Origin of the sequence: Pseudoalteromonas sp. Cn5-37 (assembly GCF_021532495.1) — a bacterium.
GTDB lineage: Bacteria > Pseudomonadota > Gammaproteobacteria > Enterobacterales > Alteromonadaceae > Pseudoalteromonas > Pseudoalteromonas simplex.
The window spans coordinates 1-115,343 of the sequence record NZ_JAKGBA010000004.1 but is presented as its reverse complement, the minus strand read 5'-3'; the positions used below and the strand labels follow the sequence as shown (position 1 = coordinate 115,343).

General features: G+C 40.5%; 102 protein-coding genes and 2 pseudogenes (1 of these 104 running past the window's edge). 35 read left to right on the top strand and 69 right to left on the bottom strand.

The window, feature by feature from the left end:
* The 23 genes from L1266_RS08370 to dapA all read right to left on the bottom strand — a co-directional run.
* On the bottom strand, nt 1–139 hold the 5' portion of the coding sequence (locus L1266_RS08370) for a DEAD/DEAH box helicase (protein ID WP_138599447.1). It extends 1,163 nt beyond the left edge of the window; only the first 139 of its 1,302 coding nucleotides appear in the window; the start codon lies at nt 137–139; the stop codon falls past the left edge of the window.
* A gap of 67 nt (nt 140–206) precedes the next feature.
* Entirely contained in the window at nt 207–638 is a 432-nt protein-coding gene (locus tag L1266_RS08365; RefSeq protein WP_235377292.1) for an excinuclease ABC subunit A, read from the bottom strand.
* Nucleotides 639–1,469 (bottom strand): MipA/OmpV family protein, encoded by an 831-nt coding sequence (locus L1266_RS08360; RefSeq protein WP_235377291.1) that lies wholly within the window; start codon nt 1,467–1,469, stop codon nt 639–641.
* Nucleotides 1,466–2,692, bottom strand: coding sequence for a beta-ketoacyl-ACP synthase (locus tag L1266_RS08355; protein ID WP_235377290.1), 1,227 nt, complete (start codon nt 2,690–2,692; stop codon nt 1,466–1,468). The genes L1266_RS08360 and L1266_RS08355 overlap by 4 nt, the downstream gene beginning before the upstream one ends.
* Nucleotides 2,692–3,417 carry a 3-oxoacyl-ACP reductase FabG gene (gene fabG / locus L1266_RS08350; RefSeq protein ID WP_235377289.1) on the bottom strand — a complete coding sequence of 242 codons (726 nt, stop codon included), beginning with the start codon at nt 3,415–3,417 and terminating at the stop codon, nt 2,692–2,694. Before fabG ends, L1266_RS08355 begins: the two co-directional genes overlap by 1 nt.
* Nucleotides 3,414–3,869, bottom strand: a complete 456-nt coding sequence (locus L1266_RS08345; protein WP_235377288.1) for a hotdog family protein — start codon at nt 3,867–3,869, stop codon at nt 3,414–3,416. Before L1266_RS08345 ends, fabG begins: the two co-directional genes overlap by 4 nt.
* Nucleotides 3,856–5,019, bottom strand: coding sequence for a beta-ketoacyl-ACP synthase (locus L1266_RS08340; protein ID WP_235377287.1), 1,164 nt, complete (start codon nt 5,017–5,019; stop codon nt 3,856–3,858). The genes L1266_RS08345 and L1266_RS08340 overlap by 14 nt, the downstream gene beginning before the upstream one ends.
* Nucleotides 5,020–5,021: 2 nt before the next feature.
* The gene (locus L1266_RS08335; protein ID WP_235377286.1) at nt 5,022–5,573 is read right to left on the bottom strand and encodes a DUF3261 domain-containing protein; all 552 of its coding nucleotides are present in this window, start codon (nt 5,571–5,573) and stop codon (nt 5,022–5,024) included.
* Nucleotides 5,561–6,802, bottom strand: coding sequence for an NAD(P)/FAD-dependent oxidoreductase (locus L1266_RS08330; RefSeq protein WP_235377285.1), 1,242 nt, complete (start codon nt 6,800–6,802; stop codon nt 5,561–5,563). Before L1266_RS08330 ends, L1266_RS08335 begins: the two co-directional genes overlap by 13 nt.
* 3 nt (nt 6,803–6,805) lie before the next feature.
* Entirely contained in the window at nt 6,806–9,025 is a 2,220-nt protein-coding gene (locus L1266_RS08325; RefSeq protein ID WP_235377284.1) for an MMPL family transporter, read from the bottom strand.
* Complete coding sequence (locus tag L1266_RS08320; protein ID WP_235377283.1) at nt 9,022–9,540, bottom strand: outer membrane lipoprotein carrier protein LolA; 519 nt, start codon at nt 9,538–9,540, stop codon at nt 9,022–9,024. The genes L1266_RS08325 and L1266_RS08320 overlap by 4 nt, the downstream gene beginning before the upstream one ends.
* Nucleotides 9,540–9,965 (bottom strand): acyl-CoA thioesterase, encoded by a 426-nt coding sequence (locus tag L1266_RS08315; RefSeq protein ID WP_054554548.1) that lies wholly within the window; start codon nt 9,963–9,965, stop codon nt 9,540–9,542. The genes L1266_RS08320 and L1266_RS08315 overlap by 1 nt, the downstream gene beginning before the upstream one ends.
* Nucleotides 9,958–11,502: an HAL/PAL/TAL family ammonia-lyase gene (locus L1266_RS08310; RefSeq protein WP_235377282.1), complete on the bottom strand. Its 1,545-nt coding sequence runs from the start codon at nt 11,500–11,502 to the stop codon at nt 9,958–9,960. Before L1266_RS08310 ends, L1266_RS08315 begins: the two co-directional genes overlap by 8 nt.
* A 1-nt stretch (nt 11,503) precedes the next feature.
* Complete coding sequence (locus L1266_RS08305) at nt 11,504–12,472, bottom strand: LpxL/LpxP family acyltransferase (RefSeq protein WP_235377281.1); 969 nt, start codon at nt 12,470–12,472, stop codon at nt 11,504–11,506.
* Complete coding sequence (locus L1266_RS08300; RefSeq protein WP_138599437.1) at nt 12,472–13,209, bottom strand: glycosyltransferase family 2 protein; 738 nt, start codon at nt 13,207–13,209, stop codon at nt 12,472–12,474. The genes L1266_RS08305 and L1266_RS08300 overlap by 1 nt, the downstream gene beginning before the upstream one ends.
* Nucleotides 13,210–13,212: 3 nt before the next feature.
* Complete coding sequence (locus L1266_RS08295) at nt 13,213–13,566, bottom strand: ApeI family dehydratase (RefSeq protein ID WP_119853021.1); 354 nt, start codon at nt 13,564–13,566, stop codon at nt 13,213–13,215.
* Entirely contained in the window at nt 13,550–14,908 is a 1,359-nt protein-coding gene (locus L1266_RS08290) for an AMP-binding protein (protein ID WP_235377280.1), read from the bottom strand. Before L1266_RS08290 ends, L1266_RS08295 begins: the two co-directional genes overlap by 17 nt.
* Complete coding sequence (locus L1266_RS08285) at nt 14,895–15,350, bottom strand: hypothetical protein (protein ID WP_235377350.1); 456 nt, start codon at nt 15,348–15,350, stop codon at nt 14,895–14,897. Before L1266_RS08285 ends, L1266_RS08290 begins: the two co-directional genes overlap by 14 nt.
* 119 nt (nt 15,351–15,469) lie before the next feature.
* Nucleotides 15,470–15,715 carry an acyl carrier protein gene (locus L1266_RS08280; protein WP_054554554.1) on the bottom strand — a complete coding sequence of 82 codons (246 nt, stop codon included), beginning with the start codon at nt 15,713–15,715 and terminating at the stop codon, nt 15,470–15,472.
* A gap of 25 nt (nt 15,716–15,740) precedes the next feature.
* Nucleotides 15,741–15,998 (bottom strand): phosphopantetheine-binding protein, encoded by a 258-nt coding sequence (locus tag L1266_RS08275; protein ID WP_166340783.1) that lies wholly within the window; start codon nt 15,996–15,998, stop codon nt 15,741–15,743.
* Complete coding sequence (locus tag L1266_RS08270) at nt 15,995–16,780, bottom strand: lysophospholipid acyltransferase family protein (RefSeq protein WP_235377279.1); 786 nt, start codon at nt 16,778–16,780, stop codon at nt 15,995–15,997. The genes L1266_RS08275 and L1266_RS08270 overlap by 4 nt, the downstream gene beginning before the upstream one ends.
* Nucleotides 16,770–17,480 carry a beta-ketoacyl synthase chain length factor gene (locus tag L1266_RS08265; RefSeq protein ID WP_199528719.1) on the bottom strand — a complete coding sequence of 237 codons (711 nt, stop codon included), beginning with the start codon at nt 17,478–17,480 and terminating at the stop codon, nt 16,770–16,772. Before L1266_RS08265 ends, L1266_RS08270 begins: the two co-directional genes overlap by 11 nt.
* Before the next feature lie 105 nt (nt 17,481–17,585).
* Entirely contained in the window at nt 17,586–18,500 is a 915-nt protein-coding gene (gene dapA / locus L1266_RS08260) for a 4-hydroxy-tetrahydrodipicolinate synthase (protein ID WP_235377278.1), read from the bottom strand.
* A gap of 160 nt (nt 18,501–18,660) precedes the next feature.
* On the opposite strand from dapA, the gene L1266_RS08255 reads away from it, so the two are divergent.
* Entirely contained in the window at nt 18,661–19,314 is a 654-nt protein-coding gene (locus L1266_RS08255) for a DUF6058 family natural product biosynthesis protein (RefSeq protein ID WP_235377277.1), read from the top strand.
* Nucleotides 19,315–19,387: 73 nt separating this feature from the next.
* On the opposite strand, the gene L1266_RS08250 is transcribed toward L1266_RS08255, so the two are convergent.
* The 7 genes from L1266_RS08250 to L1266_RS08220 form a co-directional block, all read right to left on the bottom strand.
* Nucleotides 19,388–19,684, bottom strand: coding sequence for a DUF3325 domain-containing protein (locus tag L1266_RS08250; protein WP_235377276.1), 297 nt, complete (start codon nt 19,682–19,684; stop codon nt 19,388–19,390).
* Entirely contained in the window at nt 19,678–21,210 is a 1,533-nt protein-coding gene (locus L1266_RS08245; RefSeq protein WP_235377275.1) for a PepSY-associated TM helix domain-containing protein, read from the bottom strand. Before L1266_RS08245 ends, L1266_RS08250 begins: the two co-directional genes overlap by 7 nt.
* The gene (locus L1266_RS08240; protein WP_235377274.1) at nt 21,207–21,503 is read right to left on the bottom strand and encodes a hypothetical protein; all 297 of its coding nucleotides are present in this window, start codon (nt 21,501–21,503) and stop codon (nt 21,207–21,209) included. The genes L1266_RS08245 and L1266_RS08240 overlap by 4 nt, the downstream gene beginning before the upstream one ends.
* 108 nt (nt 21,504–21,611) lie before the next feature.
* Nucleotides 21,612–23,756 carry a TonB-dependent receptor gene (locus L1266_RS08235; protein ID WP_166340777.1) on the bottom strand — a complete coding sequence of 715 codons (2,145 nt, stop codon included), beginning with the start codon at nt 23,754–23,756 and terminating at the stop codon, nt 21,612–21,614.
* Between the two features lie 87 nt (nt 23,757–23,843).
* Nucleotides 23,844–25,079 (bottom strand): sensor histidine kinase, encoded by a 1,236-nt coding sequence (locus L1266_RS08230; RefSeq protein WP_235377273.1) that lies wholly within the window; start codon nt 25,077–25,079, stop codon nt 23,844–23,846.
* A gap of 98 nt (nt 25,080–25,177) precedes the next feature.
* Nucleotides 25,178–25,864 carry a response regulator transcription factor gene (locus L1266_RS08225; RefSeq protein ID WP_166340775.1) on the bottom strand — a complete coding sequence of 229 codons (687 nt, stop codon included), beginning with the start codon at nt 25,862–25,864 and terminating at the stop codon, nt 25,178–25,180.
* 85 nt (nt 25,865–25,949) lie between these two features.
* Entirely contained in the window at nt 25,950–26,174 is a 225-nt protein-coding gene (locus tag L1266_RS08220) for a hypothetical protein (RefSeq protein WP_410445870.1), read from the bottom strand.
* Between the two features lie 249 nt (nt 26,175–26,423).
* Here L1266_RS08220 and L1266_RS08215 point away from each other — a divergent pair, with 249 nt between their 5' ends.
* Entirely contained in the window at nt 26,424–26,675 is a 252-nt protein-coding gene (locus tag L1266_RS08215) for a type B 50S ribosomal protein L31 (RefSeq protein ID WP_054554560.1), read from the top strand.
* 18 nt (nt 26,676–26,693) lie between these two features.
* Nucleotides 26,694–26,831: a type B 50S ribosomal protein L36 gene (gene ykgO, locus L1266_RS08210; RefSeq protein WP_054554561.1), complete on the top strand. Its 138-nt coding sequence runs from the start codon at nt 26,694–26,696 to the stop codon at nt 26,829–26,831.
* A 52-nt stretch (nt 26,832–26,883) separates the two neighbouring features.
* On the opposite strand, the gene L1266_RS08205 is transcribed toward ykgO, so the two are convergent.
* On the bottom strand, nt 26,884–27,270 hold the full coding sequence (locus tag L1266_RS08205; protein WP_054554562.1) for a cytochrome b562: 387 nt from the start codon (nt 27,268–27,270) through the stop codon (nt 26,884–26,886).
* Nucleotides 27,271–27,390: 120 nt separating this feature from the next.
* Here L1266_RS08205 and L1266_RS08200 point away from each other — a divergent pair, with 120 nt between their 5' ends.
* Nucleotides 27,391–28,434 (top strand): ABC transporter substrate-binding protein, encoded by a 1,044-nt coding sequence (locus L1266_RS08200; RefSeq protein ID WP_235377272.1) that lies wholly within the window; start codon nt 27,391–27,393, stop codon nt 28,432–28,434.
* A gap of 12 nt (nt 28,435–28,446) precedes the next feature.
* On the opposite strand, the gene L1266_RS08195 is transcribed toward L1266_RS08200, so the two are convergent.
* From L1266_RS08195 to L1266_RS08110, 18 genes and pseudogenes are all read right to left on the bottom strand, one after another.
* Nucleotides 28,447–30,216: a sugar phosphorylase gene (locus tag L1266_RS08195; RefSeq protein ID WP_235377271.1), complete on the bottom strand. Its 1,770-nt coding sequence runs from the start codon at nt 30,214–30,216 to the stop codon at nt 28,447–28,449.
* Nucleotides 30,217–30,228: 12 nt separating this feature from the next.
* Nucleotides 30,229–31,449, bottom strand: a complete 1,221-nt coding sequence (locus L1266_RS08190; RefSeq protein WP_054562434.1) for a hypothetical protein — start codon at nt 31,447–31,449, stop codon at nt 30,229–30,231.
* Nucleotides 31,442–33,184 (bottom strand): HAD-IIB family hydrolase, encoded by a 1,743-nt coding sequence (locus tag L1266_RS08185; RefSeq protein ID WP_235377270.1) that lies wholly within the window; start codon nt 33,182–33,184, stop codon nt 31,442–31,444. The genes L1266_RS08190 and L1266_RS08185 overlap by 8 nt, the downstream gene beginning before the upstream one ends.
* Before the next feature lie 138 nt (nt 33,185–33,322).
* Nucleotides 33,323–34,561 carry a uracil-xanthine permease family protein gene (locus tag L1266_RS08180; protein ID WP_209328095.1) on the bottom strand — a complete coding sequence of 413 codons (1,239 nt, stop codon included), beginning with the start codon at nt 34,559–34,561 and terminating at the stop codon, nt 33,323–33,325.
* Nucleotides 34,562–34,570: 9 nt separating this feature from the next.
* Complete coding sequence (gene upp / locus L1266_RS08175; RefSeq protein WP_054554568.1) at nt 34,571–35,200, bottom strand: uracil phosphoribosyltransferase; 630 nt, start codon at nt 35,198–35,200, stop codon at nt 34,571–34,573.
* A gap of 143 nt (nt 35,201–35,343) precedes the next feature.
* Nucleotides 35,344–36,315 carry a Gfo/Idh/MocA family protein gene (locus L1266_RS08170; protein WP_235377269.1) on the bottom strand — a complete coding sequence of 324 codons (972 nt, stop codon included), beginning with the start codon at nt 36,313–36,315 and terminating at the stop codon, nt 35,344–35,346.
* A 2-nt stretch (nt 36,316–36,317) separates the two neighbouring features.
* Entirely contained in the window at nt 36,318–37,265 is a 948-nt protein-coding gene (locus L1266_RS08165; RefSeq protein WP_235377268.1) for an aminoglycoside phosphotransferase family protein, read from the bottom strand.
* Nucleotides 37,266–37,410: 145 nt separating this feature from the next.
* Complete coding sequence (locus L1266_RS08160; protein WP_054554571.1) at nt 37,411–39,666, bottom strand: acyl-CoA dehydrogenase; 2,256 nt, start codon at nt 39,664–39,666, stop codon at nt 37,411–37,413.
* A 254-nt stretch (nt 39,667–39,920) separates the two neighbouring features.
* On the bottom strand, nt 39,921–41,453 hold the full coding sequence (locus tag L1266_RS08155) for a phospholipase D family protein (protein WP_235377267.1): 1,533 nt from the start codon (nt 41,451–41,453) through the stop codon (nt 39,921–39,923).
* Between the two features lie 158 nt (nt 41,454–41,611).
* A complete protein-coding gene (locus tag L1266_RS08150) occupies nt 41,612–41,806 on the bottom strand; it encodes a (2Fe-2S)-binding protein (RefSeq protein ID WP_054554573.1) in 195 nt (64 codons plus the stop codon).
* 311 nt (nt 41,807–42,117) lie between these two features.
* Nucleotides 42,118–42,573: pseudogene (locus tag L1266_RS08145) on the bottom strand (type II toxin-antitoxin system YhaV family toxin).
* Between the two features lie 20 nt (nt 42,574–42,593).
* A complete protein-coding gene (locus tag L1266_RS08140) occupies nt 42,594–42,923 on the bottom strand; it encodes a type II toxin-antitoxin system PrlF family antitoxin (protein ID WP_138599422.1) in 330 nt (109 codons plus the stop codon).
* A gap of 705 nt (nt 42,924–43,628) precedes the next feature.
* On the bottom strand, nt 43,629–45,173 hold the full coding sequence (locus L1266_RS08135) for an RHS repeat domain-containing protein (RefSeq protein WP_235377266.1): 1,545 nt from the start codon (nt 45,171–45,173) through the stop codon (nt 43,629–43,631).
* A gap of 305 nt (nt 45,174–45,478) precedes the next feature.
* On the bottom strand, nt 45,479–46,399 hold the full coding sequence (locus L1266_RS08130) for a hypothetical protein (protein ID WP_235377265.1): 921 nt from the start codon (nt 46,397–46,399) through the stop codon (nt 45,479–45,481).
* A 350-nt stretch (nt 46,400–46,749) separates the two neighbouring features.
* Complete coding sequence (locus tag L1266_RS08125) at nt 46,750–47,670, bottom strand: hypothetical protein (RefSeq protein ID WP_235377264.1); 921 nt, start codon at nt 47,668–47,670, stop codon at nt 46,750–46,752.
* A gap of 609 nt (nt 47,671–48,279) precedes the next feature.
* Nucleotides 48,280–48,762: a hypothetical protein gene (locus L1266_RS08120; protein ID WP_235377263.1), complete on the bottom strand. Its 483-nt coding sequence runs from the start codon at nt 48,760–48,762 to the stop codon at nt 48,280–48,282.
* A gap of 206 nt (nt 48,763–48,968) precedes the next feature.
* The gene (locus L1266_RS08115) at nt 48,969–49,565 is read right to left on the bottom strand and encodes a hypothetical protein (protein ID WP_166340758.1); all 597 of its coding nucleotides are present in this window, start codon (nt 49,563–49,565) and stop codon (nt 48,969–48,971) included.
* Nucleotides 49,566–49,676: 111 nt separating this feature from the next.
* The gene (locus tag L1266_RS08110) at nt 49,677–49,964 is read right to left on the bottom strand and encodes a hypothetical protein (protein ID WP_235377262.1); all 288 of its coding nucleotides are present in this window, start codon (nt 49,962–49,964) and stop codon (nt 49,677–49,679) included.
* Between the two features lie 160 nt (nt 49,965–50,124).
* Between L1266_RS08110 and L1266_RS08105 the strand changes: the two genes are divergently transcribed.
* A complete protein-coding gene (locus L1266_RS08105) occupies nt 50,125–50,823 on the top strand; it encodes a hypothetical protein (RefSeq protein WP_054554583.1) in 699 nt (232 codons plus the stop codon).
* Between the two features lie 57 nt (nt 50,824–50,880).
* Here the strand turns inward: L1266_RS08105 and L1266_RS08100 are convergent, their stop codons facing one another.
* On the bottom strand, nt 50,881–51,297 hold the full coding sequence (locus L1266_RS08100; RefSeq protein WP_194441341.1) for a hypothetical protein: 417 nt from the start codon (nt 51,295–51,297) through the stop codon (nt 50,881–50,883).
* A 299-nt stretch (nt 51,298–51,596) separates the two neighbouring features.
* On the opposite strand from L1266_RS08100, the gene L1266_RS08095 reads away from it, so the two are divergent.
* The gene (locus L1266_RS08095) at nt 51,597–53,870 is read left to right on the top strand and encodes a CHRD domain-containing protein (protein ID WP_235377261.1); all 2,274 of its coding nucleotides are present in this window, start codon (nt 51,597–51,599) and stop codon (nt 53,868–53,870) included.
* Between the two features lie 85 nt (nt 53,871–53,955).
* Here the strand turns inward: L1266_RS08095 and L1266_RS08090 are convergent, their stop codons facing one another.
* The 4 genes from L1266_RS08090 to L1266_RS08075 all read right to left on the bottom strand — a co-directional run bounded on the left by L1266_RS08090 (nt 53,956) and on the right by L1266_RS08075 (nt 57,242).
* Nucleotides 53,956–54,615 carry a hypothetical protein gene (locus L1266_RS08090; RefSeq protein ID WP_235377260.1) on the bottom strand — a complete coding sequence of 220 codons (660 nt, stop codon included), beginning with the start codon at nt 54,613–54,615 and terminating at the stop codon, nt 53,956–53,958.
* Between the two features lie 30 nt (nt 54,616–54,645).
* Nucleotides 54,646–55,131, bottom strand: a complete 486-nt coding sequence (locus L1266_RS08085) for a DUF6436 domain-containing protein (protein ID WP_235377259.1) — start codon at nt 55,129–55,131, stop codon at nt 54,646–54,648.
* A gap of 13 nt (nt 55,132–55,144) precedes the next feature.
* Nucleotides 55,145–56,611 (bottom strand): methyl-accepting chemotaxis protein, encoded by a 1,467-nt coding sequence (locus L1266_RS08080; protein ID WP_235373156.1) that lies wholly within the window; start codon nt 56,609–56,611, stop codon nt 55,145–55,147.
* Nucleotides 56,612–56,687: 76 nt separating this feature from the next.
* Nucleotides 56,688–57,242: an isochorismatase family protein gene (locus tag L1266_RS08075; protein ID WP_054554587.1), complete on the bottom strand. Its 555-nt coding sequence runs from the start codon at nt 57,240–57,242 to the stop codon at nt 56,688–56,690.
* 252 nt (nt 57,243–57,494) lie between these two features.
* Between L1266_RS08075 and L1266_RS08070 the strand changes: the two genes are divergently transcribed.
* On the top strand, nt 57,495–61,946 hold the full coding sequence (locus L1266_RS08070) for an EAL domain-containing protein (protein ID WP_235377258.1): 4,452 nt from the start codon (nt 57,495–57,497) through the stop codon (nt 61,944–61,946).
* On the opposite strand, the gene L1266_RS08065 is transcribed toward L1266_RS08070, so the two are convergent.
* From L1266_RS08065 to L1266_RS08045, 5 genes are all read right to left on the bottom strand, one after another.
* Nucleotides 61,918–64,191, bottom strand: a complete 2,274-nt coding sequence (locus L1266_RS08065) for a response regulator (RefSeq protein WP_235377349.1) — start codon at nt 64,189–64,191, stop codon at nt 61,918–61,920. The two genes, L1266_RS08070 and L1266_RS08065, sit on opposite strands and share 29 nt — an antisense overlap.
* 579 nt (nt 64,192–64,770) lie before the next feature.
* Nucleotides 64,771–65,664: a cation diffusion facilitator family transporter gene (locus L1266_RS08060; RefSeq protein ID WP_235377257.1), complete on the bottom strand. Its 894-nt coding sequence runs from the start codon at nt 65,662–65,664 to the stop codon at nt 64,771–64,773.
* Between the two features lie 137 nt (nt 65,665–65,801).
* The gene (gene cobN, locus L1266_RS08055; protein ID WP_235377256.1) at nt 65,802–69,704 is read right to left on the bottom strand and encodes a cobaltochelatase subunit CobN; all 3,903 of its coding nucleotides are present in this window, start codon (nt 69,702–69,704) and stop codon (nt 65,802–65,804) included.
* On the bottom strand, nt 69,701–70,045 hold the full coding sequence (locus tag L1266_RS08050; RefSeq protein WP_235377255.1) for a DUF2149 domain-containing protein: 345 nt from the start codon (nt 70,043–70,045) through the stop codon (nt 69,701–69,703). Before L1266_RS08050 ends, cobN begins: the two co-directional genes overlap by 4 nt.
* A gap of 1 nt (nt 70,046) precedes the next feature.
* A complete protein-coding gene (locus tag L1266_RS08045) occupies nt 70,047–70,574 on the bottom strand; it encodes a MotA/TolQ/ExbB proton channel family protein (protein ID WP_235377254.1) in 528 nt (175 codons plus the stop codon).
* A 179-nt stretch (nt 70,575–70,753) separates the two neighbouring features.
* Here L1266_RS08045 and L1266_RS08040 point away from each other — a divergent pair, with 179 nt between their 5' ends.
* A complete protein-coding gene (locus L1266_RS08040) occupies nt 70,754–72,934 on the top strand; it encodes a TonB-dependent hemoglobin/transferrin/lactoferrin family receptor (protein WP_235377253.1) in 2,181 nt (726 codons plus the stop codon).
* Nucleotides 72,935–72,983: 49 nt separating this feature from the next.
* On the opposite strand, the gene L1266_RS08035 is transcribed toward L1266_RS08040, so the two are convergent.
* Complete coding sequence (locus L1266_RS08035; RefSeq protein ID WP_235377252.1) at nt 72,984–73,931, bottom strand: AraC family transcriptional regulator; 948 nt, start codon at nt 73,929–73,931, stop codon at nt 72,984–72,986.
* Nucleotides 73,932–74,028: 97 nt separating this feature from the next.
* On the opposite strand from L1266_RS08035, the gene L1266_RS08030 reads away from it, so the two are divergent.
* From L1266_RS08030 to L1266_RS07975, 12 genes are all read left to right on the top strand, one after another.
* Nucleotides 74,029–74,349, top strand: coding sequence for a DUF962 domain-containing protein (locus L1266_RS08030; RefSeq protein WP_054553946.1), 321 nt, complete (start codon nt 74,029–74,031; stop codon nt 74,347–74,349).
* Nucleotides 74,350–74,358: 9 nt separating this feature from the next.
* Entirely contained in the window at nt 74,359–75,108 is a 750-nt protein-coding gene (locus tag L1266_RS08025) for a class II aldolase/adducin family protein (protein ID WP_235377251.1), read from the top strand.
* A 9-nt stretch (nt 75,109–75,117) separates the two neighbouring features.
* Nucleotides 75,118–76,005, top strand: a complete 888-nt coding sequence (locus L1266_RS08020; protein ID WP_082389296.1) for a bile acid:sodium symporter family protein — start codon at nt 75,118–75,120, stop codon at nt 76,003–76,005.
* A gap of 222 nt (nt 76,006–76,227) precedes the next feature.
* Nucleotides 76,228–77,145 carry a sensor domain-containing protein gene (locus L1266_RS08015; RefSeq protein WP_235377250.1) on the top strand — a complete coding sequence of 306 codons (918 nt, stop codon included), beginning with the start codon at nt 76,228–76,230 and terminating at the stop codon, nt 77,143–77,145.
* A 19-nt stretch (nt 77,146–77,164) separates the two neighbouring features.
* A complete protein-coding gene (locus tag L1266_RS08010; protein ID WP_138599410.1) occupies nt 77,165–77,584 on the top strand; it encodes a DUF1801 domain-containing protein in 420 nt (139 codons plus the stop codon).
* 171 nt (nt 77,585–77,755) lie between these two features.
* Entirely contained in the window at nt 77,756–78,709 is a 954-nt protein-coding gene (locus tag L1266_RS08005; protein ID WP_130052753.1) for an SPFH domain-containing protein, read from the top strand.
* Between the two features lie 8 nt (nt 78,710–78,717).
* A complete protein-coding gene (locus L1266_RS08000) occupies nt 78,718–79,170 on the top strand; it encodes an NfeD family protein (protein ID WP_235373165.1) in 453 nt (150 codons plus the stop codon).
* Nucleotides 79,171–79,273: 103 nt separating this feature from the next.
* Nucleotides 79,274–80,110 (top strand): patatin-like phospholipase family protein, encoded by an 837-nt coding sequence (locus L1266_RS07995; RefSeq protein ID WP_235377249.1) that lies wholly within the window; start codon nt 79,274–79,276, stop codon nt 80,108–80,110.
* An 88-nt stretch (nt 80,111–80,198) separates the two neighbouring features.
* Nucleotides 80,199–82,397: a carbohydrate-binding family V/XII gene (locus L1266_RS07990; protein ID WP_235377248.1), complete on the top strand. Its 2,199-nt coding sequence runs from the start codon at nt 80,199–80,201 to the stop codon at nt 82,395–82,397.
* A 194-nt stretch (nt 82,398–82,591) separates the two neighbouring features.
* Nucleotides 82,592–84,217, top strand: coding sequence for a methyl-accepting chemotaxis protein (locus L1266_RS07985; RefSeq protein WP_194441329.1), 1,626 nt, complete (start codon nt 82,592–82,594; stop codon nt 84,215–84,217).
* Between the two features lie 38 nt (nt 84,218–84,255).
* Nucleotides 84,256–85,062 carry a substrate-binding periplasmic protein gene (locus L1266_RS07980; RefSeq protein WP_138618339.1) on the top strand — a complete coding sequence of 269 codons (807 nt, stop codon included), beginning with the start codon at nt 84,256–84,258 and terminating at the stop codon, nt 85,060–85,062.
* 2 nt (nt 85,063–85,064) lie between these two features.
* A complete protein-coding gene (locus L1266_RS07975; protein WP_138599406.1) occupies nt 85,065–85,535 on the top strand; it encodes a DM13 domain-containing protein in 471 nt (156 codons plus the stop codon).
* An 88-nt stretch (nt 85,536–85,623) separates the two neighbouring features.
* Here the strand turns inward: L1266_RS07975 and ahpF are convergent, their stop codons facing one another.
* The 3 genes from ahpF to L1266_RS07960 form a co-directional block, all read right to left on the bottom strand.
* Nucleotides 85,624–87,204 (bottom strand): alkyl hydroperoxide reductase subunit F, encoded by a 1,581-nt coding sequence (ahpF, locus tag L1266_RS07970; RefSeq protein ID WP_235377247.1) that lies wholly within the window; start codon nt 87,202–87,204, stop codon nt 85,624–85,626.
* A gap of 155 nt (nt 87,205–87,359) precedes the next feature.
* On the bottom strand, nt 87,360–87,929 hold the full coding sequence (gene ahpC, locus L1266_RS07965) for an alkyl hydroperoxide reductase subunit C (protein WP_054553958.1): 570 nt from the start codon (nt 87,927–87,929) through the stop codon (nt 87,360–87,362).
* Between the two features lie 207 nt (nt 87,930–88,136).
* The gene (locus L1266_RS07960; RefSeq protein ID WP_054553959.1) at nt 88,137–88,640 is read right to left on the bottom strand and encodes a 2,4'-dihydroxyacetophenone dioxygenase family protein; all 504 of its coding nucleotides are present in this window, start codon (nt 88,638–88,640) and stop codon (nt 88,137–88,139) included.
* A gap of 141 nt (nt 88,641–88,781) precedes the next feature.
* On the opposite strand from L1266_RS07960, the gene L1266_RS07955 reads away from it, so the two are divergent.
* From L1266_RS07955 to L1266_RS07925, 7 genes are all read left to right on the top strand, one after another.
* Nucleotides 88,782–89,801 carry an AraC family transcriptional regulator gene (locus L1266_RS07955; protein WP_235377246.1) on the top strand — a complete coding sequence of 340 codons (1,020 nt, stop codon included), beginning with the start codon at nt 88,782–88,784 and terminating at the stop codon, nt 89,799–89,801.
* A gap of 92 nt (nt 89,802–89,893) precedes the next feature.
* Nucleotides 89,894–91,432 carry an AMP-binding protein gene (locus tag L1266_RS07950; RefSeq protein WP_235377245.1) on the top strand — a complete coding sequence of 513 codons (1,539 nt, stop codon included), beginning with the start codon at nt 89,894–89,896 and terminating at the stop codon, nt 91,430–91,432.
* 78 nt (nt 91,433–91,510) lie between these two features.
* Nucleotides 91,511–91,930, top strand: coding sequence for a DUF3429 domain-containing protein (locus L1266_RS07945; protein WP_235377244.1), 420 nt, complete (start codon nt 91,511–91,513; stop codon nt 91,928–91,930).
* A gap of 54 nt (nt 91,931–91,984) precedes the next feature.
* Complete coding sequence (locus L1266_RS07940; RefSeq protein WP_235377243.1) at nt 91,985–92,356, top strand: hypothetical protein; 372 nt, start codon at nt 91,985–91,987, stop codon at nt 92,354–92,356.
* Nucleotides 92,357–92,360: 4 nt separating this feature from the next.
* Nucleotides 92,361–93,161: a class I SAM-dependent methyltransferase gene (locus L1266_RS07935; protein WP_054553964.1), complete on the top strand. Its 801-nt coding sequence runs from the start codon at nt 92,361–92,363 to the stop codon at nt 93,159–93,161.
* Nucleotides 93,162–93,163: 2 nt separating this feature from the next.
* On the top strand, nt 93,164–94,150 hold the full coding sequence (locus tag L1266_RS07930; RefSeq protein WP_235377242.1) for a Gfo/Idh/MocA family protein: 987 nt from the start codon (nt 93,164–93,166) through the stop codon (nt 94,148–94,150).
* Nucleotides 94,151–94,301: 151 nt separating this feature from the next.
* On the top strand, nt 94,302–95,978 hold the full coding sequence (locus tag L1266_RS07925) for a methyl-accepting chemotaxis protein (RefSeq protein ID WP_235377241.1): 1,677 nt from the start codon (nt 94,302–94,304) through the stop codon (nt 95,976–95,978).
* A gap of 36 nt (nt 95,979–96,014) precedes the next feature.
* Here L1266_RS07925 and L1266_RS07920 read toward each other — a convergent pair whose 3' ends face one another.
* Entirely contained in the window at nt 96,015–98,030 is a 2,016-nt protein-coding gene (locus tag L1266_RS07920; protein WP_235377348.1) for a TonB-dependent receptor, read from the bottom strand.
* A gap of 443 nt (nt 98,031–98,473) precedes the next feature.
* Here L1266_RS07920 and L1266_RS07915 point away from each other — a divergent pair, with 443 nt between their 5' ends.
* From L1266_RS07915 to L1266_RS07885, 7 genes are all read left to right on the top strand, one after another.
* Nucleotides 98,474–98,764, top strand: a complete 291-nt coding sequence (locus tag L1266_RS07915; protein ID WP_235377240.1) for a hypothetical protein — start codon at nt 98,474–98,476, stop codon at nt 98,762–98,764.
* Nucleotides 98,761–100,329 carry a PepSY-associated TM helix domain-containing protein gene (locus L1266_RS07910; RefSeq protein WP_235377239.1) on the top strand — a complete coding sequence of 523 codons (1,569 nt, stop codon included), beginning with the start codon at nt 98,761–98,763 and terminating at the stop codon, nt 100,327–100,329. Before L1266_RS07915 ends, L1266_RS07910 begins: the two co-directional genes overlap by 4 nt.
* Nucleotides 100,330–100,479: 150 nt before the next feature.
* Nucleotides 100,480–101,343 (top strand): EamA family transporter, encoded by an 864-nt coding sequence (locus tag L1266_RS07905; RefSeq protein ID WP_166340735.1) that lies wholly within the window; start codon nt 100,480–100,482, stop codon nt 101,341–101,343.
* Between the two features lie 161 nt (nt 101,344–101,504).
* Complete coding sequence (locus L1266_RS07900) at nt 101,505–103,844, top strand: TonB-dependent receptor (RefSeq protein WP_235377238.1); 2,340 nt, start codon at nt 101,505–101,507, stop codon at nt 103,842–103,844.
* Between the two features lie 42 nt (nt 103,845–103,886).
* Nucleotides 103,887–104,174, top strand: a complete 288-nt coding sequence (locus tag L1266_RS07895; protein WP_054553971.1) for a hypothetical protein — start codon at nt 103,887–103,889, stop codon at nt 104,172–104,174.
* Nucleotides 104,171–105,781, top strand: a complete 1,611-nt coding sequence (locus L1266_RS07890) for a PepSY-associated TM helix domain-containing protein (RefSeq protein WP_235377237.1) — start codon at nt 104,171–104,173, stop codon at nt 105,779–105,781. Before L1266_RS07895 ends, L1266_RS07890 begins: the two co-directional genes overlap by 4 nt.
* Before the next feature lie 436 nt (nt 105,782–106,217).
* Nucleotides 106,218–108,296: a TonB-dependent siderophore receptor gene (locus L1266_RS07885; RefSeq protein WP_235377236.1), complete on the top strand. Its 2,079-nt coding sequence runs from the start codon at nt 106,218–106,220 to the stop codon at nt 108,294–108,296.
* Nucleotides 108,297–108,342: 46 nt separating this feature from the next.
* Here L1266_RS07885 and L1266_RS07880 read toward each other — a convergent pair whose 3' ends face one another.
* Both L1266_RS07880 and L1266_RS07875 read right to left on the bottom strand, forming a co-directional pair.
* The gene (locus L1266_RS07880) at nt 108,343–110,523 is read right to left on the bottom strand and encodes an extracellular catalytic domain type 1 short-chain-length polyhydroxyalkanoate depolymerase (protein ID WP_235377235.1); all 2,181 of its coding nucleotides are present in this window, start codon (nt 110,521–110,523) and stop codon (nt 108,343–108,345) included.
* 221 nt (nt 110,524–110,744) lie between these two features.
* Nucleotides 110,745–112,720, bottom strand: a pseudogene (locus tag L1266_RS07875) (ligand-gated channel protein).
* 118 nt (nt 112,721–112,838) lie between these two features.
* Here L1266_RS07875 and L1266_RS07870 point away from each other — a divergent pair.
* On the top strand, nt 112,839–113,747 hold the full coding sequence (locus L1266_RS07870) for a LysR family transcriptional regulator (RefSeq protein ID WP_235377234.1): 909 nt from the start codon (nt 112,839–112,841) through the stop codon (nt 113,745–113,747).
* 58 nt (nt 113,748–113,805) lie between these two features.
* Here L1266_RS07870 and L1266_RS07865 read toward each other — a convergent pair whose 3' ends face one another.
* The 3 genes from L1266_RS07865 to L1266_RS07855 all read right to left on the bottom strand — a co-directional run.
* Complete coding sequence (locus L1266_RS07865) at nt 113,806–114,423, bottom strand: LysE family translocator (RefSeq protein ID WP_199529070.1); 618 nt, start codon at nt 114,421–114,423, stop codon at nt 113,806–113,808.
* Between the two features lie 91 nt (nt 114,424–114,514).
* Nucleotides 114,515–115,216 (bottom strand): SDR family NAD(P)-dependent oxidoreductase, encoded by a 702-nt coding sequence (locus L1266_RS07860; protein ID WP_235377233.1) that lies wholly within the window; start codon nt 115,214–115,216, stop codon nt 114,515–114,517.
* An 8-nt stretch (nt 115,217–115,224) separates the two neighbouring features.
* On the bottom strand, nt 115,225–115,343 hold a 119-nt coding region (locus L1266_RS07855; protein ID WP_235374343.1), incomplete at its 5' end, for an IS3 family transposase.

The following is a 115,343-nucleotide window of genomic DNA, read 5'->3' as shown; positions in this document are numbered from 1 at the left end:
TTTGCGCACTAACAAGTACGTCTTTGCCTTTTCTTACTGCAGGAATTGCACTACGTTGAACGGGAGTAAGCGTTTCGAAATTAAGCTCTTCTAATGCCTGTAAAAGCTCAGAAGAAAAACTAAATGATTTAAAATTCATGCTGTATAACCTGCGGCCATCATATCAAGGGTCGCAAATTATACAGAAAAAAAATGACTTTAGTTAGTTATAACTTAACTAAAGTGCCTTTTAATGCCACACCAGCGATAAACGTACCCGCACCACATTGATATTCTGTTTGGCTAACAAACTCACGCTTCTTGTAATACGATTGAATATTTACAACTGCATTCATGCCTTCACGAACAGCACGCTCTTGTAATGCTTTTAAAGCACTGAGCATTACCCATTCACACGCCTCTCGGTCAGTTTTATTAAATGCATTGGTTTTCTTGTTGGTGATCACTTCACCATAAGTTTTTTTAATCGTGTTATGACTTTGATCAGCAAAATACAGCGGAATATCTAACAATGCTTGTTTCGCTTTGGTGGTTTCAAGTAATGCTTGTACAGGTAGCGTTTGTAAATCATCACGTGCAAAACTGTTTGCTGAAAACAAACAAGCTACTAAAACACATGCAAGGGTCAATAACTTCATTTAAAAATTCCTTCTATAAAATTTCCATGCAACACCAAAACCAACCGAAACATTATAATCTTGCTTCACGAGTGGGCTTGCATCTTGTTGACTGTTAGCAAGGTGGTGGTATTTAACAAAACCACCTAACCAATACTTTGCTGTGTCAAAATGTACCCCAATTGATACATCAGCACCAGAAAAACCTGAACGACTTGAGTATGCTTGGCGAGTTTCATTGCTATGTAAGTCACTCACTCCATAGTAGTAATCAAGGTATTTATCGCTAGCAAAGTTGATATTGCCACGAAACGCTAATGAAAATTGTGAATCCGCTTTTTCGATGATCGGCACTCGATAATACACACTTGGCCCATAACGCCAGCCAATATCATCAATACCAGAGAAATCTGTCGCAATGGCTTTGCGCGCAAACAGGCTTAAATACAAATGCTGTTTAGCGTTTAGTTCACCTATTAGGTAGTAATTAAGTGAAGGTCCTAATTCAAACACCCAATCTAGATCATCCATACCTTCTCGGGCTTTGTTGTCTTCACTGTCAACTGCAAGACCTACGCTTGCAGATAAATCTAAATGGAGATTTTCTTGCTGCCACAAAAAGCCGGTGAAGCTATTACGGTCTATGGCCATTTTATCGCTTTGATAACGAAAATAAGGCACAGGCAATAGGTATTGCTCACTTTCATCTGAACCTAAATAATGCGGGATATCTGCATAAAAAAGGCCTGCACCGAGCTCCATTTTTGCAGTGCCCTTTTCTACACTATCTTCTGCAGCATAAGCATTTAAAGCTAGAATAAATAAAATACTTATGATGCAGCGCTTGATCATGCTTGCCACTTTTTAAAAATTAACGAGGTATTGATACCACCAAACGCAAAGTTATTACTCATAATGTAATCTGTTTGCATTTCACGGCCATTGCCCTTGATATAATCTAGGTCAGCACACTCAGCATCGACATCTGTTAAATTAATAGTAGGTGCAAACCAACCATCATTCATCATATTAATACTCGCCCATGCTTCAATGGCGCCACACGCACCTAAGGTATGACCTAAATAGCTTTTTAATGAACTAATAGGTTTCTTGCCAAGGGCATTGAAAGTCGCTAGAGACTCCGCAATATCACCTCGATCTGTTGACGTACCATGGGCATTCACATAGCCAATTTGGTCGGCAGTAAGCTGTGCATCATGAAGGGCCATTTCGATAGCCACTTGCATTGTTTCTGCGGTAGGTTGCGTAACATGTTGACCATCTGAGTTACAACCAAAACCAACTAGCTCCGCATAAATGGTCGCTCCACGGGCAAGGGCATGCTCATACTCTTCTAAAATGAGTGTGCCTGCACCTTCACCAATAACCAGACCATCACGATTTTGATCAAATGGTCGTGGCGTGCTTTTCGCAGCATCATTTTTTGTGCTGGTCGCGTACAAGGTGTCAAATACCGCGGCTTCTGTGATGCATAACTCTTCTGCGCCACCAGCCACCATGGCTTTTTGACGGCCATACTTTATCGCTTCGTAAGCATAACCAATACCTTGCGAGCCCGATGTACAGGCAGAGCTGGTGGTGATCACGCGACCTTTTAAACCAAAAAAGACACCCACATTCACAGGCGCTGTATGCGCCATCATCTGGATGTAACTGGTGGCCGTTACGCCCGTCATTTCGCCGGTTTCCATCATTTTTGCAAAAGCCAATAATGGTGGTGTTGACCCCGTTGACGAGCCAAAAGCAATGCCTGTAGAGCCATCGGTTAGGCTTGGGTGCTCTAATAGCCCAGCTTCTTCTAAAGCAAGCTCTGTAGTACGGGTCGACATCATAGCAACACGCCCCATTGAGCGAACTTGTTTACGCTTATAATGACTTGGTTTAGTAAAATGAGTAACAGGTGCCGCTAGTCGAGTGTTTAGTTCTGGCGCCACATCCCAGTCAGTCATGTACTGAACGGCATTTTCACCTTTTTGCAAAGCGGTTTTAAATTCGTCCCAGGTATCACCTAATGCAGTGATGGCAGACATGCCTGTAACAACAACACGCTTCATTACACCATACCGCCATTCACAGAAATAACTTGGCGGGTGATATACGCAGCGTCATCTGAACATAAAAACGACACAGTACCCGCGACTTCACTAACAGACCCCATACGTTTTAATGGGATCATTTTTAGCATTTCATCAACCGGTAAATCGTCTGTCATTTCGGTTTCGATTAACCCAGGCGCCACGCAGTTAACGGTGATCTTACGTTTTGCAAGCTCAAGCGAAAGCGCTTTAGTTGCACCAATAATGCCCGCTTTAGCGGCACTGTAGTTAACTTGCCCGCGATTACCGGCAATCCCTGACACTGACGCCATAGTGACAATCCGGCCACCTTTACGACCTTGCACCATTGGCATCACCGTTGGATGAACCACATTGTAAAAACCGTCAAGGCCCGTGCGGATCACTTTATCCCAATCATCACCTTGCATCGCAGGGAACGCCATATCATTCGTGATACCAGCATTACAGATCACCCCATAATACGCTCCGTGCTCGGCAATATCAGCTTCAATTTGTTGTTTCGCACGCTCTCTATCGCAAACATCAAATTGCAATAGGCTTGCATGACGACCAAGCGCACTAATTTCTGCACAGGTTTGCTCTGCTTCAGCCACACCACTGCGACAATGAACAGCAATATCAAAGCCATCGTTAGCTAATCTAAGTGCGATTGCTTTGCCAATACCACGGCTTGAGCCGGTGACTAAAATACGTTTTGTCATTGATTTTCTCTTATAAACTGCATGGGGTCTTGTGGTTGAAACACATTGATTTTTGCTTCTGCTAAGCATGTTTCATCGCTGTGTATTTGACACTCAAATACACTTAACCCTGATTCTTCTTGATATAATTTTGTCACCGAGATTTTAAGCGTTTGCTCGTTTTTGAATACCGGTGCATAGGTTTTATATTTGCGCGTGCCAATTAAAAAACCAATTTGTACTTCATTTCCTTTATCTTTTGCCAGCGCACCCGCGTAAGCTGCGATAGTTTGCGCCATATATTCACAGCCAATATAACTGGCAACCCCATTTAAGCTCTCGTCATAAAACGGGCTTTGTGAACTAATATCCACTTCACAGCAACCTGACTCTTCGCTGTAATTAGATAGGCGATTGAGCAATATCATTGGTTCGCTATGAGGTACGACTTGCTCAATTTTATAGTGATTCATTTAGATGTCCTAGTACTACACTGACATTATTGCCTCCAAAGGCAAACGAATTTGATAAACAAGTGTTAATTTCTGCCGTTTCTGGTTGTGTTATTAAACCAATTTCAGCCAAAGAGTCGTCTTTCTTCACCTGATTACATACTAATTGATTGAATTCCGGATAGGCCAAATAGAGCCAACATAAGCCCGCTTCTAAGGCACCTGCAGCACCTAAGGTGTGGCCGGTCAAATGTTTAGAAGAGCTCACTTTAGTATTTTTGCCAAATACCTCATTGATTGCCAGAGATTCCATGGCATCATTTTGCGGTGTGGCTGTTCCATGGGCATTAATGTAGTCGATATCTGAAGGTGTTAAATTCGCGTCTTGCAATGCCATTGTCATAGCTGCGATTGCACCAGAACCGTCTGCAATCGGTGCTGAAATATGGTGAGCGTCAGAGCTTTCACCACCACCTAAAAAGGCAATACTTTGTTTTGTGTGCTGCTCTTTACTCATAATAAATAACGCTGCGGCTTCACCAATATTGATACCAGCTCTGTCGCCACTAAACGGCTTACAAATTTCATCGCTAATAGAAGATAACGAATCAAAGCCATTGATAGTAAGTTGGCACAAGCTATCTACCCCACCACAAATTACTACATCGGCTAAATCGACACTGAGTAAGGCGCGCGCACTAATAAGCGCCTTGGCACTTGAACTACACGCAGTTGAAATGCTGTAACTTGGCCCCTTCGCAGCGAGTTTTTTGGCAATATAATTGGCGGGTGCAACGAGTGCTTGGTCGTAATAATCAAATTCCTCTGGCCACTTTCCCTTCGCTGCATGGGCAATTCGGCCTCTTTCACCTTCTTGAATTGCAGCAGTACTGGTACCAATAACCACAGCAATACGGCTACTCGGAATGTTTATGCCTGTCAATGTGTCAGTAATTTGCGCCAGCGCTAAATCGATTAGCTGATAAAACCGCATTGATGCGGTTAATGGCAGTTCATTAACCAAACCCACAAACGTTGGGCGCTGCTCAAATGCAAGCGACGTCACCTCTGTGAGTGTTTGTTTAGGTTGCAAGCTGATACTTTGCATTGTTTGTTGATGACCAACCCCCAATGCACTAACAATACCTAAGTCGTTAAGCCAAAATGGCATAATCAATTAACCCTTTGAAATTTAATTTTGTAATCTCGCTGAAAGTTTACAAGTTCTGTTGCACCGTCTAAATAGCGAATTTCACTAATTAACTGTTCACCTTGATATAAGCGTCGCGTTGAGCCTTGTTCAACCAAGCTCAAACCATACAGTTGCGAGTTAAGCACAGTAACCGGCCAGTGTACTAGCATGATATCAGCAAGAATATAGCGAGGATCAACCGCGTTGATAGGGAGCATTTTTTCGCTTTTAATCGGCCCTTGTGGCGCTTTTTCTAACTGAAATATCGGCATACCTTGAGCCGTCATAACAGCCAAGTTAATACCCGTTTCACTGTTTAAACTCAGCTGCGCTAGTAATGTATGCTGCTCATCGCCATGGTGTACTTCAAGTACTTGCTGCCAATTATCGGCAACTAATGATGGCGGTGGATCAAGCAAATAAATCCCTGCATTTGGCGCTAAATCAACACCCTTTTTTACTGCAAATTCACTGGCACAACTTGCCACTAATATGCTCAAGGTTAAAAGCAAAGAGCGTGTTAATCGCGACATAATTCAACCAACGTATTTAAGCGTTTGTTGCTTTGTTTTACAAATGGGTTTCGTAAATCCCATGCATAACCAGCAAGAATAGCACTGATCATCTCGCGCACTTGTTGGTTTTTCTCACTGAAAAAAATCACGTCCTGAAATGAGCCATCATACCAAGCACTGACGTAGGTTCTAAAGCAATTAACCCCTTGTTGCAAAGGTTCACTGTAATCGTTTTTGAAATCAACTTGCTCACCACGTAAGTAGCTATCAACTAAAGGAGCAACCAATGAAGCTGATTTTAATGCAATCGTCACCCCAGATGAAAACACCGGATCTAAAAACTCACCAGCATTACCAAGTAGTGCAAAATGCTCACCATACAAGCTCGACACATTAGCCGAATAGCCTTTGATAGCGCGCGCTTCACCAATTGCTTCACGATTGGCTAATAACTCACTTAAATAGCTATCTTGTTCAATAAATTCATTTAAACCAGCGAGTGGTTGTTTATCATTAAGTTGCTCTGGTTTACCGACCACACCAATGCTTGCCGTACCATCACTAAATGGGATCAGCCAATACCAAATATCTTTATGCTCTGGATGAACATTAATTAAGATTTTTTCGCGGTCAAACAGGGGATCGCTAATATTATCTTTAAAATGGCTGAAAAAAGCCCAACGTACAGGGAAATTTGATGCTGACTCTAAATCAAGTAAGCGAGGTAATACCCTACCAAAACCACTGGCATCAAGCACAAAGCGCCCTTTAATTTGATAGCGCTGCTGGTTTTCATCCGTAACGTCAAGTAAAGCGCCATCCTCACAATCGGTGAACGCTAACACGCTATGTTGGTAACGTATTTCAGCCCCTTGCAGCATGGCACCATCGGCTAAGCATTTATCAAAGTCAGCGCGTTTTACCTGAAAAGTCGTGCCAGGGCCGTCGCTAAATTTCTCGGTAAAATCGATTGTTGTGTGGTCGCCACGACGCTGAAACGCCGCACCATTTTTAAACTGAAATCCACATGATTGTGCCTGTGTTTGCACCGGTTGTTCAAGGCCTGCTTCTGCTAAAAAGCTCATGCACTGGGGTAATAAACTTTCACCAATCGAAAAACGCGGAAAGGTTTGCTGCTCTAACACCACCACATGCCAACCTTTTTTCACCAGTAAACTGGCAGCCACGGCACCTGAAGGACCCGCACCAATAATAACAACATCAGCCTGTTGAACTTGATTATTCACCTATTATTTTTCCTTATTTTTAGGTAATGCAATACTGAGCGGCGCAAATATATAGATACATATTAGCCCCACTAATACCGTTAATCCGAAACTGAAAATGGCCGGCGTTTTCGAAACGGCCAACATGCCAAATACCCACATCGATGATGCCGCTGACAAACTAATTGCGAGTACATTGCTCGGGCTTAAATTATTGACTTGATAAAACACCAAGTAATCGATTGCCAACGCTAATATCAATAAACAGCCTAATAAATTAAAAATCGACAGCTGAGATTGCAGCGCACTGCAGAGTAGCAGTACAGCCACGGTTGTTAGTACAAGCACTAACGTTTGTTTACACGCCGTTTTAAAACCAAATTTGACGCTAAAGAGTAGTAACGCAAAGGTCATCGCAATGGCCAGTGTTACCAGTAACGAATTTGAGTAATGACTTAAACCTTCGCTTATCATCGCGACTTTATCGTAAACAATTAAATCTGGGTCAGCGTTGGCTAAATCCATCAGCTCGGATTTATTTACACCGGTTACCATAAACCAGCTTGCGGTTAGTGTATTGTTTGAGATCACTTGGTTAGCGATTAACGGCGCTAACGGTGAATTAAGTGCCGCGTTTAAATCAAGCATTGATGTTGAAAGCTCAACGGGCGTCTCTGTCATTTGGCTAACCACACTCATCGCTTGCTGGGCCAAATGCAGTTGCTCGTAGTTTTGCTGTTGTAATTGTTTACTAGGCACTAAGTCACTAAGCATTACAGCAGTGCCATTAAGGCCGAGAATAGTTGCTTTTAATGCTTCTTGTTGTACTAATAACTGCTGCGCATTATCGGCAAATAAAATCATGATTTGGCCATTATCTTTACCTAATAAAGACATATGCAGCGCTTCGTTTTGCATTAAATCAGCAGGACTTGCATTTAACAGCTTTACATCATCATTAATCACAGGGGGCTTTAGTAAAGCAAAAGCACTCAATAACACTAGCATCAGCATACTGAGTGCGACGCGATAATGCGTTAATCGTTTTAAATAACCACTTAACATGTTTGCTAATCGATGCGCAGCAGTGTTAATGGTTAAACCAGCTTGCCAATAAGGCAATAAAATACGGGTGCAAAGCCAAGCTGTAACTAGCCCTGCAACAACGAACACGCCCACTTGACTGAGTAACTGCACCGGTGAGAAAAACAAACTCGCGTAACCGAGTGTGGTGGTTAGTAACGACAACACCAGCGCCAGTTTGAGCCCTTTACTAAAACCTTGTGGCTGCTCGGTTAAATCAAGCATGCCATGAAATGCATAATCGATAGCAATACCAATCAGTGTCACGGCAAACACCATGGTTAATACATGCACTTGACTAAAAATACTGGTCAGCGCGATGGTGCCGCCAATAGCGGCGCTTATCACGGTTACAGAGGCCAGCCACAATGCATTGATCGAGCGAAACACCCACACCACCATCACAATAAGCGCCAGCAAGCTCACCGAACCAAACAAGGTCATTTCAAATTTGGCTTGCTGCGCATTTGCTGCGGTATGAAATAAAGCACCGGCATAGCGAATTTGTGTATCGGGATAGCGGCTTTCAAGCTCAGCGATATAGCCAACTATCTCATTGCTTAAAGCTATTGATTGATTTATTGAAAAGGCATTGTCAGCACTTTGCACGAATAACATTAAATACTCATCACCTTGATAGTTAATGTTAATTCGGCCATCTTGCAGCTCAAATTGCTGCATGTATGCCATAGCCTCAGATAAGAACCCCGCTGTGGCAAGTGTAGGGTCTTGGTTGATAGTACTTGAAACAAAAGGATCAGCGACTTTACTCAATTGGCTAAAGTAATACTGTTGAAAGCGATTAGCATCGCCAATCGCTTGCTTATATTCCTCGGAAACTAAATGCCCTGCGTACTGACCGTAAAATGCTGCCAACTGGGATATTTCTGGTAACTTAAAACGAGGCTCAATATGTTTGCTAGAAAGCCACTGATGTAAATCATCATAAGCTTTTACTGCATTCTCACCACGAAAAGAAAAGCTCAACTGCTGTTTATTAGCCGCAAAAAAGTGTTCTTCGACTTGCTGTAAACGCGGTTCTGACTTTGGCAACAGAGCCAAAATATCATTATTCAACGTAGGCTGTTTTAGAATAAAAACAACCACTAAGGCGCTAACTAATAGGCTCAGCCAAGCGAGCGTTAGGCCCCATGCTTTCACTGTTTTTGCTCTTTATGAGGATAAGCAAAGCGTAATACAGTAAAGTTGCCATTTGCTTCTTGAAGACGCACACGGCTCACTTGCTCTGCTGCTACACATAATTCGAACTGACTAAATAGCTGCTTTAGCAAGTCATCTTTAGGTAATAAAGTCTGACAACCGGGCTCTGCATGCTCTGCCATCGTAAATTGCTCAGCAAGTGCAACTTCATCATGCTTTAAAATCGCTTGCAGTAAATTTACGTATGGCTCCGCGCCTTTTTGTAGCTGCGGCTCACCTTGATCATTAAGGGTATATACTTGCCCTTGCTTGATTAATAGCGTGCTTTTAACCGGAGATTCAACCTGCCAAGTGAGGCCATCTTCAGCAAGTTCAAACGAACCTGTTGAAATAAAAGGTTTACTAAATCCTTTAAAATGCTTCTCTTGGCTAAATGTGCCTTGCTCTGTCACCGCGCTTGATGCAAACACAGGAAAAAAAACGAGCACACTCAGTAACAACACGCTTAATCGCATTAAATCACCTTTTGAAGTTTTTCATGTAGCACAGGCGGCGAAACAAACTGCATTTCTTTTTTCTCTATATCAACCGCAACTTGGATAGTCGTTGCTTTGGTTAACTTTTTACCTGTAGCGCAATCAGTGATTACGTAATCAATACGTAATCGTGTTTCATATTCTTTTAAGTAGGCATCAACGCGGATTTTTTGTGTGAACAATGCTGAGCCGACGTACTTAATATGCATGTCAATAATCGGCCACGCATAGCCAGACTCTTGCATTTGCACATAATCATAATCAAACAAACGCAGTAATTCGCAGCGCGCGACTTCTAAATAACGCGGGTAATTACCATGCCATACCACATTCATTGGATCGCAATCATGAAAAGGAATTTCAATCTCAACATGAGTACTCAGCAACGAGCCACGACTATGCATATAAACTCCAACGTTTTGTTTGGATAGCGTCTACCGTAAAGCGAAGAATAGCCTCTAGAGGACGGTCTTCATCAAGCAGCGGAAAAAACTCGCTAATGTCTTGATACATACTTTGTACATCACTGGTTAAACTGGCAAATTCAAGCTCACCGCTATTAATACGTAAACGCAAACCTTGAATACTCGCGAGCAAGGTACTAGCAACCACTTGCTCGGTAAGTTGCAATATACGCAAACAATCTCGCGCAGCGATGGTTCCCATGCTCACTTTATCTTGGTTGTGACACTCGGTTGAACGAGAAAACACACTTGCTGGCATGGTTAGTTTTAATGCTTCAGCCGTGTATGCACTGGCACCAATTTGGACCGCTTTAAAACCATGGTTAATGTAACGACGTTCATCATTACTCGCCGATAAATTAGAAGGCAAACCATTGTTATAGCGCGTATCAACTAAGGATGCGATTTGTCTGTCTGCTAAGTCGGCTAAATTAGCAACAGCGGTTTTCATGCTATCCATAACCATTGCAATATGACCGCCATAGAAGTGACCACCATGCAATACGTGCTCACCTTCACCATCGATAATTGGATTATCATTTGCCGAATTTAGTTCATTTTCAATCATTTGCCTAAACCACGGCAAACTATCTTGCAGCACACCAATAACATGTGGAGCACAGCGAATTGAATATCTATCTTGTAAGCGGTCAGCATTACGCGGGTGTTCTACATGGTTTAAGTCTCCACGGATCCATGCAGCTACTTGCTGCTGCCCTGGATGTGGCTTCACCGAAAACAAAATATCATCAAAGTGATGACTGTTACCTTTTAATGCAAGGCTTGCAAGGGCTGTTATACGGCTGGTCAATTTAGCTAGATAATCAGCTCTATCATAAGCAAGACATGCCAAAGCTGTCATGACGGCCGTGCCATTCATGACTGCCAGCCCTTCTTTCGGGCGCAGCTTTAATGGCTTTAAGCCAAGTTCTTGCATCACCTCTAGACTGTTTTTAATTTCGCCTTTGTAATACACATCGCGCTCGCCAACCATAGCACCGGCTACATAAGAAAGCGGCGTTAAATCACCACTGGCTCCCACTGAGCCTTCTTGCGGGATCACCGGTACGATATTGTGATTTAAAAAGTCACGTAATAAATTCAACATCTCCCAGCTAACGCCGGAATAACCTTGTGAAAGCGAACTTAAACGGCTCGCTAAAATAGCACGCCCTTGGACTTGATTAAACACATCACCAAGGCCACAACCATGAAATCGAGTAAGATGCAGTGGTAACTCATTAACTAAATCAAGCGGCACTTTTACGGTTACCGAGTCGCCATAACCTGTGGTAACACCATATATCACGCCATCATCTTCAAGCAACTTATCTAAAAACGCGACGGCGCTGTCTATTTTATTCGCAAATTGACGATCTGATGTTAACGCTACAGCACCTTGCTCTAATGCAATATGAACAATATCTTCGATTGATAAACGCTGTTGGCCAAATACGGTAGTCGAGTGCTCTGACACCTTAGTTCTCCTTGTTTTGACTACGAGACACTTGCTCGTCATTTTGCCAAAAATCATAAAAATTAAACCATTGATACGGATAGGCCGCAGCGTAAAAACTGAGCCTTTGCGCATAATCGCTAACAATTTGTTGTAATGTTTGTTGCCTCGTTTTACGCGGTAAAACGAGCTTGTCGGCGTATTTTTCAAAAATCACGCGGTAACATGTCTCGCCATTTGGCTTTTTATCTTTTAAACAAAACAGATGAAACACCGGGCAATCTAACAGCGCAGCTAAAATAAATGGCCCTTGTGAAAAAGGGGCTGGCTTACCTAAAAAGTCCGCTTCAATAACTCTTCCTGCGGTGGTGGTGCTGGTTCTATCACCGACAATCACCACAATTTCACCCTGCTCGACTTTTTCTTTGAGCATAATTGCCATATCTGGGCCAAGATCGGTTACTTGAATGAGGTTTACTGCAACATCCGGATTGATACTTTTCAGTAATTTATTAAATTCAACAGCATGATGCGTAAACACCAATACATTGATCGTTTTACTGTTTCGGTGTTGGCTAAGTGCTCTACACACCTCTAAATTGCCAAGGTGTGAGCCAATAAAAATAGCCCCTTGCTGTTGCTCATCGAGTTGTTTAAACAGCGCTTCGTTGGTGTAAAGAATATTATGTTGCTGAATTCGTCCAAGCCATGCATCTATTTTGTCAAAGGCGCTGTCAGCAAAGCAGCGAAAATGACGGAAGCTATCGCGCCAAGTAACCGCTTTGTTATTGCCATTCACTTTACGCGCTTGGGTTAAGAATGCATGTGACGCTTGGCGGGCAGTTTTGTCTGTTAAAAACAAATAAAACACCACCGGAAACAACACCAACCACAGGCCTTTACGACCAAATACGCGATAGCACACGAGCAATATTTGCATGCCAAAGCGATTGCCACGTTCTTGCATTTTTGACCAGTGCTTTACAGCCATTAGCCAGCCACCTTACGCCAAAGTAGCTTGGGAGAGCGTAGCAACATGCCAAAGAATAAACGCGTATGCAGCCACGAAATTCCCACGTTATCGTGTAAGGCACGAAAATGAGATACACCATTTTCAGGGTAAATAACCTGAGTTGGCAAAAACGTGACTTTAACACCTTGCCAATAAAGCCTGACTAAAATTTCAATATCAAAGTCCATGCGCTTGCCAAGCGCTTGCTTAGCCATTAATTGTTCAACGGCTGCTAAGGGATAAACCCGAAAACCACACATTGAATCAACAATATCAAAGCTGAGCGTTTCTACCCAAACCCAAAAATGGGTGATGTAACGACTCAAATAACGATGCTTTGGCACGGAGCTATCATAAATAGGACAACCACTGATCACCTTGTTAGGTGATGCATTACTTAGTTCAATCAACTTACTAATATCTGCTAACGAATGCTGGCCGTCAGCATCAACCTGAATGGCATGGCTAAACCCTTGCTGATAGGCAGCCAGCAAGCCAGTTTGAACTGCCCCACCCTTACCTTGATTTTGAGCATGGCTTATCAAGGTCAAAAAATCGTACTGTGCGTCAAGCTCTGCAAATACTTGCTTGGCATCAGCGTCACTGCCATCATCAACCATGATTATCGGCAGCTGTAGCTCTTTTAGCTCATCGAGTACAGCAGCAATAGCATGGGTGTGATTGTAATTAGGAATAACAATACAAAACTGGTTCATGGCTTAATCACAAAATACTATTCGACCGGATGCATGTTGGCCTTTGTCTGAGTGATAGCTAAACAGGCACTTGCCTTTTGCATTGCGCTCAAGGGTGAGATTTACCGTCATATCGGGGGTTGTTACCACCTGAAACTTTAACACTTCTAAATCTTGTACTAGTTTGCCAAAACCCAAATATTGCTGAGCATATTTTACTGCCCAATCCAGCTGTACTACGCCTGCTAAAATTGGAGCATCAGGAAAGTGGCCGCGAAAATAATCTAAATCAGCCGCAATGGTTAACGCTAAACTCACGCTAGTTTCTGTTTGTGATAAAACGGCCACCTCTGGGGTCACGTTATTCAGGCTTGGCAAAATACTGCTCCAATGTTTTTAAACTTAATTTAGCTTGGCTGTTAAAAGGAAGTGCATCGATATAGCGCCATTTGCGTGGTAAGCAAATACGTTCAAAGCGGTTTGAGAGGTACGCTTGTAAAGCGCGGTTAACTGCCAGTTTACCCTGCTGTTCAAGCTCTTTAGTAGCCTCATCACTGAGTACAACCACCGCACCAATTTGCACGCGCTTAGCTGGAATAACCACCACTTTTGCTTCTTTTACCCAGTCATGGCTTTGCAGATAACTCTCAAGCTCATCAAGATTTAAACGTTTTTCTTCAATTTTTATCGTTCTGTCTATACGGCCCAACAGTTTAAATTGACCATTTTTATGAACGAGTGCTCTATCATCTAAAGGAAAATTCGATTGCTCTAAAATCGCAGAGTCTAGCATCAAGCGTCCTTCATGATTCAGCCATAAAAAATTACCATTAAACGGCTGCCATGGTACATCAACCGCGGCTTGTGTAACTTGTCGATAAGCAATACCGCCAGTTTCGGTACTACCAAATACTTGGGTAGCAGGGCGAGCTAACTGGTTAAATAAAGTTTCGGCATGCTCATTATTGAGCGGTCCGCCAGAGGAAAATAACCATTTAATTTTGTCACGCTCAGGAATTAACACATTATCAGCACATAAGCGACCAAGTTGCGCAGGGCTTGAAACGAGCGCTGCATAACGAATATTTTTTAGCCTTTGCGCAATATGCTCAGGGTACTGAATTTGTTCACTATCAATTATATGGCCTTTCGCCAACGGCCAAAGTAAGCGAAACAATAAACCGTAAATATGCTGATGCGAAACAGTTGCTAAAAACGTAAATTGGCTGGGTAAGTCAAATGACATTGATAATACTGCAAGCTCTCGATTTAATACCCGCCACGGTTTTACTATTGGTTTAGATTGTCCTGATGAGCCTGACGTATAAAATATAACCGCTGTGTTTGTTGGCCATTGTAAACGGTTAGTTTGCAAAGGCGTGTGACCCAGACTGTGTTCAAGGTTGGTAAATAGCACATCATCATCGATATTGGTCGCATCGCCTGCAAAAAAAGCAGACTGAGCAAGCAATAAACTTAAGGTTTCGTGCTGACCATTAGGCGGAAGAATAACATTATGACCACTACAGGCTAAGGCAAATAAGCGCACTGCAAATTGGTAGGTATCGGGGTGGAATAACACCACATGACTGCCAGCTTTAAGCGCCGTAAGCTTACTTTGATAAGCGGCAATATCAGCAAAAAACTGTGTGTGTGTTATTGGCTGCCCTGCAATAACAAATGCAGCATCTGGGTGAAATTTCAGGTTACTCGATACCATTATTTTTAACCTTTTGTCTAACAAACCATTCCACAAGGCCCAAGAGAGCTATCAAAATATAAGCTACTAGTCCGTTGTACAGTGTCCATGTCTGTAACGAAGTAAATAGGCTAGTGTATAACGCAATACTGCCATTAATAATAAAAAAAGCGCACCATACTTTAGTAACTTGGCGCGTGTAATTAACCCCTTTCTCATCAAGCTCAGGCTCTTTAATTCGAGCAAAACTCTCAATGACTGTTGGGCCACTTTTCAGTGAATAAGCAAAGGTTATGGCCATTACTGTATTTATAATGACCGGGTACAGTTTTAGGCCCAGATCATTGTTAAAAAACTGCGTTGTAGCTAAAGCGATAATAGCTAATATTGAGGCCGGCTTTATCCATGGCATAGATGTGAGCAGCTTTTTGCTCAGCAAAAGCCTTAAACCTAACAATACCATCAGTACCAAGCTCACTTGCCTTATTGAGATATGCTGTAATCCAAAATACACAATAAATGGGTATAAAGATAAGCACACTAAAAGCAGTGTTGTGGTTATCGCTTTGAGCATAGTAATGTTTATGAAACGAGTTTTTCTACTTCATTTACAACATCTTGCACAGTACGCACTTGTTTAAATGCATCTGGCTCAATTTTCTTGCCAGTGATTTCGCGTAGTTTTACAACTAAATCAACAGCATCAATGCTATCAAGATCTAGGTCTTGATACAGGTGCGCATCTAGGCTGATATCATCAGCATCAATCTCAAATTCATCTACTAAAATGCCCTGTAAAACGTTGTAAATGTCAGCAGCGGTTTTCATGCTTATTCCTACTTCTAAGTCTGTATTATGATTGGTGTTGGTTAATAAATTCTGCCAGTGCATCTACTGATGCAAAATGGGCTTTTGTTTGTTCTGAGTTTGCGTCAATTTTAACGTTAAACTCTTTTTTAATGGCTAAGCCAAGCTCTAACGCATCGATGCTATCTAGGCCTAAACCATCAACAAACAAAGGTTGGTCATTTTCAATATCATCCACGGTAATATCTTCAAGATCTAAGCTGCTAATGATTAATTGTTTTATTTGGTTCTTTAGTTCAGTCATAGGTGCCTGAGTTCCTCTGAAAAGTAATGTTGCAAATCACGGGTTAATTGTCGTGCTTGCATAGCGGGTTGTTCATTATTAAATGTATCGTTAAACGTAAATCGGTCAGTGGCAAAGCGCATCTCAAAATGCGCTTTTGTTGCGGCAACGCAATACCATGGTGTGCCTTTGGTCAAAGTGCTGGGTTTCATACTAATCAGCACTGAGGTTATAGGGGCTTTACAACGCGCAGCAATATTTGCCGCACCACGCTTAAATTTTAACTGTTCACCTGGGGTTGTGCGGGTGCCTTCAGGAAAGATAATCAGGTTATTTCCAGCAGCGAGTGATGCTTCACAATCATTCAGTAACTCTTGCGGGTCTTCATTACTAATATAACCTGTGCCTTTAATTACACCGCGCATAAATGGATTTTTAAATAGGTGTGCTTTGACCACGCAGTCAGCATTTTTAATCACAGATATCAGCACTACAACATCAATTAATGAGGGGTGATTGGCAAGCACTAGCTGCCCCTTAAGATCATGAAATTTCTGTTTATCTTGCACAGAAAAATGGATAGCACCGGTGTAATGCATTAAAGCAACAAAGAATTTAAAACTATAGTGAACAGTTAAACGGGCTTTCTGCTTACGTTTAAATTCACAAGGTTCCAAAAATCGTTGAATAGGTAAAATCAACAAGGTAAGTAAAATACCGCCAAACCCAAAAACAGCAAAGCAAAAACCAGTTGCTAATACACGCCAAATTTTGTTCAGCTTTTTATATAAATTAGCCACCATGGTACTGTAGCATCCAAGCTGATTGTTGATGTGTCAGCAGCGATTGTGATCCTTTGCTTGCTAAAGCAGCTGCTAACTGTAGACTCAAGGGTAAGCACGAGTCACTTTGAGAGTGTTCAGATTCAGGAAGTTTTGTTAATTCAAAATACGGTTTGTCTACCTGAACTTTGGATAATATGAACGACACACTATGAGCGATTTGTTGCTCATCGCTAAATGGTAAGTATTCATCAGGTAATACACTTTCGGCATGGGCAACCAAAATTTGCTGCTCAACACCACTCTGGACACGTGCAAAACCATCAATCATGGCTGAAATAATGCTGTCTTGACCACCTGCTATGGCATTCATCGGGGCTTTGTTTTTTGCAATAATCGAGAACAAGCCTGTTGCAGCATTATGTACACTCAAACCAAATGCGGTCGGAGAAAGCGGTTCTTGTTCAACAAGTGAATGCAATAGCTGCGCTGTTTTAGGTAAGTCGCCATGACGAGATGAAAAATTAACGGCTAACTGCTGATGCTCACCTTGCGCTTGATGCATAGTATGAAGTGCCATTTTCATAAACGGGCTTAGACGGCGGCGCTGCATTGGTGCAACCCAGCTTAAATCAAGGTCAGGGTGATCAAGATGGCTTAATTCTGCAATTTGTTGCTCGGGCGCAACCCATACACACAAATTATTAACAACAAATTTCACAAATATTATTCTTTTAGCGCCAAACGATTGCTAATTTTACCCATAAGGCATAAAAAAGTAAAATAATGGTGCTTAATTGTAGTGAAATTAAGCACCCATTCATCTTTATCGTAAAATAACGTCTTTTTCGTCTAAAAGTTGTGCTTTTTCGCCTACTATATCTGCAATATCAAGTTCGTTAATGTAGTCTAAACCGATTTCTTGCTGCGCACATGTAAGTGGCACATAAGGAAGACGGAACACAGGGTTCACGGCGCCTGTCATCATCAGCGCCGTATTAATAGCGATTGGGTTAGGTTCGCAGAATAGCCAGCCCATAAGTGGCTGCAGTTTTGCATTAAGTGCATCATTTTGCTCATCCATTAACTGACGGAACAAGCCCGGAATAATGTTAGATGTAACCGAAATAACACCGTGAGCATTATGAATGTGCCGTGCATCATGTGCTTCATCGTCATTACCAGACCAACAAGCAATACCTTGCTGTTCATAATGAGCAATACGCTCATTGCCACCGCACTCTTTTACACCGATAAAGTTTTCGTGCTTAGCGAGTGGCTCAATGATATCTGGTGTTAAATCTTGGCCTGTACGACCTGCTACGTTGTAGATAAACGCAGGACCAATATCAAGTAAACGGTTAAAGTGCTCTTTCACACCCGCCAGTGACGTGCGCCCGTAATAAGGGTTGATTTGTAACGCGGCATCCATACCGGTGGCAAAACCATACTGGGTTGCTTTAATCGCTTCACGCGTGTTGTTGCTACCTGTATTACCAACAATTAATAAACGATCAGAGAATTTGCTAACACTGTGTGCTATTAGCATCAAGTGTTCTTCCCAATTCATTAATTGGCCTTCACCTGTGGTACCGCCGACGATGATGCCATCAACACCAGCTGCAATTTGCTCCTCAACAAGGTCGTCATAACATGCAAGATCAATGTCACCATTAGTTAAATACGGTGTTTTTATAGCGGTGATCAAACTTGCTTGTTTAATTGTTTCTAGGTTGCGCATAACTTTTTTAATGTTTGGAAAATTTGCGCTAGTTGTATCATAAACACAGGCATTTTCCGAGTAATGAGCTGCAATAAATAAAAATACTTGAGAAAAAATCAAAGTTAAGCCAAAATCAAACACTGTATAAATTAACAGTATTTATTGTGAGTATTTGATAATGCAACTTTCTAAATTTTTGGCAACCTACTTTTATACTACCGAAGAGCTGTGCCATACCCTCTCAATTGATGAGGAAACGCTATCGGCATGGCAACAAAGTAGTTTATTTCCAAAACCGAGTTACTGTTTACAGAGTCAATTAGAATGCAGTTCGTATTCGGGCATTTATCAATGCGAAGAATATCAAGACTATTACCCTCGTGGCGCCGCTAGTTGGGGGCAATTAATTATCAAACATGACATAACCTCATCCTGCCAAGCGTTTAATTATTTTGCTCAGCAATATTCGAATCAACTTAGTAAGCTTGCCGAGCAAGGCTTTGCTATCAATGAAGAATTATTTGGCAGTGAAATTGACGAGCACTTACAGCAAGTTTGGCAACAGTTTTTATGCAGTAAATACGGTGTGCTCACACAAAATGGCTTAGTTGAAGAAGCCGTACAGCTAGATGTGGCCAAGCTATTGATTGATGATATTACTGAAATGCGCAATAAAACAGGTTTAAACATGGATGAACGTCAAAGCTTGCATAAGGCACTCAAATTAATGAACCGCGCGATAAGTCATGGTACGGGCAACGAAGGTAAAAACACCTTACGCCATCGTTATATTGATGACGTAGTGGCAAAATACGACTTGTCTGTAAAATAGTTAATTTTAAATTACTGATTGTTGATAGAGCAACTAATGACCAGCTGCTCTAGGTATAATTTAAGATTGATCATTAAATTAATAAGAAAAGTCGCAGTACTCTTGGTTTAAAACTTAGCGCTAACACACACAAGCTAGCGCTAAATGTTATGGTTGCAAACCAATACACAAACCCAAGTGCGGTTCCCCAAATAAATAAAGCAAAAATGATTGCAGCAAGCATAAACCCCGCACCAAATGCAGCCACTAAATAACGAGTAATTCTATTTGGCCGCCTTTTAGAAAAAACGAGAGTATAGTTTTTTGTGATTGTAAAGCTTAAATAAACAATACCTAAAGTTACCAAAATAAACTCTAACAAAATTAACATACCTGCTCCTTTCTACCCACAGTAATAGCTGATATAAGAAGTAATACTGCTGTAACTAACATTGAGATATCAAACCCTAACATCAGCCAATCTTGATTGAAGAAACTAACCAAAAGATTATGATCGGTTGTTAATGCATTTATTAGCGGAATAAGCATGTAAGAGAATGCGGCGACATACAAAAGTTTTGGCCATAAACTCGCCCTTTTGTAAAACAGACTGAATAATAAACAGCTCGCTAAAGCGATAAACAAGCTATGCATTTCCCATTCAGCACGATCAACAAAGCCCACTGGGAGTAAGCGGTTGCTTATAAAATAGCATGCCACACCAACTGGCAACCCGACTATAAAACCTGCATTTAATCGCGACAGTAAAGGAAGGGTATACGTATCCTTAGATTGCTTTTTCTTTAACCAAATAATGGCACCTGAAGCGACCATTCCAGCTCCAAATAAGCCGGAAATAAAATACAACCAGCGTAAATAAGGCCCTGCAAATAACCCTTCATGCAAATGTTCAAGAATATCATATACTTTTGCAGCAGCGCCTGCTTTTCCTTGCTGAAGGGTCATTTCAACATACCTTTCACTTAAACTGTACGTAACTAGTGAGGCATATTCGATCCCCTTGCCTGCTTCAAACCAAACTTCATAAGTTGGTGACGCTGTATCTCTATTTGTTATTCCCAAATAGCTAATGTTTTTATTTCCAAAACGTGTTTTGGCGTCCGCTAAAACAGCGCTTAATGATAAAGATTGAGATGCAAAGTCGATACGTTGAGTATCAGTTAATTCTAGTTGTGCTAAATCATAAAATTCTCGATGCTTTGCTCTTCCTTCACCAAAGGTACTTTCAATAACAGGTGCCATAGATACACTCATTAACAAAACTAAGCCACTGTAAGTTATCATCAAATGAAAAGGCAAAGGTAAGACGCTAAAAACATTGTGAATATCAAGCCAAGAACGTAAACCTTTGTTACTTCTAAAAGTGAAAAACTCTAGAAATATTTTTTTATGAATAATTACACCCGTAACAAGTGCTATTAACATCAACATAGTACCGACACTAGTTAATATATAGCCTGCGACTAACGGCATGTAATGCAAATTATAATGCAAGCGATATAATGTTTCGCCTCCACTTGTATTTCGTACTTCTCGTATTTCACCATTTAGGGGATCAATATTCTTTTCGTGCCATTGCCTTGGAATATTTAAGTTAGGATCTGCCAGTTGTAACCATGAAATTTCAATATACGGATCGCGTGAACTTGGGTAGCTGATGTACCATTGTGATGCTTCTTTGGCATGTTGATGTAATTCTTTTTCAGCAATGTTCAATACAATTTCATCAGCGATATCTTGATTGGTAATTGCAAGTTCAGGTTTCATCCAGCGATCTATTTCATTTTCAAAATAACCCAAACTTCCGGTAACGAAAATAAAATAAAGTAACCACGCAAATGAGAAGCCTGCCCAAGTGTGCAACCAATTCATTGATTGCCTAAATCGTCCTTTCATGTGTTACCTCCACCTTGAAAAAACAAGTTTATGCTTAAAAAGGTTCCACAAGACAGCATAATGAAAAGAGCTGCTTTTAATGAGGTTTTTACAGAAAAAACAACAATTACAGCAATGGTATAGACGATAAAGCTCAGCATCATACCTGCCGCAATATCATCCACTCGACCATCGAGTACAACATCCGCAACAAACACGGCAAATAAATAAGATAGGTAGTAGCCTCCAACTAACGATAGAAGCACGCGAAAGATGACCTGTATAGCAAGTGTGTGATCAGATATTTTTTTCATTGACGGTATTTTAAAAATAAATGAAATGAGGTACTGCACTGTACTAGAAAAACACAGTGCAGCTATGTGAACTAAATAACTTCAATATGTAAATATCAAGAAATTAATTTAGAAACGATATGAAGCACTTAAACGTATATCGCGGCCTTGTTCTTTTATGCCCACCACGCTTTCGTATCCTGGGATGTGGCCGTAATCAGCGACACTACCATGACTACGATAAGATTCATCGAATAAGTTTTGAATAGATATATCTAATCGCAAACTTTCAAACGGCTCATAACTCACATAAGCATCAACCAGATCATAGCCAGGTTTATTGATCGTTTCTAACTCACTAACCCAACCAAGTTCCATCGAGCGATGAAAAACTTCAATATTATTTAAGCTTGCAACGTTCTGATAGTTAATGCCAAATTTTAAATCATCACTAATTTGATAATTAAAGTTAACATTAATTGAGTCACCAACCGCATTACCTAAACCGCCATACTCATACGCCGCAAGTTCAATACCATCCAACTCAACTACACTGTACCCTGAGTCCGTATTTGTATCGGGCCATACAAATTGAGTATTATTAAGCTCAACGTCGTTATGGTTAAAACTAATGATAATATCAAAGTTATCCGCTTGATAACCTGCTACAAGCTCAACACCTTGTGTTTCAAGATCGCCAATGTTTTCATAAAAAACACCTTCCCGACCTTTAAATTTATCGAATACCACATCATTGATAGTACTTTGATATACAGACGCTTCAAATAACCAAGTTCCATCATTATATTCTAAACCAACCTCGGCATTTTCAACCTCTTCCGGCTCCAGAGCTGGGTTAGGAGTTAATTCACCCACAGTAAATGCATCTGCGACTTGACGACCTCTGAGTGCTTGCGCATAACCCGCCGTCAGTTTAATGCTTTCATTAAACTGATAGGTGAAGCCTAGGTTACCACTAAAACCATCTTGCTTATCTGTAGAGTATTCACTTGATGAGGTAATAGGGTTGCCATTTGTGTCAGTTTCAACGACCCAAACACCATCAACTTTAATCCAGTTAGCCTCTTCACCTTTGTGGTCAAGTTCATAAGCATCATAGCGTACACCTAGGCTGAGTAATAAAGCATCTGTGAGCTGCCAATGATCTTGTAAATAAAGTCCTGTTACAGTGCCTTCTTCATCAAAAATCCCACCAAAGTCTTCATATGATTGAGAGTCAACTTCATCCACCTTTTGCTCTATACCATAAGTTATTGAGTGTGAGCCTAAGTCTGAGATGTTGCGAAAATCAAAACCTGTCGTTTTAATTGATGCATCCCATGTGTAAAGTTCTCGTTTAAATGATGATTCAGTTTGATATAACGTGGTCTCAAGATTAATTAAATCACTACGGTACCATGCATGATTGATAACAAATGTTTCACGCTCGCCCCAAGAATCAAACAAAGGATCTGTCTCTAAAGGTGCCCAGTTAGTTTGTTTTCCAAACTCACCTTCTTCTTTTCTTCTCTCATAACTAACTGTTAATGTTTGGTTTTCAGTTAGTTCAGCGTTGACCTTAACAAATCCTAAAGTTTGATCTGCCCCGGTTCCAGGAATTTCTTCTCCATCACCGTCTTCCATATCTTCACGACTAACATTTACATACGATGCCAGAACATTGACAGACTCAGTCACGCGGCCAAATAAAGAGATGCTTTCTTTGTGACCTTCATTCGAGAAGTAACTAGCTTTAAGTATACCGCCGAACTGCTCGCTTTCACTAAGCAGATCATCTGCTGATTTTGTTTTGAAACGAATTGCACCGCCAACTGCACCACTTCCCGCAGTTGCTTCACCAGCCCCAGCTTGTACTTCAACACTACGCAACAATTCAGGTTCAATAGCCACACGACCTATATGGTGAAATAATGTACTTGTCTGCGGGGCACCATCTACAGTGACATTTAACATTGAATCTTCAATGCCACGTACAAATATTTTTTGCGCGATTCCTAATGAACCACCAACGGTAACTGAAGGGGTGTGTCGAAAAATATCTTCTAAATCATTTGCCTGATAACTTTCAAGCTCTTCGGGTGTAATTGCAGAATTTGTTGTTGCACCCACTACGGTAATTTTTTCTATCTTCTTTTCGCCATCTACTTTTTCTAAGTCTTCTGCATTAGCGTAAAAGGTCGAAGCTGTAGACAAAATGATTGCGGTTAAAGTATTTAATTTAAATCGATGCTGGTTACTTATTTTGGTTTGCATGAGTGATTCTCTAGTTAACAATTAGAAGTTAATTAGAATTATTACTATTTAGAAAGGATAAAAGTAGCAATTTTACAATTGTTACATTTAGTAAATAGGAATCATTATCACTGCAGTCAGACCTAACTTTGCATTGTTCTGTAATTTGACAGATGCTCTGACACTCTCTAAATGACGTTTTGCTAAAGCAAGCCCTAAGCCAAAACTATCACCTTCAGCGATTCGCGCTTGGTCAACTCTAAAGAATGGTTCAAATACCTTTTCTAAATACTGTGATGGAATACCTGGGCCTTGATCGCATACACTTATTAAAAAATAGTTACTTTCATTTATTAATGTAACACTAACCGTTTTGCCAATTGGTGTGTAACGTAACGCATTGCGGATAATATTCTCTATCGCAGGAGCAAGTGCTCTGTGACAGGTGTTGTAAACCAATGCACTGTCTTCAGAAGTAAAAATAATATTATGTTCTGGGAATTCATATCGGGCATCATCTAGAAGTACATCTAGTAAATCAACTAAATCCACACTTTCTTGTTGAAGAATTGGCTTTTCATTATCAAGCCAAGCCAGTGTTAAGCTATCTTCAACTAGTTTACGAATGTGCTTTGACTCTCGATTTATTCGCTTTAAATATACCTCTGCATTCTCTAGTTCAAAATTAGAAACTGTAATGTCTAACCGAGTAAGCGGCGTTCGTAACTCATGAGATAAATCACCTATTAGCTGTCTTTGAGCATTGATCAATTCACCTATTCTGATAGCCATTTTATCAAAGGTTTTAGCCAAATCAGCCAGCTCATCATTACGACGACCTAAATGTTCAGCGACGCGTACTGAAAAATTTCCTCGACTAAATTCAGTTGTAGCTCTTTTAAGTTTTTGTAAAGGTGTAATGATGTGAAAATAAATTGTGAATGACAAAATAGCCAAAACCAGCATAGGTACAAGAATTTGTAAGGCAAACTTTGTTGTTGTCCAATGGCTCCCAGGACGCATACGTTCAGGCAGTTTTATTAAGAAACTCATCTCCCCATTCGAAAAGGGAAGCTCCATAACGGGGTTTTCAGCAAAATACAAATGTATTTTCCATTCGATACTTCTTCCAAAATGATAAGCCCCCACTATATGTTTATCTATTTCATCTCCCGCTATATGCAAAGCCTTAAATCCAGCGATTGCGACATAAGTATGCTCTTGCTCTTTAAGTTTCTTAAGCCAGGACTCTAATTCTTGTAATTCTCCAGCATCATAGAAAGACTCAGCTTTAGCCGCCCATGCTTTTAATTGAGCACGATCTTGCTCGGCAATAAAACTCATACTCTCTTCAGTTTTTAGGGTGAAAATATGGATCAGATAAAAAAAAGACACTAGTCCTGTGGCTAAGATTAAGCATAGCTTCCATAACAAACGCCTTTTCATTTGAAACAATAACCTTTGCCATGAACCGTTTGTAAACGTTCACCATTCCAATTTGCAAGGGTCAACTTTCTTCTTACACGACTTAGATGCATATCAAGGCTTCGATCATAAGCGCCGTACTTTTTATTCAAAACTGATTCATATAACGATGATTTGCAAATTACTTTGTTTTTGTTAGCAACAAGCTCCCAAAGTAACTTAAATTGAATGGGTGTAAACTCAATAGATTGTGAATTTACTTGAATCGATTGCGTTGCTGCATTTAAATACAAGCCATCGACTGTAATTTCAAACTGATTTGTAATCTGCGTATTACTTTGACTTCGCCTGAGCAGGCTTTCAATACGCAATAATAACTCTTTAGTGTTAAAAGGTTTAGCCACGTAATCGTCGGCACCATGACTTAAACCGACTATTCGTTCTTCTTCTGCACCTTTTGCTGACACCATGATTACCGGTACTTGAGATGATTTTCTCAGCAACTTAAGCAAGCTAACACCATCTAATTTTGGTAGCATTTTATCTAACAATACCAAATGATGCTGCTGCTTTAACGCAAGTTGTAAACCAACCTCACCATCAAAACATTGTTCAACACAATAACCTGATTTTGTTAATAAATCTTTTAAATAACTACTCAGTGTAGTGTCATCTTCTATCAGTAAAACGTTAATTTCAGCCACAAGGTAAAAACAAATAAGAATTAATTGTATTTACAATGATAAAGTCTGCCCCTATAAAAGGCAATAAAGGAAACGTTACTTACGATTAATCTAAATGCTCGTACTGACCTCGATACACTTCAAAAGTTTTTACGACAGTGTGTTGCTCTTTACTTAGATTATCAAACCAGGTATCGAAACGCTCATCATCATCTTGTTCACTTAACGCTAAATACTGGGCCAATAATTCAATAATATCGTTGTGAGTACACGACAAGGTGTCTACATGATTAGCTAAAACAGAATGGTCTTTATCGCGAAGCGTGTTCATTACATTTTGATCTAGTTCTTCACGGCTAGTTTTATCATTCACTTCCATATCCCTCTTAAAAATAAGCACGCATACCTAGTTATAACAGCCTTATCGACAATATCCAGCTTTTTAAATCTAACTGCTTATTGATTGTTCAGCTTGTACAAATTTAAGACAATGCGATATAAATAAGAATCATTTTTATCTTGATCTAAATAGTCAACCACCCTATAATCGCTACATTATCACATAACAAACAGGTGCATTATGAAGCCAAATATCCACCCTGATTACCAGCAAGTCGCTTTTCATGATACAGCGGCAGACAGCTACTTTATTATTGGTTCGACAATCAAAACTACACGTACGATCGAACTTAAAGGCAAAACTTATCCTTATGTACCAATTGACGTATCAAGCGATTCGCACCCGTTCTATACCGGTAAACAAAAAGCCGTTGCGAGCGATGGCCGTGTTGCAGCGTTTAATCGTCGTTTCAAAAACTTGGCGAGCAAATAGTTGCTTTAAGGAAAGAACATGAAAGTATTAAGTTCATTAAAAAGCGCTAAGAACCGCCCGGGCTGCCAAATCGTAAAACGTAAAGGTCGTGTCTATGTTATTAATAAAGACAACCCGCGTTTTAAAGCAGTTCAAGGTAAAAAGAAAAAGCGTTAAAAAAGGTGCCTCGGCACCTTTTTTTTAATTAAAGTAAATCTAACTCAATAGCTTAGTTGCCAAATAACAACTCCCAAAAGCCTGGCGGCTCATGTAGCTCATGGTATTTTTTACGTAACTCATCAATAGATTTAAGCGGCGCTTTTGCAGCTTCAAGGCCACGAGTCGTTGCAAGTTGCTTCGCTTGCTTTGCTTGATTTATGACTTTATCAAGCCCTTCTAGAGACGCTGTTTTATGCTGTTTAAAATCAGCTGTTTTAGCTGTCTCTAACAACACAATAAACTCATCAATAGCGGCATTAAAGGTAGCTAAATCAGTAGCCCGTACGGAGTTTTTATAAGCAAGCCCCATATTTTTCATATTGGCCTCAAGATCAATATCAGAGGCTACACTCACACTCGAAAAAACGATTAAAATACTAATAATAATGGCTTTCATACACCCTCAACCAAATGCTATTTATGGACCATTATAAAGCGAAACAAATAATAAACCCAATCTCAAACCTACCAATTCGCGCTATACTTCACCATACCAACCTTTTAACCTAATCAGATTATGCTAAGAACAGTATTTTTCATTATTTGCCTATTTTACTTACCAAGTGTTTTTGCCAAACAAAGTATTATTTTTATAAACCCTGGCTATGAAAATACGAATGTCACAGGCCCATTTTGGTTTGAAGTGTCTCAGTTGATGCGTGATGCTGCCAAAGACTTTGATCTCGATTTAACGATTCATTATGCCAATCGAAATCATATTGAAATGAAGTCATTAGTAGCTAAGGCGATTAAAGCAAAGCCTGATATGCTGATTTTAGTTGACGAAAAAAGCGTGCTCACCCAACAACTTTTAAGCTTAAATAGCACCTCTACACCTATTTATTTTCTACTTAACCGCCCATCAGAATTAGAACTAAAACGTTTGATTGATCATGGCATTAAAATCGCAGGTAGTGTGGAACCCGACAACAAACAAGCAGGGCAATTACTCGCAGATAAACTGATTGAAAAAGCTCAGTACGCGGCCAATTTTCTCGCTATAAATGGTGATTACACCACCCATGCAGCACTTGATAGAGAAGAAGGTTTAAATCAAAGTGTTCAAACGCATGAGAATGCTAATATCACCGCAAAAACGGTTGCCAACTGGTCAGCAACACAAGCGTATCGCCATAGTCTTGGCTACTTTAGCCATCAATCAAACATGAATATTGTCTGGGCTGCCAACGATGCTATGGCATTAGGAGCAATTACTGCGCTTGATGAGTTAAACAAACGCAAAGATGTATTAGTTGGAGCAATAAATTGGCCGCTCAGAGCCGTAGCAGAGAAGATAGACGTCACTATCGGCGGCCATGTTACGTTGGGGGCGTTTGCTTTGGTAAATATTTATGATTTATTGAATAAACACGAAACCGCACCTATGCATCATGAAGTGGCAATTTTCAGCCAACATAACGAACAAACACTCAAGCTTGTTGAACAAATTCACAGTGATAACTTAGCAATTAACTTTCGCGTTTTCAGTAAATCAAATGAAAATCCCCTTCCCTTCAGTGTTGAATCACTTCTGTTAGAAGCAACCAAAAGCGCACTGTAAAGGGCGTTTACATTACTTATTACTGAGCCATACAGCTTGGTATGGCATTAGCGACATTGTTTTTGTCTGCTCGGTAATTTGCTCACCGCTAATTAAATCTCGCCATTGCTCGGTACCAATCAAATTTAAGTCGGCAAGCGTAAGCGTTTGCGGCTCGTCACTAATGTTATAAACACAAAACATACTTTGCGAACGATTGATGCTTTGTCGCCAAAAACCAAAGAGCCCTTCGCTTAAATGTAACGTATATTGCGTCGCATTGGGGTGAAATGCACTTTGCGCCTTTCGAATAGCCATTAGGCTTTTCATCGCTTTAAACACAGTACGATGATGGGCATTTTCGTTACTTAACTTGGCCAGTAAATCTGACTCTTGCCAGCGGTGACGATTAATCGCTCGGTTATGTTGGCTATTTTCAAAGCGTTCATAATCATTGGTAGTACCGAGTAGGCTATGAATATACAAACCTGGAATACCCTCAAGCGCAAACATAATGGCATGCGCACATAAAAAGCGTGCAACCCCCCATTTATCTGGGCCTTTATGGGTGCCCTGCAGAGCATCAAATAAGGCAATATTTAACTCATAAGGGGTATTGGTGCCATCTGGGGCGGTACGTAATGAGACTTTACCGCCATATTTCGCAGTCGTATTTACCATTTCGGCAATTTCACTTTGCTCCAACAAGCCTTCAACGGGGCGCAAGCCAATACCATCGTGTGAAGCTATAAAGTTAAAGTATGCCGTCCCTTCTTGAGGAGGTGGCATACTCATCATCCAGTGCTTTAATGCGGTGCTGTCACCACTAAGTAAAGTGTGTAATAACAGCGGTGGCAATGAAAAGTTGTAAATACAGTGCGCTTCGTTGGCATTACCAAAGTACGATAGGTTTTCGCGGTTCGGGATATTAGTTTCTGTAATAATAATCACATTAGGCTCAAAGTGCTCAATAAGGGTGCGAAGCAGCCTAATCACTTCGTGAGTTTCAGGTAAGTTAATGCAGCGGGTATTGAGTTTTTTCCATAAAAAAGCCACCGCATCAAGGCGAAATATACGCACACCGTTATCTAAATAATGACGAATAATGCTGACAAATTCATTAAGCACATCTGGGTTAGCAAAATCAAAATCAACTTGGTCGTGACTAAAGGTACACCACACATGCTGCAAACCATCTTTAGTTTCTACCGCTTGTAAAAGTGGCGATGTTCGCGGGCGTACAACTTGTACAAGGTCGTCACTTGGGCTTGCCGTTTTAAAATACCCTTTTCCCGGCACTTTGCCCTGAATAAAGTTTTCAAACCAAACGCTGCGGCTAGAGCAATGGTTGATCACCAAATCTGCCATCAACCTAACATCCGCTGAAATATCGCGGATATGTTGCCAACTACCTAACGCTTCATTCACTTGCACATAGTTCATTACAGCGAAGCCTTCATCTGAGCTATATGGGTAAAACGGCAAGATGTGCAGTGCATTAAGTTCAGGTAAGCATTGGTTTTTTACAAAGCGATGTAACGTTTGCAAAGGCGGCTCTTCAGGCTTAGCAACGGCTTCATCAGTATTAGCATGACGTATGATTGAATCACCATAGGCGATTAAAATCATATCTTGCTCATCCCAACGGTTTTTATGCGGCGTTGGGTCCCGAACAGGATCATCACCTAACATGGTACTAATTAGTCTGTCTGCGAGTTGTTCAAGCGTTGTTGATAGCTCAACCTCGCTGTAGATGCAGGTTAAATGCTGAATAACCCTTTGTTGCAAAAGCTCTAAAGTCACGTGCCTTCCCCGTTAAATATATTCTTTGTTATCAAGCTCTACGGCTTCTTCTAAACGAGCAAACACCTCCGGCATTGCCGAAGCTACTCGGTTCCAACTCGGCACAAAGGGTGCTTCCATTGGGTTTTCTAAAAAGTGCTGACCCGCATTCATAATATTTTGAGCAAACATTTCAACGGCTTTTTCTTCATGATGAATATCAAGTGTTAAGCCATTCATTAACGCATCATTGTGATAGGTTTCAATAAAATCGAGTGCAATTCGGTAATAGGTTGCCTTTAATGAACGAATCGTTTCTGTCGTAAAGGTAACGCCTTGTGTAGCGAGCTTTCTGAATAAAGCTTTGGTGATATCAATCGACATTTTCGACAATCCCGCCGCTTGGTTTTCTAGCGATAGGTCTTGGTGTTTGTGATCATAGTTATCAGCAATATCGACCTGACATAAACGGTTATGCGAGTAATTGCGATACATCTCTGATAACACGCCAATTTCTAAGCCCCAGTCACTTGGAATACGAATATCGTTAAGTACATCGCGACGGAATGAAAACTCACCCGCTAACGGGTAACGAAAAGAATCCATATATTCTAAGTAATCGTTGCTGCCTAAAATGGTTTTAAATGAACGCAATAACGGCGTTACCAGCAATCGTGACACGCGACCATTAATTTTGCCCTCAGCGGTGCGTGGGTAAAAGCCTTTACAAAATTCATAGTTAAAACGAGGGTGAGCAACGGGGTAAATTAAGCGTGCTAAAAGCGCTCTGTCGTAAGTCAAAATATCACAGTCATGCAGTGCAATTGACTCTACTTTTGAGGTTGCCAACTTATAGCCCATGCAATACCAAACATTACGGCCCTTACCTAGCTCTCGTGGCGCAACACCCAATTTTTGTAGTTCTTTATCTAGCGCTTGTAAACGCGGGCCATCATTCCAAAGTACCTTATGAGGCTGATCAAGCTCCGCAAAAAACTGCAGAGCATGACGATATTGGCTTTCATCGGCGCGATCTAGACCAATGGTAATTTGCGATAAATAAGGCACATGTTTCAGCTCTGCAATTATATTTTGCAAAGCGGGCCCCTCTAGTTCACTGTAAAGCGAGGGTAAAATTAGGCCCATTGGGCGTTGTTTTGAAAAGCCCAACAACTCTTTTTCTAGTTCTTCTACTGGGCGGTCAGCAATATTGTGTAAGGTCGTGATAATGCCATTTTGATAAAAATCAGCCATGAGATTGCTCCTGTTTTGCTGCAAAACGCGCTTTGATGATAGTTAACGCAGAAACTTCTTGAACCCAACCTGCTGGGGCTGGTTTTTCGCTGAGCTGCCATGCTTTTTGTAATATTTGTGATTGCACTTGGCTGCCAGGGTTATTGATTAAAATAGCGGTGTCGGCCGCCTTTAGCATGGCTACATCGTTTTGACTGTCGCCAAGCGCTATCACAGTAAAAGGATTGCGATAGGCTTTTTTGAACTGATTTAACAGCCACTTTTGTGCAAGTCCTTTATTGTTACCTTTAATTAAATGGATAAAACGCCCGCCAACAAGCACTTCGTAGCCTGCTTGGCTCATTGCATCTATAAAACCTTGCTTTTCTTCATCACTGCCCGAAAAACAAACCGGATCTGAGTACTGTCTTTGTAGAGCCAATTCACTTTTATCGACGGGGAGCCCTGTTAATTTGGCTATTTCTTGCGCACTAAATTGGCTAAACAAACGTACACAATGGCTAAATTGACTGGCATATTGTTTAAGGTCGTCATGCAATTTATCGGTACTTTGCGTCATGGCAAAGCGCCAATAACCTTTATATTCATCACAGCCAATCGGCTTTACTTTAAAATAGTCTTTAGGGATATAAACAGCCGCACCATTTTCCACAATAAAGGGTTGGTGATGATCCAAACCTTTTTGAATATCAGTAACTTCAGCAAAGGTTTTGCTGGTATTAAAAACCACATTGACACCGGTATCATTCAACTTTGCCAAAAATGGTTTGATCACTTCACATTCGTAACTGTCGTGATCGAGCAATGTGCCGTCTAAATCAGTAAAAATAATTGGTTGAGCAATCTGGTCTGCGAGAAGTTCCATCTTGGTGATATCACGCTCAGTATCAAGTAATAGTAACGCATCCACGCTGTACGCAAGCGTGGCTAAGTTTTCCCGCGTAATACGTTCAAAATGAGAGATAAAACGCTTTAAACTCACTTCGTCATATGTGCCCTGCCCTTGGCCTTTTTTGGCAATTAACTTATGCTCTTGTTCTAAGCGCCACGCATACACATCTTCGAATGAAGGCGCTTTTAACATAATGGTGTAATCGGCCATTGCGAATACATGTTGATATTCATTCGCTAAGCAACTATTTACGCAGCGTCGCCAAATGCCGTCGGCATCTTCTAGTTGCTCTAATTCATTTACCGGAGTTTGCAGTTGATAAGGCTGTTGGGGCGTACTGGCTACACACCAGCCTTCAAAAAACACGATATCAATCGGCTTTTGGTTACTAGGCCACTGCTCTTTTGGTACCGGATCATCAGTTAGTTTATCAAATTGAGGTAATGGCACATCCACTTTACCTGCCAACAAAGCTGATAAGGTTTGTTCCATTAATTGCGTATTATGCGTACCCGGTACACCACGACTCGCAAACAAAGGATGAACATCTTTAGCAAGCTCATTGCGTGCAGTACGACTTAAATAAAAGTCATCGATTGATAATGACACGCTATTAAATTCGGTATTGCTATTAACCCAGGTCACTAAGAAGTCAGCGAGGGTCGTTTTACCTGAGCCTTGGCAGCCGTTAATCGCCACCAGCATAGGTTGGCCGGTCATTTTTGCGCTTAAGATATCGTGCGCGAGGGGTATAAAAAACTGCTCACTTAAGTATTGATACTTGAGTGGTAACTGATGCTTCGCTAAAAACGGGGTAATATCCACAACATTTGCCTCTTGCATAATCGCTCCTACCAGTATTACATAGAGATAAATGCAGTTAGTAGACCAGTTTTATAATTCCTTAAATTTTAGTTAGTTACAAAAAAAGCGCATATTTAATGCGCTTTTTTGGTGCAATATTAAAGCAGTTTTTAAGTTCTAATCAGCTTGTTGCACTGCTTTGGGGAGAACAGCATTTAAGATAATCCCCAAAATTGCGCATAAGCTCACACCTTGCAAACTAAACTCATCACCACCGATATGCATACCACCAATACCAAACACTAAAATCAGTGCGATGATAGTCAAGTTGCGAGGCGCGGTAAGGTCTTCACCTGATTTTACTAAGGTATTTAAACCAACAACGGCGATAGAGCCAAATAGTAAAATCATGATGCCGCCCATCACAGGTACCGGAATCGTTTGTAAACCCGCGCCCATTTTTGCCACAAACGCCAGCACAATAGCGATGATTGCGGTCCAAAGCATCACTCGAGGGTTGAAGTTACGTGTAAGCATTACCGCTCCCGTTACTTCAGAATACGTTGTATTAGGTGGACCACCAAAAACCGATGCTGCAGAGGTTGCTAAGCCATCACCTAGTAAAGTGCGGTGTAAACCCGGTTTCTTTAAATAGTCTTTACCTGTTACTTGGCTAATAGCCATCATGTCGCCAATATGTTCAATTGCTGGCGCAATGGCTACAGGCACCATAAACAAAATAGCTTGCCACTTAAACTCAGGGTAAGTAAATGCAGGCACTGCTAGCCAGTTTGCTTCAGTGACCGCATTAAATTCAACAATACCTATAAATAACGAAGCAAGGTAACCTGCTACCACACCAGCAAGAATAGGAATAAGTTTAAATACACCTTTGCCCCATACCGCAAAAATCAGCGTAACCAGTAATGATAAACCAGACACCCAAATTGCTTGATCATAAGGAACTAATTGTGCACTGCCATCCCCTGTTTTACCCATTGCCATATTCACAGCGACGGGGGCTAATGCTAAACCAATCACCATGATCACAGGGCCAACAACCACAGGCGGTAACACCTTATGCAGTGCATTCACGCCTTTAAATTTTACAATCAAGCTAAGCGCAACATAACAAAAGCCTGCCACCATCAAACCGCCCATAGTTGCGGGAATGCCCCACATTTGTACCGAGGCGATAATAGGTGCGATGAAAGCAAAAGACGATGCTAAAAAGATAGGAACTTGGCCTTTGGTAACCACATGAAACAACAAGGTTCCTAAACCTGCGGTAAATAAAGCCACATTAGGATCAAGGCCTGTCAGTAGCGGCACAAGTACCAAGGCGCCAAATGCGACAAACAGCATTTGCGCGCCAGTTAGAATGGTTTTTAACGAAAATGTTTGATGATTTTCCACGTGAGCGCCTTACACTGTGCCAAAAATCTTGTCACCGGCATCTCCTAAGCCTGGAATGATATATCCTTTTTCGTTTAAGTGACTATCTAAAGATGCTGTGAAAATTTCAACATCAGGGTGCGCTGCAAGGGTTTTTTCTACGCCCTCTGGCGCTGCTACTAATACAATCACTTTAATATCTTTACAGCCTGCTTTTTTAAGCATATCAATAGTTGCAATCATTGAACCACCGGTTGCCAGCATTGGGTCAATAACGAGGCTTAAGCGCTCATCAATTTTACCCACTAGTTTTTCAAAGTAAGGAACTGGCTCAAGTGTTTCTTCGTTACGCTGAAGACCAACAACACTTACTTTTGCCGCAGGTAATAACTGCATTACACCATCCATCATACCAAGGCCGGCACGAAGAATAGGCACAACAGTAATTTTTTTACCTTTGATATGCTCTACATCTAATGTTGAACCATCCCATCCAGTGATTTGTACGCTTTCTAATGGTAGGTTTTTTGTTGCTTCGTAAGTAAGCAAGGTACCTACTTCAGACGCTAGCTCACGGAAACTTTTAGTACTAATACCTTCTGCGCGCATAAGGCCAAGTTTGTGTTGAACTAACGGATGAGTAATTACATGGATAGACATAAGTAGAACCTAAATGAAATAAATTACGCCTATTTTAGCGTAAATTAATGAGCTCTACTGCAAAAAATGCACAACATTTGCATTAATTCTTTTAAATGACTTAATTTTATTCAATAAAAAGCAAACATACCTGTATAACTTCTTCAACCCGATAGTATTTTCTCCATAACCCAACTTGTATGAAGTGCGCTTTCACCGCTTGATGGGTGTGGTTGCTGAGCATGAAAATAGTTCGCCATGTTTTCAACATGATATTGTTGAATATGCGCGGGGTTATCAATTACGAACTGTTGTTTGCCCTGTGCATTGTTAAGCACAATCGGCTTTTCGTCAAAAACACTAAAGCTAAGCTCGCCTTCACTGCCATAAATCATCACATCATCAAAACGATTAGATGAAGCAAAGTTCCAGCTCCCAGTGCCGGTAACACCAGATTGATGCTGCCAGTGCGCGGTAATAGCATCGAACGCAGAATATAAGCCTTGTTGATTAGCACATAAACCATGCACCTTATTAAAATCACCTAAAAGGTAAGCAAGTAAATCAAGACCATGGCTGGCTAAATCGTCGAAGTAACCTCCTCGTGCCACGTTTTGATCTGTGCGCCAGTTGTATTCACCCGACAAATCAAGAGCGTTAGGAGCTTTACTTAAATGCCAACTTACATGACGAGGCTTACCAATGGCACCTTGCTCAAGTAATTGTTTAACGTGATTAAAGCGTGGTAATGAACGGCGATAATAAGACACAAATAGCGGCTGTTTAGCCTCTTTAAATGCTGTAACAATGTCAAGGCTATCTTGATAACTTGGCGCCAGTGGCTTTTCAATACAACACGGTTTACCTGCCGCAGCAACCTCAAGAGCATACGCTTTATGGCTATCTGGCGGCGTGGCAATATACACAGCATCAACACTGTTATCGTTAATGAGTTCGCTTGGCGATGCGAACACCTTTGCAACATTATGGCGTTTAGCATAATCATGGGCTTTTTCTAAGTCGCGACGTGTCACCCCAATAAGCGCAATACCTTCTGCTTGTTGATAAGCAGGGCCGCTTTTTACTTCGGTTACAGCACCACAGCCGATAATGGCAAATCGCATTGGCTTATTCATTGCTAATCCTTTATTTTTAAGTACGTTACAAATTGCTGCTGCATGTAGCCGTTTATTTTTGCATGATCAGGGCTCCAACCTGCTAAAAAGCGATAAAAATCGCACCATGCGTAACACCAAAGCGCTCGCCAACTGCTAACAACATGCGGTGGGTTTACATTTGGTTGATAACGTTTTAGTGCCTGTGTGAGGGTGTCAAAATAGCGATTTAAATAGTCATCTGCAACTGATTTTAATGCCGTATCATTTAAGCAACTGCCTAAAAAATACATGACATCAATCACCCCAACACCCCTGCCTACATATTGAAAATCATAGCCAAGAACATGCTGGTTTTGTGGCGCAATAGCAAAATTGGCAAGCTTAGCATCACCATGAATTAATGTTTGGTAAGGTGACTCATTCAACGCAGTATCAATAGCGTGTGCCTGCGCTTTTAAGCTTAAATCGCTCATACGCTTTAGCTCATCAGGCCGTGTTGCTAAATGCCAATAACTACCTCGCGGCCAAAGGCCATCGGCAGAGCTTGCTAAATGAAAAGCATGAAAGTGTGCAAGCCAGTTTATAATTGCTTCAATGTCGAGGTGTGTAGCACTTGCTTGCTGGTAGCCAAGTGCACTGAAATCACTAAATAACAGCGCTTGCTTACTGCCCTCTTGGATTGCCTCAATACAATGAATAGCCGCAGCTTCATGGGGCAATTGCTTAGCGTAATGCCGATACCAATTAAATTCGACTAAGTAAGATTGCCGCTTTCTGGCAAGCGCAAAGTCACTTTGTTTTATACGACTATGATTGATCTGACTTGGCACTTCAATCGCTTTAATTACCCTAGCAGCACCATTCATTTGGCAACGAATAATCTCACCGCAACCACTCCATACTGATGCCGCTTGCTGTAGCTCTGTAATGTTTGAAAAGTGAGAAGTAACAAATTGCCTAAGATCCATAACGCTCTGTAATTTATATAAACCGATGGCAATGGTAGGTGATATTGGCTATTGGTACAACGACCTATAAGCAATAAAAAACCCGTGCTAAGCACGGGTTTTCGAAGATAAAGTCCTAATACTGCTCAGGACTTGCATTGTTGAATTACTCGTTTACCACACTTTTAAGTGGGTTTACTGGCTTTGCATTGTCATCCAGTAAGTTCATGTCAAAGTCGAACTCATCAACACGAATCGCTTTTTCACGTTTCTTGTTGTAATCAATCAGTTTTGCATACTCTTCTTCGTTGATAACACTTGCAACAAGTGCATTATCAAGCGTTTCTGCAAAACGAACACCCGGCTTAATAGTTTTAGCACGCAGTGCTTTTTTAACTTTTGCAAGTAAATCAAGGCACGCCATTTTCGCTTTGTACGCTTGCTCATTGATGTAATGACCATCACCTTCAATTGGATTAACCAAGTGAGTGATTTGCGCTTTAAATGCCGTATCCATTTGCGCTTGAGTCGCAAGTTCACGGATTAAATCATCGCTGATTTTAGGCATTTTCATTGAGTAGTTCATCGTAATGAAACGCATAAACTTACGAGTACCACTTGCAGGGAAGTTATCTAAGAACTTATGCAATGCTTCTTCAGCGCTTTGTAGTGCAAAGCGAGTCGCATAGTGGAAGTAAGGCGCAGCTTGCTCACGTTCACTGCTTGCTACTTTTTGCTCGTAATATTTAATTGATGCCATCGCCGCATACAAGAAGCTCATTACGTCGCCTAAACGTGCAGATAACATTTCTGCTTGCTTAAGTTTGCCGCCCAGTACCAATAACGAGAAGTCAGCGTAAACTGCTAGTTTTGCAGATAATTTATGCGCTGCTTTTTCGTATTCACGTACTTCGGGTAGTGACGATTTAGCACCGGCAGTAAACGGTAATACACCTAAACGGAAAGCACGTAAGCTGTTAGCTACGCTGTAACCTACTGTTTTACGTAAGATGCTGTTGAATTCTTTATCTGCATTTTTGTCTTCGCTATGGATAGACTCAACCATAGATTGAAGGTAAGGGTGACAACGCATTACACCTTGGCCAAAAATCATTAGGTTACGAGTAAGAATGTTTGCACCTTCAACCGTGATTGCGATTGGTTGTGCAACATATCCACTTGCTAATGTATTTTGCGGGCCATTTTGAATTGCTTTACCTGCTTGAATATCCATTGCTGAATCAAGCACGTTACGACCAATTTCTGTCATGTGGTATTTCGCAATCGCAGTGACGACAGATGGTTTTAAGCCCATGCCTAAACCTTCTGTTGTTAATACACGCATTGCTTCTTGAAGATAAGTTTTACCTGCAATATCAGCAAGCTTTTCTTGGATACCTTCGAATTGACCAATCGCCAGACCAAACTGCTCACGTACTGCTGCGTACTCAGAAGCACCTTTGAATGCCACTTGTGATGAGCTAACACCTAGTGCTGGTAACGAGATACCACGGCCTGCACCTAAACAGCTAACCAGCATCTGCCAGCCACGACCGATGTTCTTTTGACCACCAATGATGAAGTCCATTGGTACAAATACTTTTTCACCGCGAGTCGTACCGTTGTAAAAACGGATACCCATAGGATCATGACGATTACCAAGTTCAACACCTGGGTGATCTTTAGGAATAAGCGCACAGGTAATACCTAGGTTTTCTTTACCACCTAGTAAACCATCAGGGTCAACTACTTTAAATGCTAAACCTAATACTGTCGCAATTGGCGCAAGTGTGATGTAGCGTTTGTCCCAGGTAATTTCTAAACCTAACACTTCTTCGCCATTAAACTGACCACGTTTAACAACACCGATATCTGGAATACCACCCGCATCTGAACCCGCTTCTGGGCTAGTTAGTGCGAAACATGGAATATCACGACCATTTGCAAGACGCGGTAAGTAGTGATCTTGTTGCTCTTTAGTACCAAAGTGAAGTAATAGCTCACCTGGGCCTAATGAATTAGGAACCATCACGGTTACCGCAACCGCAGAACTCTTAGTCGCGATAGTCGCAACGATTGTTGAGTTTGCATAAGGGCTGAATTCTAAACCGCCGAATGATTTAGGAATGATAAGCGAGAAAAAACGCTCTTTTTTCAAGAAATCAAGAATGTAGTCAGGAAGATGAACACCGTTTTGAATTTCAGAATCATCAATCATTGATAATAATTCTTTCACTGGGCCATCTAAGAATGCTTGCTCTTCAGCGCTCAGCTTAGCTGCTGGCACGTCACGAAGTGCATCGAAATCAGGTTTACCTTGGTAGATTGAACCTTCTAACCAAACATCACCCGCATCTAACGCTTCTTGTTCTGTAATTGAAATACTAGGTAATACTTTTTTTAATTTTGTACGTAAGCTCATAATAAACTCATCCGACCAGATAGTAATACCTACATTACGTCATAAAATAAGCAATAGATCAATTGGTCCAACCAGTTTTTTTTAACATTTTTTTATATTTATTTTATCTTTGCATGCTAAGCACTTGAATACAATGGGTTTACACGTGTAAGCTCAAACGCTATTTTTTATCCCAAAATGGTTAACAACTAAAGGCTGACAATAAAAAGCCCAACTAAAAAGTTGGGCTTAGGTGTAAATGCTGAAGGAATGCTTTATAGCTCATCCTCGATAGGGAATAACGAAATAAACCACACTTGAAAACGTCGCCAAGAAGACGTTTGTGGCTCTTCATCAAATTGCTCATTACTCACTGTGTCGAGCCAAACTAAATCATCATCCTTTAAATCAACTTTCCAAGCATACTCAGCCATATCAGTATCAACCCACTTTGATAGTGATCGGCTTAATTTAGAACTGTTGATCAATACACCCATTTCAGTATTTAAATCAAGTGAGCGAGGGTCAAGGTTCATGGTACCGACAAAGATCTTTTCATCATCAAAGGTCATGGTTTTTGCGTGTAGGCTTGCTTGTGATGACCCAGTAACCTTACGCCCTGCTTTGCGCTTAATGGCCATCAAGTCACTTGGCTTTAATTCCCAAAGTTTTACCCCTCCAGAAATTAAATCTTTGCGGTACTTTTTATATCCTGCATGCACAGCTGAGACATCCGTGGCGGCTAGTGAATTTGTTAGCACAGTAACGTTAACGCCCTGCCGCACCCAGTTTGTTAGCAACTTAACGCCTTGCTCTTTGGGAATAAAGTAAGGCGAAATAATAATAACTCTTTGCTCTGGTTGCCCAAGCCTTTGAAGTAAACGTGGCGACATATTTGACGACTTTTCACGCACTTCATTTAAAACCTTGTCAGGATGATCAAAAAACAGCTCTGAGGTTTGCCAGTCAAATGTAATTTCGTCATCAAGCAAGCGTTTAACAAACTCGCTTTCATGCAGCTGCTGAACATAATTGCTCTGTCGGTTTTGTTCAACATAGCTCGACAATGTTTTAGTGATATCTATAAGTGATTGTTCATCACGTTTACCGTGTAAATCTTCAACTGGGTAAGACAATTGATGATTCCAATATAAATCAAATGCTTTTGATGCATTTGGAACAATTTCACCAACACTCATTACATCTAAATCAATAAACTCAGAATGATCTTCAGCCGAAAAGTACGCATTACCAATGTTTCGCCCACCAGTAATAAAAATACGATTATCGACTATAAAGCTCTTATTATGCATGCGCCTAGAAAGCTGTCCAAAGTTGGTAATAAAGCCGAGCGCCCTAAAACGACGGTTAGGGAATGGATTAAATAATCGAACTTCAATATTAGGGTGAACAGCCAGAGCGGCTAAATCAAGCTCACTGTCGGCTTGCGACAAGTCATCAAGCAACAGGCGAATTCTTACCCCTCTATCTGCGGCTTTTAATAAAAAGGCCGTAAATAAAATGGTGGTTTGTTGCCTGTGATATAAATAGTACTGCACATCAATGGTGTGCTCTGCAGAATCAATGAGCGCCAACCTAGCTACAAAGGCATCGACCCCATCTGCTAAAGGATAAAACCCTGATAACCCAGGATGATTATTACCCACTGCATCTCCTATGGTACTGGGTGTATCTGCTGCAATGGCATAGCTTGGTTGAATGGACTCTCGTGAAGGTAATTGCGCGCAGCCCGCGGTGATTAAAATGAGTACTGCACAAAAAAGTGATTTTGAAGAGTCTATTATCATGGCTTCCTACCAATGACCGTGTGATACACGTATCTGCTTTGTTATAACCCTAATAAATGAAGGGGTTAAAAGCAAATAAAAACTCGTAAGTATGGGGATTAATTAGAACAATTAAACGAAGGAAAAATTGTTAAGCACGCATGCTTAAGAGCAAGTAATTACGCTACTTGCTCAGTGATATCTGCAATTTCGATCAGTTTGCGATTAAGAATTTTTTTACAACAACCGCAACACTTACCGCACTGGCTACCCACTTGCAGCTCTTTTGATAAATCGCGCATCGTCATAGCGCCATCATCAATTGTTTGTTCGATTTTTTTATCAGTCACACCATGACATAAACAGATATACATGAATGCAAACCACTCTCATTTCTCTTGATGGTCAGCATATTAATCTAAACGGTAATAGTTCGCAATAGTGTTATAGGCAATATTTGCATAACTTTTATACTGAAATTTCATAAATGGCACACAACTAAAAATTTTCCCTTATGATTTGGGCAGTTAGTTAAAGGCGAGTAAAGAAAAAATTTCTAACTTTTTTGAGGGGTGGTTAGTGTTGCAGTTGAAAGAAAAAGAGAGGATGGCTCAGATACAGAGCATTAGGCGATGAAAAAACAAAGAACCCAACATTTCAACAACTGGAAAAACACGCGCCTTGATTATGGGAAGAGCAACTCGTCCTTAGCTGCTTTTAAAAGTTCATCCCATCCCTCAGGTGGATGACCAGAATTTAACATCTTTTCGAATACTTTGTAGGCATCGGTTTTACTACCGTATGCACGTTTATTATTTTCATCATTGACCCATGCATAAACGATGATTTTTGACCCTAAATGATATCGAAAAAACAAACGGTATTGTTGGAAGAACTTTGCTCGAAACCAGTGCTTGTTATCATCACCTAATGTGCTTCCTTGGCGAAACTCAGGGCTGGTAGGATCATGCGGTATGAGTTCAAAGATTAACCGTTGAATAGCGGCTAATCGTTTCGTGGCATTTTTTTTAAGGTAGCCCTTTGGATCTTTATTCCGAAGAGCCTCAACTTGTGTTTTAAGGCTTATGTATTGCTCTTTAAACAATGGATGAGTGTAAAGTGTCTAACCATTTACGACCATTGGTATCGTTTTTTGCAAACTTACTCGTCCTCATCCAATAACGGAGCATCTAAATCGATTTCTACACCTTCAATCAACACATCAACGTTTTCTCGCATAATTGCTGATAACGGTTCTATTCTTTCAGGATGAGCCTGCATATCACGCGCTATGAATGATAAAAACTCGCCAAGTACAGGATCGCTTTCTTGCACTGCTGCACGCGAAATAACAACGCTGCCATCAGATTGAATCGTGTATTTAATTTTATCTTTTTTACCTAAGTGCAACGCCTTACGAACAGGGCTAGGCACCGTAGTTTGAAAACGGTCTGTCAATGTTGATTCAGTTTCTAAAACAACTTGTGCCATAACAACCTCTGTCTTTTATTTGCTTCATCAGCTTTGATTTTAGTACGAACGAACAGGCAATGAAAATGCATTACCTTTTTAAAATGAGCTAGAAAATACACAAGTTGCTTAATGCTGAAAGGGGGGACTTGTCTAGACACTCAGCTAGCTGAGTGTGCGCTCATTCCCTCACGACGTAACATGATACAAAGCACCTGCAAACTCTAATCGTAGTGGCCTAGCCATCCTTTCACGTATCAATCTTGGTTAGTTAATAACTAAAAATTAGGCTTCAATAATCTTAAAGGCAAAAAGAAAGACCTGAGCCTATTGGTTAAATTAGCAGATAAAAGAAAATCAGCTTCCGCTGGCTTTCGTTTGCTTGGCTTAGGTTGCTCCCAAGTTGAAGGGGCAACTTAACTAGAAGTTAATTACACTGTTTCCTTGCTGATCTGTTATTTATTATCCACAACTACAACACCTTCAACTTTTAAATAAACCAATACTGGTCCCTTTCTTCCAGCCTTTTCATATTGAAACTCAATTTCTTGCTCTTTGCTTATTAACTTCGAAACTTGAGAGCAATCAACATTCCACAATTTTGAAGTAAAGTTTATTGGAGATTCAAACTCCTTACTTACTACTCGTATATTTAATACGTTACTTGACCTCCAAATATCTTCACAAGATATGTCGGTCACTTTCCCTGTAGCAAGATAGTACTTCCTACCTTCTCCACAAGAGATAATAAAACAAACAAATAAAGCTATAGTAATTAATCGAATCAATTTCCTGAACCCCCCGTTGTGCAGCATTAACGCTATAAGCTGATAAGTATGCGTTTGCAGCGCTAGAGGCGCTAATAGTTTGGTTAACACTTAATGCTCTGAACATATTTGTTGTAGCACCAGCTCCAGTTAAAGCTCCGGGAACATTTACGCCAATAGCCGCAGCTTGCCTCGCAGTTTCTGCATCCATGCCAGCCCCCATGAAAGCTTTTTCGGTACCTCGCTGTACTGGATCATACCCAGTTGTTTGCTCCAGCATATCACTAGCTCCTACTGTTGCAGCAGTGGCGGCTAAGGCACATCCGGCCCCAGCAGTAAATGCACAAGTTCCCGCACCTGCTATTACGACAGTATTGACAGCAGTTCTAGCAGGGTCTTCAGCTAAAGAACTCATTGTATTAGATATACCGTTACCAATATCGCTCATTACCCCTTCTATTGAACTTCTAAGTTGAGCCGCTCCATCAGCAATACTTCTGAACCACTTAGCCAGTGGAGCATCAGGTGATTCAAACTTAGGGTGGTTGGCGTCATTATACGCTTTCATGAATGCAGCAGTTAAAGCACCGTTAGCAAACTTACCTCCTGTAACCTGAATAACTGTACCACCGACAACAGCAGCAACAACTCTTGCACCCGTATCCTTGAAGGCTGCATAAATCTTGCCTCCTGCCATACTTGATACGCCTGCGGCAGCAAAACCATGTCCAAACTTACCGCCAGAAAGGACGCTGCTTATTCCCCCAGCCATCCCTCGAATAAGCCCTTTTCCAAGTATATTTTGTATCCCGTTATTGGCAATTAACTCACCAGCACCGTAGAAAAGCGCCCCGCTAAATGCACCAACTAATGCCCCCTTTAGAGAGCCAGTTGCAACATAACCAGATAATGCACCACCTGCAATTGCCCAAGCTAACCCAGCTCCAGCAGTCATCACTGTAATGCCTATTTGAACAATCGTTTTCCAATACTTTTTCACAAACTTTTTGAGAGATTTAAAGAAATACCCACTCGGATCTGTATAGCTCATCGGGTTATTTAGAACATACGAATAACGGTTGTAGTTCTGGCTATTCATCGGAGCCTGAATATGTGGGTCAGCTTGAAGGAATCTCCCCAAGGTTGGATCGTAGATCCGACCGTTCATATGGATAATACCTAAATCCGATATTTCTTTGTGACCTGTATAACCTTTACTTTCCACGGGGCTTTGTTGATTCAACAAAGAAACTAATGATCTACTAGTATAGAACCGATTTTGTTTCCCCCACGCATCATAGTTTATGTGCTGAATAACACTGCCATTCGCGTCTGTTACCGTCACGGTAGAGCCTAGATGCTCCTTATGCGTATATAAAGTTTTACTTTGCTTAGCATCCGTACTGTCAATTACTACAGTATTCCCAACATAGTATTTGTGTTCAACATTTCCTGAAGGCAATGTTGAACGCTCATATAGCCCTTTGAGATATAATGTTTCCACACATGGGTCAGGTATTGCCTTTTGCCACTACCATACTCCATGCTTGAATTGTGCAGCTTGAAATAATCACCCAACTCTTTTCTTTGCTCGACAATTACCGCTAACTTACGCCTTGGTTTTGCTTTAGATTTCCCAAATAGGAGTAATATTTTATCGATTTAAATCCATTTTGGAGCTTGTGCTTGTTCCATCATAAAATGTCCTACACGTTGAGAACTTCTATTAAACCATTGCTTATAAACAACATTGGACTAGCTAAAAGGCAAAAAGAAAGACCTGACCATTTTAGTGACACTTTTTAGATGCTACGCTAGTAACGCTTTTTCATCAAAGTCTTGCTCATGTAATTTGACTACAAGCTTTTCAAGCAGGTCATCTTTTTCAGGGGCTACAGGCTGCGTTAATAGTAAAGAAGTAACATTGCCAAAACCAGGGTGCTCAAAATCAGGGTTCTTAAGGCCATGTTGTGCTCTTAACGTTAACAGCATAAGTGCAGCATAAGGCGTAAATTGCCAGTTCATATTATCGAACTCAAAAAACATCTTACTCGGTGGTGATGCAACCTGAGCGACTTGATCGTCACATAACTGATTTAGATAAGCGGTAACTTTTGTTAAGTCTGTACTATCCCAGTTATCTATAATAGATTGGTAAGCAAAATCATCTACGATCGGTTTTAGGGTATTGCCACCTTCTACCTTATCAAACAACAGGATAATAAAGTCACCTATATGACTTTTCGAACGGTTTATCCAATTTTTCATGTAACCATTTTGAAATAATTTATAAAATTGCTGCGCATAATCATACTGATGTGATAAAACAGCTGTAGCTAATTGAAATACACTTCCAGGTGATATCACTCTTTCATTATCTTCCCCGAAGCGAATAACACAGCGCTTTTGTCTTATATGAGCAATAGTTAGCTGATAATACCCATAGCTCAAATAATATCCCAACTGCTCGATATTGAGTACGCTACCCTTCACTAAACTAGCTTGTGCCTGCATTTCATAAAAATAACCTGGAATTGACAATTCAACATTAAGCTTTTCCCAAGGAGCAAAAGGTAAACTCTCATTAAAAAATTCTTCACCTTTTGTTTTGCCATGTTCTAAGTAAAAAGTAATTCTCGTTATATTTCTATCGTAGACATTTCTATACTTTTCTGGGTTTTTAATTGCTTGCTTACGCTTACGTAAAAATTTTTCTAATATTTTGTCCATTATTTACCAACTGGGGTCATTGAGGTTGTAGCTGTGTCAGCAAGCATCTAGGGGTCAGGTCTTGCTTTTTGCCACTACCATACTTCATGCTTGAATTGTGCAGCTTGAAATAATCACCCAACTCTTTTCTTTGCTCAACAAATACCGCGCACTTTAGCCTTGCTATCACTTTAGATTTGTCAAATTGAAGTAACACTTTGTCGATTTCAAGCCACTCTGGAGCTTGTGCTTGTCCATCGTAAAATGCCCAGCACGTTGATGACTTCTATTAAACCATTGCTGATATACAACTTTGGACTAGCTAAAAGGCAAAAATAAAGACCTGACCATTTAGTGACACTTTTTAGATGCTACGCTAGTAACGCTTTTTCATCAAAGCCTTGCTCATGTAATTTGACTACAAGCTGTTCAAGCACCTCATCTTTTTCAGGGGCTACAGGCTGCGTTAATAGTAAAGAAGTAACATTGCCAAAACCAGGGTGCTCAAAATCAGGGTTTTCAAATCCATGTTGTGCTCTTAGCGTTAGCAGCATAAGTGCAGCATAAGGTGTAAATTGCCAGTTCATATTATCGAACTCAAAAAACATCTTACTCGGTGGTGATGCAACCTGAGCGACTTGATCGTCACATAACTGATTTAGATAAGAGGTAACTTTTGTTAAGTCTGTACTATCCCAGTTATCTATAATATATTGGTAAGCAAAATCATCTACGATCGGTTTTAAAGTATTGTCACCTTTTACCTTATCAAACAGCAAGATAATAAAATCACCAATGTGACTTTTTGATCTATTCACCCAGTGCTTCATGTAACCTGCTTGATATAACGTATAAATTTGGCGAGCATATTCATTATTATGCAATATCACTGCAATACTTAGCTGAAATACAGATGTTGGTGATACCAACCTTAAAGGTTCACGACTAAAGCGATGCGTGAAGCGTTTTAGGTTATAGTTTTCTATCATAAGCAGGTGATATCCATAAGTTAAGCATATGCTTAACTTACCTAAATCAAGTAAGTTATCATCTACAAAACTAGCTTGTGCATCCATCTCATAATAATCACATGGAATTGACAACTCTGTATTTAATACCTCCCAGTTAAAGAAAGGCAATTTATCATTGCTAGGTATACCTCTTTTCGTTTCTCCTTGCTCAATATAAAAATTAAGCTCTCTTGTATTATTTATATAAACCTTTCTATACTTTTCAGGATTTTTTATCGCCAGCTTACGCTTACGTAAAAATTTTTCTAATATTTTGTCCATTATTTACCAACTGGAGTCATTGAGATTGTAGCAGTGTCAGCAAGCATCTAGGGATCAGGTCTTTCCTTTTGCAACAATCTTACTAACACGCGAATAGTGTAATTGAAATAGTCACCCAATTATTTTCCTTGCTCGACAAATAGCGCAAACTTACGCCTTGATGTTGCTTTAAATTTGCCAAATAGGGGTAACATTTTATCGATTTAAAGCCAATCTGTAACTTGTACTTGTCCATCATAAAATGCCCTACACGTTGAGAACTTCTATTAAACTATTGCTTATATACAATATTGGACTAGCGAAAAAGGAATACCTGACCCTATTGGTTTTATTATCGTTGATTAAGGTTCCATCTTTAAAAAACCTCAAACTCATACTAATACAAATCTTCACTATATTGAGCTTGGTTTGTTGTGGTCACATCCACAGTCCCCCAGCAATTGCTTGGATTATTACACGCCCATACGTTGCATTGGTTTGAATTTTCCCAACACCTTTCTAATAGCAGCAGTGATAAAACTATGTTCAAATTTGCCCCCCTTGTAGATCTGATAGAACGCCTCCAGCAGTTGTTTGCTTGAGTTAAAAAGATCACATCCTTGCTAACATTTACTTTCTTACGCTCAACTCAAAAATCAGGTTTTCATTTTCTTCTCTAAGGTAAGCAATTTTAACAACTCGCCCCTCTTGGATTGTATCTGAATCATGCTTTCTATTCGCAAAAAAGGAGTTTTCTGTTCCGTAATCATTGTACTTAAAGCGTACTCCATCAACAGTAAAAGCCTCTTCTCTACTATTTCTTTCAACAAGTTGAATATCTTCAATAGTTCCTTCAACTGTAGAATAATCTCCAGAATCTATGTCATTAGATTTTAATGCTAGACCATAAAATGACAGTGACTGCATTACAAAAAAGCCAAATACAAATAAGAAGCCAAACCAGAAGTTAACTTTCTTTTCAAACTGTAGTTTATTTTCGTACCAGTATTTTATTTTCGGGCAGCACAATATTAGTACAACAGAACAAATAAGTGAAAAATAAAACCCAAGCCTGGTGCCTGAAAAATCAGACTGAAAATAAAGTTCATACATTAACTAAATCTCCTATGGCTAATCTATGGGCCGAAGTTGCCGTATGAACCATGCTAGTTTCTTTTCCCCGAGCCAATATCGAACGAACACAAAATGGGTTCAGGTCTCTCTTTTTTACCTAAATTAAAGACTAAACTGAAGTGGTTATTATGATTTAGAAGGAAAATGTAGTTCGACCTCTTTGGATAGATAAAAGCTACTTACCATTATTCTTTATTTTTAAAGCTTAAATCATTATGACAAAAAGCATCTATTAAACCATCACTATCCGCTTTATTTATTTTTGCTTCTACTGAGAGAACTATAATAAGATAGTTATAGGTATACTTACCTTCATCAGTCATTCGATTAAGTTTATACCCAACCAAAAATTTATCGCCACCTCTGTAATCCAAAAGTGATATGCTGCAACTTGTTGTATAGCTAATCGAAAATACTAATGAAGCTTTAGCATCTTCGAATTCATCATAGCTCGAAAATAGAGGCACTGAGAAACTATCTATCACTCCAGTGTATTCATCAAAAGCTTTTTGTTTATCTAAAAATGAATCTACTTCAGAATTGACAATATTGATAAACTTTTCTACTGAAGGTTTAATATCATCGAATTCAATACTTGTGTTTCTATTCTTAAAGAAAGTCATATCCTCAGCAGTGTAACCATATACTAGGCATTTGTTTGCTGCAAAAATATCACCTCCGATTCGGCCTAACAGATAAGAGTCTTCACAATATTCAGATATAGGCTGTAACGCCATGCAAATGCCACTTTGGAATAAAAGGATAAAAATTAAATACTTCATAGTATCTCCACCATTTAACTTGAGTCTCTTCGATTAGCTCAGAAAAAAACTGTTACGTTTTTTGGCATAGTGCTTAACCATAATCCACGAAAGAAAAACAAGAACCGACTCCTAGCTCTGTTGAATTCCATTCAATTTTATTAAAAAAAACATAATGAAAAACATTACTGCAATTGCTATAGATGAGTATTTAATGGCTTTACAAGCCCACACTTTGTCTTCCCGATAGGATTCAACTTTGAACAGCTTAAAACCATGATAAATTGCACCTGTTCCGCCGTAGTAGTTTATGAAAAGCTCTTTTTTTGCGTATTTTGGAGCTAAGATAAACAAAACCATTACAAACAAAAATAAAACAGCCGAAAGTACCATCAAAATAATAAGAAAATAATCTATCATTTCACCAGTTCACATTTACATATTTATCAGTAACTTACTATACCAATAAAAAGCAAGTTATGCTCCAACCAAACTTAAACACAATCTGGTGTTTTTAGTTGATAGTAAAGCACTGCGTTTGCTATTTTACGTCTAATACTAAATCTGTAACCGAGGACACATGGAAGCGCCTACTTTTGAATTAACCCGTGATAACTTTAACTCAATCTTTTTTCAGACTTTCATAAAAACGAAAGTGCAACCTGAAATACCTATCATAAGATGCGCAGTGCCTTTACCGAAAGCACAGAAATTCAAGGCAAAATTAATTACTGCCGTTATTTTCATTATTGCATGTCACCTTGTTTGGAAAACACAATCCGGTGCAGGTGCAATTGCCGCTGTGGTCATTACTTATCTCAGTTATTTTTTAATTCAGATGTTTATTGCCAATAAGCGTTATTTCATCCATGAATCTCCCTTGTGCGAAATTAAAATAAACAAAGAAGAGGTTTACCTGCCTGCACTTTTATTCGATGACAGAAAAGCACGAACACTTAAAAGAGAAGATTTACTTAATGTTGAGGCCGTATGGAATTTTACACGCACCAAAAGCGGCTACGATATTAACGATCCACAACCTAGGCGTGCCTATCTATTTTCTGTTATTTTTAAAACTCGCTATGGTGATTCAATTCCTTTAAATGACTGGAGCTTAGAACATCCTGAGCTTTTCAAGACACTTGTTGAGTATGATTACCCAGTAACTATGATCAGAACAGCCAAACGCGGGTCACCAATAACAGTTCACATAAAATGGTTCTTCCTATTTACCTTTATATGTACTCTCATCTACTCACTTATAAAGTATGTAATTTAGCGGACTTATAAATATGCAATTGGCAAAGTAACTGCGAACAAGCGCTTTGCCTTAAACTTACGCTTTATTGTTAAACAGCATACCAGAGTGATTACTAGAAGTAGGAGCAAACAATGAGTTTATCATCGTAGAAACATTACTTTTTACGGCAAGCTGGACTGCATTTATTTCTTCATCAAGTTGTTTATTAAGCTCTAGTAACTCACTTTCTCGTTGTTCTGGAGCTAGGTCTTTATTGCTTTTTAAACTATTAATCTTATTTTGTAACTCCTTTATTTTTACTACTAGCTCTTGTTGTGTTTGTGATGTCTTTGGTTGAGCCTCAACTTCCGGTTCAGAATCAACGCCCGCTTCTTGTTGTTTAGAGCCTTGAAGGGTTGTTGCTCTTTCACTTGCAGGGTTTAGCTCATTTTTATTTTGCTGATCTAATAATGGCTCTTTTAGGAATGAAGATGTGTACGAAGTTAGCTGCATAGTTTTCCTATCGTTAATTTTTTGGCGTTTAGCTATAAACTTTTTAAAATCAAACTAGATGCACGATCCGTACCCATTTGAAACCCAAAAGCCATTATACGGCTAAATATGTAAAATCCTCTAAAGTTAGCGTTATTAAACTTTAACTTTTGAATCCTCATTTCAAATAAACCAGCACTAAAGAACTACTTTTTAACTTTTAAACAACCTTTTTTGATCTTTTTTTAAACACCGTCCGTACGCCTTATTGAAGTGGACACGTCGTAACGTCCGAACATACAAAGATATAAGGAACAACGATGAAATACATACTACTGGCTAGCAGCTTACTTTTTCTCACCGCGTGTAGCGATGATGATGACGATAATACCGAAGTTGTTACCCCACCCCCAGTTCAAGAATTCACTCCAAGTAAAACCTATTCTGTAACTTTAAGTGGCAAACAAGAAGTGCCAATGAATGACTCAATGCAAACAGCGACTGCAACGGTAGAGCTTGACGAAAGTTTAATGCAATTTCGTGCAACACTTGATGCAAGCTCAGTCGAAGGTTTTAGCGCAGCACACATCCATGACGGCGATTTGGGCGCTAATGGTGATGTTGCTTTTGCATTTGAAGCCACTACCGATGGTATGTATGAAGTCGCAATTACCGACCTTGATGAAAGTCTAATTGCTGATTTAATGGATGGCGATTGGTATATAAACCTTCATACAGAACAGTACGCAAACGGCGAGCTTCGTGCGCAAATTGTGCCAGATACAACGAGTATCATCACGTTTGTTTTAAATGGCGATCAGCAAGTGCCTATGAACGACAGTGACGCAATGGGTTATGGCTATGCATCTTATGATAGCGCCACGACAGAATTACGGCTTCGCGCGGTGACTATGGGTGTTGATGACGCTACAGCAGCTCATATCCACACGGGTAAATTAGGCTCAAATGGTGACGTATTCGTAACTTTAGAGCAAGACGACGAAGTCATGACTGACTGGGTTGTACCAGAAGGCACCATGATAGACAGCGACACTCTGGCAGTACTTTTAGACGGCGGTCACTATGTTAATGTTCATACGCCTGAATTTGCCGGTGGCGAAATTCGCGGCCAAATCTTAACAGACAACTATGCAGTTGCGACCTTTGACTTAAGTGGTAATCAAGAAGTGCCTATGGTCAGCACCATGGCTGATGGTGATGGTTATGCCCTTGTTGATACAACAGACTACAGCGTAGAGCTTACTGTTGTAACATCTGGCTTAGACGATGCAAGTGCTGCGCATATTCATACAGGTCGTATCGGTACTAATGGCGATGTATTAGTGGCACTTGAACAATCAATGGACGACAGTAATGTCTGGATGACACCAAGCAACACACAAATCAACGCGGATATTTTTGCAGTGCTGGCTTCTGGCGGTCACTATGTCAATGTTCATACACCTGCTAATGCTGGCGGCGAGCTTCGTGGGCAAATCCTAACCAGTAACTATGGTTTTACGAGCTTTAAACTAAGCGGTGAGCAAGAAGTTCCTGCTGTCGAATCTGATGCAAGTGGTGAAGGTTATGCATTAATTAACATGGATAACTATGGCTTAGAGTTATTAGTAAACACAATGGGTGTTGATGATGCGACAGGTGCACACATTCATACTGGCCGAATTGGCACCAATGGCGACGTTCTAGTAGCGCTTGAGCAATCAACAACTGACGCAGGCATGTGGATGACACCAGCAAATACCATGATCAACGCAGAGATATTTGAGGTACTTGCATCAGGAGGTCATTACGTTAACGTGCATACGCCTGCTAACACGGGTGGCGAAATTAGAGGTCAGATCCTAACAGACAACTATCAGCTCGTTACTTTCCCACTTAGCGGTATGCAAGAAGTTCCTGCGGTTGATACGATGGCATCAGGTAGTGGTTATGCATTAGTTAACATGGATAATTACCATCTAGAATTAAGAGCGTTAACCGAAGCTGTGAGTGATGCTACTGCTGCTCACATTCATACAGGTCGTATAGGCACCAATGGCGACGTACTTGCCGCGTTAGAGCAATCAAGCGATAACATGAACCTGTGGCAAACACCTGAAAACACCATGATTAATGCAGATATTTTTGCAGTACTTGCATCAGGTGGTCATTACGTTAATGTGCATACTCCTGCTAACCCAAGTGGCGAACTTCGCGGTCAAATCCTTACCGACAACTATGTGTTTGTCACCTTTCCGCTAAGTGGTGAACAAGAAGTACCTGCGGTCACAACGGATGCGTCTGGCGATGGTTATGCGCTAGTGAATACCAATGATTACAGTGTTGAGTTGCAAGTGCTTACATCAGGTGTAAGCGATGCAACTGCTGCCCATATTCATACCGGTGTAGCAGGTGAAAATGGCCCAGTGTTAGCTCCACTTGTACAAGACAGTGATGATATGAATCGCTGGATGAGTAGCACAGGCTTAATGATAGACGCCGATATCTTTTCAGTTTTAGTTTCAGGCGGTCATTATGTAAACATTCATACCCCTGCAAACCCAAGCGGTGAGATACGAGGCCAAATTCAATAAATATTAAATACAGAGGCCAACATACTTGGCCTCTTTTATGACCAAGCAAAAGAACATTACGCCATAAAAAGTTATACCCTTAACTTTATTGGTTAATGATATCTGACACTCTAATCCGCTCTGATTCACTTTTATCTTTATTTAAAACTGCGAGTGTTTCATTATCAATCCATCTAATATCGCCTAGTAAGCCATTAAACAGAAACTCATCTGGCTCAGCACTAAATAAACGTTTTGAAAACAGCACTTCCCCGATTTTATTTTTGATTTTTACAAAACAATCAAAGCTCGTAGATTCGTGATGGCACTCTAATTCTGCAATAAGTTTTCTGTTACGGTTATGCTTTTTTCGAAAGGTATAATGGTTAACAAAACTATCTCTCAAAACCGCTGCATATGCTTGATTAAACGGCTCTATTGGCCATTCATACATTACTGTTAATTTAACTAATGCTTGCTGCAACGTATCTAATAGGCATAGTTTCTTTTCATTCTCACCTAATCGATTAAACTCTATAAAATCAAAGGCTTGATAAAATTTAAGCACAGAACTACTTAACTCTGTGGTTCCATTACGTTTGTCCGATTCACTTAACTTAATAATTACTCGATAAATTCCGTTGGTCTCTATCTGACAAAAATACCGTTCATAATGGGCGTATACACTTCGAGAAAATAAGGTAAATTTTCTACATTCGGCTAGCTCTTGTTTAAAGGCCCACAGCTCAAATTCTTTTAATTTCATGTTTATTTTTAACGCTGCTTTATTAATAGTTCAATTAATCTCACAATAACATCCCTCAGCATCTGAGTTAATAAACAGGCTATTAAAACCCGCTCGTAAGTTTGCAATTACTAACTCAACAAAGCCATTCTGACTTGAACACGCGAGCCCTTTTGATAATGGCCCTGCATACACAAGCTGTTGATTTTCAGAAACAAGTACTGCGGCAGGTTGAGCGGGTAATATTGCAGCAACCGCAGATGTTGGTTTAAGTTTTATTACTTTAATACCTTGCTCTGCTGCATAGCTGCTAAGGCTTGCTATGTGCGGTTGTGAGCGCTCTGAGCATACACAGGTATTTTCATCAATAATGTACAAGGTATCTGTATGGGTGATGCCAAGTCCCATACTTTGTTGAAATGTAGTCAGCCAGTTAGCTGTGGCCAGCTTTTTATCTGGATCAAAGGTGCTTGCTTGTTGAGAATAAGCAAACACCAATGCTAATGCCACAGAGGCAACCCAAAGTAGAGTTGCCATTATCAGCCATTTGCTATTTGAATTTAGCAATACCTTGCTCCAGTACATCGATACTTACATCAATTAACTGTACGCGATCGGTGAGTTTTTCAATCATCAGATTATCGTTGGCTTGGTTAGCAATTAAGGCTTGTGAATTCTCGGCAATAGCACGCGTATTACCCGCTTGATTTTGCACTACATGTGCAACCGATTGTGAGCTACTTGCAGCAACATTCACCTGCTCTGTCATCTCGGTAATTTGCAGTTTCATCTGCGAACTAATGGCCGATAACTGCTCTATAAGCGCAACACTACCCTGCATCGACTTAGTTGATGATGCGCTGTTTTGCATCAAGCTTTCAAGCGTATTGGTTATTTTATCTGTGGTGTTTTTACTACGTGTTGCCAAGTTTCTCACTTCATCAGCCACCACTGCAAAGCCGCGACCTTGTTCTCCAGCACGGGCGGCTTCAATTGCAGCGTTTAGTGCAAGTAAGTTTGTTTGCTCAGCAATTGACGAAATCTCATTGAGTAATTCTGAGATATGCGAACATGCACTCACCAGCTGGCTAATATTTTGGTCAGCCTCTTGAAGGTTATTAGCAAGCTCCGCCGTTTTGCTGTCGGTATTCGCCACTTCATTGAGTGCCTCAGTGGCACTTAAATGGAGCTGCTCAAACTGTGTTTGTAGTTCATTACTTTCTTGTTCAACATGGGCAAAGCCTTCGGCGACACGTTCACCTGACTGCGCGATATCCGTCGATAACTGCTCACGATGAAGTGCTTGCTCATGTAACTCGTCGTGTACTTCAAGTAATTGTTTAGATTGATTTTTTAAAACACTACTTTGACTTTGAACATCACCGATCACACTTGACACAAAACCCAGTAAGCGGTTAAAGCCCGCCACGGCTTCACTGTGGGAGTCGTCTGCTCTTAAACTAATATTAATGCTGTTTTCGTCAGCCATTATCTGCTCAGTCGTTGTACTTAACGATAAGCCAGAACTGCGTTCGCGGTGAAGGGTTTTAGCAATGTAACCCGCTACAATTGCTTCAACAATGGCATACACAGCATGGATAAGTACGGTGCTAAAGTACAATCGGTCTGGGTCAAAAACATATAAGCCAACTTCGTTGATCTGTAAAAAATAAAAGCTCAAATGGTGAACGGCCACAAAAGCAAGTGCAGTTATAAACACGCGCCATTCAACAAACATGATCAATACGGCCATTAAAATGAAAATTTCAAAATGTACTTCAATGAGGCCGTAGCTTTGTTGGATGTGTAAAAACGAAAACATCATGCAACCGGCAGCAACAACGTGGGCTGTTAATTTGCTCGTTGGGTATTGATGGAGCATCCAAAGTGGTAAAGACAGCAATAATAAACCAGTTACTACACCCGTTATCAAGGTCGAATAGATAAAGCCTAAAACCAAAGACTCAACAAACAATAAAAGGAACAAATAAGTAAAAAGGCGGCGCACACTCGTCATAGATAAAGCCTTAATGATTAAATACTTTACAAAAATACAATTAATCGAGCCAATACGGTTCGAACCGCATCGTGGTTCACTTTATTAATTGCAATAATGCTCTAAATTGATCGGTCCCTGCTTTTTCTAGCCATTGAAATATCACACTTTCTGTACAGGTAATAATAGCACCTGCTGCCAATAGCTGCTTAATTGCTAACTCTTTGTGTTTTTCGTTGCGTGATGCAATGGCATCTTCAACCACAAACACCTGATAGCCATTAGCAATTAAGTCTAAACAGGTTTGCAGTACACACACATGCGACTCTGTACCCGTCACCACTATTTGCTTACGATTGAAGCCAGCTAATTGTTGGTTAAATTGCGCTTCTTGGCATGCGCTAAAATGTATTTTGTGATAGCAATTATTACCATTTATGAAGGGTAAAAGCTGTTCACTACTTTTACCTAACTTGGTTGGGTTTTGTTCAGTAAATAAATACGGAATGTCTAAAGCTTTAGCTGCATTTATCAACTTTTCGGTGTAATTAACAGCTTGGCCAAAGTCGCTTATGACAGGCTCAAGCCCTGCTTGAAGGTCAATAATTAATAACAAGGCATGATTCTTTTGACTTATAAATGAATGACGCATAACTTTCCCTTAGGTTGCCTATGGGCTATTTATAGCACAGCTAACACTATGTTGTACCTTAATTAAACATTTACTAATTTATCTTTTCAGCTGACTCAATAACATTCATAATTGTGCTATATTTTGTTAAAAATTATATGCAAATAATAATTTAGGGTTAATCAGTCGGTGCCTAAACTTTTTCTTTTGATATTCAATTTGCTGTTCTTCACGCTCACCTTTTCAGTGAATGCACAAAACTATGCTTTGCAAATGCAGCGGATCTCTACAGATGAAGGGTTAACCCAAGGTAGTGTTACTAAAATCGTGCAAGATGATTTAGGCTTTATTTGGGTAGGTACCTATCAAGGCTTGAACAGATATGACGGCTATCAAGTAGCCGCTTTTGCTGGCGAATATATGCTTGATCAACGACAGATCACTTTTATGACTAAAACCAGTGATGGCAAGATTTTTGTGAGTACTGAGTTTTCAGGTGCTTACTTCATAAACCCAAAAACACTCAGTGTCGAAAAAGTCTATTCAGGAAAACTAACCCCTGAAGATGTTTATTTTTCCCCTATTCTTGCACTCGAAGAAGATGACAGTCATTTCTTTTTCGCAATCAATCAGCACCTTTATTCTTACCATAAGCAAACCAAAAAGTTTTTGCATGAGTTTTCAATCGATAAGCAAGATGACTTTATTCGTGCTTTAGCTCTGCATGATAATTTTTTATACATTGGAACAACCGCAGGACTTTTTTCAAAAAACTTAGTGGATGATCATGTTTCTCGTATTGAGCTTGCTGATGAAAATAAATTAAATAACGATAATAAAAACGCAAAATTTTTGCATCTGGATCCTCAATTAGGTCTGTTAGTTGGTACAGTCGAAGGAATGTACAACATTCCATTTAATGCAGATAAACTTCTCGCAGTAGATAAAACCACACTATTGGTTCCTGAATTAAATATTTGGGATTTCGCATCTAGTAAATTTGGTGAGTATATTGTCACTGAAAAAGGCTTATTCGAATTTAATAGGGAAACTCTATCCGCCGAATTTATTTTGAGCTATGAGCAAAGTAAATTTTTAATGACCGACAATACAATTGTCGACGTGATGATTGATAAAACAGGATTGCTATGGCTTGCATCTCGTTCGCAGGGAGTTTTTACATGGTCCACCTTAGCAAGGCGTTTTAAGCATATCGAATCAACGTCTACTTCTGGTAATGTCAACAATAGTGTTTGGGCGGTATTGCAAGACAGCGAAAACATTATTTGGTTCGGCACCGAAAATGGCATGCTGAAGTATAACCAATTAACAAACTCCATCAGCCCTTACCTAGTTAATGACGATATAAAAGCCTTTCATGGAGAACATGCTGTATATGGCATTGCACAGGCAGAAATAGAACCATCTGAACGCTTTCTGTGGCTTATGAAGTACAGAGGCTTAGCGCTCTTTGATAAGATCAGCGGTGATTTAGTGCCTTTAAAAGGCAGTAAAGAAGTGATTAATATATTAGAAAATGAGCCAAGTTGGGGCTTTCATACTTTAGGTTCAGATCAATTTGCATTTATTACTCAAGAAAACTTTTATCGCTACAATGGTAAAACAGGTGAATTACGAACTATTAAGGGACTAAAAGAACAAGTCGATATTATCAATGCGCACTCTTTTTTAAAGCCGCTCTCGAGTCACCCTAACGACTATTTGTTAAGTATGTCTGGCCATTTGTATCGTTATAATGAGCAAACTGAAAAATTGACACTTGTTTATCAAGTCGAAAACTTCAATCCACTCACATTTTCTGTGATTGATGATTGGGTTATTGACCACAATGATACACTTTGGCTGGCTTCATCTAACGAAGGGTTAATTGCTGTTGACTCTCACTCCTACGCTATTAAACATCGCTTAGGCACTCAATCTGGTCTCAATGCAAAATCAGTGTATGGCTTACAAATCGACCGCTTTGGTTTTTTATGGGCTAGTTCGCAAAATGGCCTGTATAGAATTGATTTAAGTTCAAGAAGTATCAATTCGTATTTTATCCGTGATGGCCTTTCAGCTAATGAGTTTAATGTTGATGCCGATGCAACGCTAGACAATGGCCAAATTGGCTTTGGTTCGACAAGGGGCTTATTGTTAATCGCACCTGAAGACTTTTTAACTTCACCAACAGAATTAGATGCGATAAATACTGAAATTACTCATGTTTCTTTGCTCTCTCGCGAGCTGAACTATCATCCATACAAATATATCAATAACCCTCTTCAAATGACTGCTGAAGACATCGGTCTTGAGGTTAGCTTTTCTAACTTTGATACTATCAATAAGGATAAAACAACTTATAAAGTTACTTTAGAGGGACCAACGTCATTAAATTACGACAAATTAACCACTAACAAAGTATTTTTTACCAAGCTACCTCCCGGACAATATATCTTGTCTGTTGCTTCTAACTCCGAAAGCTCCAAAGTCAGTTCAGCAACAAGACAACTACAGTTTAATATTGCCTATGCACCTTGGTCTTCACCAGTTGCGATAACAGGTTATGTGCTGCTCATTTTTGCCATACTCTTTTTCTTTTTTTGGCAATACAGAGCACGTCAACAAGTACTGAATAAAGCGCATGCTGATGTTGTTAAATCGCAACAACAAACTGAATTAGCACTGAGCAGTAACAAAAGTGGGGTATGGGAAGCCAATTTAAGCCAGCAAACGCTTTTAAATAATCGCTTTGTGACAGAGCTGGGTTACCACAAGAGTAACGAGAGTTTAGCCCTCATTGAGTTCCTTGATTTTATTCATCCAGCAGACCGTAGTGCCTACTTAAACCATTGGAATGCCTTTGCAAAACAATCAAATCAAGAACAATGGAATATCACCTACCGTTTAAATCATCAAAATGGTAAGTGGTTATGGTATCAGGACATTGGCCGTGTCGTCGAAGTTGATGAAGCAAATAAGCCAATAAAAGTAACAGGTATCTATACCAACATTACCGAACAAAGAGCAAATGCACTACAAGCAAGTGTGCTCGGTGAAGCTTTCAGCCAGATAAATGACTGGCTTTTAATTTTAGACAGCCAGTTAAAACCATTTTCAGCAAATACAAGCTTCAGTGATACATTTGCTATTACAGGCAATATAACTGATCTAACAATTAAGGACTTTGTTCGCACAATAGGTAGGGCTCAGTTCTTAAGATACATCAATGTGTTAAAAACATTAAAACCAAAACAAAACTGGAAAACAGAAGCTTATATACACACTCAAAAAAATCCATCCCACCCTGTTCATATCAGTGTTACTGCAGTTGCGAAAGATAATCAAGCGATTAGTCATTATGTGATTGTTATTTCAGATCTTACAGAACAAAAGCGTGCTGAAGATGAGTTACGTTATTTAGCGAATTACGATCCATTAACGGGCTTACCAAATCGTTCATTAATGCATTCAAAAATCAATAATTGTATAAATCATTCTAAAAAGCATAACAAGTTAGCAGCCTTGTTATTTATTGATTTAGATAAATTTAAGCCAGTGAATGACTCTTTTGGCCATGCTGTTGGTGACCAATTGCTGTGCAATATTACGCAACGTGTAAGTTTACTTTTACCTAATAATGCAACGGTTGGTAGACAAAGTGGCGATGAGTTTTTAGTGTTAGTCAAAGATCTTCATTCGCCTCAAACGTTGAGCGAATTAGTTAAGCAACTTACACAAGAATTAGCAAATAAAGTCATTATTGACGATTTTTCTATCAATATTTCAGCCAGTATTGGGGTTGCACTCTATCCTTTTGATGCTAAAACAGCTGATGAGTTAATACGCAATTCTGATATTGCCATGATGCATGCCAAACAATCTGGGCGGAATAATTTCAAATACTTTACCGAGCAGATGAATAACCAGCTCACTAAAAAGTTATTACTCGAAAATGCGTTAAAAGATGCCTTTAAAGATGATGAGCTTTTTAATAATTATCAGCCAATTGTTAATGCTAAAACGAAGCAAATTAATGGTGTTGAATTATTAATGCGCTGGAAGACAGAACAAGGTTTTATTTCACCTGCTGAGTTTATCCCTATTGCAGAAGAAATTGGTTTAATCGATGTACTTACAGAACAGGCTTTAAATCGAGCTTTAACAGAATTGCAGCCAATTTTAAGATCAAACCCTCGTTTTTACCTTTCTTTAAATGTATCGCCAACGCACATATTAAAGGCGAACTTAACCGAAAGACTCTTGTTGATCCTGAATAATTTTCGCATTAAGCCTGCGCAATTGCGCTTAGAGATTACTGAAAACACCTTACTAGAAGACAAAGATAAAGCCTCAAAGCAACTACGAAAGTTAAAAAATGCGGGTTTTAAACTATTACTTGATGACTTTGGTACCGGATATTCTTCACTGACTTACCTCAGTCAGTTTCCAATTGACGTCATTAAAATAGACCAGAGTTTTGTGCGCAATATTGGGCATGATCGAAGTAACGAATCAATTATCAAAACAATCCATGCGTTATCCGCTAATTTAGGCCTTTATTGTATTGCCGAAGGCGTTGAAACTACTGAGCAAATTAAATTTTTACAACACATGGGCTGTGATGACTTTCAAGGTTACTACTTTGCAAAACCTATGCTTTCTGAAGACCTACTTGCAGATCAAAACTTGCAATCTATTGTTGCTCGTTTAAAAGAGCTTTAAGCCATTTGTTTAAACACGCATATAATTGGTCTTTATTAATTGGCTTTGAGATAAAGTCATCCATGCCAGCAACAAGGCAACGCTGCTGATCCTCTTCAAATGCATTCGCAGTAATGGCAATGATTATAGCCTGACCATACAAGTGCGGGTTCTGTTTTATTTCTTTTGTACATTGATAGCCATCCATATTTGGCATTTGGCAGTCCATAAGGATAATATCAGCTTGATAACTCTGCAGTATCTCAAGTGCTTCAAGGCCGTCATTTGCTTGTTTGAGATTACACTGAGTGGAATGCAGCATCTTTTTCAATACAATTTGATTAACAGGGTTATCTTCAACTAGTAAGATATTCAAACCTGCTAATTGGGGCGTCGCAGTGCTTTGGTTATCCACTGAGGCTGAATTACTAATAATTACAGGCATCGTGATGGTGAACTCACTACCAACGCCTTCTTGACTTGTTAGCTTAAGCTCCCCTGCCATTAACTCAATAATTCGCTTACTAATGGTTAGCCCAAGTCCCGTTCCGCCATATTTACGTGTGGTAGAAATGTCGGCTTGAGTAAACTCGGTAAACAGTTTTGCCTGCTGCTCACTTGAAATCCCGATGCCTGTATCACGAATGCTGATCTGCATTCGGTCATTAACCATAGTACAGCTCATGGTAATGTCGCCCGACTCTGTGAACTTGCCGGCATTACTCAAGATATTATTTATAACTTGGCTAAACCTTAAAGGATCTAAACTGATACAACTTGGTACAGAGTCACTAATGTTAAGCTTAAATGTCACCCCTTTTTTTACGCTTGTACTACTGAACACCTTGGCAATTTGTTCAAGTAACTTAGTTATTTCAACTGCACGATACTCTAACTTTAAAGCACCCGCCTCTATTTTGGAGAAATCTAAAATATCATTTAAAATCAGCAGTAAGTTATTCGCACTTTGATGGATCATCACTAATTCTTCGTGTTCTTCTTCTGCTAAATCTTTATTATCTAGTAACAGCTGAGTCATCCCTAAAATACCATTTAGCGGAGTTCGAATTTCGTGACTCATATTAGCCAAAAACTGAGATTTAGTGCGGTTAGCATTATTTGCAGCCTTTACTGCTTCAACCAACTCATTGGTTTTATCATCAACCTGTTTTTCTAGTTGTGCATTAAAGTCTTTCAGTCTTACGTTTAGTAATTCATTTTCGTGGTTCGCTTGATGTAGACGATTGAAGCTCAGTGCGAGCTTATTCGCAAGGCTCGAAAATTGTGATTGCAAGCGGCTCACTTCTAACCAAGTTTGCGGTAAATACGTGTCAGTATCAGCATTTTCTGGCTCAAATTTATCAACTTGTTCAGCAAGTTTGCGTATCGGTGTTGTAAGCCAACGACTTAGTTGAGTGATAAAAACGCTTGTCAGTAAAATAATAAAAATGATCATAACCAATGATTGTCCCCATGCATTTACAGCGACATCATTCGCATGTTTTCGGTTTAGCATGGTCATAACCATCCAATTATGGTCAGCTAAGCGCGCTTGCTTAGCATAATATTGCTGCTCATTTTGTGCATCAAATATGATAAAACGCTCTTCATTCGCAAATGAATCAATCTCTTCATTGCTTAGTTGTTGCATCTCTTTGAAATCATCGATGGTGCTAAACACAACTTTATTAGCCGCATCGAGTATTAGTAAATCACCTTGATGACTAAATAAACTTGGACGTAAACTAGCAAAGTAATCAAACATCAGCGAGCCTTCGACCACGCCAGTAAACGTATCCTCAATATAAATAGGCGCTGAAACCGCAACAATGGGCAGAGAACCAAAACCACGCCCTTTAAAAATAGTCGAGATATAACCCTGCTTATTGGACGGTGCATGAATAAAGTAATCACGATCTGAAACATTTGCGCGAATGTTTGACTGCTGCAAACTTACAGCTAATGATTGGGGGTAAAAATGAGTAACATCTGCAAAAGCATCAGTGATGATTTGAGTTCTAAAATCTGGATACAGATTAGCCATATTCTCAAGTGCAACCTGTTTGGGTAGCCCATGAGCAATACTTTTTGCGGTTAGAACCACTCCTTTTTTATGGTGCTCTAAATGCGAATCGATAACTCGCGCTATTTCATTCGCTTTTTCATTAAGTTGAGCGTTAACCTCATACTCTATGCGAGCATAGTGATTGTTAGTCAAAACAATTGAAGTGAGTATTACCACTAAAATGACTAACAAGCTAACCACGTAATTAAGTATTTTATCCAAAGAGGAATAATATTTGTGCCAAGAGTATCGACTAAAGAAAAAGCTCAATAAATCTATTACAGACAAGTAAATAACTGCATTTAAACAGTACTTAGCCAATGCTATCAACAGAGTGAGTGTGGGTAATGCTAAAAAATAGTGCCCAAATACCCAAAGAATGGGTGAACCTATAACAAACCAAAAAAGCATCCCTCTCAAAAAGACAGGACGCGCCTTAGACAGGCAATATAATTGTAAAAATATAAGCTCTAAGGCAAAAACAATGGATGGCCAAGCATGGCCCCAGCGATAAAATATGAAGCCAGTACTAATGATAAAGGTGATAATTGCATAGCGCCAACCGAGTAAAAGCAGGCTTAAAATGACAAAAAATTGCCCAAGCAGAAACTCAGAGCTATCCAAAAAAAATACTGGCAATAAATTAACTAGACCTGCAATGCAACCAAGCAACAGCGCAGCTAAAAAGTTAATATAAAATGGCTTATATTGAAGCAAAAAAGGCACCCTAACACCCTAGCGATACCTTTAAATTAAAAGAAAATTAAACATTTTGCCACTTTAATTAACATAATGGCATTCATGACTTTCGATTTGTAAAACACTTTTGTTTACTTTAAAGCGTGAAAGCAATAGCTGTTCTACTTTAAGTCGACACGCCTCATCATGCTTTTCCACAGTACAATGCTGCTTTAACACCACATGTGCTCCCACAACAATATCTTTGTCTTGGCGCATTACCGTTACATTATGCACATTTTGAACGTGTTCTATTGATGCAATACTTTGCTCAATAGCTGTTACATCAGGAAGCTTACTACGGTTTTCCAGTAACCCTTTAATACAGCGAATAATCACTTTAACCCCAGTGAACAATACAAAGATCGCTATGAGCATACTCGAAATAATATCGATTTCTGCCCACCCGGTTAAGTAGATTAAAATTCCAGCAAAGAAAGTAGAAACTGTCGAAATTAAGTCAAAGAACGAATGGAGAAATACCGCATATACATTAATGCTTGCCTTACGCCCTTTATACAAAACCCATGCAGCTGCGCCATGAAACAAAAATCCAATAGCAGATATAACTGACATCAAATAGCTATTGATTTGTAGTTCATGTCCATCACTGTGATGGAAATAACGCTCTCCACCTTCATAAAGAATAACTAAGCTAATGCTTAAGTATAAAACACCATTGATCAAGCCACCGGTCAGTTCAGCTCGTTGGTAACCATCGTTAAAGTTTTTTGCAAAGTAAATCGCCATGCTTGAAGCAATAAGTGCAATAAATAAAGAACTGTTATGAACAAACAAATGCCCAGCATCAGCAAGTACAGCAAGCGAATTAGAATAATAGGCACCAATGATCTGAATAACCATAAACGAGCACGTTATGGCTAAAGCAATTAACAAGCGGCGTCTAGAAGCTTGGTGTGTTGTAATATCTGTCATGAAGAAGTGGAAAACCTATTCGCTGGAGATGGAAATGATATAAAGTCGCAATTGTAATACGTGACGCGGCTAAACGCACTAAAAAGTTATGAAAGGCGGCCAAAAACCTAGCCTCGACCGCCTTTTGTAAGGTAATGCTATTGTTTCACTCTTATAAAGGGGCTAATCATTCCAGTAAAGAAAATCCCGCCTAATAGCCACCATAATGTATAGTCAGACTCTGTCTGTTTACCTTGTTCAACCTGTTCGAGTTTTTGGCCACTCACTTGCTGGCTAGCAGAACTTACACTGTTGGCAAGTTCTGGTGCCGCTTGCCCAGGAACTAAAGGTGCGAGGCCAAAGCCAGCATTTTGCTCTTTTACGAACTCAGTAAATGTTTCATTGTCTGTAACAACATCATGTTGATTAGCAATTTCAGTGTAGGTTTCAAGCATTTTCTTCAGTGTCTCGGCATCAGCTTGCCAATAACCTTTGCGAACTGCTTCTAACATTCGCTCAATGATTTGTGCTAATGCTTCAGCGTTATGTTGCTCAAAGAATTCGCGCATTTGCATATCGTATTTATCATCAACATACACTGCAAAGAATTCTTGCCATTGATCATCTCTTACCGCGTCGGGGGTCATAACTTCCCAGCCCCACATGTTGTTCATACGGTCTAAAATAGCGGTAGCCCCAGCATAACCTGAGTCTTGCATCGCTTTGATCCAACGAGGGTGGAAATAACGACTGCGCATCTCGTTACTGATAAACTGATCTAAAGTTTGAATTTTCTCCTGCCCCTTACGGCGTAAATTAGAGACATACATTTGTGGTGTTTTACCATCAATATTACGAACCGCTAGGCCAATGCCACCAAAGTATTGGAACGGATCATCATTTGTCATGAGTGCATAAAGGTTACTTGAACGAGAAAACACCACCCCATCTGTGCCCGACAACACCTTTTTGTATAGCCCTATTTCTGATAAATTTTCGCTCCAGCGAGCCTCATCTTTACCAAAACCAAAGCCCATTCGATCTAAATACAAATTAGCCAGCTTACTGTCATTTTCCCAGCTATCAGAGTCAAGCGCTCCCCCCGCAAGCCCTGTACCGTATGCACCACTTTCATTAGAGAAAATACGCACAGAAGATAAGTAATCTGCATCTTCTTCACTTTTACCTTCGTCTAATAATGTTTGCTTGAGGGTCATTGAGTGACGATAAACAAAGTTATTGTCTTCTTTCATCTTTGCCACTTTATCTATTGCCTCGGCAATCCAAAGCATGACATTAGGAAATGCATCACGGTACAAGCCTGTCACAGAAACCACTACATCAATACGTGGCCTGCCAAGCTCTGAGTATGGGATCACTTCAGTGCCAACAATGTTGCCCTGATTATTCCACTTCGGCTTTATCCCCATTGCATGGAGAATTTGTGCTTCTAACGCACCTTGATGACGCATTGTTTCAAGTGACCAAAGTGAAAAAGCAAGCTTCTGTGGGTAGCGGCCATGTTCTGCTTGATACTGCTGTACAGTTTGTTCAAGCATCTTAACCCCCGCCTGATAAGCTTCTTTCGAAGGTACTTTCGCTGGGTTAAAGCCTATTAAGTTTCGACCTGTTGGTACAGCCGCCGGATTACGAATAGGATCATTACCGTGGCTTACTGGTATATACTGACCATTTAAACCATTTAGCAAACCGGTGATTTCTTCACTTTTGTGAAAGTTTTGCCAGTACTCTTTTGCTGTCGCGATATCACTTTGTAACGACTCAGGGATGGCTAAGTTACTATTTTCGCCCAGCACTCGCGCTAGTAACTGAAATCCTTCTAATGCCTCTAACTTTACAACCTTACGTTCGTCTTCACGTTCAGACTCGCCAATAGCAATACCAATTTCTCGCTCAAATTCACCTGCTTGTTTAGTGAAATCATCACCAAGCATTTGCAAAATAGTACTGTAAAGATGGGCATTGATTGGTAGCTCACCAAAAATATGAACTCCCAGCGGCTGGCTCATCTGTGCCAGTGTGTTCAAGTGATCTTGTAAGACGGTAATCTTGTCAGCAAATTGAGCAGCTAAAGTAGCTTCATCAAGATCAAGGTCTTTTAACATATTCAATTGCTTAGCAAGCTTAATTATTTCTTGCTGCGTATTTGATTTTGTTTGCCCTTCATCCAACATTAAATAGTTGGTGATCAGTTCGTTTAATTTTGCCACTTCAGTGTATAGCCCTGCTTTTGCAAAGCCAGGGGTTAAGTGACTGATCATGGTGGCACGACCACGACGCTTTGCCTGCATCGCTTCACCGACATTATCAATAATGTACGGATAGAAAACAGGAATATTGCCTATCGCTAAGTTTGGCGCATCATAAACCGATAAGCCACGCTCTTTACCACTTAGCCACTCTTGTGAACCATGAGTACCTAAATGCACCACCGCATCAGCATTAAAAACATCACGTGCGTATAGATAAATAGCTAAGTAACTATGATTGATAACCGATTTAGTATTGTGATACTGGGCAGCATGCTGCTTTGCCGTTTCACCACGCACACCTTGAGGAAGTACAATCATGTTACCCAGTTCCATGCGCGGAATGACAAACATCATTTCGCCATTGTGCATACGCAACATAGCGCTTTCACTTGGTTGACCATATTTATCAATAATTGGCTGAGTGACATCCTGAGGTAGGCTATCAAACCAAGTTTGATAGATACTTAGCGGTAAATAATCTGCGAGTCCGAGTTTTACCAAAGCCTCAGCATCTTCACCACGATAATAAGGGCGAAGCAATTTACCCGCTTGCTCAACTAACGTAGCTGTATCCGTTTGCTTTACTTGGTAACCCTTCTCGTTCATCGCTTTTGCGATGTTAGCAATCGAACTTGGTACATCTAAAAATGCAGCGCCAATATTCTTTTCACCCGGCGGGTAGTTCCATATAAAAGTGGCGACTTTTTTATCTGTGTTTTTAATGTGCGCTAAATTGGCATGATTAAATGCCCGTTCAACCAACGCATTAAGTTGTGCTTGCATTGCCACCTTACTGCCCTTTTCATTGGCAGCAATAATAATTGGGTCGGTACTACCCGTATCTTCTGGCATTACAAGAAAGAACGGAGTGAGTGCTGGTGATACACCCGCATGATCTTCTTTAAAAGCCTGTTCATCGCCTTCGGTATAGTTAAGTGCATGAATAACAGGCACACCAATTTGCATAAACTCTGCGCGGCGTTTCTCAACATAGTGTAATGAACGATAGTTAATGATTAAATCTACCCGTGAGCCAGTTTCATCACTCAGTAACTCTGGGTAGGTTAATGCTTCGTCATTGCCTTCAAAGAAAAACGCCAATGCTTTCGCACCTTTGTTCTGAAGACCAGTAATTAATGCATCAACTATTTGTTGCTGTTCATAATCAATGACTGAACGATGAATCGCTATCGCTATAACTGGTTGAGAAGACTTAGCATCTAACCAATTAAAAAACTGCGTTTCATCAGCACTAACATGGCCGTCAAACTCAGGATGATATAAACCAACGTTTGGAATGACTTTAACTGGCTCTGCTGGCACATCTGAGAGTTTAAAAATGGCATTTGCAATATAAAGCATCATATTACGGTAATTATCGCGCCCGGCATTATTGTAATAACCGCCAAGGTGAGTATGTTGCTGCTCAGATAAACCGCTATTCATTGCTAAGTTATCCATATCACCGAGTGAGATCACTGGCACATTGGGGTATTCTGTTAAATATGGCTGATACTTAGCAAACATATATTTTGAAAGCGCAGGATTGATACCATCCAACAAAATCAACTCGGCATTTTGCCAAGCTTGTTTAATCTCTTCGTCAGTTTTGCCTTTAGTACTAAAATTAGTAAAGGTGAACGGTTGATCTTCAGCAAGGCTTGTTAGCAATGCCCCTTTCGATTTAGCCACATGACCCGACATCATTATAAGTACTTCAGGCTTTTGTGCTGCATGTGAAGTCAGTGCGCTGAATAAAAGCAGCGCAAACGTTATTATTCTTATCATTGTGTATTCTCTTGTTTGCCCGCTGCTGAGCCATCACTTTCGGGGACATATACAAAGCTACCGTCAGCCATTTTATAAGCCACACCAGCGCGCATGCCCTCGCCAGAACCGATTTCACCGTTAGATTTATATTGTTTAATTTCTTTGCCTTCTTTAACAATTACTTCCATATTTGGCTCACCGGCATTTTTAACAACAGTCACGTTTTCTGCAGTAAAAGGGCTGAGTGGGTTTTGTGCAATTGCAATAAGAAGTGCAGCAATAATCACCAGAAATACATCAACCAGATTAACGGCACTGACAATTGGGTTTAACTCTTCATCTTCGTCTAAAAAGCGCATGTTATTGCCCTCTTAATTTACGAATATTGATAAGTTCTTGAGCGCACCAACGTTTTTTAACCGAAGCTGGCCAAAACGTTAGAGTCGAAATAACCAAGCCCCAAATAACCGCTGCAAAGGCAATGATTAAATTTTCGCTGATCCCCTGAATGTTGCCATCGGCAAGGGCTTTTAATGCAGGTCCCATTGGGATCATCGTCGCAATTAGACCAAGCATAGGTGCGATACGGGTAACAACTCTAAGTACTTCTAGTTGTTTTAACGCAAACACTTCAAGCTCATCCTCAGATGCAGTTGGATTCGCTACATAGTAATTATGGACATAAAAGCCTCTGTAATTCGTGGCCGTTTTAGTATCGATATCTCGCTGATACGCAAGCTGATTTCTTCTTCTGATTAGATATTCAGATACAAACCTCCCTGCTGCGAAAAACGCATAAACAAAGAGTACTGCAATCACTAAAATCACAGGTGCCATTAGAAGAGCTGACACATCAGCCATAAGTTGTTCGATTATTTGGATATTCACATTATTGCCCCAGTAAATTTGACGGGCTCAAATGTACGTGAAAACACACATCATTACAATAATGCAAATAGGAACAATTTGCATTTATATTGATCTTTGTAAAAATAGGCGTATTATTCTGGCAAAAATTAAACAGTTCTCTGTACACAAATAATATAAAGCTCCTAAGGAAACCAATAATGCGCCTAGCTAAAACACATTCTTTACGCATTTTAATCGCTGCGACTCTTGCAGCTTCTGCAACACCTACCATTGCTGATGAATCAATCAAAGCTGACGATTTAGAAGTAATTGTTGTTAGTGGTTCGCGTACTGAAAAACCATTAAAAGATGTTGCTGCGAGTATTTCTGTAATAACAAGTGACGATATTGAAAAACAAGTTGTTACTGATATGAGTCAATTATTCTTATATGACCCAAGTATTCAGGTAACTGGCCGTGTTGGCGGTGCACAAAACATTCAAGTACGAGGTATGGGTTCTGACCGTATTTTGATGATTAAAGACGGCATGCGAATGAACGAAGGCTACGGTGCAAACGGCTTGAACGATATTGTGGGTCGTGGCTTTATTGATACCGATACTCTAAAGCAAGTTGAAGTTGCAAAGGGTGCTGCATCTTCGCTTTATGGCTCAGATGCACTGGGCGGTATCGTGGTGTTTACAACTAAAGATGCAAGCGACTACTTACAAGACGGTGAGCAGTTTGGCGGCCGTGTGAAATTAGGTTACAGCGACTTAGATGATCAAACCAGTTTAGGTGCAACACTGTATGCTCAGCATGGTAACTTTGATCACCTATTAAGTGTAACCGCTCGTGATGGCGAGGAAGAGCAAAATAAACACCAAAGCAATGCGCCATTCGAAATTGACTCACAAAGCCTTCTTTACAAACTTAAATACAACATAAACGATAAAGATTACATTAACTTCTCTGCTGATCTGTGGCGCCAAGATGTCAATGGCGACAGTGCTGATGGCCTACTTACCTATTTCCGTGGCTTAGCAGAATATGGCTACAATATTGCCACCGAAAACACGCAAACAGAAAAAGATAGCGACTCATATCGCTTTAGTTACAACAATAATTCAGCCAATCGCTTATGGGATAGCGCTCAGTTTAACCTTTACTACACTAATAACCGCCAAGACGACCAAGAATATGCGTTATTAGACATCAATGCGCCAATGTTTGGTACCGTTGAAATGCGTGACATGTGGAAAACAGGCACCTACGAGCAAACAACCTATGGCCTGATCTCCCATGCTAGTAAAGCCTTAAACAAACAACACACTCTTGGTTATGGTATTGATGTTGAAACAACCGAAAGCTTACGCACTGTGCATGAATATCGTGAAGTTGAAGGCGAAACAACCAAAGACGATACCACCAATAAGTTCCCTAAAAATGATACTCTTCGTGCTGGTTTATTCATCAATGACGAAATCTCATTACTAAACGACAAACTGGTTGTAACGCCAGGTGTTCGTTTTGATTATTACAGTATGGATCCAAACGGCGCTTTAAAAACAGATGGTGAAGAATACGCTAAAATTGATGAAAGCAACCTCTCATTTAATTTAGGTGGCTTATATTATATCAATGATATGTTGAGCGCTTATGCGCAATACGGGCAAGGCTTTAAAGTACCTGCTTATGACCTAGCTTACATTGAGCACTATAACCAACCTACCGCTGAATACATTTATGAAGTATTACCTGCGGATGATTTAGATCCAGAGAAAAGCGATACTTTCGAGCTTGGTTTACGTGGCCACATAGGCGATTTTATTGTTACAGCAGCGGTATTTCACAACAAGTTTGATGACTTTTTAGCAACCGAATTAATAGATCGTGAAACTGTATTTAATGACGACGGCTCATTTGGATATATCCACGATAAATATCAGTATCAGAACATTGACTCAGTAACCATCAAAGGCGCAGAGTTTTCAACAACTTACTATGCAACAGATGCTATTTCTGTGTTTTTGAATGCAAGTTATCAAGACGGTAAAAATGACGAAACCGATGAATACATCAGCTCAATCAACCCTCTATCAGGTAACTTGGGTGTTAGCTTCCAAGGTGACACATTGGGTAGTGATTTAATCGTTAACTTTGCTAAAAAAATGACCAAAGTGAACGAAGGCAATTACGAAACACCAGGCTATGGTACGGTTGATTGGTTAGCACGAGCAAGCTTTGGTCAAGCTAATCTAAACTTAGCTATTCGCAACTTGTTCGACAAAACTTATTATCAGCATGGCAGCCTTGCGAACCACTCTGCATCAGATAGCTTAGAAGGGCTCGAAAGTTCTGGTCGTAGTATTTCTGCAAGCATTAGTTATAGCTTCTAATTAGTTTTTAAAACCTTGTCGAGTGCAGCAATGCACTCGACTTATGGCATTAATTTTTTTGCCTGTACACTTTTGGCGACATGCCATACCAGCGATGAAATGCATGATGAAATGCGCTAATTTCAGAGTAGCCACATAAAAAGGCTATTTCTGTGACTGATAAGTCTGTTTCGTTTAACAATGACACACTTTTTTGCTGTCTTAATCTTGCCAATTCTTTACTAAAATTTGTGCCCTCTTTTGCAAGACGCCGTTGCAACGTTTTTTCACTCATATTAAGTGCTTTTGCCATTGCTTTATTGGTGGTTTGGCCTTGAATTAAATGCTCTTCAAGTAAAATTCTCAGCACCTGCGTCACATTCGTTTGCGTCACCAGTTTCATCTGGCTTGATAACACAGGTTCACTATCGGTATTTTCGCTAAAAAATAGGCTATGGGTCGTAGCGCCGTATTCAATTTTGCAATTAAAGTGCGCATTAATCTCACTATGAGGCTCTTTACGTTGCAAGCAAATTCGCGTTGGGTGCCAATCTTTTCCCTTCACAGTGCGCGCTATTTTCACACAAAACGCCATGGGTGCCTCGTAGCTTAGCAGTGACATATCCCGCTCACCATCACTAAAGTTAAAGCGAAGTTCATACTCACTACCGTGATCGATTAGAGACACATTATGTGTATCGCCCATCAATTTTTGATAACGCAATATCAACCGAAAAGCACTCAATAGCTGTGTTGACTGAATAATAGCCATACCTACTACCGGAATAGCCCGTACATTCATGTTACTGCCAACATAAAGACCTAAATGCGTGTTTGGTAACATCGCTTGCGCCTGCTTCCAAAGCTTACTGACACTCGCTTGCGGGTATCGGGCTGTTTGGCTACTTAATTCTGCTAAAGGAATATTTGCCGCTGCAAACAACTCATTAATTGGTAAGCCCTGCCATTTAAACGACTCAGCCATAGCACGAAGCCACCAGCTTGATAAGGTTCTCATGCGCGTCCTAAACAAACAATTTAATGACCTATACTATCAAGTAAATAAAAGAATAAAAGCCTATTGTTAACCTGTAATTAACAACGGAGACAACAATATGGGCACTGTAGCAAGTAAACGCGAGTTCGCGAGCTTTAAAGAGTTTTACCCTTACTACTTACAAGAACATAAAAATAAAGTCTGTCGACGCTTACACTTCTTTGGCAGTTGGGTTGTTTTGGCTATTTTGTTTACCGCTATTTATCAGCAGCAATATAGCTGGTTAATTTTATGCCCTGTTGTGGGCTATGGCTTTGCTTGGGTTGGTCATTTCTTTTTTGAGAAAAATCGCCCCGCTACTTTTACACACCCTTTTTATAGCTTTATTGGTGATTGGGTGATGTTTAAAGACATTATTATTCGCAAAGTACCATTTTAGGAAAACACCATGACCATGAAACACACAGTATCAGAACAAGAATGGCAAGCCCGTGTTGAGCTCGCTGCCGCGTATCGCCTAGTGGCTTTATATGGCTGGGATGATTTAATTTTTACCCATATTTCAATGCGCGTTCCCGGCACAGACAACGAGTTTTTGATAAACCCGTATGGCATGATGTTTCACGAAATTACCGCATCAAGTCTTATCAAAGTAGATCAACAATGTAATAAGCTGCATGACAGCGAATACCCAGTTAATCCTGCGGGGTTTAATATTCATAGCTGTATTCATATGGCGCGAGATGATGCCCATTGCGTTATTCACACCCACTCACTCAATGGCACGGCAGTGTCTGCCAACAAAGACGGCTTATTGCCTATCTCTCAGCAAGCTGTTGTTGTGCTCTCAGGTCTGGGTTATCACGACTACGAAGGCATTGCTCTTAATCCTGCAGAACAAGACCGTTTAGTGAATGACCTAGGTTCTAATAACTTTTTAATGCTACGTAATCATGGCCTATTAACTGTGGGTAAAACGGTCGCTGATGCATTTTTGTTTATGTATGTTTTTGAAGCTGCATGTGCTGTACAAACTCGTACTTCACAAAATACCGAGCACCTCGTACAAGTACCTAGCGCGATTATTGATGGTATCAAAGGGCAAACTGAGGTTGCTACAAAGGGATTGGGTGGCGCAATTGCTTGGCCTGCCCTGCTGCGCTTACTCGACAATAAAAGCCCGGGTTACGATCAATAAGGATACACCATGCAAATTGATATCATGACTAAAATAGTGCTGCCTTTAGCACTATTTATCATCATGTTTGGCATGGGGTTAGGGCTTAAAAAGCAAGACTTCGGGGCATTATTTATTAGCCCCAAAGCACTTTCAATAGGCTTAAGCTGCCAACTACTGTTATTGCCAAGCGTTGCGTTTTTAATAGCAATGAGTTTTACCCTAACCCCTGAGCTCGCTATAGGCCTGATCTTAGTGGCTTGCTGCCCGGGTGGTGTGACTTCAAATCTCTATACCTATTTATTCAAAGGGGATGTTGCGCTGTCAATAAGTCTAACAACGCTAGCAACATTTATCTCACCGTTTACCTTGCCACTAATTATGCATTTTGCCATGCAAACAATGAGTGTGCCGGGCCACGAATTCGCTTTGCCAGTGATTAAAACCATAGTGCAAATGCTAATGATAACGGTACTTCCTGTTTGCTTAGGAATGGTATTTAATCACTTTAAACCCCATTTGAGCTTGAAAATAGAACCCTTTATTCGTCGTTTTTCGAGTGTATTCTTAATTGTGATAGTACTTAGCATTATTCATAAAAATGCTGACCAAATGCTGAGCTTTTTTGCGACCAGTGGCATTGCAACGCTGACATTAAACCTCAGCACGCTGTTACTTGGGCTGTTTTTTGCAAAAATATCGGGCTTAGATCACAAGCAACAAATGAGCATTGCGGTTGAAGTTGGGCTACAAAATGGCACCCTTGCCATTTTAATTGCAAGTACCTTAATCAATAATGCCGCGATGGCCATTCCTGGTGCAACATATAGCTTATCTATGTTCGTAACGGGCTATATTTTTTGTCGCTTATTTAGCGCGCATCATACAAAGCACCTTGCCATTCTCAACAAAGCTTAAAAGCCAAAAGTGATGACTAAAAACAAGGATGTTTTTAGCATGAAGAGCACATCCTCCAAAAGTAATAACAAAGTTCATCAACCATCTTAACTAATAACTTTCTATTTATTTTTCAAAACTATACCTAAATTATTAGTTGTGAGATTAACACTGTGGTCAGTCTTGTTTAATAGCATTTTTTCATTCACTATCAATTTATGGCTTGTCATATAAGGACATATTGTGGCCGAACTTACTAACACTAAATTGCCTGTCCATATTGCTGAATTAAAGTTTGCACTTGATAACGTACCTGCATACGTTTATATAAAAAACGAACTATCCCATTATGTATATGCTAATAAACTTACACTCAGTCTACTGGCGTGCACAGAACAGGAACTTCAATTCAAAAGCGATAAAGATTTCTTTGCGCTTAATGATGTTAAGAAACTAGCTAAAATCGATTCGCGTGTGATCAAAGGAGAGCGCACCCGAGAAGAAGTGGAGTTAAATTTCCCTGATGGAAACAAATATATTTTTTGGGAAGTAAAAACTCCAATTTTTTGTGACACAGAGCCAAATAAGGTTATTGGGATTTTAGGTATTTCGACAGATATTACTGAACGAAAACAACTTGAAAAACAGCTCCTCTATGATGCATCTACAGATCCTTTAACAAAACTCTTAAACCGCCGATATTTTTATTCTCGCCTATCACTTGCGTTACAAGTTAGTAAACAAGACCTAAACTATGGTGCTGTCATCTTTATCGATCTTAACAAGTTTAAAGAGTTAAACGACCAATATGGTCATCTCATTGGAGATGCATACCTTATAGAAGTTGCTAACAGGATGAAAGCGGTCGTTCGCGACAAAGACTGTTTAGCGAGCATCGGCGGGGATGAATTCGTAATCATGCTTGAAAGGCTTGGCCGTGATGAACAAGCCGCCAAAAAAAACGCTCATCGTGTTGCCGATAAACTACAATCAGCAATTGAAACCCAATTTATATACCAAAATGTCAATTACTTCGGCTCTGCGAGTGTTGGGGTTACTATGTTTTTTGGAACTCAAAAATCGGCCAATGAAATTGTCGCACAAGCTGACCAAAAAATGTACCTTATAAAACGAACTTTGCCTCACCATGCTAATTGTTAGTTTTTAGGACAAAAATTTAATGAGCGAATTAAAAACACAACCCAATGATGCCAATGTAGATACATTTATTAGCCGTATTGAACATCCAACCAGAAAGGCAGATGCAAACGTATTACTCGAACTATTTAGTAAAGTAACCAAACAAACTCCCGTCATGTGGGGCGACTCAATCATCGGTTTTGGTAACTACAGTTATCGCAACTCAAAAGGTGAATACAACTGGTTGATGACTGGCTTTTCGCCGCGAAAAAGTAATTTAACCCTATATGTAATGCAAGGGTTTAGCACTTTCAGTGATGAACTTTTAACGCTAGGCAAAATAAAGCACGCTAAATCTTGCCTTTACATTAATAAACTCAGCGATATAGATCTAAATGCGCTTGAACAATTTCTAATTAAAGTTGTGGCAGATATGCGAGCAAAGTACCAATGTAGTTAATGGCTATAAACTGCTTAAAATCTATCTATCTGATGTCTAGTTTTCTGAATGTAGTGACATATGCTGTTACTATTACTCGCTAATTTAGCCTTATAAATCATTGGCGCAGGTTGCTTTGTGGTGGTAATCTGAGCTGTGAAAAATAATTTTAATTGTATCTAAGGAAAGTACATGGATCCCATTTCTAGCATTTTAGACCTGTTGTTAAATGTAGAAGTCTTTCTTCTAATTTTTGTTTTAGTGCTACTAAAAAGCAGCGTTAAATTTGTGCCACAAAACCGTGCTTGGTTAATCGAGCGTTTTGGTAAGTACCATTCAACTAAAGAAGCGGGCTTAAACTTTATTGTGCCATTTATTGACCGTATAGCCGCTGATCGCAGTTTAAAAGAACAAGCGCAAGATGTACCTTCGCAGTCTGCGATCACGAAAGATAATATCTCGCTCATCGTCGATGGTGTGCTGTATTTCCGTGTGCTTGACCCGTATAAAGCCACGTATGGTGTTGATGACTATGTGTTTGCGGTTACTCAACTATCACAAACAACAATGCGCTCTGAGCTTGGCAAAATGGAGCTAGATAAAACCTTTGAAGAGCGCGACATGTTAAACACCAACATAGTTACCGCGATTAACCAAGCTTCTGAGCCTTGGGGTATTCAGGTTTTACGTTACGAGATTAAAGATATTGTGCCACCTAACTCTGTCATGGAAGCGATGGAAGCACAAATGAAAGCAGAACGTGTAAAACGTGCACAAATTTTAGAATCAGAAGGTGATCGTCAGTCTGCTATCAATGTGGCAGAAGGTAAAAAGCAAGCCCAAGTCCTTGCAGCAGAAGCTGAAAAAGCCGAGCAAATTTTACGCGCTGAAGGTGAAGCAAAAGCGATTATCGCCGTTGCTGAAGCACAAGCAGATGCACTACGTAAAGTAGGTGAAGCCGCCGATACAGAGCAAGGCCAAAAAGCAATTCAACTTGACCTTGCTACTAAAGCTATTGCTGCTAAAGAGGCCATTGCCCGTGAGTCATCTGTAGTATTACTGCCAGAGAGTGGCACAGATGCAAGCTCGCTTGTAGCTCAAGGCATGTCTATTATTAACTCTTTGAATAAAAAGCAACAAAGTTAGGTGAGCTAATGGCATTTTTAGATACCCATTTAGCCGAAGCACTGATGATTATAGGTGTTATCGCGCTCATTGTTGAAGTTGCTGTACTAGGTATGAGTACTTATGTATTACTGTTTTTAGGCTTATCTTTATTTGCCAGTGGCTTACTAATGAATATAGGCCTACTTGATACAAGTTACACCACCGCGCTTTGGAGCAATATTGTATTTACTCTTGGTTTTGCACTCGTGCTTTGGAAACCACTCAAACGCATGCAAGATAAAACCGATACAAAACCAATACATAGCGATTTTGCTGAGCTCACCTTTGTCGTTAACGCTGATGTTGATGATAAAGGTTTAACCACGCATCAGTATTCGGGGATTACATGGCAATTAAAAAGTCACTTTCCCATTGCGGCGGGTAGCACAGTAAAAGTCACCGATAAACAAGTCGGTGTACTTTGGGTAGAGGCGGTGTAACTCTGCTTAGGCCAAACTTCACTTAGAGTCAAAACTCTATTTCGTTTTGTAACCGTGTTTGCTATGGTTAGAAGCATTCACGGTTACAAGCAAGGTTGCGAAAATGAACAATAACAGGGCTCTCGTTGTAGAAGGTGGCGCAATGCGTGGTATTTTTGCCACTGGCGTACTGGATTCTTTTATTCAAGCTAATTACCAACCTTTTACTCAATGCTATGGTGTTTCTGCCGGAGCCACTAACATTGCCGCTTATTTGTGCGCACAATACAAACGTAACCATGCGGTGATCACCGATTACTCTTGCAGACCTGAGTTCATCGACTTTGTTCGTTTTATTAAAGGTGGCCACCTATTTGATTTAGACTGGCTGTGGCAAGAAACCATGCGTGATATTCGCCTTGATCTCGACACTTTCGAAAAACAAGCCAGTGAGTTTTATATTGTCACAACCAATATAAAAACTGGTCAGGCTGAGTATTTAAAAGCAAGTACAACACTTCTTGAAGAGCAATTAAAAGCCTCATGCGCACTACCCATTGCTTATCGAGAATTTCCCGTTATCGATAATTTACAACTCAGTGATGGCGGCGTGGCAGATTCGATTCCAATTCGTAAAGCATACGAAATGGGCAATAAAGAAATCACCGTGATTTTATCTCAGCCTCTTGGCTATAAGAAAAAGCCTTCAAAAGCGCCGTGGTTTGTTAAACGTCTTTATAAGAACACCCCGGCATTAGCAGAAGCCACCTTAAGACGTGCAGAAAATTACAATCAAAGTATTGATTTTATTGCCAACCCACCAAGCGATTGTAAAATTAATATTATTGCACCACCACCCGACTTTGCTGTTGGTCGAACAACGAAATCATTTGAAAAACTCAGTGCAGGCTATGAGATGGGCTTAAATGCGGGCTCGCAATTTTTAACTCAAGGCGCCTAAGCTAACACTTTAAAAATAGGCGCTGTTTTCAAGCGTTTTCGGTGCCATTGGCTATACTTTAAAGAGTTACGTTAGCCAAGGATTGACCATGAAACTCTTCCTACCTTTTATCACTGCCTTCAGGGTATTAATACTCTCTTCTTTATGTTTATGTTCATTTTTTAGCAAAGCTATTGAGTGGCCTCAACAAGTAAAAACAAACCAAGGCACACTCATTGTTTACCAGCCACAACCCGAGAAACTAAACGGTAATACTTTAACAGCCCGTGCAGCAATGTCTTTTTCGCTTTCAGGCAATGATGCTGTGTTCGGCGTGTTTTGGTTTAGAGCTAAATTAGATACTGACCGCGAAAACGATACCGTCACCGTTCGCAATATGACAGTCACCGATGTACGCTGGCCTGAATCAAAAGATGCAGGCGAACAAAAATTTACTGCTGTCGTTAATGAAGCAATAAAAGCCAGCCAATTCGAAACCTCGCTTTCGCAACTCACCGCCAGCCTTGAAAGTGCAGAAGCAGCAGAGCAGAGTTTAACGCAATTAAAAACCGACCCTCCAACGATTATATTCAAAGAGCAACTGTCGGTACTGCTGAGTTTTGATGGTGAACCTAAGTTTAGTAAAGTTGAAAACAGCCAATATGAGCGTGCTTTAAATACCGCCATGACAGTGATTAAAGATAGCAAAAGTAAACTTTGTTATCTCACCGATGGGCAATTTTGGTATCAGGCAAAACAAGCCAAAGGACCTTATGAATTCACTCAAACGCCACCTACCGAACTTGTAAAAATGCTCCCTAAAGATACTGAAAGTTCAGGTCTTAGTGCACCACCAGCCATTGTTGTAGCCACTAAACCCACCGAACTTATTGCAACTGATGGCGCAGCTAAATGGAAAAGCCTAACCGGTGGCGAGCTCATGTATGTGTTTAACACTGAAACCCCTTGGCTACGTGAAATGCAAACGAATAACATGTATGTCTTGTTATCTGGGCGTTGGTACCGGGCAAAACAACAAACAGGCCCGTGGACATTTGTACGCGGCGACGAACTACCCGAAAGCTTTGCCAATATTCCACCTGAATCAGATTTAGCTGGTCTAAGAGTTTCAGTTGCCGGCACAGAAGAAGCTGACGAAGCTGTACTAGATGCAAAAGTGCCGCAAACAGCGGCTATCAGCCGTAAAGATACCAGTTTAACTGTGTACTATGATGGCAAACCTAAGTTTGAACGTATCCCGGGCACGCAAGTTTCTTATGCTATTAATACCGATGCACAAGTGCTGCAAATTAAAGGCAAATATTATGCAGTCGATAATGCGGTGTGGTTTAAAGCAGATTCCGCACAAGGGCCTTGGCTTGTTGCTGATAGCATTCCAAAAGACGACATAGCAAAAATTCCTCCAAGCTCCCCAGTTTACAACGTCACTTACGTCGAGATATACGAGTCAACTCCTGAGGTGGTGTATGTTGGTTATTACCCAGGTTACATGTGGTCATACCCTTATTATGGCGTGCCAGTGTATGGAACGGGTTGGTATTACCCGCCATACTGGGGCGGTGGCTACTACTACCCTCGCCCACCGACTTGGGGTTTTAATATTGGCTATAACAACTGGACAGGTTGGTCGTTTGGCTTGAGCTGGAGCAATGGCTTTTTGAATCTAGGTATGAATTGGCATGTCGGCTGGCCAACAAATTACCGACCTTATCATTGCTGTAATGGCTGGTATGGGGGTGGTTACCGCGGCCCAGTTTTTATTAACAATGGCAACATCAATATTGGTAACAAGATTAATGTCGGCCATAAACCTGGTCATCTTAATAAACAGCCAAGACATAACATTTATAAACGCGATAAAAGTAAATCTCGTTTAGCTTCAAAGCAGCAAGTGAAACGCGATTTAAAAACCGCCATCAGCCAACGCGATAAGGCAAACAACGTGTTTGCGGATAAAAATGGAAACGTGCTCAAGCATGATGCCGATAAATGGCAACAGCGTGTTGAGGGAAAATGGCAAACATTACCTTCTGATAAACAGCAACAAATCAAAGATCGGGCACAAAACATTGACCGCCAGCAAGTGCAAAATAAATTGCAAAGCATAGATAAAAGTAAAGCGAAACAAACATTACAGCAGCGTCAGCATATGCAAAACAGGCAGCAAAATCGTATACAGCAATTAAATCGCGCGAACAGAGCACGTCAGCAAGGTATGCAGCGTCAACAAATGCGCCGCAATACACAAAGACAGATACCAAGGCAAATGCCTAATCGCGGCCATTAATGTAAAAATAGGAACAAAACAAAGCCAACGTGAAAATTGGCTTTGTTGCCTACAATATAAAGGCTGCATATGGTGACTTTACTAACTAAATGAGGTCTATCAAAAGAAAAACCCATCAAACAATTGCAAAAACTTGCTTAAAACCATTTCTCTATTAGTTTTAATAATAAGTCCCTACAAAAGTTTGCTCGCTCATGTTAAATAACTACACTGTTCGTACGAGATTAGCTGTCTTAGCTTTGTTACCAGTTGCTGTTTTTGTGATCACATCTATTTTCACGATGTCGATGATGTCTAATATGGTCAAAGGAATTGATAGTTTGTATAGAGACAGAGTACTTCCGTTAGAGCAAATAAAAACAGTATCGGACAATTACGCTGTTAACATTGTTGATTTATTTCATAAATACCGCGCTGATCAAATCTCCAAAGCTGACTTTCTAGCCGCAGTTGAAAACGCAAAGAATGTTGCTGACAATAAATGGAAAAGCTATTTAGCAACAAAACTCACTTCCGAAGAACAACGCTTAGTTAATATTGTTGAAAAGAATCTCTCTGTAGTCGAAAGTGAACTTAGCAGGTTTTTAAACCAAGTTAACAGTAACCAGCTAAAAGCGATCCCTAATGAGGTGTTTGTAAAAAATCTTTACGATGTGTTTGACCCACTCAGTGAAAGTTATCAAGGGCTAATAAACTTACAAATCAATGAAGCCAACAAATTTAAAAACGCCGCAGATAAAGACTTTTCCCAAGTCACTATCGCAATGACAGCTTCGATAACTATTTTAATTATTATCTTGTTGTTTATTGCCTTTGTTATTTATCGTTCTATTCACAACCCTCTGTTATCGCTAAGCGAAACAATAGGTTCAATCTCTGAAAACGCTGATTTGCGGCTCCGCGCAAAAACCCATGGTAATGATGAGATAGCTCAGGCAGCAAACCACTTTAACGCTATGATGGAGCGCATTCATGCTCTTGTTAATGATGTAACCAGCGCAACACTTACTCTCTCATCTGCCGCTGAGCAAATGAACTCAATTAGCGACCAAGTTGCCAGCACTGCCACTGAACAAGAACAACAATCGGCAATGATTGCTACTGCTATTACGCAAATGAGCAGTGCTATTGAACAAGTTGCAGCTAATGCGCTTGCGACTTCAGAAAAAGCCACCCACACAGATAAGACAGCGAAGCTTGGCCAACAGTCTGTACAAGAAAATATCGATGCAATTAACCACTTGTCGCATATAGTTAATACCAATACTCAACTTATCAATGAGTTAAATACACAATCAACAGATATCAATCAAGTGGTAATGATGATTCAAGGGGTTGCTGAACAAACCAATTTACTTGCGTTAAATGCGGCCATTGAAGCAGCACGCGCAGGTGAGTCGGGTCGCGGTTTCGCTGTGGTGGCTGATGAAGTAAGGCAGCTTGCGCACAACACGCAAAAAGCCACAGCGAGTATTAACGAAATGATCAGTAAACTACAAGCAATGGCGCAGCAAGCAGTGACCGCCATGGGCAATGCCGACGAAAGTGCTAAACAAAGTGTTGAATACGCAGAACGCTCATCACAATTACTGACTGAAATCACTCAAGAAATGGCACTTATTGCCGATATGAACAACGAAGTTTCTACCGCAACAGATGAGCAAACAATCGTTGCCAACGAACTTAGTTGTAATATAAATGAATTTAGCAGTAGTATTTCACTAGTTAGCGAAAGCTCGCAGCAAAACGCTCAAGCAAGTCAAGAATTAGCTTCATTAGCGTCGCGATTACAGCAACAGGTCCATGTATTCAAAGTATGATGGGCAACTGATTACTTTGCACACAGAGAACCTAATAAATGACTACAATTTGGCGCCTGTTATTATTATTTTTAGCTTTGCATTGTTCTTACGCAATCGCGCAAAGTCAAATTGTAATCCAACTTGCTAAACCTATTTATACTGATGCAGTCAAACAGCAATACATTCATAAAATACTTACGAAAAGCTTTGCCGCGGTAAATGCTGATATTATCATCCGATATGATTCGCAACCAATGAATGATAAACGAATAGTAGAGCAACTTAGCCACAACAAAGCTATAACTCTCGCCTGGCTGTCTTTACCTTCTCAGTTAAGTAATACCTTAGTAAAAACAACTATTCCTATTTATAAAGGCTTACACGGTAAGCGGCTACTAATTATTCATAAAAAAGAGCAACTAAAATTTAAAGCTATCAAAAACTTGGAACAATTAAGACCGCTACTTGCTGTGCAACAACAAAGCTGGTCAGATTATGATGTGCTAAAAGCAAATGGTTTATCTGTAAATGGAGAGCTTGATTACGCAGGAATGGTCAAAGCACTTGAAAGTGGTCTAGCAGATTACTTTCCTCGTTCTGCATTAGCAATAGGTGTAGAACTTCAGCGACTACAACAAACAAACTTTGTCATTGCGCCAGACATTATGTTGCAATACCCCAATGACTATTACTTTTACTTAAGTAAAGAAAATCAAAATATTAGGGATTTGCTAGAACAAGGCATGCAAAAGATACAGCAATCGGGTGAACTTGAGCAGCTTTATTTACAACACTTTGGTGATGTTGAAAAGCAATTTTCTTTAAGTCAACGCCACATCATAAACTTAAAAAATAGGGAATAATAATGCTAAAAGCACTGTTAATTTTCATCATAGCATTGGCTATTTTTGCTGCGGGCTTTATGGCTGGGATATACAGTTTGCCAATTTTAACTGAGCAACCAGCCCCTGAAATCAAGACTCTTGAACAACATCAAACGAGAGCTCTGTTTAGTGCAGAGTTTAAACCTGATCTTAAAGGCTCAGATCGCCTTCATTATGGTGATGGTATGGTTTATCTAACGAATGATGCTATTTCTATGCAAGGCACGTTATCACCAGGGCCTGACTATCAACTTTATCTATCGCGAAACTTTATTGATAACGAAGCCGATTTTTTAGCACAAAAAGGCACCATGCAGCGTGTTGCAGGGGTGCGTTCGTTCAACGGCTTTAAATTAGTTGTGCCACAAGGTATTGATGTCAGCGATTACAATACTGTGATTATTTGGTGTGAAAGTTTTGAGGAATTTATAACTGCAGCACAGTATCAGTAGCTCGATGAATAAAAACAAAGCCGCCTTTGGAGAGGGCGGCTTTAAAGCGGCAGCTATGGGTGTGAGCTGCCTAATCAAGAGTCGCTAATTAAGCTGCATCTTCGGTGTTTTGAATCTCATCGCTGTGGCGAATTAAGTAATCAAATGCACCTAAACTTGCCGTTGCACCACTGCCCATGGCAATAATGATTTGCTTAAACGGCGTTGTTGTTGCATCACCTGCCGCGTAAACACCCGGTAATGATGTTGCACCTTTGCTGTCTATTTCGATTTCGCCAAAGCGAGTCAGTGCTAGTTCTGAATCTTTTAACCATTCAGTGTTTGGCACCAAGCCGATTTGCACAAAGATACCTGCAAGCTCAAGTGATTTTTCATCGCCAGAGATGCGGTCAATATAGCTTAAGCCTGTTACTCGTTTACCATCACCAACAACTTCTGTTGTTTGCGCGTTTTTGATAATCGTAATGTTGTTTAAGCTATTTGCTTTGCGAATAAGTACTTCGTCAGCACGTAAGGTATCAGCAAATTCGAGCACAGTGACATGCTCAACAATGTTTGCAAGGTCGATTGCCGCTTCAATACCTGAGTTACCACCACCGATAACCGCAACCGCTTTACCTTTAAATAACGGGCCATCGCAGTGAGGGCAGTAAGCAACGCCATGACCGCGATACTCTTTTTCACCGGGTACATTCATTTCACGCCAGCGTGCACCAGTTGCTAATACCACTGACTTAGCATTTAACACCGCGCCATTTTCTAGCGTGATTTGGTAATTACCTTGTTTAGTAAGCGATGCCGCACGTTGGTTTTGCATCACATCTACGTCGTATTCTTTTACGTGTTCTTCAAGTTGAGCAACTAATTTAGGACCTTCGGTCGCTTTTACTGAGATAAAGTTTTCAATTGCTAACGTGTCTGAAACCTGACCACCAAAACGCTCTGCCACAACACCGGTATTTAAGCCTTTACGCGCCGAATAAATTGCCGCAGAAGCCCCTGCCGGACCACCACCAACAACAAGTACATCGAATAACTCTTTATCGTTCAGTGCTTCGGCTTGGCGTGCAGCCGCTTTGGTATCTACTTTATTTAGAATGTCGGTCAGGTTAACAGCGCCTTGGCTGAATAACTCTCCATTTAAGTACACAGCCGGTACTGCTAACACATTACGCTCGTTCACTTCGTCTTGGAACAAGGCGCCATCAATCATAGTCGCCGTAATATTTTCATTGTGTGCCGCCATCAAGTTAAGTGCTTGCACTACTTGCGGACATGTTTGACAACTTAATGAAATATATACTTCAAAGTTGAGTGGCCCAGGCAATGATTTAATTTGTTCAATTTCAGTCTCTGATGCCTTGCTTGGATGACCACCAGTGTGAAGAAGTGCAAGGATCAAGCTTGTGAATTCGTGGCCCATAGGCACACCCGCAAATGTGATTTGCGTATTGTTAATAGGTGAAGACACCACCATAGACGGACGACGTACGTCTTGGTTAGGGTTATCTCGCACCGAGAATTTGTCGCTTAACGATGCTAAATCGTTCGCTAAGTTTTTAAATTCTGTTGATTTATTGCTGTCATCCAAGGCGATAAGCAGCTCAACAGGGCTGGTAATAGAAGCAAAGTGGCTTGTTAATTGGTTTTTGATATTCGTATCTAACATGGCTTAGCCCTTGAGTTCAGAATAAATAATCTAGAAAAATTTTAGGGATAACTGCCCATCACCCGCTAATGTGCTTAATATGAGTTGTGATGGGCAATTAAGGTTGCATTGAGATAGCAAAGCAAAGCTTTGCTATCGTTTAATGCTGTGACAAATTAGATTTTGCCAACTAGGTCTAGTGAAGGAGCAAGTGTCTCTTCACCTGGCTGCCATGATGCAGGACATACTTCACCGTCGTGGTTAGCAATGTACTGTGCAGCTTGTACTTTACGTACTAACTCTTTCGCGCTACGGCCGATACCTAAGTCGTGAGTTTCGATTACTTTGATTTCGCCTTCAGGGTTCATTACGAATGTACCGCGAAGAGCAAGACCTTCGTCTTCAATCATCACACCGAAGTTACGAGTAATACGACCTGTAGGGTCACCAATCATTGGGAATTTGATTTTACCAATTGTGTCAGACGTATCGTGCCATGCTTTGTGAGTGAAGTGCGTGTCAGTTGATACTGAGTAAACCTCAACACCCATTTCTTGAAGCTGCTCGTAGTAATCAGCAACATCACCAAGCTCTGTAGGACATACGAAAGTAAAGTCAGCTGGGTAGAAGAAGAAGATTGACCACTTACCTAGCACGTCTTTTTCTGTTAGTTCTACAAAGTCACCGTTGTGGTAAGCTGTTGCATTGAATGGTTGTAGTTTTGTGTTAATTAATGAAGTGCTCATAATATTCCTCATTGATGTATTTAAAAAGTTTAATTAACGCAGCCTTGCGTCTGCTTGATTAATACAATAGAGGCCTGAGCGATTAAAATAAAATTGATTGTTTAGATTAAATTGATTTGTTTTTTGGATTGAAAGATTGGAAATAGCAAAAACTACAAAGCCCTCAATAACTTACGCAATCAAGGGCCTTCATTTCAGGGAATAAAATTACTTACTAAAACCGTATAAACTCTTTGGTTTTATGTAGTTAGGCTCAATTCCTTGCTCTTTTGCAGCTGCTAACATCACTTGTTCAATCCAACCTGCATCCATAATGTTCATATAGTTGCCATCTGGGTCAAAGTTAATATTGGCTCCCATTACTATCATAAAGGTATCGGTCACTTCAGTGTTGTCTGCTGGGACTTGAAATTGATGAATCGAACCGCCTGGTTCAAATAAATAGCTACCCGCTACTTGTAAATCGTCAGGGTACTCAGTGTAGTGCCAGCTGCCCGCCATGGTATATAAATGCACAACACCAGTGTGAAAGTGCTTTGGCAAAACTGTACCCGGTTCAAATAAAACGCGTAAAACCCATACCCCATTCTCAGAATCCAGCATGAGTGGATAAATGTGCACGCCTGGTAAAGCGTTTTTAATTAGCTTTTCATCATTGGTATGAATAGTGAGTAAAAAATCTTGATGATTAATAATATCTGGTAATGCCATGTGTGTGCCCTCTTTAATGCGTGTTAGTAAATCAGCGTATTGTTTACGTTAATACATTGTTAAACTTTACTGACCTGTATTACTTTACTTTGTACGCAATTTTTTTTACTTTTTACGCCAGAGCACAAAAAAGAGCATACTATGCCCCGATTAACACAAGCACCTGATCTAATTAGAGTATCTGCTCTACATGGCTATATTGAGCTGATCGAAAGCAAATTGGTGAACCCTGATATACTTTTATCACACGTTGGTTTAGACAGAAAACAACTACAAGATGCCAATAGCTTTGTGCAGTATCAGCAACTCATTCAACTGTTAGAGACCACGGCGAAAGAACTAAACCTGCCCTATTTTGGGTTAGAATTAGGGCGTTGGCAAAGCTTGGACATTTTGGGCTCTGTTGGTTATTTGGTGGGTAATTGCGACACCCTTGAATTGGCACTTAAAAATTTAACTAAGTATTATCACATTCATCAAAATAGCGCTGATTTACTCCTTGAAGTAGACCAAAACTATGTAAAACTATCATTTTTAGTTCGTAGTAGCTTAAAAGTGAGTGTCTATCATGGCGCTGATCTAGCCCTAAGTGTTGGGGTTAATTTATTAAAGAAACTAACCGATGATCAAATAAAACTGCACCGTTTGGAACTTCCCCATAGTTGTAATGAAAATCCGAGTGTTTATCGCCAAGCATTAGGTCAAGTTCCTGTGTTTAATTGTGCACACACAGCAGTCGTGTTTGAAAAAAAATACCTTAAACTCGCTATTAAGAACTCAGATAAGCAGTTGTTTTCTATACTCAGCCAACAGCTTGGGCTGATTCAAAACACCAAACGTGAAAATATCTCAGATCATGTTGAAGTGATGATCAAGCAGTACTTACTACACGAGGAGTTTGGGGTAAACCTTGTAGCCGAAAAGTTATCGATGAGTACCCGTAGCTTACAGCGCCACTTAACAAAGCATGGCACAACGTTTCGTGAATTAGTCGATGATGTACGCTGTCATTTGGCACATCAATATTTAATTGAATCTAGCCTCACTTTATCAAACATATCAGATATCTTGAGCTTTTCTAATTACAGCGAATTTACTCGATCTTTTAAACGTTGGTATGGTATTCCACCTAGAGATTACCGCAAGTTTCATTCCCATTAATGGCGTAAAAAGTCAAAAACAAGTCGTTTAAAGCTAAGTTTCACGTTAACAAATTGTATATATTCATTAGTCAAACAAGCTAAGGAATAACCATGAACACACATGATAACCTCACGCAATTAATTGAGCATAGTTGTAAGACTTATGCTGACTTTCCTGCCTACACAAGTGTGGGAAGAACATTCACTTTTTCTCAAGTAGAACAACAATCTCGCTATTTAGCCCAGTGGTTTCAACAGCAAAGTGGTCTTGTTGCAGGAGACAGAATTGCTATTCAACTATCTAATATTGTTGATTACCCTATCGTAACTTATGCAGCATTTCGTGCAGGATTAATCGTAGTCAATACCAACCCGCTTTATACTGCCCGTGAAATGCTACACCAGTTTAATGATGCAGAGGTAAAAGCCATTGTTATTCTTGATGCCCTTAGCGAAAAATTAGCAACAATTATTAATGATACATCCATTAAAACCGTTATTGTTGCAGCCGCTTTAGCTGAGCCAGCATTACAAGAGAATCAATTTTCGTTAAACGAACTCATTCGCCAAGGTGAAAGACTTGCCCCTCTTGACGCTCATCAAGCAAGTCGTGACGATATTGCTGTTTTACAATACACCGGTGGTACCACAGGAGTTGCCAAAGCAGCGATGCTTAGTCATGGCAACATCTTAGCCAATGCCGAGCAAATGAATGAGCGCTTTGACAACATTTTAACGCCTGGTCAAGAAACCGGTATTTGCCCGCTTCCGCTTTATCATATATATGCCTTTACGGTGAACATGGTTAGCTTATTTGCCATGGGGCAATTTAATGTACTTATTCCAAACCCTCGTGATTTAGATGCCTTAGTTAAACAAATCGAACCTTTTGATATTAATTACTTTTCAGGGATTAACACCTTGTTTATTGGTCTGTGTATGCACCCAAGGTTTAAAGCTCTAAATTTTTCAAACCTAAAAATGACCGTGTCAGGAGGAGCAGCTTTAACGCATGCTGCAGCTGATGCGTGGATGAGCACCACAGGTTGTACAATCACAGAAGGCTATGGCTTATCAGAAACCTCGCCTGTTGTGACATTAAACGATTTTCAAAATGAAGAAATTGGCAGCATTGGCCTCCCACTATCAAACACCACCGTGGAAATTTGGGATGAAAACGACGAGCCCGTTGCAGACGGTGAGTCTGGCGAGATAGTTGTTAAAGGCCCGCAAGTAATGATGGGCTACTGGCTGCGCCAAGAAGAAACCGATAAATGCATGAAACGTGGTTTTTTCAAAACCGGTGATGTGGGTCTGAAGCTACCAAGTGGTAATTACAAAATTGTAGACCGATTAAAAGACATGATTATTGTCTCTGGTTTTAACGTGTACCCTAACGAAGTTGAAAACATACTTTGTCAGCATCCGGCTATCTGCGAAGCGGCTGTTATTGGTGCAAAAGATGAAAAAACCGGTGAGCGTGTGTGTGCCTACATTACTTTAAAAGAGCAGATTGATGAACAACAAGTGAGTGACTACTGCCGCGAAAACTTAAGTGCTTATAAGGTGCCTAAATCAATCATTTTTATGGAACAATTGCCTAAATCGACGGTTGGCAAAATTCTACGTCGAGAGTTACGTCAGCAATAAAGCGATCGTTTTAGCCGCCTAACTGGTATAAAATAACTACGAGTTATTTTATACCAGTTAGGTAGTTTAAAGGTCATTATGGAAAAGTTTATTAATCACATTCAACTTGGTTACTTAGGTTTACTGCCTTTTTTAGGCTGTGTAGGCTGGCCGCTTATAGCAGGTAGTAATGCTGTTAACTTAGACTTTTTCACTTTTTATAGCATCGCCATTTTAGCCTTTATGGCTGGTAATTTATGGCATGCAGGCCAGCAAACGTATGCTGATGCCATCAAAGCAATTATTCCTATCTTACCGATTGGTTTTTTAAGCTTTTTACCGTCAAGCTGGATACTGGCTTGGCTTGCTGCGAGCTTTTGGCTCGTGCTGTTGTTTGAGAAAAGCACACCGCAGTGGCAAACCTATCACGTTGATTATCAAAAAATGCGATTCGTTTTAACCTCGGTTGTGTTTGTATGCCACATATTTGTAATTGGCATGAGTATCTATCCTGAGTAGCCCTTTTCTTGCGTTTGCGGTAACATCCGCGGCTCAGTTTTTTAAGGACTTGCTATGATAGATCAACTGCGCGCTAAACTAGATCACTTAGGTGAAAATTACGTAGAAAAAAACGCTCACTTTAAAATAAAAGTGATCCCATTTTTTTGTGCAATTCACATCAAAAAAGATCATAAAAACCAAGGCAATTTAAAGCTATACTCAAATCAGCTGATTGAAATATTTTTAGCAATCATGTTTTTATTATTCGGCTTAATGCTTTTTGATACAGATGCAGGCTTTACCCATGGCCCTATTCATATCGTTATTGCTGTTTTAATTAGTTTCAATCTAATTTTTAAGCAAATAGCCATAGAAGGCCTTAAAACTCGCTTAGCCCTTTGCCCTAAAATTTCAGTTGAAATAGCGCCAGGACAAGGCAAATAACCCCATGTATTTAGACCCTAGTTGGCGCATATTAACGGTAGGCGATGGTGATTTATCATTTTCACACTCTGTTGCTCGTTATATAAAACCAGCCAAGCTTGTTGCTTCAACTTATGATGATGCAAACACCATAGAACAAAAATATGCCGACAATGCACTTAGCGCCTTGCAACAACTTAATATTGAAACACTCACTGAGTTTGATGTAACAAGGCCAGACTCATGGCAGCGCTTAGATGGCGCTTGTTTCGATGTGGTTATTTTTCAATTTCCACTGATACCTGCATTTAAAGGTGAAGCCGCATTTAAAGCACACACCCAACAAGGGGGTATGAATGTATTAAACCGTGCTTTGTTGCATCGCTACCTAGACTACGCTAGCCAGTTTGCATTAGATAAAAACGGCCCGATGTTATGTTACATCACCTCTAAAGATGTAAAACCTTACCGCGAATGGAATATTGAGGGCAGCTTAAATCAAGGGCTTAATTGCCAATACCTTGGCCAAATGCCATTCGATATTAGCGTGTTTCCAGGCTATAAAATTCGCAATGTTGATCGCGATAAACACGTTAAAGATACTAGCGGCATTACCTATGTATTTAGCGAAAAAACTAACAATGAAATTACCCCTAAGCTTAGTTTTCCTGCTTATTTAGGTGAAAAATACTGTGCATTATGCCGCGTTGGCCCTTATATGGCCCAAGAAGATGAAGACAAACATTTGTTAAGCAAAAAACATAAACAAATGGAAAAATTTGAACAGAATTGGCAAGCATGGCTTGTACAAAACAGCGAGGAGTAACCATGAACTTTGTGATTGTAGGTACCAATTTTATAAGCGATACACTACTGAGTGCAGCTAAAGAAATTGAACATTTCTCCTTATATGGTGTGTGCTCTCGAGAGCAGCAAACAGGCGAGGCTTTCCTTATAAAGCACGATGCTCAAAACGCTAAAGTGTTTACCAATATTGAGCAAGTATGCGAAGACCCATTAGTCGATGCCGTCTACATTGCTGCACCAAATAGCTTACATAAAGACTATGCTGTAATGTGTTTAAAAGCTGGTAAACATGTTTTAGGTGAAAAGCCTTCGGCTGCTAATAGCAAAGAGCTTGAGGCCATCGTTCAGGCGGCCAAAACGCATCAACGCTTATACATGGAAGCGATGATGACTACCCATTTACCAAACTTTGCACGCTTAAAAAGTGCCATGGCAAAGATAGGCACGCCACGCAAATATATTGGCCAATATAGTCAGTACTCATCGCGTTACGATAAATATAAAAACGGCGAACGCCCAAATACCTTCTTGCCAGAATTTGCTAACGGTGCATTAGTCGATTTAGGTATTTATCCGCTGTATATTTTACTCGCATTATGGGGCGCGCCTCAGAGTGTAAAAGCCAGTGGTGTGTTGCTTGAAACTGGTGTTGATGGCGCTGGCGATGTGCTTTTGAATTACGCTGATAAGCAAGCGGTGATCAGCTATTCGAAAATCTCGCAAGGCGATAATTTTACTGAAATTCAAGGTGAGAAAGGCCGAATACGTATTGAAGCGGTGTCATTATTAAAGCGCATGCGATTTATTGGTAACGATGGCACGGTTGAAGAACTGTCTGAGCCATTTGATGATCACTTTATGCGCCATGAGGTCAGCCACTTTATTCAAGCTGCGAATGCAGGACAAATTGAGTCATCTGTTAATACTCATACACTGTCAAAACAAGTTATGGCTGTACTTGATGAAGCACGAAATCAGCTTGGCGTCGTGTATCCAGCAGACCAATAAATGCATTACTCAAGGGTGGTTGACTCTGCCCTTTTCATTTTCAAAATAAGCTTAAATGACCACCTCTAAATAACTTACCCGTAATTTTTATTGAAACAAAATTTTTGTACTATGGTTAATAGTACTTACTTTCAATATGAAGGGTAATACTTTGACTATACGCTTTTTACTCAGAACCGTTTTCGCAGCAACCATTACCCTTGCAGCCGGACTTCTCTTCATTATTTTATTTTTACAATCAGGCCAAGATGAGAGTATGGAGTCGGCTCAACAGCGTTATGAGCTAAGCCATCTTGCTCAGTTTTCATCTTCAAATTCGATTCGCCTTACTGAGCTTGCTCGTCAACATGTCGTAACCTTAGATCCTCGCTATGAAGTTGAATACCATCATCTTGTTGACCAAATTCAAGGAAAAGCAGCTTGGCTCAATGGTCAGAAAAAAAGCTATGTGCAGCGCTTAAAAGCCTTTAATGTCGCTACCGATGATTTGGCTTTATTACAAAAATCCAACGACTTATCACTCAAACTAGTCGAAACAGAAGAAAAAGCATTTAGCTTAGTCAGTGATTTACTTGGTCGAGATACTAACAACTTAACCGTCAGCGAGCATAAAAGATGGGTGCAAGCTATTAGGCTTTTAACCAACGATGCTTACATGGCCGAAGTTGAGAAAATTCAGCAGCCTGTAAAGGCCTTTTTAAATTCAATTGAGGAAAAAAGTGCAGCAGAGGTAAAAAATAATCATGACCGTGTGGTAACTTTCAGCCTAGTTAGCACCGCTTTAGTTCTAACCATCATTGCTACCTTGGTAGTGTGTTATTGGCAATTAGAGAAAAAAGTGATTAAAGCAACTCATGCTTTAATTAATGAGGCCAAGCGTATCTCTGAAGGAGATCTCTCTCGCTATATTGACCATAAAGCTGATGATGAAATAGGCCAACTTGCGGTCAGCTTCAACATTATGGTTGATAAGCTCTCCCAGCTTCTAAAAGAAATACATAATCAATCAGAGCAAGCACAAGTGGCAGCGAAAAGTTTAGATGAAATATCACAGCAAGCTAAAACACTCAATGATATTCAAAGCCAAGCTATTGAGGTAATTTCAAGCTCAGTCTATGAAAACTCAACGGCCGTTAAAGAGGTTTCTCAAAACTGTGCAGAAGCGGCAAGCAGTGCCACCGCTGCTAATCAAAAAACCAAAGAAGGCCTACAGGTTGTCCAACAAGGGGTAAGCTCTGTTGAGTCAGTGGCCGACACCTTAACCAAATCGCTAACAGATCTTAATCAGCTGGAAGCCTCAGTAAATGAAGTCACTGCTATTTTAAGTGTAATAAGTAACATTGCCGAACAAACTAATTTACTAGCACTGAATGCTGCAATCGAAGCCGCAAGAGCGGGTGAACAAGGCAGAGGATTTGCAGTGGTTGCTGATGAAGTAAGAACATTGGCTAGTCGCACACAGAGCTCAACCCTTGAGATCCAAGATAAAATTGACTCATTACAATCTGCAACCAATGCAGTAACGCAAAGGATCCGTTCAAGCGATGCGCAAATTAAAGAGGCGGTGCTCAATTCAGAAAAAGTAGGCCATATGCTTGATGAAATTAGCCTTCAAGCAAAAGCGATTTCTGATGCCAATATGACCATAGCTTCTGCATCTGAGCAGCAATCTCAAGTGACCGAAGAAATAGCCCTGCGTTTAAACGAAGTCCAAGATACAAGTCGTCAGTCGCAGCAACAAACACAAAATATTTCAGATTCTTCAAGCAAACTGGCTAACTTAGCAAATAACTTAAACGGGCAGATTAACCGCTTTAAATTGGGCTAGTCGCTGGTTCTGCTCAGCGACTAGCGATTAGTTTATTTAAAATCGGTAAGTAACAGATGCACCGATTGTTTGTGGGTTTACAACTGCAACGTAGCCTTGTGGGTAACGGCCACTAGCAGGCTCTTTTGCAGTATACGCCTCTTCATCTAAGGCGTTGTTGATGAAAGCACTGATCAGCCACTGTTCGGTATCGTAGCTCATCGATAAACGCGTAATGGTGTAATCACCTGCAACGCGCTCTTCAGTGTTCGTTAAATCGCCATAAAACTCATCAACATAATTAGCACTTAAATTGACTTTTAAACTATCAGTAAACCAGTGAGATACACCCAAACTCGCGGTTAACTCCGGCGCAGAATTTAGTTCATTGCCAACGGCTTCTGGGAACGCAATTGATTCATCTATTTTAGTTTTCAATAAACCAAAACCGCCATGTAATTGCCACTGTTCGCCCAGCATGCTGTAAGCTTCAACTTCTAAACCATAGCTATGGGCATCTTCAATATTAGTGATTTTACGCTCAGAGCTTAGCGCTTGATAACCGTTGAAGTTGTTGTAAAACACGTTGGCACTAATATTAATATCGCCATTATTTAAAACGCTGCGTGAGCCAATTTCATAGGTATTAACCGTTTCTTCATCGTAGTAGTAATAATCTTCTGCGGTAAAATCAAGGGCACCGCCCCCTGCATTGTAACCACGACGAGCACTAGCAAATAAAGTCGTTTCGTCGCTAATGTCATATTGAATCGCGAGCTTTGGTAAACGCAGTGTGTGAGAGTTATCAAGTTGTTCAACCAGCATATCACCACGAAATGCCATATTAAAATTACGTAATTGTTCTTCACGCTCAATGCGCAGACCCGCTGTTAATGTGAAATCACGACTTAGGTTAAAGCTTGTTTCACCATAAATTGCCGTCGATTTACTGCTATCGTCACCGTAATAGTTGGTTGCACCTACACTTTCAAAGTCTTGGTCGCGATCAAAATAAGCAAGACCCACAAAACCAGAGTAAAAATCATTGCTTAAACCAAAGTTCAATTTGGTATCGACAGTGATGTTACTCTCATCCATTGATACATCAGATTCTGCGCTTTCAAGTGGCTCGTATGCTTCAAAGCCCCATTTGTAATCCATATAAGCAACTAAAACATCTAACGAAAAATCATCGTTAATTTTGTAATCAACATTCACTTGCGTGGTGTCAGATTCAGTATCCATAATACGTTGATATAGCGGCTCATAATCAAATGGCTCATCCGCTAAAAAGTACTTACGACCCGAGTTACCCTCTTCACTATAAGTTGAATATGTTAGCTGTACTGATAAATCTTGGCTTGGTGTGTAAAGTAATTTAGCGCGTGTGCTACTGGTATTTAACTTGTTTAATTCACGATCAGTTGGGTTTGTTTCGTATACCGGCGGATTTGAAAATGTTTCGCCATCAACGTACTGAGTTGATAAACGAAATGCTAATACATCTTCAACTAACGCTCCTGATACCACTGCGGCAGTGTCTAGGTAGCTATCTTGGTTGCGATAACCGACGCGCACAGCGCCTTCAAAATCTTGAGTTGGCGCTTTAGTTGTCATGTAGACAGCACCCGCAATACTATTACGACCATTGCTGGTTGATTGCGGCCCTCGGTAAACCTCAATTTGTTCTACATCCCACAGACCCGTATCACCAGTTAAATCAGCTACAAACGGCTGGCTTACACCATCAATCAAGGTTGAGACACGAGCCTTTGAACCACCACTAAATGAGTTAAAGCCCGTTGCGCCACCATTACCAGACACACCTCGCATATCTGGCACCGAGCCCGTTAACACAACAACGTTCGCCATTTCTGACAGTGCTTCAGATATAGATGCAAGTTGGCCGTTTTCTAATAGCGACTTATCAACAACTGCCACTGACGACATCGTCTCTTTAAGTGACTTCTCAGTTTTTTCACCTGTAACAACAATGGTATCCATTGATTTTCGACTGCTTTGATCGTCGTCGGCCCACGCTGAACCTTGCGTAACAAGTAATGATGCAAGCATAACTTTGGTGAGTGAATTAAGTTTAAATGCTGTAGCCAATGTCCTTTCCCCGTAAGAGATTATTAGAATTAAACAAATTGCGTTTGATAAAAAACGCTAGGAAATTAACACAAGCTTAATGTTATTGCAATTGAGTTTAGTTATCATTTACAATGAGATTTACCGTTTACTACAACTATAATCTCATGCTCATTTTTACTGTTACTCTGCTTATCTTTTTCGCTGTCAGTATTTTATATTTCACCAGAAAACAGCAGCGATTCTTAAAAAAACCAATTAAAAAACAATGGCGATTACTTTCAATTGCGTTAACTATTTGCGCATCAATACTTGCCCTTCAACAATTCTCAGTCACAGCGGCCGTGTTCTACATCATCTTTAGTGTGATGCTAATGTTGATGCTGCTCCCTTTTGCGAGCCTGCTGCAAAGAAAAGGATAACTCATGACAAGTTCAGCTAAACGCCAACCAACTTGGTTCGGGAAAACGCTAGCAGGTGCAATTTTAGGGTTAGCACTTTCATTTATTTTCGTTGCTTTTTTTGCTTGGTATGGCCCTGGAGGCATTGATGCTCGCGATAAAGTGCAATTTAACATGTGGATGATCACGCCGGTTTGGCTAACCATTTTTAGTTTTAGTTATTTGTTCAACTCAGCAAAGCAAGCTTGGCTTGTACTTGGTGGGTTAACTGTGCTGCTTTATGGCGTATTTTTTATGCTAAGGAACGCATTATGAAAGTCAGATCGGATATTCTTCGCACCTATCAAGGAGTACACACATGGACAGGCATCATTGCAGGTTTAGTGCTATTCATAGGTTTTTATGCTGGCAGCTTGACCATGTTCAAACACGAAATCCAGCAATGGGCTGCCCCCATTCAAGCTCCTAAAGTCACCAGCTCTAATTATGACTACCAAACGCTGGTAGATACGGCAATTAATGAGCAAGGCGAACAACTTGCTAAAGGCTTTAACCTTGATTTACATACCCAAGATGCGCCTCTTTCGTGGTATATCAAAGGCAATGCCCGAGGCATGGAGCTTGATAAACAACTGAACTTCGCCCACCTAAATGCTGATGGCAGTTTAAACGTCAGCGTACAAACCGAAAATGAACTTGCTGATTTAGTAGACTATTTACACCGTACAGCGGGCTTCATTGGCGAAATTGGCCATGACCAATCAGGGGTGTATATTCTTGGTATTGCCTGTATTTTGTATTTTTTAGCTTTGGTCTCAGGAGTGATTATTTTACTGCCGACATTAGTTAAAACTTTTTTTGCACTGCGAAAAGAAAAAGGGCCTAGTCGATTTTGGCTTGATAGCCATAACCTTGTCGGTATAGCCAGTTTACCATTTCATTTAGTCATTGCTTTTACCGTGGTGGTATTTGCATTTCATGATTTTATTTATGGTGGTTTAGCACAATTTTATGATGGTAAGCCGCTATTTCAGCGCCCTACGCCTGCGGCGCAAAGTTTTCATATTGAAAACTTGCCACGCATTGATGAGCAAGTACTCGCAGCGAAAAACTATGCCCCCGGCTATGAGCCAATCCATATTCGCTATAGTAATTTAAATTCAGCATCACCTTCTGCGGTGTTTATGATGAGTAACAATAATGCGGTAGTACGCGGCCCAGATACTGATTATTTATTTATGAACCCGTACACACTAGAAGTGGTTAACTCAAGCTACCCGCAAGGCGAAGATGCAGTGTGGGGTAACATGGTTGCCAGTATTTTCTCACTCCATTTTGGCACTTATGGAGGAGACTGGGGTCGTTGGGGTTACTTCATTATGGGATTACTTGGCGCCTTCTTATTCTATTCAGGTAATCTACTGTGGATAGACAAACGCTTCAAAAAAGATCCTAATAAACGCAGTACCTTGTTTATGGCAAAACTCACCATTGGCGTTTGTTTAGGGTCTATGATTGCCGTTGCTTTTACACTCGTCGCTGCCAAATGGCTACCTGCATTTGTTAGCAACACAAACTACGCTACCCTATACAGTTACTATGCAGCCTTTTTTGTTTTTGTAATATATAGCTTCTTAAAACCTGTGCAAAAGGCAACCACGGTTGGGTTTTATTTACTCGCAAGTCTGTGTGCATTAATGGTGTTATCTACGCTAGTAAAACTTGCCAGCGACACCAATTCACTATTTTACTCAAGCTATTTAGTTGATATTGTCGCTGCTATTTTTGCGGCTACTTTCTTTAAAGTGGCAAAACGCCAGCAGCAAAAACAGGCCACGCAAACCATCATGCCGACCTTTGAACAAGCAGGACAAAGTTAAGCACTCTCTTTATGGGTATCAAAGCAATTTGATACCCATAATTTTGCTTTATCGAAAATCTGTGTCCGTTTAACGAAAAACATTTCTTCTCCCTCAAAACATCAGTAGAATCGCCGCAAACTTGAACTATTAACTTTCATAAGGACAGTGATGCAGCGCACCATTCCACCGTTTTTTATTGCTGTTATTTGCGTGCTTCTTGCAATGGTTACCATTCAATCTGGTGCCTCTGTTGCAAAGCAATTATTCCCTTTAATAGGCCCTGAAGGTACCACAGCACTTCGATTAGGTTTTTCAGCTGCTATTTTGTGCCTGGTTTTTAAGCCTTGGCGAGCTTTTCCGCCGATAGGGCAACGCATGCCGATCATCGTTTATGGACTGAGTTTAGGTGGCATGAATATCCTGTTCTATTACGCGATTGAGCGCATTCCTTTAGGCATTGGTGTTGCTCTGGAGTTTACTGGCCCCCTTGCTGTTGCCCTACTTTCATCTCGTAAAAAGCGCGATCTGTTTTGGGTAGCCTGCGCCATTGTTGGCATTATTTTATTGCTACCTGACATGAAAGGCGAAGACAGCCTCGATCCTGTGGGCGTGATCTTAGCCCTTGCAGCAGGTGCATGTTGGGCGTTTTATATATTGTTTGGCAAAAAAACTGGAAACCAAGGCTCTGGCGGGATGACTGTAGCCATGGGGATGAGCGTCGCCGCGATTGTGCTTGTGCCTTACGGCGCCGTTTCGCAAGGCGCTGCATTATTGAGTTGGGAAGTATTACCACTTGGTATTTTAGTGGCTATTATGTCTAGCGCACTACCCTATACGTTAGAAATGGTGGCACTTCGCAATATGCCCGCACAAGGCTTTAGCATCATGATGAGTTTAGAGCCTGCGATCGCAGCATTGGCTGGTTTTATAATTCTCTCTGAATTTTTAAGTGTATGGCAGTGGCTGGCCATTTTATTAGTGATTACCGCCTCGGTTGGCAGTTCGATGTCAACCCAACAAAACGACAAATAAACTCTCCACCTATCTTTATTTAAAGGCGCATAATGCGCCTTTTTCATTTTATTTAATCCACAAGTTTAAATTTAACTTACAAACCATTTAAAATTGTTAATAATGAAACTTATTTGTATAATGCAAACCATTCTCATTACTACGCAAATAACGGAACTAGAATGCTTATCGTAAGAAAAACAAAGATAGCTGCAGCCATAGCGAGCTTTTTAACCCTCTCATTATGTGCGCAAACAGCTTTAGCTGATGACGCTGACATTGAAAAAATTGTTGTAAAAGGGCAAAAAATAGACCGAACCTTACAAGAAACACCAGCAAGTGTTGCCGTGATAACGAGTCAAACAGTAGAGCGTGAAAACTTAAATGATTTTTACGATGTATTAGCGCGAACACCTAATACATCAGGCACCGATGGTGCTGGGTTTAATATTCGTGGAATCGATGCATTTAATGTCACTGGCGGCGGCTCTGGTGGGCTAGCAAGTGTCTATATTGATGGTGCCCCTGTGCCTTATCGAATGATGCAACAAGGCGGCTTCTCAACATGGGATATTAGCCAAGTCGAGATATTACGAGGTCCGCAATCAACTTTGCAAGGGCGTAATTCTTTAGCAGGCGCAGTGGTAATGAAAACTCGTGATGCTATGCATGAATTTGATTTTAAAGGTCGCTTAGGAGTTGGCGAGTATGGTACACAAGAGGCCGCTGTTGCTTTTGGTGGCAGCTTAATTGAAGACGAGTTAGCATTTCGTGTTAGCGGTGAAAAACGTGACTTTGATGGCTACAATACTAATGTTGCAACAGGCAAAGAATCTGACTTTGATAACAACGAATTTTATCGTGCGAAGCTGCGTTATACCCCCTCTGCATTACCTGAATTTGAAGCACAATTTAGTTTTATGCACAGCGAAAATGACAAAGGTATCGACTGGGTTATGGTTGAAAGTGGTCATCAAGACTACCCTATTAATGATATCTACAAAGACAGGTACGTATACTTAGATTCGCCGACTTATGAATGGACAGATACTGACTTATACATTTTAAACCTTGATTACGATCTTAATGATCAATGGTCATTTGCATCTATCACTACTTACTCTGACGCTGCCTATGGTTATGAGTGGGATGGTGATGCGAGTATGAATCCACCAAAATCGACTCTAACTGATGTAAGAAAAGACGAAACAAAAACACAAGAGCTACGATTTACTTATGATGGCGATAAACTTTCTGGTTTGATTGGCTTCTATTATTCAGATCTTGATGTTTTTGATAGTAGTGGTGGTGAGCGAGGTATTACATTTGCAGATCTAGGTGTGCGTTCATTATTAACTGCACCGGCTGAATTCGGTGGTCTAGGTTTACCTGCAGCATTAGCTGATCTAGTACTGCAATTTTATGCCGCAGCAGATCCTGTTTTTATTGGCCAAAACTCTGATTACATTCAAAAAGTAAAAACTAAAGCATTGTTTGCTGATTTTACTTATGAAGTTAACGACAACTGGGATATATTTGCCGGACTTCGTTACGACAAAGAAGAGCAAGCCAACGGCACAATTGCAGACATCTATATCACAGAGCAAACTCAAGCTGTACTGCCAAACCCAGAAGACTTCGCAACCAACCCTATGCTTGCCCAATTGGTAGCCGGTATTAACCAGCAGCTTTTCGCAATGGCAGATGGCGCATCAGGGGATGAGCCTGTAGAGGATGCTGATTTTGACTCATGGCTACCAAAGTTAGGGGCAACATACCGCTTCAATCAAGATATTTCTACAAGCTTCACAGTACAAAAAGGCTATCGCTCAGGCGGTGTCGGCACCAATGTAGCAAAAGCGACACCATTTACTTTTGATCCTGAGTATACATGGAATTATGAACTTGCATTTCGCTCAGTCTGGTTAGATGAAAAGTTAGTAGTCAACGCCAATATTTTCTACCTTGATTGGACCGACCAACAAATTGCGGTTTATCTATCAGGTAATCAATACGATAGAGAAACTCGCAATGTCGGTAAATCACACGTTCAAGGCTTTGAAACAGAAATTAGTTATGAACTTACAAATAACCTTAACTTTTATGGTGGGTTAGGTTATTCAAAAACCAAAATTGATGAGTTTGTTACTGACGTCAATGGCTCAGACGAAGATTACCAAGGCCGTCCTTTCGCTGGGGCACCAGAGTGGACTGCACTTGTTGGCTTAGATTACTTTAACGAACAAGGTTTCGTTGCAAATATCAATGCAAGCTATACAGGAAGCTCACAACGCTTGTCTATTCCCAAAGAAACAAGTGACAGCATTTTTATTGATCCACGAAATGAAGCCTACTGGTTAGTAAATACGCGAGTTGGTTATCAATGGGATAATTATGGCGTTTATGCACTAATCGAGAATCTACTTAATGAACAATACGTTGCACTTGAACCAGCTGGTTTTAACAATCAAACATTAAGCTCACCAAGAACCGCGAGTATTCGTTTCGAAGTAAACTTTTAATAAAATGCGGCGGCTAAGGCCGCCTTTTTGAGGGGCATAAAAATGACTAAAAACCACACCTTCTCTGCAACTAAGCGGCGCCATTTTATGGCTTGTTTACTTGCCTTGCTGACTGCGATTGTAATGATCCCAGGAATGACAACATACCTTCCATTTGCGATTGAAGAACAAATACTTATTCCAATAATGTTGTTTCCTTTAATTTGGACAGCCTTGTTTATCTATGCCTATATGGCTGAAAAAGCGTGGCACCCTTTTGCATTGATGTTATTTATTTTGATAAGTCATGGTGGTCTGAGCTACTTAGCATTGACTGGGGGGCAGTCATGAAATCAATCAGCTTGAAAAAACTTTTCTTAATGCATAGCTGGGTCGGTATAGTGACTGCCATCTTGCTGTTTATTGTTTGCTTCACTGGTGCGTTAGCAGTGTTAAGCCGCCCAGAACTAAAGATTTGGGCAAATCCAGAGCTACATCAACTCAGTACACTTCCAAGCGAAAAAATCACAGATATAATAAATACATACCATAAAACTGTACCGAAAGAGTTTGGCGAAAATATTCATGTGTATTTACCAACGGGGCACAATACACATTTACTAACCGTATTGTTTGAATCACACCATGGAGATGAAAACTACAGCGAAGCGGCTGCTTATGCTTATCAGTTTGATCCGCGTAATTATCAATTAGTGAATGAATACTATGGGGCAACGAGTTACTTTTACGAACACAGAAAAACAGATGCCCCATCATTTATCGGGCATTTTCATGCAGACCTACATTTAGGTAGGCCTATAGGCTTAATTTTAACCGGATTCTTAGGGTTAACGTTGCTTGTTTCTACAGTGACTGGTTTATTTATACATCGACAATTTTTTAAGGAGCTATTCACATTTAGGCGCAAAAAACCGCTTGATGTCATTATTAACGATGGCCATAAAATTATGGGGATTTGGGGCAGCTTATTCCATGCAGTCATTGGTTTTACAGGTGCTTTTTTAGGGCTTGCTACCGTTATTTTGCTACCCGCAGCGGCATTTGTTAGCTTTGGCGGCGATCAAGAGAAATTGATTGAAAAGTTCACCGCCATTCCAGAACCCATTATCAGCGAACAATTTCAAGCCACAGATATAAATGCTATTTTGCTAGATGCACAAGTACGCTACCCAAAAGCAAAGATAATTGATCTCACTATAATGGCGCATAATGATGCAAATGCAGAAGTCTACATGCGACTAATTGGTGGTGAGCAAGTGGCTTCACAATTGTTGAAATACCATGGCTCTGGTGAATTTGTAAAATCAATGAGCAGTTTTGGCGATATACCAGGGGCATCAATTAAAGTACTAGAGTTATTGTTTCCGCTTCATTTTGGTAATTTTGCAGGCGTGTTTGTTAAATTAGTTTGGGTATTGCTAGGGCTGAGCACTGCGTTGTTACCGCTCTCAGGTATGATGATGTGGCTTGCCAAACGCAGCCGGGGCAATAACCCCACACTCAGTAAACAAGCGTATCAGCGCTGGAACAGACTTATCATTGGTACTTGCGGTGGCCTTGTATTAGCGTGTGCTATTTTATTCCCTGCTCAAATACTATTAAATAACCTGGTCGATAGTACCTTGCATAACAAGGTATTTGCTCCATTATTCTTTTATAGCTGGTTAGTATGGTCTTTATTGGCTCTATTACCGTTGAACTATCAGCGTTTTTTACAAATCACGCTTATTGTCATTGGTGTAGCATGTTCGGCCATCTTACCTCTTAATCTAATACTTTCATCCAGTCACGCTTTTAGCGCAGCTAACCTGTTAGTGAGTGTCGTTGATATGAGCTTTTTTGTAATCGGCGTTACCGTGTTATATGGCGCTTTTTGTAAAGTGAATATTCAAGATATCTCTAAAACGAAAAAGTTAGAACAGGAGTTAACAGTATGAACTTACTTCTCCTTATTGCCACAATAATATTACTTTTAGGTAGTAATTTACTGCTTAGAAGCACAATAAGAACCTATAACCTCTTATCACCGTGTTTACTAATTATTGCAACAATATTACTAACACTCATTTATGGTGTAGTTGCAGGTGTTTTCATCACCATTGCAAGCTTCCTCCTGACAGGCCTATTAACTGCACTATGCCTTGGAAAGGCACAGTAAGTTTTAGTGAAGGCTGCGTAATAGCAGCCCTCACCCACCTTCCCAAAAAACGCAAAAATACCGCAAATAAATAATGATAATAGTTATCACTTGTGATACATTTTGCAAAATTATTGTATTACAAATAAAACTATTATTTTAATTCGTATCGTAAGCAAAATGCCGTATTGAATACCAATTAAAATAATAAAAATCATAACCCCTTGGAGATCATAATGAAGTTCACCCAGTTGCCTGTAGCCGCAGCCATCGCTTATACACTTTACCCTCAAATCAGCTATGCAGAGCAAATAACTGAAACAGAAGCCAATGTCGAAAAAATCGAAATTGTTGGCATACGTCAGAACCGTATTAGTGAAGGCGCGACAGGTTTAGCACTCGAAATTGATGAAACTCCGCAATCAATTAGCGTGATCTCTGCTGAGCAATTAAAAAATTACTCTGCTTTTAACGTCAATGATGCTTTACGCTTAGCACCTGGTATCAATGTTGAAGAATGGGAAACTAACCGTACTAACTATACATCACGTGGTTTTGAAATTAAGAATACACAAATCGATGGGGTTGGCTTACCGAATGACTGGGGTATTGTCACTGGCGCAATGGAAGCGTACGGCTATGAAAAAATTGAAGTTATTCGTGGTGCTAATGGCTTACTTACTGGTGTAGGTAATGCTTCGGGTACGCTTAACTATGTGCGCAAACGCCCTAAAAACGAAAACGGCGGCGAAATCGGTGTCTCTGTTGGCTCTTGGGATTTTAAACGTTTACAAGCTGACTATTCACTATTATTAACCGAATCAGGTAGTTGGGCTGCACGCTTTGTGGCTGCTGCAGAAGATAAAGAGTCATATCTCAATGGACTTGAGAACAACCGAGAGTTTTTCTCTGCGGTAGTAGATGGTCAGCTTACAGATAACTCAACGGTTACTGTGGGATATTCATATCAAGATGCAGACACCGATGGCAATACTTGGGGCGGCCTTGTTTATAACTACACAGATGGCACACAAGCTAAATGGGATGTCAGCGACACAACCACCCAAGAGTGGACAATGTGGGACACCATTAACACCTCTGCATTTGTTGAATACAACTATGTTTTTGCAAACGCGTGGCAACTTCAAGCGAGCTACAACTTCCGTGGTTTTGAAGAGCAAGACAAACTATTTTATGCCAGCGGCAGCATTGATAAAGACACCAATCTTGGCCTAAGTGGTTGGCCGGGTCGTTACGACAGCGAAGTAGATGCTGATTTATTTGAAATCAAAGCATTTGGTGCCTTTGAATTGTTTGGTAAAGAGCACCAAGCAAGCTTTGGGGTAAGCCATGCAAAAAGTGATGATGTGATGTATCAACACCCGTTTGATTTTGCAAATACACCAGCTTATGGACCAACGCCTGCGTTCCCGTACGATTTAGATGCGATCCCAGAACCTGAATGGTTAACACCGGTTCTTTATTCAGATATTGAACAAAAGCTAACCCGTTACTTTGGCTCGGCTCAGTTAAATATTACTGATAAATTATTTACCGTGGTTGGTTTTAACGCTATTGAATTTGAACGCTCAGGCATGAATGCCGGTGCATCTATCGATAATGACGAGAGCGAAACAAGCCCATATATCGGCTTTACCTATAAGTTAAACGATGATTTAAACTTATATGCTAGTTACTCAGATATTTATCAGCCGCAAGAACAAGCTGATTACAACGGCCAATACTTAGCACCTACCAAAGGCACTAACTTTGAAACCGGTGTTAAGGCTTCTTGGTTTGATGATGCTCTAATGACAACATTTGCCTATTTTACTGCAGAGCAAGATAACTTTGCACAATACGCAGGCCTGACTGAAGATGGTATTTATTACTATGAAGGCGTGTCTATTGAGTCAGAAGGCTATGAATTTGAAGTTACTGGTAAAATCACCGACGCTATGAATATCGTCGCATCTTATACGCATATTGATGTTACAGATGAAAATGGTGATGACACCAATAAATGGGCACCTCGTGATGTTGTCGGTGTAACAGTGGATTATGCACTAACAGATGCAGTGGTGGTTGGTTTAAATGGCCGTTGGCAATCTAAAATTGAAAGCACTGATTACAATGTTAAGCAAGGTAGTTACGCGCTGCTAAACGCCTTCGCACGCTGGAATATTAATGACCAAGTTGCAGTACAGGCAAACGTTAATAATATTACTGATGAGCAGTACATCAATAGCTTACAAACTGTAGGTTATTATGGCGCACCAACAAACGGTAGCCTCACTCTGACCTATAAGTTCTAAACGCTGTTTAGAAAAAAGTGTCGCCCGTTTGGGCGACACACATCTATTAATTAGGGCAATTACCTAATTCATAATACCCAGCACTAGTTTGCGCTAAGGTACTGGTATAAAAAGTGTTATAAAGACCTAGGTTATCACCTGAGCCTACCGCATAGGCGTAAGAGCCATTCGTGGTTGCGCGATTTGCTTGCACATGTGCATAGTTGCTAGAGGTGGTTTCAGTGCATTGGTAATCACCATTCGGGGTTGAGTCACACGCATCACCCACACCATCTGCATCACTATCCAGTTGATCACTATTGGCCACCAGCGGGCAGTTATCTAGGCTATCACTAACACCATCGCTGTCGGAGTCACTCGTTTCACCATCAGGAGTACTGTCACACACATTACCAACCCCGTCATTATCGTTATCGGCTTGATCAGCATTCGCCACATTCGGGCAATTATCTGCACCGTCGAGCACACCGTCGTTGTCTGCGTCATTAGTCGGTTCGGTGGTGGTTTTGCATGCCTGTAATGGCCCTGCACAACTTGAATCACCATCAGCAATCCACTGACATTGATTTGTGCCCGCTGAATACTCGCGCATAGTAAATGCTGCGGTTCCAAACGCTAAATAACAGGCAGAATAACCTTCGCCCCAGCTAATGTGGCCTTCGTTGATATGAAGATTGTAATCGCCTGTCACGCCAGCATCGATGACAAAACTAATGCTATCTGTTGATGTAAGCGCAGTATCATCAGTTGCGGTGATCACTGCGTTATTATTGCCACCAGCTAGATTGCATTGCTCAGCAAAATACTCTAGCCCATTCACTGTAGCTGTCACATCACCATTGCTAAAACTGACCACGACAGTACTTAAGTTTTGATTATCATCAATCACCGTTCCCGTCACTGTAGCGCACTGCCCGTTTACACTTGCCGCAGTATCACTCAGTAGCGGTGCTGTAGCTGCAGGCTCTGGCCCGACACGTACCTTAAGATTAGCTTCATCACCTTGTTTCGCTTCATTATCTGTGGCACTTACACGCACTTCATAAAGTCCATCGCTGAGTACGCTTGTCACCCCGCTAAAGCTATTATTCGCATCGACTTGTACGTTCAGTGATTCAATTAAGCTTGCCGCGCCACTGGCTAGGCTATACACGTTTATATCAACATTGGTTACATTGCCTTCTGGGTCGACTGCACTGCCTGTAATGGTGAGCTGGTTATTACTGACTGTGGCAGTTAAATTACTAATTTCAGGGCCTGCATTACGATCAACTCGTTTATTATTAGCCGCAAAGTACTCACCGAGATAGGTTGCAAAATTAATACTGTTTGCCGCCACATAATCGCCAGACGCACCTTGTCCGCCCGACCACGAGTGATCCAAATTATTAAACCACAGCATAGCAACCCGATTGTCTTGCCAAAGTGACTGCTCAGCGGTACGTGTTGCATCATCACTTATTGTCGTCGTGCCTGAAAGTTGATTAACCTCATAAAGGGCAGCAAAGCCATCTGCGTTTTGTTGGTTATAACAGGTATTGACTGTGGTATCGGCAGTACCGTGACCAATCACCGCTATTTGTGTCGCAAAATGATCTTTATAACTGCCAGCATAGCTTTCACAGCGGGATACAAAGGTGTTTTCAGACACTGTTTCACAGGTCGAAATTGCCCCACTTGAACTTGTGCCGATGGTTGGCCCAGCGCTTGGTGCAACCCCGGCAAATACATCAGGCGCTACACAAGCCGTTTGTGCAGCCATTGCAGCCCCAGATGATAAGCCTGCAATATACACTTGTTTAGGGTCAATATTACGCGTTGCATCAGAACTTAATACATTGGCTAAATTAATTAAATTTTTATAATCACCAGAGCTGCGATTGATTGCTCCTTGCCAATATGACCAGCAGCTATAGCCTGCTTTATTCATCGCATCAGGAGCGGCTATTACCATACCATGGGCTTCGGCTGCATCTTCAAGATTCGCAGTTAAGTAGTTATTAATGGGTTGCACGCAGCCATGCAGTACCAGCATCAAAGAATGGCCATTGCCTATGCTTGATTGCGTATCAGGAGTGTAAATATGAACATTATTAAAACCGCCAATGCTGACATTTTGCTGCCAACTCCCTGCAAAACTTGGCTGCGAGAAAATAGCAGCACAGAGCACTGCGAGCGGAGTAAACGACGCTGATTTCCGTTTACATAATTGTGTTACTTTTTGCATATATCGCCTTTATAGTCGTTATCATTGTTGTCTGTCAGTTGATGACTAACTCAATGTAGTAGAACTATTCAAAAAGCGACCTATAACTATAGTGCTATACATCTATTGCAAAACAAACCAAAAGCACCACAACCTGATTTATTGTCATTTACGAAACTTAAGCCAGTTTCATTAACAAAGCCAACGTAACTCGTTGGCTTTGCTTTTGCTAAGGAGTAGGCTTAAAAATTAAACCCAACTGATAGCCAATAACGTCGACCATCTTCAACATATCCGTATTCAGCTTCGGTGATTTCTTTATCAAATAAATTATAAACACCAAACCCTAACTTAATGCTGCGGCTTAAATCATAGTTACCACCGATATCAGCCAAGGTGTAATCTGGCGCAATTAAGCTGTCTTGTGACGGACCTGTTGTCGGCTGACTTTCCTCACCACGGTAATGTACACGCAACCAGGTGCCTAGCTTATCAACCGGGCGCCAATTAACTGATGTTTGTAAAATGTGTTTAGGTAATTGATTAAGTGGGCTGCCTTTGTACTCACCAGTTTTTTGCTCAGAATCGGTGTAGGTGTAGTTGGCACTTACATCAAGCTCACTGGTAATGTCGTAAGATACTGATAACTCAAAACCTTGTGTAACGGCCTCATCCACATTGACATAGGTCGTTGGCATCGAACCAAACTGGTTTGGTCCATCAGTACACTGGGTGAGTGGGCACGAAATACGGGTAATTTTGTCTTCAAATTCGTTGTAAAATACGGTGCTTGAAAGCGATAAATCACGGTTTGCATCGTAATAGATACCCATTTCGTAGTTTACAGATTTTTCAGGGCTTAAATCTGGGTTACCGTAAATATTACCACCTCGGCTCACTTGCCCCCACGCTGCAGTAGATTGACGAATATTCGGCGCTCTAAAGCCTGTAGAGATACCCCTTTTACCGTCAACGACTTAGTTGCTGTATACACACCATATAAACGCGGGCTGAAATGGCCTGAAAAATTGCCATCATGATCATAACGAAGACCGGTAGTGAGTTTAAACTGCTTGGTTGCTGCCCACTCATCTTCGGCAAACACCGACCACTGCTCGTTCTCAACATGGGTTAAGTCACTAATGCGGTTACTGGTGTAATCGTCCAGCTCTTCTTTTAAATATGAGGCACCAAATGCAGCATTATGATTGGTAAAAGGTAAAGTCCAGCTGGTTTGCGCATCGGTATTTTCGACATACATTTCGCGAGAGGTATTATCGAATTTATCGTACTTTAGGTAACTGCGTGATGAGCCAAAATCATAAAAACCATTATGGCTTAGTGAATAGCTCTCTTGGTCATACTCTGTGGTTGATGACTCAGGACAGCCATTTCGACCGCAGCTTTCGCCTTCAGCTAAAGGAGCAACCGTTTTGCCTAATGTTTCGTCGAGTTTTTGTTTTGCAGAGCCTACTTCAAGCATGATTTCGTGGTTATCAGAAGGCGTTAAGATGAACTTAGCTTTGATATTACTTTGCTCTTTGCCACGAAAACCTGCTTCAAAATCGTCTTCGTCACGCTTTGAGAATTGACCAGATAACTGCATACCTAATAACTCAGGAATTAAGCCACCCGCTGTGAAAAAGCTACCTTGATTGATATTGCCCGATTCACTTGATTCTTGAATGGTGCTATCTAAGCGTAGTTCACCGTACCATTTTTCTGGTGTTTTACGGGTAATAATATTGATAACCCCACCGATTGCATCTGAGCCATATAATGACGACATAGGGCCACGGATAACCTCGATGCGTTCAATCGCTGAGATAGGCGGAGTCCATGCTCCTTCAACACCAGGGCCATCACTATTTGGGCGGGTTTCACGAGAGGTTTGACGCTGGCCATCAATTAAAATCAAAGTATATTGACTTGCCATACCACGAAGACTGATATCTTTTCTGTCGCCACCACCTGTGACAACCACACCAGGAACATCTGTCATTGCATCGGTTAGATCACGATAAAAACGCTTTTCGAGTTGCTCACGATCAATAACACTGATGCTGGCTGGTGCCTCTTTAAGCATCTGCTCATAACCTGAAGCAGAAACTACAATCACTTCCATGTCTTGCTTTTTATCATCTGCATTTGCAGAATAAGACAAACTAGCCAGTATAGCTGCCGTTAATGGTAAAATGTTCGTAACAACCCTCGTCATAATAATACTCCGTGACATTTTGTTTATTAATGATAATAATTAGCGTTTGCATACTAATGAGAAGTCCCGATTTTCACAATTTACGATTTCTTAAAACTGAATTAAGAAGGCCTGAACTATGAATTCCAAGCTGATAAAAACACTACGCGTTTTTTCTCGTACTGTAGAGACAGGCAATATGAGCGGTGCAGCTGCAGAGTTATCGATGACCACATCGGCTGTGAGTCAACACATTAAGCAATTAGAACAAGAAATCGGATTAAGCCTATTTAACCGCAGCCCACGCGAACTTACCTTAACCGAAGCCGGCCATCTGTATTATCAAAGCTGTTTAAAAATGCTGGCACTTGCTGATCAAGCCAGTACGCAATTACAACATTTGCAAAATAAGCCCAGTGGCGAGCTTAAATTAGTGGCGCCAGTGGGTTTTGGTGGAGGATTATTAAGCGAGCCGTTGGAGCGCTTAATTAACGAATTTGATGATTTACGTATTCAGTTAATTTTGACTGACGAGCCAATTGATATGATTAAATGCGGCGCTGACTTAGCAATCGCTATTGGCCCATTAACAGATTCCAACCTAGTAGCAAGGCAATTAGCAACGTGGCCACTAAAGTTGTGCGCCCATAAAGATCATCCAATTAGTCAAATAAAACAGGCTCGCTGGCAAGATCTCAACCAGTTTGCCAGAATTGGACACAGTAATGCTGACAGCAACGCATTTAACCCTTCTACATTAGAAAGCAAGCCACTGCCAAAGGCTAAAATTACAGTGAACAACATGCAAAGTTTAATCAAACTTGTGATTGATGGTGTTGGCTATGGCGTGTTACCCGAACCAGAAGTTAGGCATTTAGTAAAATCGAAAGAACTGGTTGAAATAGCACCTGAATGGGCAATGCCAAACTATACTGTTTATGCTGTAACACCAGCCCGAGACAGTTTAGCGGCAAAAACAAGAACTGCCATTGATACTTTAAAACTATGCTTTAACCATGTGTCTAAGCAAGTTGAATTAGTTGATTAAGACTCATAAAGGATAATAGCCATTTGCAATATGCAGATGGGTATTATCCAACTTAGCGTTAACCTAGCGCCAGCCAAACGCCTACACCCATCATAAGCGCGCCAGCAATACGGTTTAACCACTTCACATTATCGCCTTTATCTAAAAACAGCCTTAAGCTTTTACCGCCTGTTGCGTAAATCAACATACAGATAAATTCGCTCAGCATAATAATGCTCACTAATACCGCAAGCTGAGGAGCAACCGCTAAATCAACATTAATAAACGGAGGGAGTAAAGAAATCATAAATGCCCACCCTTTTGGGTTTGCAATGGCAGTGATATAACCCTGCGAAAATAATTGCCCACGACCAATTTGTTGCTGTGTAGCATCGTTAGGTTTAAAGCTGGTTTTAGCGCGCCACATATTAACACCTAAGTATATTAAGTACGCGCCACCTAGGTATTTTAAAAAGACAAATAAGTCAGGGTAATTAAGCATAATACTAGCAACCCCAATCACCGCAGCAATGGCTACCGTGGCAACCCCTAACACCTCACCGACCATCATCCACAGCGTACGTCTAACGCCTACACTCATGCCTAACGTCATGGCGAGCGTCATACACATACCAGGTGTAATCGAAACAAAGAAAAAGGTCGGAATAAAAACCGCGAGTACTGCTAAATCGAGCATAAATGCAATCACATGTTTATTGCTTAAAAAGAGAAAGCGATTAAATCACATTCACTTAAATAAGCAAACAAACACGCGATTGCTAACAGGCTTATAAAAACATACCGCCTGATGCTTCAATGCGTTGCCCGGTCACCCAACGGTTTTCATCACCGAGTAGCTGCGCAATCATAGGACCAATATCATCAGCTTGGCCAACGCGTCCCATGGCTGTAAATGAACTCACTAATTGCGCAACATGCTCATTATCACGGACAGCACCGCCACCAAAATCAGTGGCAATTGCGCCAGGCGCGACGACATTCACGGCAATATTGCGAGCAGCAAGTTCCTTTGCCATGTATTTGGTTAATACTTCAACGGCTCCTTTCATGGTGGCGTAGGCCGCTTTTCCTGGTAATGCAAAACGTGTCAGCCCTGAAGATAAGTTAATAATACGCCCGCCATCATTGATCATCTCATGCAGTGTTTGCGTTAAGAAAAACACCCCTTTTACATGTACATTCATCAAATTATCAAACATAGCTTCGCTGGTATCAGCAAATGCACTATCACTGCCATGGCCTGCGTTATTAATTAAATAATCAAATCGAGACGTTTGCCATTGTGTTGCCAAGGTACTTTCAAGTGTTTGTTTAAATTCAGCAAAACCTAAAATATCGCTCACATCAAGTTGAATGGCGACAGCTTTTGCCCCTAGCGCTGCAACTTCTTCTACAACGTGCTGCGCTTCATCTTTATGGCTTCTGTAAGTAAATACACAATCAATGTTCTTACGTGCCAAACTTAACACTGTTCTGGTCAACTCCAGCCGGACACTTTTCTTAAAGAATTTTCATACTCTACTGGTGACTGATCGTTATTAGCTGAGTGCAGCCTTTCCAGATTGTAATATTTCATATATTCAGTAACATCACTTT

Bases quoted from the DNA above. Each gene is read 5' to 3' on its own strand.
- L1266_RS08365 (WP_235377292.1), bottom strand. From the start codon at position 638: ATGAAGTTATTGACCCTTGCATGTGTTTTAGTAGCTTGTTTGTTTTCA.
- L1266_RS08360 (WP_235377291.1), bottom strand. From the start codon at position 1,469: ATGATCAAGCGCTGCATCATAAGTATTTTATTTATTCTAGCTTTAAAT.
- L1266_RS08355 (WP_235377290.1), bottom strand. From the start codon at position 2,692: ATGAAGCGTGTTGTTGTTACAGGCATGTCTGCCATCACTGCATTAGGT.
- fabG (WP_235377289.1), bottom strand. From the start codon at position 3,417: ATGACAAAACGTATTTTAGTCACCGGCTCAAGCCGTGGTATTGGCAAA.
- L1266_RS08345 (WP_235377288.1), bottom strand. From the start codon at position 3,869: ATGAATCACTATAAAATTGAGCAAGTCGTACCTCATAGCGAACCAATG.
- L1266_RS08340 (WP_235377287.1), bottom strand. From the start codon at position 5,019: ATGCCATTTTGGCTTAACGACTTAGGTATTGTTAGTGCATTGGGGGTT.
- L1266_RS08335 (WP_235377286.1), bottom strand. From the start codon at position 5,573: ATGTCGCGATTAACACGCTCTTTGCTTTTAACCTTGAGCATATTAGTG.
- L1266_RS08320 (WP_235377283.1), bottom strand. From the start codon at position 9,540: ATGCGATTAAGCGTGTTGTTACTGAGTGTGCTCGTTTTTTTTCCTGTG.
- L1266_RS08315 (WP_054554548.1), bottom strand. From the start codon at position 9,965: ATGCATAGTCGTGGCTCGTTGCTGAGTACTCATGTTGAGATTGAAATT.
- L1266_RS08305 (WP_235377281.1), bottom strand. From the start codon at position 12,472: ATGGCTGTAAAGCACTGGTCAAAAATGCAAGAACGTGGCAATCGCTTT.
- L1266_RS08300 (WP_138599437.1), bottom strand. From the start codon at position 13,209: ATGAACCAGTTTTGTATTGTTATTCCTAATTACAATCACACCCATGCT.
- L1266_RS08290 (WP_235377280.1), bottom strand. From the start codon at position 14,908: ATGGTATCGAGTAACCTGAAATTTCACCCAGATGCTGCATTTGTTATT.
- L1266_RS08285 (WP_235377350.1), bottom strand. From the start codon at position 15,350: ATGGTATTGTTAGGTTTAAGGCTTTTGCTGAGCAAAAAGCTGCTCACA.
- L1266_RS08280 (WP_054554554.1), bottom strand. From the start codon at position 15,715: ATGAAAACCGCTGCTGACATTTACAACGTTTTACAGGGCATTTTAGTA.
- L1266_RS08275 (WP_166340783.1), bottom strand. From the start codon at position 15,998: ATGACTGAACTAAAGAACCAAATAAAACAATTAATCATTAGCAGCTTA.
- L1266_RS08270 (WP_235377279.1), bottom strand. From the start codon at position 16,780: ATGGTGGCTAATTTATATAAAAAGCTGAACAAAATTTGGCGTGTATTA.
- dapA (WP_235377278.1), bottom strand. From the start codon at position 18,500: ATGCGCAACCTAGAAACAATTAAACAAGCAAGTTTGATCACCGCTATA.
- L1266_RS08255 (WP_235377277.1), top strand. From the start codon at position 18,661: ATGCAACTTTCTAAATTTTTGGCAACCTACTTTTATACTACCGAAGAG.
- L1266_RS08250 (WP_235377276.1), bottom strand. From the start codon at position 19,684: ATGTTAATTTTGTTAGAGTTTATTTTGGTAACTTTAGGTATTGTTTAT.
- L1266_RS08245 (WP_235377275.1), bottom strand. From the start codon at position 21,210: ATGAAAGGACGATTTAGGCAATCAATGAATTGGTTGCACACTTGGGCA.
- L1266_RS08240 (WP_235377274.1), bottom strand. From the start codon at position 21,503: ATGAAAAAAATATCTGATCACACACTTGCTATACAGGTCATCTTTCGC.
- L1266_RS08235 (WP_166340777.1), bottom strand. From the start codon at position 23,756: ATGCAAACCAAAATAAGTAACCAGCATCGATTTAAATTAAATACTTTA.
- L1266_RS08230 (WP_235377273.1), bottom strand. From the start codon at position 25,079: ATGAGTTTTATTGCCGAGCAAGATCGTGCTCAATTAAAAGCATGGGCG.
- L1266_RS08220 (WP_410445870.1), bottom strand. From the start codon at position 26,174: ATGAACACGCTTCGCGATAAAGACCATTCTGTTTTAGCTAATCATGTA.
- L1266_RS08215 (WP_054554560.1), top strand. From the start codon at position 26,424: ATGAAGCCAAATATCCACCCTGATTACCAGCAAGTCGCTTTTCATGAT.
- ykgO (WP_054554561.1), top strand. From the start codon at position 26,694: ATGAAAGTATTAAGTTCATTAAAAAGCGCTAAGAACCGCCCGGGCTGC.
- L1266_RS08205 (WP_054554562.1), bottom strand. From the start codon at position 27,270: ATGAAAGCCATTATTATTAGTATTTTAATCGTTTTTTCGAGTGTGAGT.
- L1266_RS08200 (WP_235377272.1), top strand. From the start codon at position 27,391: ATGCTAAGAACAGTATTTTTCATTATTTGCCTATTTTACTTACCAAGT.
- L1266_RS08190 (WP_054562434.1), bottom strand. From the start codon at position 31,449: ATGGCTGATTTTTATCAAAATGGCATTATCACGACCTTACACAATATT.
- L1266_RS08185 (WP_235377270.1), bottom strand. From the start codon at position 33,184: ATGCAAGAGGCAAATGTTGTGGATATTACCCCGTTTTTAGCGAAGCAT.
- upp (WP_054554568.1), bottom strand. From the start codon at position 35,200: ATGTCTATCCATGTAATTACTCATCCGTTAGTTCAACACAAACTTGGC.
- L1266_RS08170 (WP_235377269.1), bottom strand. From the start codon at position 36,315: ATGAATAAGCCAATGCGATTTGCCATTATCGGCTGTGGTGCTGTAACC.
- L1266_RS08165 (WP_235377268.1), bottom strand. From the start codon at position 37,265: ATGGATCTTAGGCAATTTGTTACTTCTCACTTTTCAAACATTACAGAG.
- L1266_RS08160 (WP_054554571.1), bottom strand. From the start codon at position 39,666: ATGAGCTTACGTACAAAATTAAAAAAAGTATTACCTAGTATTTCAATT.
- L1266_RS08155 (WP_235377267.1), bottom strand. From the start codon at position 41,453: ATGATAATAGACTCTTCAAAATCACTTTTTTGTGCAGTACTCATTTTA.
- L1266_RS08150 (WP_054554573.1), bottom strand. From the start codon at position 41,806: ATGTATATCTGTTTATGTCATGGTGTGACTGATAAAAAAATCGAACAA.
- L1266_RS08140 (WP_138599422.1), bottom strand. From the start codon at position 42,923: ATGGCACAAGTTGTTTTAGAAACTGAATCAACATTGACAGACCGTTTT.
- L1266_RS08130 (WP_235377265.1), bottom strand. From the start codon at position 46,399: ATGGACAAAATATTAGAAAAATTTTTACGTAAGCGTAAGCAAGCAATT.
- L1266_RS08125 (WP_235377264.1), bottom strand. From the start codon at position 47,670: ATGGACAAAATATTAGAAAAATTTTTACGTAAGCGTAAGCTGGCGATA.
- L1266_RS08120 (WP_235377263.1), bottom strand. From the start codon at position 48,762: ATGTATGAACTTTATTTTCAGTCTGATTTTTCAGGCACCAGGCTTGGG.
- L1266_RS08115 (WP_166340758.1), bottom strand. From the start codon at position 49,565: ATGAAGTATTTAATTTTTATCCTTTTATTCCAAAGTGGCATTTGCATG.
- L1266_RS08110 (WP_235377262.1), bottom strand. From the start codon at position 49,964: ATGATAGATTATTTTCTTATTATTTTGATGGTACTTTCGGCTGTTTTA.
- L1266_RS08105 (WP_054554583.1), top strand. From the start codon at position 50,125: ATGGAAGCGCCTACTTTTGAATTAACCCGTGATAACTTTAACTCAATC.
- L1266_RS08100 (WP_194441341.1), bottom strand. From the start codon at position 51,297: ATGCAGCTAACTTCGTACACATCTTCATTCCTAAAAGAGCCATTATTA.
- L1266_RS08095 (WP_235377261.1), top strand. From the start codon at position 51,597: ATGAAATACATACTACTGGCTAGCAGCTTACTTTTTCTCACCGCGTGT.
- L1266_RS08090 (WP_235377260.1), bottom strand. From the start codon at position 54,615: ATGAAATTAAAAGAATTTGAGCTGTGGGCCTTTAAACAAGAGCTAGCC.
- L1266_RS08085 (WP_235377259.1), bottom strand. From the start codon at position 55,131: ATGGCAACTCTACTTTGGGTTGCCTCTGTGGCATTAGCATTGGTGTTT.
- L1266_RS08080 (WP_235373156.1), bottom strand. From the start codon at position 56,611: ATGACGAGTGTGCGCCGCCTTTTTACTTATTTGTTCCTTTTATTGTTT.
- L1266_RS08075 (WP_054554587.1), bottom strand. From the start codon at position 57,242: ATGCGTCATTCATTTATAAGTCAAAAGAATCATGCCTTGTTATTAATT.
- L1266_RS08070 (WP_235377258.1), top strand. From the start codon at position 57,495: ATGCAGCGGATCTCTACAGATGAAGGGTTAACCCAAGGTAGTGTTACT.
- L1266_RS08060 (WP_235377257.1), bottom strand. From the start codon at position 65,664: ATGACAGATATTACAACACACCAAGCTTCTAGACGCCGCTTGTTAATT.
- cobN (WP_235377256.1), bottom strand. From the start codon at position 69,704: ATGATAAGAATAATAACGTTTGCGCTGCTTTTATTCAGCGCACTGACT.
- L1266_RS08050 (WP_235377255.1), bottom strand. From the start codon at position 70,045: ATGCGCTTTTTAGACGAAGATGAAGAGTTAAACCCAATTGTCAGTGCC.
- L1266_RS08040 (WP_235377253.1), top strand. From the start codon at position 70,754: ATGCGCCTAGCTAAAACACATTCTTTACGCATTTTAATCGCTGCGACT.
- L1266_RS08035 (WP_235377252.1), bottom strand. From the start codon at position 73,931: ATGAGAACCTTATCAAGCTGGTGGCTTCGTGCTATGGCTGAGTCGTTT.
- L1266_RS08030 (WP_054553946.1), top strand. From the start codon at position 74,029: ATGGGCACTGTAGCAAGTAAACGCGAGTTCGCGAGCTTTAAAGAGTTT.
- L1266_RS08025 (WP_235377251.1), top strand. From the start codon at position 74,359: ATGACCATGAAACACACAGTATCAGAACAAGAATGGCAAGCCCGTGTT.
- L1266_RS08020 (WP_082389296.1), top strand. From the start codon at position 75,118: ATGCAAATTGATATCATGACTAAAATAGTGCTGCCTTTAGCACTATTT.
- L1266_RS08010 (WP_138599410.1), top strand. From the start codon at position 77,165: ATGAGCGAATTAAAAACACAACCCAATGATGCCAATGTAGATACATTT.
- L1266_RS08005 (WP_130052753.1), top strand. From the start codon at position 77,756: ATGGATCCCATTTCTAGCATTTTAGACCTGTTGTTAAATGTAGAAGTC.
- L1266_RS08000 (WP_235373165.1), top strand. From the start codon at position 78,718: ATGGCATTTTTAGATACCCATTTAGCCGAAGCACTGATGATTATAGGT.
- L1266_RS07995 (WP_235377249.1), top strand. From the start codon at position 79,274: ATGAACAATAACAGGGCTCTCGTTGTAGAAGGTGGCGCAATGCGTGGT.
- L1266_RS07990 (WP_235377248.1), top strand. From the start codon at position 80,199: ATGAAACTCTTCCTACCTTTTATCACTGCCTTCAGGGTATTAATACTC.
- L1266_RS07985 (WP_194441329.1), top strand. From the start codon at position 82,592: ATGTTAAATAACTACACTGTTCGTACGAGATTAGCTGTCTTAGCTTTG.
- L1266_RS07980 (WP_138618339.1), top strand. From the start codon at position 84,256: ATGACTACAATTTGGCGCCTGTTATTATTATTTTTAGCTTTGCATTGT.
- L1266_RS07975 (WP_138599406.1), top strand. From the start codon at position 85,065: ATGCTAAAAGCACTGTTAATTTTCATCATAGCATTGGCTATTTTTGCT.
- ahpF (WP_235377247.1), bottom strand. From the start codon at position 87,204: ATGTTAGATACGAATATCAAAAACCAATTAACAAGCCACTTTGCTTCT.
- ahpC (WP_054553958.1), bottom strand. From the start codon at position 87,929: ATGAGCACTTCATTAATTAACACAAAACTACAACCATTCAATGCAACA.
- L1266_RS07960 (WP_054553959.1), bottom strand. From the start codon at position 88,640: ATGGCATTACCAGATATTATTAATCATCAAGATTTTTTACTCACTATT.
- L1266_RS07955 (WP_235377246.1), top strand. From the start codon at position 88,782: ATGCCCCGATTAACACAAGCACCTGATCTAATTAGAGTATCTGCTCTA.
- L1266_RS07950 (WP_235377245.1), top strand. From the start codon at position 89,894: ATGAACACACATGATAACCTCACGCAATTAATTGAGCATAGTTGTAAG.
- L1266_RS07945 (WP_235377244.1), top strand. From the start codon at position 91,511: ATGGAAAAGTTTATTAATCACATTCAACTTGGTTACTTAGGTTTACTG.
- L1266_RS07940 (WP_235377243.1), top strand. From the start codon at position 91,985: ATGATAGATCAACTGCGCGCTAAACTAGATCACTTAGGTGAAAATTAC.
- L1266_RS07935 (WP_054553964.1), top strand. From the start codon at position 92,361: ATGTATTTAGACCCTAGTTGGCGCATATTAACGGTAGGCGATGGTGAT.
- L1266_RS07930 (WP_235377242.1), top strand. From the start codon at position 93,164: ATGAACTTTGTGATTGTAGGTACCAATTTTATAAGCGATACACTACTG.
- L1266_RS07920 (WP_235377348.1), bottom strand. From the start codon at position 98,030: ATGCTTGCATCATTACTTGTTACGCAAGGTTCAGCGTGGGCCGACGAC.
- L1266_RS07915 (WP_235377240.1), top strand. From the start codon at position 98,474: ATGACAAGTTCAGCTAAACGCCAACCAACTTGGTTCGGGAAAACGCTA.
- L1266_RS07910 (WP_235377239.1), top strand. From the start codon at position 98,761: ATGAAAGTCAGATCGGATATTCTTCGCACCTATCAAGGAGTACACACA.
- L1266_RS07905 (WP_166340735.1), top strand. From the start codon at position 100,480: ATGCAGCGCACCATTCCACCGTTTTTTATTGCTGTTATTTGCGTGCTT.
- L1266_RS07900 (WP_235377238.1), top strand. From the start codon at position 101,505: ATGCTTATCGTAAGAAAAACAAAGATAGCTGCAGCCATAGCGAGCTTT.
- L1266_RS07895 (WP_054553971.1), top strand. From the start codon at position 103,887: ATGACTAAAAACCACACCTTCTCTGCAACTAAGCGGCGCCATTTTATG.
- L1266_RS07890 (WP_235377237.1), top strand. From the start codon at position 104,171: ATGAAATCAATCAGCTTGAAAAAACTTTTCTTAATGCATAGCTGGGTC.
- L1266_RS07885 (WP_235377236.1), top strand. From the start codon at position 106,218: ATGAAGTTCACCCAGTTGCCTGTAGCCGCAGCCATCGCTTATACACTT.
- L1266_RS07880 (WP_235377235.1), bottom strand. From the start codon at position 110,523: ATGCAAAAAGTAACACAATTATGTAAACGGAAATCAGCGTCGTTTACT.
- L1266_RS07870 (WP_235377234.1), top strand. From the start codon at position 112,839: ATGAATTCCAAGCTGATAAAAACACTACGCGTTTTTTCTCGTACTGTA.
- L1266_RS07865 (WP_199529070.1), bottom strand. From the start codon at position 114,423: ATGCTCGATTTAGCAGTACTCGCGGTTTTTATTCCGACCTTTTTCTTT.